The following is a 115,343-nucleotide window of genomic DNA, read 5'->3' as shown; positions in this document are numbered from 1 at the left end:
TCAACATCGTGCACTCATCGGCCGAGGCACTGCTCGGTATCCTCAATGAGATCCTGGATTTCTCCAAGATCGAGGCCGGTCGTATCGAGCTGGAACAGACCCCCTTCAATCTGGTCGGCTTGGTCGCCGAAACCCTCAAGGCGTTGAGCATTCGCGCGCGCAACAAGGGCGTGACCCTGGCCTATGATTTGTCCGCCGATCTGCCACGGCAGTCGCTCGGCGATCCCGGACGTCTGCGCCAAGTGCTGGTGAATCTGTGCGACAACGCCATTAAGTTTACTCCCAAGGCGGGCGAGGTGAGCGTCTCGGTGCGTTTGCTCGCGGACGCTGGCGCCCGGATCGACCAGGTGCGCATCGGCGTGCGCGATACCGGCACCGGCATTCCCGCCGCCAAGCTCGAGCGGATCTTCCAGGCCTTCACCCAAGCCGATGCCTCCACCACCCGCGAGTACGGCGGCACCGGTCTGGGTCTGACCATCGCCGCCGGTCTGGTCGAACTCATGGGCGGACAGATGCGCGTGACCAGTGAGCAGGGCGTCGGTAGCGAGTTCTTTTTCACCCTACCGCTCGCGCGCCCGCACCAGCCCCCAAGCCGCGGCGAGGATGTCCTGCGCCCCTTCGATCTATCCACATCCGTGCTACTGATGGATCCGCATCCGCTCAGCCGCGCGACCCTGGAAGCTTGGCTGCTTGATTGGGGACTTGATGTGATAGCAGTCGTGGATCTCGCGCAGGCGCGCGCCCGACTCGCCCAGGCGCCACCTATTGGCCTGGCGCTGCTGAACGACCCGATGACCAGCCTGTCGGCGGATGACATAGACGTATTGTTAACCGGGCTGACAAAGAACCAGGATGAGGCAAGGGCGCGGTCCGTCGATAGGCATTCAATGCCGCTGTTGCTTATCGGGCCCCATGCACGCACCTCAAAATCAGTTCCGGCCTCGAAGATAGAGCGGCTGACCAGCCCGCCAACACCCTCGGAGCTGTGGAACGCGATCACCCACCTGCTCCAACCAGAGTTCTTGCCTGCGATGCCCGGCACCAATCACAAGCTCATTGATGACGCAGCTGATCCCGGGCCGACGACCAGTCTGCGGGTGCTGCTGGCCGAGGATAATCCAGTCAACCAAAAACTGGTGGTGGCGCTTCTCAAGCAATGGGGTCATGAGGTGGTAGTAGCCGAGAACGGCCAACGCGCGATCGAATGCTATCAAGCCGACTGCTTTGACTTGATTTTCATGGACATGCAAATGCCGGTCATGGGCGGCATAGAGGCCACTGAGAAAATCCGCGCGCTGGAAAGCCAGCACGCCAGCGCACGCACCCCGATCGTAGCCATGACCGCCAACGCTCTGGCATCCGATCGCGAAGCTTGTTTGGCCGCCGGCATGGACGATCATCTCGCCAAACCCATCCGCCGCGCCATGGTGCGGGAACTGCTCGAACGCTTGGCGCGGAGAACCCAGTTCGCTGGTCGCTAGCGCTGACGCTAGCGACCAGCAGAAACAGGGGGATAGTCGGCAGTGACGCGGTCAATCCGGTGCTTTGCTCTCGCGAGAAATCGCCGCTTCCAGCGCCTGGCGCATCGCTTGAATTGCCCCACCGATGCGCTCGCCATGGCGTAGCAGGCTGCCGCCCAGCAGATAGACCACATCCTCGCCATACATGGCGTGCATTTCCGCGGCCCGTTCAACGCTCATGCCGCCGCCCGGACTTGGCAAAATAGGCCGGCCGATGCCATCGGTGTCGCGGCACTGCTCGGCAATGTCCAGGCAGTCCGCGCGACTGAAACTGAAACGACCGCCGATATTAGGAAAAATCGAAATATCCGCGCCGGCGAGCCGCATGATGGCGCCAAAGAGTACGCCGTGGCTGAAGCCGCTGTCAGACGACAGCACATGGGAACCGAGCAGGCTCGGATGGGCCATGAGTGGCAGCTGAATCTCCGGGTCTTGCGACAGGCGACGCAGCAGATCGAAGCCCAGGAGCCCCGGCATCACCAGCAAGCCACCCGCGCCGGCGGTGCGGGCGAAGCGGGCCTGCTCCATCAGGGTCTCGTGCGGGCCATTCAGATTGGCGAAATACAGGCTCGCGCCGCCGGTCTCGGCATTGGCACGCGCCACCGCTCGGCCGATCTGCTCGCACCGCGCCTGAAAGGGCGCGCTTGGCTGATTGGCTAGACCATGGTCCTCCTTGATGATGTCGGCGCCGGCCAGGGCGCAGCGATAGGCGATAGCGGCCAGGCTCTCGGCCGTTGCGCCCTGGGGCTTGATCACCGCCGCGATCAGCCCGCCTCTTGGTCGCTTGACCAGCGCCCGCAAGCCCGTGATGCCAAAGGCCGCGCCGGGAAACTGTCGGCTCAAGGTCTCGCCGAGCCTGAATCCCACCACCTTGAGCCCGGGTTGCAGCGAGGAATTGCCAAAGATCACATTCAGCAACTGCGGTAATTCCCCGCCGATGCTGTCTGGGCTGTAGGAAAGGGTGGCGCGGAAGCGGCCCCCATTCCCGGCATTGGTTTCAGTATCGGCATCGGGTTCGAGCGCCTCGATCCGCCCGACGATGGTCTCGGCGATGTAGCCCTCGGGCACGATGTCGGCCGGAATCTCAACCGTCTGCTCCAGCGCGATGTCGGCGGCGCGCGCGCGCGCCTCCGCGAGGCTGGCGGCGGCGATCCCATAGGTCACTGTCAAGCGCGTGTTTATAGGGCCTCCGCCTTGGCGTCGGAATGCACCGCATCCACTCGCGCGGCCTCCAGATCGGCCTCGCTCACGCCAAAATGCTCGCCAAGCAGTGACTCGACCGCGCCGACCAGGGCCATGGCGTTCAGGCCGTAGTAGCGCAGCAGATAGGCCCGCGAGCCGCCGTGGGCGAAGGTGTCGCGCAGTCCCAGGCGCCGCAGGGGCTTGCCAACGCCATGATCGGCCATGATCTCGGCGCACAGGGAGCCGATGCCGCCCTCGATGACATGGTTCTCCAGGGTAATCACGCCATGCTGAACCGAGGCGATCTGATCGAGCAGGGCGTGCGCGTCGAAGGGCTTGATGGTGTGCAGATGCAGGTGGCGAATGGACACGCCGGCATGCGCAAGCGCCGCGCGGGCGCGCAGGGCCTCCTCGGTGGCGATGCCGGCGGTCAGGACCAGGATGTCGCTCCCTTCGCTGAGCACCCGCATCTCCCCGACCCGAATGGGCGTGGCGAACAGCCGTGGTACCAGCCCGCGCAGCACCCGGCAATAGACCGGGCCGTCAATCGTGTCGGCCGCCGCGCATAGGCTTTCGACCTCTGTGGCATCACCGCTTTCCAGGATGGTCATGTTCGGAATGGAACGCATCACGGCGATGTCTTCGATCGCCTGATGGGTCATGCCGCCAGGCGTGGTCAATCCGGGCAGAAAACCCATGAGCCGCACTGCCCGGCGCGGGTAGGCGACCGAGGCGATGAGTTGATCATAGGGGCGGCGATAGAGAAACACCCCGAAGCTGTGAATGAAGGGCCGAAAGCCGGCGAGTCCAAGCCCGCCGGCGAAGCTCATCAGGTTTTGTTCCGCCATGCCAAGAGATAGAAAACGCTCCGGGTGGCGGTCACGAAAGCCGTCGATCTCGCACGAGGAGGTCAGATCGGCCGACAGGCAGAGCACCTCCGGATGGGCAAGCGCGTGGGCCTCGAAAGCGGCGGCATAGGGGCGGGCAACCATTTCGACCATGGCGTCAGTCTCCCTTCGCGGCGGTTGTCGCAGGGCTGGTCTCCTGCCGCCCTGGCTGGCTGGAGGCCGGCTCAGCATTGAGTCCAAGCTCGGCGGCAATGGCCCGGCGCATGCTCTCGCGCTCGTCCTCGCTCTTGAAACGCACATAATGCAGGCGTGGAAAGCGGCTCTTCAAACTCGGCATGCCTTGATAGGGGCAGGTGCGCGCGAGAATGATCAGCGGGCGCCCTGGGTGCGGTGTTTGCGCCGCCACGCGCATGGCGGCGAGATCATGGCCATCGATCTCCACCGCCACGGCGCCGAAGCTTACGAATTTCGCCTTCAGGTCACCGACATCCATGACCGCGCTCATGGCGCCATCGCACTGCTGGGCGTTGACATCCATGATGGCGTAGAGGTTGTCGATGCCATGATGCACGCAGCTCTGCACCGCCTCCCAGGTCTGGCCTTCCTGCACCTCGCCATCGGACATGAACACCCAGACCGCGCCGGTCTCGCCCTTGCGCCGCCGACCCCAGGCCAGCCCGGCGCCGGTTGAGAGCCCGATGCCCAGGGTTCCATTGTGTACCTCCATGCCAGGGGAATGCTCGGCACCGATCATTTCCACCGAAGAGCCGTCCTGGTTGAACTGATCCAGAGCTTCCGGCGCCAGGCGGCCAACTTCGATCAGAGCGGCATAGGCCACCAGCGCATAGTGGGCCGGAGCGATGAAAAGGCGATCGAGAGAGGGCTCGGCGGGGCCATGGTAGCCCGCGCCGGTGCGATAGGCATGGTTGCCGGGCGCCGGCACCCCGGCAAAAGGCAGCGGTACCGGTGGCAGTGTGGGCGCGCCGAGCCGAAGCTGTTCGTTATACAGCCAGGCGAGTTGTTCGGCCGCCGAGCAGGCCTGGCTCAGATAGCCGCCGTTGTTACGGATGCTGTGTTCAAACACCCGGCGGCGAATGCCAAAGGCCAAGGCTTCGGTTGATTTATCTGTGTTCATACAGACAGATAGAGGATTAGTTGTTGGTTGTTGGTTGTTGGTTGTTAGTGAGTTACCCTGGTTTGCGGGCGGCCTGAGTGACGATCAAGGCCTAACAAAACCGCAATTCGCTCAGCCTTCCTTCCGCAAGGCGGCGATGGTTTCGCTGTCCAGACCAGTTTTACGCGCGATGGTGTCATCATCAAGCACATCAAGCAGGTTGCGCGCGGTGTCGAAGGAGTTTTTCAGATCGCGATAGTATTTCAGGCTGTCCTCGTAGCTTTGCAGTTCTTCGCGGGTGAAATTGGCGATCTTGGCGACCTCGAAGAAGCGCTCGAACACCTGCTCGCACAGGGCGTCGGGCACAAGGTCGAGGCGGTCGAGATGCTTGATGGCATAGAGCCATTTGTCTGTGTCTTTCTATCCTCATCAAACACAAAATCCAAAATGCCGATGGTATAGACGGCATTGAGGCGAAAGTCCCTATCGCCTTTCTTGGCTTGCTGCTGGATGGGGAAGGTGGCATGGAAAATACTGCGGTCCTTGAAAAAGTTCTACTTGGCTTTTTGCAGTTCGACGATGAATTTTTCACCGCGTTCGTTCTCGCAGTACAGATCGAAAATCGCCTTGCGATCCACCGGCGTGCGGCCGAGTTGCTCGTCTTTCAGGTAGGTGAGATCGACAATCTGGCCCTGTTCATGCTGCAGCAAGGCATTCAAAAAGTCCCGCAACAAGTCCTTGTGCGATTCTTCGCCAAACAGGCGTTTGAAGCCATAGTCGGTGAAAAATTAACGTAGTGATCCGTCAAATAGGTCATCCAGGCTCGCTCCTGATTGAATCTGGTGCCACATCGGGCCGCGCCGGCTCATGGCGCAAGTCAGAATGCGGTGACTGAGGCGACAGATAGGGCAAGGCTCACCGACTTATGGGTAATGGCATCTGAATGCATCGTAAAAACTGGCCTGCTAAAGCGATCATCGTATCGATAACGACTAATGCTCCACCGAGCGGACCGCTCGTGGCTCAATCGACTGGCGGCGGGAAGCGCTCCACCACCCAGACCGGCAATTTGGCTTGATTGGCATGGTAGAGCGCGTCGGATTCCACCAGGATCAGCACCAGCACAGTGACCATCACCGGAAGGATGCCAGCACCGATGATGAGTGCAATCACAGCCTCCTTCATCATCCCGGCATAAAAGTAAGCGACCCAGCCAAGCACGCAGACCACTAGCAACAGGCTCAGCATGATAATGAACAGGCGGCTGCGGCGCGCACAGAGTTGCCAGTGGCACATCACATACCAGGGATCGCGCGTTCGTGACAACCTTGCGCGCCATAGGGTATAGCCGAGAAGCATGAAAGAGATGGCCGGAATCAGGGCCATGACCCAGGGAAAGCTGCCGGCAATACCGCCTGCGGCAATCGCCATGAGGATATGGTTGCCAATCAGGTTGGTCAAAAAGATTTCGTGCGGCACATTTGCCCGCTTAATCTCCGCGCGCGAGATATCAAAGGTCTTCATTGAAAATGATGCCAGGTCCGAATTGTAGAAATGCAATGATAAAAAACACCTAGACAGTGTTTTAAAATCTTTTTTATGTGTAAATTAATCCTCCCTCCAGCCACATCAACAAGGGTGTCACCGCGAATATCTTTGGGTCGGTCAGGAATCACCAGCCTAGGCTCCCGCGCGCTATCCTCCAAGAGTCTCAGGATGAGCCCCTCCGGCACTGGCATCCCCTCCACGGCCAGCGTCCCGGCTGGATCGGCCAGCAACCGCTCGTTAAAGATGTGGGTCAAAATCGCCGTGAACCTCCAGTTTTACTAGTGAATGCCAAGGCAATACAAATCGAGAATCTTCTTCAGACCTGCACCACTGATGGGTTTGACCAAAAAGTCATCGACACCGAGTGCCTTGGCTTCCTTCAGGTTATCACGGGTCGCGACGCCAGTTACCAGCGCAACGAAGGTGCTTGGCGACCACTCTTTGATCTGGCGTAAGGCGCCCAGTCCGTCGCGACCAGGCATGTCGACATCGAGCAGCACCAGATGGGGCCGATGCTGAAAGAATTGAGTGATCGCCTGCCCACCAGAACTGGCGAGCAGGACGGCGCCGACCCCAAAACGGTAGAGCAAACGCACGATGGCTTTTTGCGTCGGTGGCATGTCGTCCGCGACCAGTATTTCGGCATCGCACAAAGGCGCGAGTTCGCGCGGCGCCATTTGCATGCCGATCGCATCCTGACTCGCGGGATGCACCGGCGGTTTTGCCTCCAGGCCGGAAATGCCTGCCGTTGGAAGGCGCTCATCGCCACCGATTTGACGCCAACCACAGCGGTGAAGAATATCGATGCGATCAGGTTCATTGATGATCTGACCACGGAAGGCCAAGGGCGTGCGATCCGCCAAGTAGAGATGGTAGGGCAATGCGCGCCCGCGCACGATATCCTGAGGCTGCGCGGGCTTTACAGCGAATTTCATCATCAATGACTCCTCCGAGGATCTTGACGGTGGCTTCAACCAAGGGCTGGATCCTGGTTGCTTGGGGAGACCCGAGCGTAGTCCTTCCCATATAACCCTTGGTCTTTTGCCTTGGACTGTGGCCCAAGCCTACTGGGCTGGCCTAAACTCAGGGGTAAATTTCTGTAAAGATCACGCGAGGCGGACTCCCGACCAGACATCACCTGAGTCATTTGCGGCGAGCCCAGGCCACGCCCTCATGTGGTGCGCAAGAATCATGAAAGCCAGGATCCTGATCATTGAGGATCATCCGCCATTGGCACGTGCCATGCGCCGAGTGCTGCTTGCCGATGGCTATGGGGTGGAATGGGTCTCGAGCGGCGCGGAATTCTGGCGTCGCTACCGCGCGCAAGGTGCCGATCTGGTGTTGCTGGACCTCAATCTCGGCGCCGAGGATGGGATGGACATCGCGAGGGATCTGGTCGCGAACACCCCGGTTGCGGTGATCATGGTCACGGCACGCGGCAAGACCGAGGATCGCATCCAGGGACTCGACACCGGCGCCGATGACTATCTGGTCAAGCCGGTGGTGCTGGATGAATTACGCGCCCGCATCCGTGCCGTGCTGCGACGTCAATTCGGCGCCGGTGAGGATCGGATTCAGATCGGTCCGGCCATCCTGATGCTCACCGCCCAGACCCTGCTTTGCGAGGAGTCCGCGCGGTCGCTTGAGTTGACCGCGGCGGAGACCAAGATCCTCGCCCATCTGATGCGCCGTGTCGGTCGCGCGGTCGACCGCGATACCCTGCTCGACGGCCATGTCTGGGAGCCAGGTAATCGCACCGCCGATGTTCATGTCGGGCACATTCGCGCCAAGCTGCGCTCCGCCGGCATCGGCTGCTTGCGCATTCACCCGGTTCGCGGTATCGGTTACCGGCTAGACGTTGTCAGAAACTAAAAACCCTTTTTTGCATCTAGCCCATCATTTGCCGCCAGGGCGGCGGCCGCCTTTACCCTTCTTTACTTGTCTCGGCCAGCCACTGATGGTTCCATGCCGGGGACCGGCAGGATTGACTCCGTGCCGCCAGTTGTCGCCGTGCCGTCAACCCTTTGACGTCAAACCCGAGACGCCCCAAGACCACGCGGACCGCACGACCGGCGCGATTCATTGCACTACCCGGGACGGGTATCCCCGGATATTGGACAAGGGGCCATCAGGGTCCAGGAAGGTTGAGATGCGAGTCTTGTGCCTTGACGATGATCCGCGCATGGCGCGGGTACTGACGCGTATGATCGGCGCGCTCGGCCATGAGTGCCGTTTTTGTTCATCGCTACCAGAGTTCAAGGCCAGCGCCATGCTCTGGCTGCCCGACCTGCTGGTGCTCGACCTCGGTCTTGGCCAGCACACGGGACTGGATGTCATCGCCTGGCTGACGCGGCTGCCGGTCGCGCCTCCCGTGCTACTGGCATCCGGTTTCGGTACCGATGTGATGGACACCGCGCGGCGCTTTGCCCGCGACAGCGGTCTTCAGGTGATTGGGCAGGTCTCCAAAGCCAACCTGGCCAAGGAACTGCCTGAAGCCTTGCGCGCTGACTGGCCATCCACCTCCCAACCAAGCACGAAGACAACGCTCGACACGCCCATCAGCGTCGAGTTACTTCGCGACCGCATTTTCGCTGGCGCCATCGAGCCGCGTTTTCAACCCATCGTCGACCTTCAGACCGGTCACATCCGTGGCGTGGAAGTCTTGTCCCGCTTGCGACTCGCGGACGGAGGCTTGCTCCCGCCGTCGCGGTTTATCCCACTGGCGGAAAGCAGCGGGCTAATATCTGCTTTAACGCAGGCCCTGATCGCGCGGCTGATCGAGATGAGCGCTCGGCTCGATGCCCTGTCAGTTCAACATCTGGGGCTCAATCTGTCCTGGAACAGCCTCAATGCCGGGGAGGCCGAGGCGCTGATTTCACCCCTAGTGTCCGCCCTCGCCGACGGATGTCATCTTGACATCGAACTGACCGAGACTGTCTCGCCCGCGAACCTGCAGATGTTGCGGCGCACCGGCGCCGAACTGCGCTTGCTCGGCGCACGCATCGCCATCGACGATTTTGGCACCGGCTACTCCTCGGTGCGCAATCTCGCCGAACTCCCGGTCGATGTGCTGAAGATCGACATGAGCTTCGTGCGCGAGATGTTCGATTCGGCCAAGGGCCTGGCGATCCTGCGGGGCATTATTCATCTCGGCCATGATATCGGCCTTGAACTCATCGCCGAAGGCGTCGAGAACCAAGACCAACGCCAAGCTCTGGTCAAGGCCGGGGTCGGGTATGCCCAAGGGTTTCTATTCCACCCACCGATGAGTCTTTCACATCTTGAAGAGGTTCAAGGGCCGCCATCCCGAGTCCAGCCTGCATCAGTCGGCGCGGCCCTCTCCCGCGTGCTCGCGGCATGAGCCGCCCGTCACCGGCACCCGAGGTCAGCCGCTGGCGCCAGCTCGGTTTGCAAGGACTGGCCACGCTCGCGCTGGCCCTGGTCGCGGAGGGCGCCAATTCCGTGCCCATTCCACTCTTCTTTGGCGTTGACTTGCTGCCGGGTTCAATCATCGCCTTGATCGCCTTGGTTTGGCTTGGCACCCTTCCCGCGCTGGTGGTAGTAGCGGCCGGCGGGCTGATGACGCTCCCGCTGTGGGGCCACCCCTATGCCCTGATCATCTTTTCGGTGGAGATTGCCTGCGTCGCGGCCGTGCGTGATCGCATCCACAGCCGCGGCGGCAAACAACCACCGCTGCCAGTGATTGATCTGGGGTTCTGGCTGCTGCTGGGCATTCCCATGGTGCTGTTTTTTTACCACCAGGCGCTTGCGCTGCCCTGGGAGCAAACGCGGCTGATTGCCATCAAGCAAAGCCTGAATGGCGTGCTGAACGCGGCTGTGGCGGGGATTATGCTGTTGCTCGTCGATGTGCTGCGGCGCAAGCGCGCCTCTGTGCGTTTGGCTGATCTGGTTTTCAACGGATTGCTGGTCGCCGTAGTGCTACCCGCCCTGTTGCTGGTGCTGGCGAACAATCGTCAACTGATCAGCGAGCTTGAGGACCGCGTGACCGAGCATCTCGGGCTCTTCGCGCGCTTGAGCGAGGCGGAGTTGCGCAGCGGCCACTCCACCGCCGAGTCGAGCGGGCAACAGCTTGGCCACCTGACACGGGCACTGGAATCTACCTTGCCGGCTGGAAGCGCGCTCGCCGTGGAACTGGTGCCGCGTCGCGAGGTGGATGCCGCAAACGAGACCCCGGGCTTGCACTTGCAGCCCGCAACGGACCCGACGCGGTCGCGGATGCAAAGCTTCCGCGGCGGACGCTACCACTGGATTCAGCCCTTGGCGACTGACTTGCCCTGGTCGCACCTGCGCGTCAGCCTCAATGCCGCGCCGGTCATTGACGAGGCGCAGGCACGCACGGCCGACGCCATGTTGTTGCTGGCGCTGATCGTACTGTCAACCCTTGTCTTGACTGGTCTTGGCAGCCGTTGGACGGATCGCGCCATCGAGCGCTTGCTAAACGCCATTGCCCGGGTTCCGGTGGCCGCGCGGCATGGGGCGCCTTGGCAGCTTCCACCCACCGGCTCACTGGAGGAATGGGATCGCCTGCGTGACAGCATTCGCGGCATGGCCAGTTCGCTGCAGCAGATGCTGCGCGAGGTGCGGGATGAACATCAAAAAGGCCTGGAGACACTCGCTCGCCTGCGGGAACAGGATGCCTTGCTAGCGCGCGCGGAGCAGATCGCCGAGTTGGGAAGCTGGTCGTTTTCGCGCCAGGAGCATGAACCCCAGGACGCTAAGCGCCAGTTGCGGTGGTCAGAGCAACTCCATGCCATGTTGGGTTACGCGCCCGGTGATGTCGAGAGAAGTTGGCCGGCACTGTTCGCGCGTCTGACCGATGTCGACCGCCAGGCATTGAAACGCGGTCTGCGCGCCTTGCTTGATCAGAGTCAGGTGGTTCTGCACTTGGATGTCCGGGTTGCCGCTCCAGGACAGTCTATCCGCGTTCTCGAGACCTATACCCGGGCGGTGCGGAATACCGCGGGTCGGTTGCTCGGACTCGAGGGTGTCGGGCTCGACGTGACCGAGCGGCGCGCGATCGAACGGGCGCTTGCCGAGGAGAGAAGATTCATCGCCAATGTGATCGCCGGCACCCGCCTGGGCACCTGGTCCTGGTACGTTCAGATCGGCAAGGTCAAGTTCAATGAGCATTGGGCCGCGATCTGCGGCTATACGCTGGCGGAATTGATGCCCCTGTCCATTGCGACCTGGCGCCGGCTCGCGCACCCGGATGATCTCGAGATCAGCGATGTGCTAATGGACTATCACCTTCGCGGCCATGTGGATCGCTACGAATGCGAGGTGCGCATGCGCCATCGCGACGGACACTGGGTCTGGGTGCTGGATCAAGGGCGCGTAGTGGAGTGGAGCAGTGACGGCGAGCCCCTGATTGTCGCCGGCACCCACACGGACGTCAGCCAGCGCAAGGGAGTCGAGCAGCGCATCGCCGAGCGCGAGGCCTTGGAACAGGAATTGGTGGCCCTGGCCGCGTCCTTGGTGAATACCACGGCGAACAACTTGGATGCCGCCATCAATGCTGCCTTGCAGCGCATTGGCGCCTTCTGGCGGATTGATCGCAGCTATTTGTTCCTGCTCGACGCTGCCGAGCAGCGCATGAGCAACACCCACGAATGGGTGGCCGATGGCGTCGCCCCCATGATCGACATGTTGCAGCAGCTTCCGATTGATCTCTTTCCAGCTGCCATGAACCGGCTGGCAACGAACCAACCCGTGGTCTTGCAGGATATTCACAACCTGCCAGATGAATGGGCCGGCGAGCGGGCCATTCTTGAACCTCAAGCCATTCAATCGCTGCTGCTGATGCCCCTGCATTCGGCCGGTCGCTTGCAGGGATTTGTTGGCTTCGACGCGGTGAGCGCGCCGCGCCGCTGGTCCGAAAGCGAGTTGCGCTTCCTGCGGGTGTTCGCCAATCTGCTCGCCAGCGCGCTCGGGCGTGAGCAATTCTACGCCGCCTTGCGTTTAAGCGAGGAACGACTCGCGCGCTATAGTCGGCAGCTAGAGGAATTGATCGCGGTCTCGCTGCATCAATCCGAGGCCGCCGATCAGGGTGAGCGACTGCTCGAACTCGGTCGCGTCAGTCTCGGCGCGGTGGCCGGCAGTTTCGGTACGCTTGACACAGAAAAGCACTATCATCCCCTTTTCATGGCCGGCACCCAGGCCGCGGCGACTGCCACCGCGCTGGGCGCGGCCTCGCTGTCTCCGGATAACCGGCAAGCTGAAGCCCTTCGTCTGCTGGGTGCGTCGGAACTGCCCGCGGCAGCGCGTGCGCATGGCATCGACAGCGCCTTGGTGCTGCACATCCCGACCAACCCGGATACGAAAGGCGAATTTTCTTACCTATTGGTACTCTGCCACGCCGATGCCCGCGCGGGGGTGGCGAAATTGGAGCGCCAGTTGCTGCAACTCATCGGGCAGCGCCTGGCGGGAATTGAACGCCACCGGCGCATTCAGCAGGATTTGGTGACCGCGCGCGAGCGTGCGACCATCGGCCATCTGGCCAGCGGCATCGCGCATGATTTCAATAACCTACTCGGTGCCATCGATGCCAACCTCTGGTACCTCAATTCGCATCTGCTCATGCCGGCGCCGGATTCCGAAACGGCCGAGATCCTGCAGGAAACCATCAGCGTCCTCAATCATGCCAAGGTAATCACCTCCGGCCTACTGTCGCTGAGTCACCACGGCGGCATCCCGCTCGCCGAGGTCGTTCTGAGCGAGACCATTCCCGAGCTGGCGCGCATTCTGAGCCAAATCCTGCCACCGAGCATGACCCTCGAGGTGGCGGTGGAACCGCAGCTGCGGGTACTGTCGAACGGCGCCTTCCTGCAGGCTGCCTTACTCAATCTGGCGATCAATGCCCGCGATGCCACCGGCGGTGATGGCCACCTGCGACTGATCGCGCGTCGGCTTGCCCCTGGGACCGAGCGCGCGGTTCGCCTTGGTCAACGCCCAGTGGGTGATTTAGTCGAGATTCTGGTCGAGGATGATGGTTGCGGCATGGACGCGCCGACACTGGCGCGCATCTTTGAACCATTATTCTCCACAAAATCCGCGCAACGTGGTCACGGCTTGGGCCTATTCATGGTGCAGGAATTTTTCACCCGCACCAAGGGCGCACTCGCGCTGGAATCGACGCCGGAGATCGGCACCGCCTTCCGACTGCTGCTGCCGGCGGTGGCTTCCCCCAGGCAAGCGGCTGTTGATTGCGACAATGCCTTACCCAAGGCATCGCCTCAACAGGAGATCCGCTCGATCAATGACATCGGCATTCCGCGCGTGGTGGTGGTCGACGATGAGCGCTCTGTGCGCGAAGCCGTCGGCCGGCTGCTAACGGCGCATGGCATGGCTCCGGAACTGGCCGAGCACGGCGCCGCGGCCCTGGAGCGTCTCAAACGCGCGCCGCCCGTCGATCTCGTCCTCACGGACTACGCCATGCCCCGGCTCGACGGGATTGGTCTGCTGCAACGCATCGATCAGGAACACCCGGACCTGCCGGTGATTTTCATGACCGGGGAGACCCTGGAAAGCCTGCGCGAGAAGGCGGCCAGCGCATCCTCGAGATCTCCACGCATTCTGGCCAAGCCGCTAGACGCGAACTTGTTGTGCCAGGCCATCCGTGCCGCGACCTCGGCACGGGTCGCCGACTAATGACACAATTGAAGGTTTCGCTCGGTCTTTGGCCGGACGCATCTCGGCTCGCGGCAGCCAGCAGGCCCTGGTCATCTCGGTGAGGATGATGGGCCGGAGCGCCTAGTACCGAGGGCCGCTGATCGAAGCGGGAACAGATCGCGCCAGATCGCACATTGGCACTTGACAACAGGGCCGGCGCTTATGAACAGCCCTCAAGGGAAACACAATCCGCGCCAAATTCAAACTTTCAACCACTTACACCCTGTTAGAACAAGCATTAAAAAAATTAAAAACAGTGACTTACAGGCCGTAAGAATTCTGACCAATCGAAAACGAAGCGCACCAGGACAAGGGTTTAGAGGCTATGTGGCAGCTTTGTCCACAGGGTTATCCACAGCAATAGTGGATAAGGAAAAATCATCATGTCGATTCGGGTGTTACCGACCATTCCCGCTGATCATCGACAAGTTCCCGCGACAACTGCTCCGCTCCGCCGTTCTGATGGGCTGCATCAAGATGGATCCCTTCTTCAACCGGCCCGCACCCGGGGCAGCGCCTGCCAATCGGTGGGACAGGCCGAGGAGCGTCGCTCGGCACGCAGCCGCCAAGTGTCGCCGCCCAATTCGGCGGCGAAGCGCAGCGCGCCGCGCCCAAAGCGGGCATTGACGGCATCCAGGGCTTGCATGCGCTGGCGCGCGTGATCGGCCCGTTCCGGTGCGTCGAACAGGCCCGGAACAACCTGGCCGGCGGGCATCAGGTCGAGCAGCATGATCCCAGCTTTGCGGTAGATGCTGCCATCACGAAACCGCTGTTGTGCGCCCCAGCAGGCAGCGCGCACCAACGTGGCACTGTCCGCCGTCGGTGGCGAGAAACTCAAGGTCAGTGACTCGGGCGGAGGGCGCGCTTTCGGATCGCCGTGCTTGCCGTCGGGACTTGTCTCCAGAAACACCGTCAACGCCTGGGCCAGCAGCCCCTGGGCGCGCAGTTTCTCCCCGGCGCGGCTGGCAAAATGGGTGATGGCCGCGCGCAGGACGGACCACTGGGTGACGGGCTGCCCGAACGAGCGCGACACCATGATTTGCTTCCGTGCTGGCGGCTGGGTCTCAAGCGTCAGGCAAGAGAAGCCCTGTAGCTCACGGCCAAGGCGGACCAGGACCACGCCGAAGTGCGCCTGCAACCAGGCGCTTGGGGCCTGGGCCAGCGCCAGGGCATCGGTGATGCCCAGTGCGCGCAGCCGCTGGCCCCAGTGCTGGCTGATGCCCCAGAGGTCTTCGACCGCCGTGCGTTGCAGCACGGCGGACGGTTCGCTCAATGCGCGCCAATCCAGCACGCCACCTTGTCCCAGGCCTTTTTTGGCCAGGCGATTGGCCAGTTTCGCCAGGGTCTTGGTCGGCGCCAGGCCGACGGAAACCGGGATGCCGGTCCAGCTTCGCACCTGTTGCACCAGCTGCTGGGACAGCGCGTCGGCGGTGGCGATGCCCGTCAGGTCCAGGAAGCATTCGTCGATGGAGTAGACCTCGCTGGCCGGGGCGGCACTGGCCAGGATCTGCATCACCCGCCGCGACAAATCGCCATAGAGCGCGTAGTTGGAGGAGAACACCGCGACCTGATGCTGGCGCAGGGTGCGGGCGACCTGGAAATAGGGCGCGCCCATCGGCAGCCCGAGTGCCTTGGCCTCGTTGCTGCGTGCGACCAGGCAGCCGTCGTTGTTGGACAAGACCACCACCGGTCGGCCCTCGAGCGCGGGCTGAAACAAGCGTTCGCAGGAGACGTAGAAGTTGTTGCAGTCGACCAGGGCAAAGAGTTTGGCGGGACTCAAAAGGCATGCACCACATGGGTCACCACGCCCCAGATGACCAGATCGGTCTCGGCGGTAATGGCGCGCGGGGGGTAGTCGGGATGCGCGGATTCCAGCCAGACGTGCTGGGTACTGGAATCGCGCTGGAGAAACTTCAGCGTCAACTCGCCATCAAGGGCGGCCACCACCACCGAACCCGCGCGCGGTTCCTCGGCCCGATCGACAATCACCAGATCGCCGTCCTGAATACCGGCACCGGTCATGGACTCGCCTTGCACGCGCAGAAAGAAGGTGGCCGCCGGATGGCGAACCAGGTGGGTGTTCAGATCGATGGCGTCATCGAGATCATCATCGGCCGGGGACGGGAAGCCGGCGGGAATGCGGGCTTGGAACAGCGGCCAGCTCTGTGGTGGAGCCTTGGGATCCGGCAGATGCAAGGATGGGCTGTTCATTGGACGTTTCAGGGTCTCGAGCCAGTGCTGAATGGTCGGAACCTGGGAGCGGGGAATGCGCACCGGGACCGTGGACTCGCCATAGGAGTTGCTGCCGGGTTTGCGCCCGGCGCCGGGTCTAGCGCCGCCCCTACTAGCCACGGGTTGAACCAGGGCGGGAATTGGGCCGATTGGCCCCTTGATGGTGAAAAGAGTGCGGATTCGTACTTGGAAGCGGAAAAGTATTGGTCGGCATGTCAGACAGCCATCAAAATGAAAGCAGTACGATAATCAAAATGCGCGTAAGGGTCAAGTGATCGCCAGACCAACCAACATCAATTCAGATGCGCCTCGACCAACGCCGGAAAGAACGCCGATTCCAGGCATCATTGCCAGTTTCATCCATCTGTAAACTAATTAGCCAACGCCATGACCCCAGCGATTGACACCCTGAAGCGCCTTGGTATTCCCCCTCAGGTTCATGCCTACACCCATGAACCGGGAACCAGTGCCTTCGGACAGGAGGCCGCCGACAAGCTCGGGCTCGACTCTGGTCGCGCCAAGATTGGCAAGCCGGCGATTTCACCAGGCAGCAGCGGGTATTCCCACGCCCAATCAATCCCCATGTTCGGTGGGAACAGGCCCGCACCCAAACGCCCTCCCCCGCCGCGAGAATTCCATGACCAGCAATGTCTCTCTACAGGCTGCCTACCGCGCCAAAGGCCCCGGGTACCAGTCACGCACCCGGCATCTGGACACTGATGGCCAGCCCCGTTTCATCAACCGGCTGATCCATGAGAACGCGCCATACCTGCTGCAGCACGCCCATAACCCGGTGGACTGGTATCCCTGGGGCAAGGAAGCCTTCGCCCAGGCGCGCGCCGAGAACAAGCCGGTGTTTCTGTCCATCGGCTATGCTACCTGCCATTGGTGCCATGTGATGGAGTACGAGAGCTTCGAGAATCTGAGCCTCGCCGAGCGGCTCAACCGTGATTTCGTGGCCATCAAAGTGGACCGCGAGATGCACCCGGATATCGATGAGACCTACATGCGCGCCCTCCTGCTGATCAGCGGCCATGGTGGCTGGCCGATGTCGAGCTTTTTAACGCCAGAAGGCAAGCCCTTCTTCGCCGGCACTTACTATCCGCCCGCTCGCTTCGATGCTCTGCTCGCGCACATCGCCGAACTTTGGCGCGACCGCCAAGCCGATCTGCTTTCGCAAGCCGAGCAACTTAGCCAAGCCATTGCCGAGCCACGGCGCCAAACGGGCGCCAAAGACCTGTTGGCCGCGGATGTCACCGCTCGCGCGCTGGATGACTGCCTCGATCTGTACGATCCCGACAACGGCGGCTTCTCGCGCGCGCCCAAGTTCCCGCACGAGCCCTTGCTCTTGTTTCTGCTCGATCAACAGCGGCGGCAAGCGCGCGCGGATGTGCTCCAAGCCCTGGTGCATAGCCTGGAGGTCATGGCCCGTGGCGGCGTCTATGATCAAATCGGCGGCGGTTTCCACCGCTACTCCACCGACGATCACTGGATCGTGCCGCACTTCGAGAAGATGCTCTACAACCAGGCGCAGTTGTCGCGGATCTATGTCCAGGCCTGGCAGCTCACCGGACAGGCGTCCTTCCGCCGCACCGGGGAGGATATCCTGGATTATGTCTTGCGCGAGATGACCGACAGCCAGGGCCGCTTCCATTCGGCCACGGATGCCGACAGCGAAGGCGCCGAGGGGAGCTTCTTTGTCTGGACCCCGGCACAGATCGATGCCGCCCTTGGGGCTGACGACGCGGCTTGGATCAAGCCGGTCTTGGGGATCACCGAGGCCGGAAATTTCGCGGGGCGCAGCATCCCCTTTCTGCCGGTCTCCCTGGAGACCCTGGCCGAGCGTGACCGCCAGCCGCTCGCCGCGGTGCTGGAGCGGTTCGCGCGCTGCCGCGAGCAACTGCGCTGGATGCGGGAGCAGCGGCCCAAGCCGCTATGCGATGACAAGATCATCCTCGCCTGGAATGGCCTGATGATCACCGCCCTGGCCGAGGCCAGTCGCTTGCTTAAACGCGCGGATTACGGTGCTGCCGCCCAGCGCGCGGCCGAGGCGTTGTGGCAGGGCAACAGCCGCGCGGATGGCGGCCTATTGCGCATCGCCAAGGGCGACAACGCCTCGGTACCGGCGAGCCTGGAAGATTATGCCTATTTTGCCGAGGCCTGCCTGCACCTGCATGATCTCAGCAGCCATGCGGTGTGGCTGGAACGCGCACAAGGGCTTTGTGATCAGGCCGTGCAGCGCTTCGGTGACGGCGACGGGGGCTTCTATCTGAGCGAAGCCGGGATACATCCGACCGGGATGGAACGAGCGCGCGAACTTGGCCATGACGGCGCCACCCCGTCCTGCAGCGGCGTGTTGTTGCAGGTGCTGGCGCAGCTCGGCCAGCGCAGCGAGCAGCGGCATGACCGGCAGCAGGCCGGGATCCTGCTCGGGCGCCTGGCCCAACAACTAATGTCCGCGCCGAGCCACTACCCGAGCCTGCTGATCGGCGTCGAACTGCTCAACCACGGGCGTTGCGACAGCCTGGACTTTGCCGCGGCGGGCAAGATTCGCCTGCTGGCCAGTCGTTGCGACGCGCAACGGATCACATTGCAGATTAACATCGCCGCCGGGCTGCACTTGAACGCGGCCACTGGTCTGAAGATCGAACCGGCCGGAAGCGACTGGCATCTGTCCGACTGCCGCCTGCCGGAACCACGACCATTGGACGTTGCTTTTCAGGACGCGCCGCTGTTAACCCATGCAGGTCAGGTCCAGGTCAACCTGATCCTGGACGCCCAGTCCGGCACCCTGCTGACCCGGCTAGCGCCAATTCGCGTCAAGCTTCAGGCTTGCACCGACCAGATCTGCCTGCCTGCGGAGACCCTGCGCTTGGCGGTCTGAGTGATGCCGCGCAGTCGTCTGCACACCCGCGGATAGGTTCAGGACGCATCCGCCAACGATCACAGGCTCAGGTTTCAGATCTAACATCGAGCTGGTGTCAAAGGCATCGATCCCGTCGATCTCAATGCGGTTGCCTGCGACACCCAGCACCCGGATCCGGCTCATTGCAATGTGATTCAGTCGCATCGGGGCGCGAGTCGCGAAAACACCGCGCAGAGGGATTGTCGGGATTTCCACGCGGCTGCACTTGCAGCATGGCGCATTGCCTCGGCATTTCGTTGCGGTCGAAACAATAGAGCACCCAAAGACTGTCCAGTTCGTCGACGCCAAGCAGCGCCAGACGATACTGCTCATAGAGGTCGATGAGGACGCGGCCATCCTGCTTGCGAATCCAACCAACCGGCTGAACCTGGTAGGTCGGCGAAGGATTGGGCATGGCAAAGCTCGACGGCCCCCTTCAACTGGCGACGCGCGGCCGCGGCAAAGTACTCTGCATTGGCTTGATTTGCTCCAGGGCAAGAAGCCCTTGCAACTGGTCGCAGTGGAAGACGCCGGAACCCCATTAAGCATACACTAGCGGATCGCATCCTTCAGCCTATTCTATTTGTTGAACAAACCGGCTCAAGATGCCGTTGGCCTTGATCACGGCGCTAGCCACCCAACAAACCAACGACCCGCTTTCCTCTGATTTCTCCGATTGGAAAAAAACAATGTCGAAGAAAAGCCACGCGAAGGGTGAAGCCTTGACCCAATGCTGGGATGCGCTCGACGATTATGGACGAAGTCTCGCCTGCATCGCGTTTGGACTCCTGGGCGCGCAGGATGCGGCGGAGCGGCTCTGGTCCTTTTTCCTCCAAACGCGCGCATCCTAAGGAAGCGCTCTTCGTCGGCTCGCTTTGGGGGCTAATCGACTTAGGTGATCGTCGCGCGGCTGACACCTTGATCGCCTTGTTCTTAGATCAGATAACCTACTACGAAAAGTATGGGTTTCTGTCGCGCGCAGGCGATGATCGCGCCGTCATCCCGTTATTGGCGGAAATCATCGAGGGTCCGGACCAAAACAAAGCCGATGCGACCTGGGCGCTGACCGGGATTGCACAGCGTTTCGGTGCTGATGCCTTTGGTGACATTCTGCGCGCCGGTGACCAAGGACAGCACGAAGATGACATAAAAACCTTTGTGCAACGCAGCTTGCGCTATTCCCAGGCCGACGTGGAACACCATTTCGAGATCTTCTACGCCACCGATGCCGGCGGTCTACCGAGCAGAATCGAACCGGCATTCTTAAACCGCTAAACGACAAAGGACTCTCGAATGCTTGGCGCAAGTACCGCTTTTGTCTTGCTGGCAGCGATTTTCTGGGGATTATCGGGCGGGATCGGCGGCATCCTGATGGCTAGTGGTTGGGATGCCTTCGTCGTTTCCTTCTACCGCGGCCTGATTGGCCTGCTATGCGTCCTCCTCTGGCTTGCGCTGCGCCCCGGCGGGAGCGGTCTGGCAAGCCGTCGAATGTGGCTCTGGTCCACCCTTGCCGGCTTGGGCGTGGCTGGAAACTTCTCTTTTTATTTTGTCAGCATCGCCCATGGCAGCGTCGCGATAGCGGCGACCTTGATGTACTGCGCACCGGTCTTTGTTTATCTGGTGTCCTTCGCACTGGGGTTGGAGCGCCCCACGGCGCTAAAGTGGGCGGCGATCGTCATGGTCATGCTCGGCGTCGTGCTGCTGACACAGATTTACGATCTCGACAACAGCGGCATCACTCCGCTGGGAATCGGCGCTGGACTGCTAGCCGGGTTATCCTACGCCCTGTTCATTTTCGGCTTCAAATATGCTGGCCCGCACGGCAGCCCGCAGGCGATTTTGTCCATCGCCTTTGCCGTCCTCGCCACCATCCTGATTTGGCCGAGCGATAGCGACCAGATTATTGCCGTGCCACACACACCAGACTGGCCGCTGTTCGCCACCCTGGGCGTGTTTGGCGCGGGCCTATCTTTTGTGCTCTACATTATTGGCCTCAAGCATACAGCTCCCGCCGTGGCATCCATCATCGCCATGGTCGAACCCGTGACCGCGTCTCTCTTTGGCGTGGTGGTGTTGGACGAACGTCTGGCGATTGCGCAGATGTTGGGCGCGGCACTGATCCTCATGACAGTAACGGCGCTGAGCCTGTTTTCACGTACCCCACAGCCGGCGTCCGATGTGAGTTAAGAAAGACCAGGACACGGATCTGTGCCGGCTGAAATCAGATACCAGTTTTACAGGAGAACGCCAGCATGCAAGAGACCGAGGTTTTCACCGACCACCCGGCTCCACACTGGGGCGAGCCGCATCCGCTGCACGATCCCTGGGTGCTCGCCCACTTCCGCGCGCGGCCAACAGACGTACTCATCACCACGGCACCCAAGGCCGGAACCACCTGGATGCAGCAGATCTTGCATCAGCTGCGCACCGGCGGGAATACGGACTTTGACGACATCGACCAGGTTGTCCCTTGGCTGGAACGCCAGCGCCCGCCGCGCACCTGGCGCGAGGTGCTGGCGGATTTCCACCAGCGCGCCGATCCGCGCCTGTTCAAGACCCACTGCACCTGGGAGCAAACGCCGGGGCGAGAGATCGCCCGCATCATCCTCACAGTGCGCGACCCGCGCGACTGCTGCGTCAGCTTCTATCATCACCTGCTGGACATCTCGGACACCGCGCGAACCCAAGACGGACTAGAGCGCCCGCCGAATCTCGATGCGCATCTCGACACCTGGCTCGCCTTCGGTGCCTGGTTCCGCAATGTCGCAAGCTGGTGGCCGCGGCGAGAGCGCGACAATCTCCTGATGCTGCGCTACAGCGACCTCAAAGCCGACCTTCCCGGCGCCATGGCACGCATCGCAAGCTTCCTCGGCTGGTCGCTGACGCGAGAGACCCTGGAACATGCCGCGCACTACGCCTCTTTCGCCTGGATGAAGGCCCACAGTGAGCGCTTCGCCGGTCGCAACGCCGACGGCAGCCCCATGTTCCGACCCGGCGGCTTCATCCGCAAAGGGGAAACCGGCGACCACAAGATCCATCTCAACCCGGAGCAGGAAGCGCGAATCCTCCAGCGCTGCCGGCAGGAACTGCCGCCGGACTGCCTCGCTTATCTGGATCTGCCAGCGCGGGACTAAGCAGCCAGCAATCGGCAATCCGTTCCTACCCAAGGGTCAGCTGGTGGACAAACCAGCTTCACCTTGGCTGATAGCCCCGTCATTTTTCCGGTGCTATCCTGATACCCTGATTACTGCCACTAACTTTTTTCGATCAACCAAGACAATCAATCTCAGGAGGCAAGATGGCAAAGTGTCCAATATGTCAGTCAAGGAAAGGCAAAAGAAAGTGTCTAATCGTGGATAACCTCATTTGCAGCCAATGTTGTGGAGACACAAGAACGGAAGAGGCTTGTGTGGGATGTATTTTTTATCAAAAACCAAAAAGAAAATATAGTGATGTCCCCGCGTATTCTATTATAGAAATGGATAACAACATGGAGCTTGCGTCATACAGCAATTCCATAGAAGGCGCTTTGTGCGCATATGATATTAAACACGATGGCAAACTGAAAGATAGTGACGCAATCAAAATCATTGAGTTGCTGATTGATAAATACCATTTTCAAGATCAATCATTTGATCAAGAAAATAAGCTAATTACAAATGGCTTTCGCTATGTCGATCAATCAATCATCGAAGATTTGAAAGATGTCACCAACGATATAATCGTCAAAGTACTAGGGGTCATCCGGTTTGTTGCCAAGCGCAGAACACAGCTTGGAAGAGAATATATGAATGTGATTCATCAGTATGTCGGGCAGCGAGTTGCATCGGGCGTTCGTATTTTAAACCGATGACTATCCCTCAATCGTCTAACTGGCAGCTATCCCAATCGCAAATTGGTTGTCGGTTTTAGGTCGGGTTATTGTTATCCACTAACCACTGACGCACGATAAATCACACATTGAGTCTCAACAGCACGGATACTTAGCTATGGCCGCACCTTCCCACAGATCGATTTTTAGCATGATTCGTCTTGGCTCGATCCTGCTTGTGCTGGCCCTACTAACAGCCACAATAGCGGCCTGCACCGGGCCAGCAGCCAAGCAGGCATCAAAGCAGGCGGGCGCGACCGAGAGCAGGATCGCGCGATGTGAATCCCGAAGCTGTTTTATGGGACTGCTGGAGTATGGCGGGCAGATCCTGCTCGACAAGCAACATCCGGATGGGAGCTTTGAGGAGATCTATCAGGTTCGGCGCAAAAAGGGCTCCAATGTGCGTTCCTTCACCCATGGCATCCTCTCGATTGCGACCCTTGGCATCTGGAATCTGGTGGGCTCACCGATCGAGGGATTCATATCGAGCGCTGATTTCATCGTGTTCCGGGTCATCTATGATCCGCACGGACAGCCAACGAAGATTGAAATTCAAGGGGGGTAACTCGTTGACAATCGATCAATGGCGCAACGGATACAGACCGGCAGAAGCGAGAAACGCACCCAGCGCACCCAGGATTGCAAATGCGTCAATCGATTTAATCCTGCTGGCCATCCAATCGAGGTCGCACGAACTCTCTGATAGATTGAGCATTAACGGATATTTTCTGGTGTCTTCATGGCTGATGGCATGGAGTATCTCTAGATTGCAGGATCACGAGGGCAATTCACGTTGGCTGGATTGCGCGCGATTTCAATGTTCTGGAATATCAATCCCCAACTGATCCCAGATCGCGTCCACTCGCGCTCGCACGCTCTGGTCCATTTGGATCGGCCGCCCCCATTCGCGGCTGGTCTCGCCTGGCCATTTGTTGGTCGCGTCCATTCCGATTTTGGAACCGAGGCCCGAGACGGGCGAAGCAAAATCCAGATAGTCAATCGGAGTGTTTTCGATCAGCAGGGTATCGCGCGCAGGGTCCATGCGCGTGGTCATGGCCCAGATGACATCCTTCCAATCGCGGGCGTTGACGTCAGCATCGACCACGATCACGAACTTGGTGTACATGAACTGACGAAGGAAAGACCAGACGCCCATCATCACTCGCTTGGCATGCCCGGGATATTGCTTGTTCATGCTCACCACCGCAAGTCGGTAAGAACAGCCCTCGGGCGGCAGATAGAAGTCAACAATCTCCGGGAACTGCTTCTGCAGCAGGGGGATGAAGACCTCATTGAGCGCCACGCCTAGAATCGCGGGCTCGTCGGGCGGGCGACCGGTATAGGTACTATGGTAAATGGGGTCGCGGCGGTGGGTGACGCGCTCGATACGAAAGACCGGGAAGCGATCAACCTCGTTGTAATAGCCGGTATGGTCGCCAAAAGGCCCTTCATCAGCCATATCCCGCGGATGCAAATGCCCCTCAAGCACAATTTCGGCGCTGGCCGGCACCTGCAGATCCGAACCCAGGCAGCCGGCCAGCTCGGTGCGACTGCCGCGCAGCAGTCCAGCGAAGGCATATTCCGAAAGACTGTCGGGCACAGGGGTGACGGCACCCAGGATAGTCGCCGGATCTGCCCCAAGTGCGACGGCAACGGGAAAAGGCTCGTCGGGATACGTCTGCTGCCAGTCGCGATAGTCCAGGGCGCCGCCACGGTGCGCCAACCAGCGCATAATGACACTATTACGATCGAGCACCTGCATACGGTAGATGCCGAGGTTCTGCCGTGATTTGTTCGGCCCGCGCGTGACCACCAGCCCCCAGGTGATCAAGGGGGCTGCATCCTCCGGCCAGCAGTGCTGAATCGGCAAGCATCCGAGATCAACATCCGCGCCTTCTAGCACCACCTCCTGACAAGGCGGTTGTTTGCGCACCCTGGGCGCCATGTCGAGCACCTTCTTGAATACCGGCAGGGTGCGCCAGGCATCCTTCATGCCCTTGGGTGGATCGGGTTCTTTCAAAAAAGCCAGCAGTTTGCCGATCTCACGCAGCGCATCGGTGGACTCCTCACCCATGCCGAGCGCGACCCGCTTGGGTGTGCCAAACAGATTACCCAGCAATGGGATGTCAGACCCCCGGGGTCGCTCAAACAAGAGCGCCGGCCCACCAGCGCGCAGGGTGCGGTCGCAGATTTCAGTGACTTCCAGATAAGGATCGACCGGGATATGCACCCGCTGAAGCTCGCCACGTACCTCGAGTTGTTCGATAAAATCTCGTAAATCTCTGTATTGCATCTGGTCAATTCTACCCGAGAGAGACTGTGCCACGCCCGCTAAGCACAGGGTGGGCAATCTCAGGCGGGGCTGCCTTCGTCAAACAACTCCACCAGAGGCCTCGGTCGCCCAAGCAGGTAACCTTGGCCATAGTCGACGCCGATCGCGCTTAAAGCGGCAAGTTGAGCCTCGGTCTCGACAAACTCGGCAATGGTACGCTGATCGCGCAGACGGGCGATCTGATGGATATAGCGAACAGTTTCATAATCGACCGGATCGGTCAGCATGTCACGGATAAAGCTGCCGTCGATCTTGATGCGGTCGAACGGCAGGGATTTGAGATACTCGAAGGACGATAGCCCGGTGCCGAAGTCATCAAGAGCCACCCGCACACCGGCGGCCCGACAGCGCGAGATGAAGTCCGATGCCTGCGGCAAATTGCCAACCGCGGTAGTCTCGGTCACCTCCACCACCAGCTTGTACCATGGAAAGTCCCGCTGAGACAGAACCTCGCCGAACCAGGCTTGGAAATCCGGGTGCGTTAAGGTACTGCCGGACAGATTGATGCTGGCGAATCCGAGGGCGTCAAGATGCGCCGGATGCTGCTCCATGGCATCGAAAAAAGCGGCGAAGACATATTGATCGATGGCGCTCATGAGTTGATAGCGCTCGGCGGCCGGCAGAAAGAGTCCGGGCGACATCAATTCGCCATTGCCAGTGCGCAGGCGCAACAGGATCTCGTAGTTATTTGTTGACGTGGAAAACCCCTTAGACACAGACTCAGGGGATTCGAGCGGCACAATCGGCTGCGCGAACAGCTCAAACCGCGCCGGTCCGGCCCGCAACGCCTCCTTGATGGCGCTGGCCGCGAAACGTTCGGCGCTTTCGCGTCGCTGGCGTTCGGCATCCGCGCGATGACAATGGAGTTGGTGATGCCCGCGCATCTGCGCCTGCTTAAGCGCGGAATTGGCGGCGGCAATCAGATCATCGCGGCGATACTCATAGGGGCTGAAGGCCACCAGACCAGCGCTTGCCGTGATATCAAAGGCCGACTGCTCCCAGCGAAAACGCAACTCTCCAATGCGTTCGAGCAGTTCCCAAGTTTCCCGCCGTGCCCGATCCTCATCGCAATCCGGCAACAGAGCAAAGAACTCATCCCCGCCGATGCGCGCCAGCGCCGCGGGTGCCGGCCAATGGTCGCGACACAGCTGCGCGACCTGTTTGAGTAGAAAATCGCCGGCAAGCTGACCGGCGCTATCATTGACCAGCTTAAACAGATCCAGGTCGATCTGCACCAGGACGTGTGAGATAGTGACATCAACGCGCTGCTCCGCTGCACCCGTCGCGCCGAGACAGTGCTCGAGCGTCTGATCGAAGCCGAAACGATTCAGCAGCCCGGTCAGGGTGTCATGGCGGCTGAGATAGCGCAGTTCATCGGTCGCGCGCACGATCTGGTCGATCATCGCGTTATAACCGGTATAGAGCGCGCCGACCTCATTGCGCGCCCGGGTCTGCATCAAGCGATACCTGTTGGCGCGCGGATCGTTCGAGCGCATGGTGCTCGCCAGCGCGGTGAACGGGCGGGTATAGAGGCCTCCGATCCAGAACGCCATGGCCAACGCAACCGACAAGGCCACTGCGTACAGCATGGAAAGGGAGATCAGGCGTTGACGCAGCCCGGTGTGATAACGCGTCAAGTCGAGCGCGTAGCAGGCCGAGCCAAAGCGGGCACCGCCGGCCGCAAGCGGCTCGCAGAGCGACAAATGGCCGCGGCCGATGGCAGGCGCGGCATTGCCTGGGGCCTTCACTGGCGTATTTATTTGGGAACGAGTGAGCGCGGCCGCGTCGACATCTTCACGCTGGTAATGGTAGACCGGCTCATGGGCACTATCCCAGAGGACTAGCCCGTCCAAGGGTCGGAAGCCCGCAAGTCGAAAGCTAAGATCGGCATGGCCTTCGACGCCGGGGTCGATCAGCGCCTTGAGCAGATCCTGACTCAAAGCCCGGTGCAGGGTCGCGGCCTGCTCGATTGCCATGGTTTGACGGTCGCGAACATCAAGCCAATAGGTCAACCCCAAGACCAAGGCCGCGACCAGGGTCAGCAGAAGCCCAACCAGTACGATCAGCTGGGTGCGAATGCCGAGTCGCTGCCACATGATCAAGCCCGTGCGCATGCGTCCGGGCTAGGGCGCGACTTGCCCGTCTGGCCCAAGAATAGGGAGATCCGGATCATTACCCCATTCCAGCCAGGAGGCGTCGTAATTCGCGACCTGATAACCAAGCTCGCGCAGCGCGATGTAATTAATCGCCGAGACCCGACCCAGATCGCAGTAAAGCACCAAGCGCCTGTCCTTGGGCACATCGGCATAGATGGCCGCCAGCGCAGCGAGATCGCGCAGTTCGGAACCATCCGCGGCCTCGTCCAGATGCCGATGCACGGGCACATTGATGGCCGATGGAATATGGCCAAAACGACGGGCCTTGGAGACCCGCCCCCGGTAGGCGTCTGGTGATCGAGCATCAATGATTTGCTGTCTCGGATCGGCCATCGCCAGCCGAGTGGTGAAGCGGGTGGCGATGCGCCTGGGATCGATTTCGGCGACATAGTTGCTGGGTTGCGGCCGCGGCAGGGTCGTGGTGGTTGGAAAGCCGGCCGCCTCCCAGCCAAGGTAGCCGCGATCAAGCAGGCGCGGATTGCGCAGACCATATACCTCGAGCGCCCAAAAGACTCGCGCCGCCGCGAGCAGGGCGCCGTCATCGTAGACCACTGTCAGGGTATCCCGCGTCAACCCGAGATCGCGCAGCCGCTCCTGCATGGCCGCGGGCTCCACCAGGCGCCCATCGCGACCCTGGTCGCGATAGGTGGCAAGTTCCGGAAAATTTACCGCACCGACAATGTGCCCCTTGGCAAAATCCGCAGGCGCACGGGCATCAACAATGACCACGTCTGGCTGATCCAGGCGCGCTTGCAGCCAGGCCGGCGACACCCGCAGGTCTGCGGCCAGGAGCGGCAGGCACCAGAGCGCAAGCGCCAGGACGAATACTGTGAGCTTGAGCGCGCGCGGAGCGCGAGACATGGCGGCGGATAACAATCGCATTGAGACGCCCTCCTCTACCCTTTGATCAACTAAGGTCGCTTAGCGGCGAACCCGCGGCCTTCATCCCGCGCGGCGGGCAGGGGCCAGCACACCTGGCTACAACCAAGAAACCACCGCCCCATCGGTCATCCTGGTTGGGAATCTTGCAGCAGCCTGCCTCCGGTGGCAACTCGCGCGCGACCATCGGAACCTAAACCAAGGTTGTCCCTTGGTTCAGAGGCACGCAAACTCAAAGCAATGAGCCGTGCCAGGCGCAAGCGCAACGAGACCAAAGGCGAAGTTCAGTCCGAGCTGAACTGAAAGGGCAAGGCTATGGCGACCTTTGAGCTTGAGAAGCCCGCAATCACAGGTTTTTGCCACCACCAGGCTCCGAGACCTCCGGCAAACCCAGGGCCAGCGCGGCGGCGATGAGCGCGCCAACCCCCAGCACCAGCACCACCAGTGCTGGCCCATGGCGGTCGCCCAGCAATCCGACTGGCCCCGCGACCAGCATCGCCACCCCGATGACCGTGTTGCTGACCGCCACCATGGCCGCGCGTTGCTCGGCGCTGGCCATGTCGACCAGATAGACCTTGCGGCCGATGCGCACGCCGGCATGGGCGATGCCGAGCAGCAGAAAAATCCCCGCGAAGGCGAAGGGATGTCCCAACCAGACTGCCGCCTCGCTGCGCGCCAGCAACCAGGTAATCAGCCCCAGCGCGCCGGCCATGGCCGCCGCCAGCACCATCACCCACCGCGCCGAGTGATCGCTGAGCCCACCCCACAGCGGCGCGCTGATGCTGCTGGCGAGCCCACTGGCAATGATCAACAGCCCCAGCCCCGCCAGAGCGCCGTCGCTGTGCTGCTGCGCCAGCAACACATAAAAAGGCGCGGTCAAGGCCACGCTTAACAGGGCAATACGCACCAGCACAAAGCGCAAAAACCGCGGATCGGTCTTCAGCAAGCCGATACTCTCAAGCGCCGTTTCCAATGCATTGCCGCCACCACCGGTTGCCCCGGGCTGTTCAAGAATGCCCTGAAACACCAGTGCACCCAGCACAAACAGCACTGCGGCGCCGGCAAGCATGACCACGAAGATGCCAATCCCGGCATTGGTCGGCGCAAGAAATTCGAGATAAACCCCAACCGCCAGGGTCAAGGCACCCGCAATGCCCGCGGAAAGCCCCATCAACCGGCCGCGCCGGGATTTGGACACCGTCTTGCCCAGTACATCCTTGGCGGAGACGGAACACAGCCCCCGCGCCAAACTAAAGAGCACCAGCAAGCCGAGAATGATCCATCCCGCCGCGGCACCGCGAAAACTGGCCGCGGTCACGGCCATCAGCCCCAGCGCCAGCGCCGAGAGCAGCGCGCCAAGAATCCACACCGGCTTGCGCAGCGGGCGCCGGCGGATCACCGCCGCCACCGCCAGTTGCGGCAGCAGCACACCGGCCTCACGAATGGGCACCAGAAAGCCGACCAGCAGCGCCGGTGCACCCAGGGCACCGAACAGCCAGGGCAACAGCAGCTTGGCACTGGCCAGTTCATCGGCGACTTTGCTCAGCAAATTGGCGAGCAGATAGGCGAAGAAATTGCGCGGCTGGTCATTGCAGGATTCCGCCGGGATGTCTTTGCAAACGCGCGCGTCCTCATCGCCGGTCACCAGATCATAAAGAGAATCAAGGGCATTGGCCTGGAGCATGGACGTGACTTTTAGCTGGGTTGAGATCTGAAAAAGGACTGCCGCGGCAAATCCCTGGGGCCAATGGCTCTGTCGCTACAGACCGGGAGGATTCCTGCTGGATTCATCCGGTTTCAGCGGACGGCCAAAGGTCTCGGCATAGTCCCCCGCGTAGGGCGCGAGTGCCTGGTAGACCGCCGGATGCACCACGCGCGGCTCAAACCGCGGAAAATGGGTGCGCAAATACTGCAGATTGCGTAACAGTTTCATTTCAATCACCGCGCGCGCGAACTCCAGCCCGCGCGGCCCGCGATGCCGCTGCAGGAAGGCGATCAGACGCCGGATGAGCTTGGGCGGTTTGCCGGGGGGCCGCGCCAACATGGAGATGTAGCGCGGCATGCCGCGAGCGCGATCACCGGCGCTGTCGAGTTCGCGAAACTCCAGTCGCGGTTTGATCAACTCCAACATGGCCTGCCCGCGCTCGGTGCGCACCAGCACCCACTGCCAGCCCAAACGCGCGCCCATGTAGCCGATGGTGATATCCGCCAGGCTGTTGGCATAATCAAAGCAGGACAAACAGGCCGAGGGGAAAACGCCGTCGAGCTTGTCCATCGGGAAATCGATGAAGTTCACCCGCTCGATCTGGCCGTCGTCATGACGCATCCACAGGCTGTAATCCTGCATGAACTCGTAATGCACAATGGTCTCGGGCGAGCGCGACACCTGCGCGAGAAAGAACTGCAAATCCGGATAGGTGACATTGTCACTGCAGGGAATGCCGATCACATCCAGCTGCTCAAGCCCCAGCTCGGCGCGCAGTCGCGGCTCGGCCGCGCGCAAAATCTGCACCTGACAACCGGTGCCGATGAAGGCCAGCCGCTTGATGCCAGCCGCGCGCACCTCATCGAGCAGCGCCAAATTCGGCGACAAGCAGGGCTTGTTGCCGGCACTCGCGCGCACCGCATCGGGCGTGCGCGCCAGCACCGGGCGCGGCGCGAACCGGGTGCCCGAAGCGGCCGCCGCCGTGATGACGCCCTCCACCTGCCCGGTTTCCAGCAATGCCGCGCCCAGGCTGGTGACCATGCCAGACCACTGAGCACCCGAGGCTGGCTGGCGCATGCGCGCGGCATGCATCTCCCGAAAAATGCCAAAGCGCAGCTCGTCGCCCTCCCGACGCCCGCGCCCATGCAAACGCTGCTCAATCTCGGGAATGTGCTGACGCACAAAGGTACAGCTCGACGCCATCAGCGGCTTGAACTGACTGTCGCACAGGCCGCAGTCGCTGCACAGCTTGGGGCGCCCAAGCAACCGCTCGTCCTTGCTCAGCAGGGTCGGCGCGCGCAGGCCCTTGGACGGGCCGAGATCATCAAGCGCAAGCCCGGTCAGCGGATCCCTTCCTGGCTGGTCCATGGAAACACCGCCACCGGCGGCGGAACTGGGGTCGGATGCCATGCGTCAGGCCTCATGTACGGAGTGAAAAGCGGAAAGATACCAGAGGAAGGTATTGAGTCCCAGTCAGTCACTGGCCAAACCACGAGCGCCACCCATTCGGCGCGGGATTAGGCGCCTACTCGAACCCCATGTTTTAACACGGGGCGTTAGAATCCCAACTCTCGCACGAGAAGGGTCGCCGCGCCGCGGGCATACTCACCCAACCAGGATGCGCGCGCGCCAAAGAGGAGCAGCTTGCCGCGCTGCAATTGCACCCCTTCAGGTGTCTGCCCAGGCTCCACCGCAAGCACAACGCGATAGACAGCCGACTCCGGCACCAGGCCATACTCGCTTTCACGCACCGGCAGCTGACCGCCCCGGGTTGCCGCGAGCAGTCCATCGTCGAGCACGCGAGTGGCATCGAGATCAATGCGTGAGACCTGCGCCGACATCGGCCCGCCTGCGGCCGACTCGGGATAAAACAACCCATGATCACCCAGGCTCACGCGCTTGAGTGCGGATTCTGGCAGGTAAGTCATGACTTGCCACACAGCGGGGTCGATCAGGGTGCCAAGTCGTTCGTTACGCCCCACCCAGGTATTGGGCCGCAGATTGATATTGCTTGGAAAGAACTGACCGGACATCGGCGCCTTGAGCTGAAAACGATTCTTTTCATCTCGCACGCCAACCAGCTCGGCTTGCAGCTCGGCACCCTCAGCCTCCAGTGTGCGAAGCTGCTCGAGCAGTTCCGGCGCGACACCGGCCGCGGCCTTCTGCCAGCCAAGGCTTTGCTCGCGCACCTCCATCATCCGCTGGCGATAATCCAGATCGGGCGAATCCAGCTCCAGGATAACCTCGCCCTCCTCCACCCAGTCGCCTGACTCCACCGCAAAGGCAGCGAGCCGGGCTCCTTCGGGCGCCACGAGAGGGAAAGAATCGACCGGAATCAATAGCCCCTGCGTGTGGATGCGTCTATCCCAAGGCACCAAGGCAACCGCCAGCGCCAGCACCACGGCGACCAGCACCCAGCGCGGACGCCGGTTCCGCAACATCTCAGGTCTCCGCGCTCCCCACCGCCCCATCTCTTTCACCACCGGTAGACAAATGAACCACCACAGCTCCAGGGCAGCCAGCAGCGGGCCAAGCGGCTTGGGCACCTTGACATAGACCAGCACGGCGATACCGACAAAGACCACCAACCGGTAAAGCCAGGTGGCATAGGCAAAAAGGATCAAGCCACGCTGGCGTCGCCTGGGCAAGATCTCCGGCGGCTCATCGCCCAAGCCGAACAGCAGCTCGCGCAAGCGCCATTGCCCCAGGGCTGAGGCCCGCTGGTGCAGATTGGACATGCCGAGCCAATCCATCAGCAGAAAATACCCATCAAAGCGCAAGAAGGGCGAGGCGTTAATGATCAGGGTAGACACCCAGGTGGTTGTCGCCAAAACAAAGACCGCGCCGCGCAACAAGCCATCCGGCAGCAGGCCCCAGAAAAACGTCGCCCAGGCGGCAATTATCAGTTCGGTGAGGATGCCCGCAGAGCCCACCAACAAGCGCTGGCGCCGCGATGGCAGCTTCCAAACCTCGTTGACGTCGGTATAGGCCATGGGAAACATTACCAGAAAGGCCACACCCATGGTCGGCACCCGCACGCCAAACCGCTTGGCCGTGAAGGCGTGGCCAAGCTCGTGCATGAACTTGACGAACACCAGGGCGATAGAGAAGCTGACCAGACCGCTCCAGGAAAACACGTCCACCAGGGTGGCGACAAAGGGCTCCCACTGGCGCGAGACCTCGAGCAAGCCCAGGACCAGCACAACCAGGGTCAGCCACAAGAACCCCGGCCGATAGAAAAACGCCACGGCCCGCTGGGACTTGGTCAACCAGGCATCGGGTTTCCACAGCGGAACCCGAAAGAACAGATAGCGATGCATCAGCCAGGTGGTCAGACCAGAGCTTCGCTGTAAACGCTGTTGATGCAGCCGTTCGATGCTTTGTTGATCGCGCGCCTGCAAGAGTTCATTGTCGAGCAGAAACCGCAACACAGCCTCAATGTCGTCGACCTCGGCTTGGAGCAAGGTCCGTGTGTTGACATCCTGCAGAATGCGCTGCGGATCGCCCAAGGACCAGCGGGAGAGGATCTCAAAGGCGAGCCAATCGAGGCGAAAGAACAGGTTGCGCACCGGATCATGCAAGGACCAGGACGGCTCTCCCGCATAGCTCCGAGGCCCCGGGTACAATGCCAGCTCCTGGCGTAGCGGCGGCAGCACCTCAGATTCCCAACCAGGCGCGCAGCGAGGCGACCGGGCGGCGCATCACCCAGTAGATCAGCGGCACGCGCCCGCCTTCGAGTTTGGCAGTTCCCTTCAGACCAATCCGGGAGCGCTCGTCGACTCGGCTGAGGCTGGCGCGCACCCGATAGGCATAATGCCCATCGGGTCGTTCCGTTGCTTCGTGACTCACATAGCGCAAGCTCGCCTGTACGGGGCGCAGCGGATCGGCATTCAGGTAGACCCTGACGCGACTGCCCATCGCCAAGGAGATGGCATTGGCGGGAGACAACCAGGCCTCCACCTCGGCCTCGCGCTCATCGGCGATGACCATGACACGCTCCCCGGTCACCACCGGCCGCCCCACCCACTCGGACGGATCATCATAGAGCACGATGCCCGCGCGCTCGGCGGAGACCAGGCTGCGCTGGTCAAGCTCGCGCAAGTACTCAAGCTCGATCTGCTTTTCCGCCAACTGGCCCTGCAGGAGAGCCAGTTTCGCCTTGCTCGACTCATCGAACAACGCTTGTTGGGAGTGCTGGCGCAATTCCGCCCGGACCGTCTCCTTGCTGCGCTCAGCAATCAGCAATCTGTTGCCTATGCTAGTGCGATCAAACTCAAACAAGGGCCGTTGCGCGTCAACCGCCTCGTTCGGCATCACGTGCACCCGCTCGATCACACCGTCGATGGGCGCGCGCACCAAGGTCGGGTTCAGCGGCACCAATTCGGCTGGCGCCAGCACCGTCAAGCGCACGGGCAGCAGCAGCAACAGGCACAACAGCAGCCAGCCCCAGGTGCGCGGGCGCTTCAGCATGGCGCCCAGACGCCCGGTTGGCTTGGCTGGTGCCAGCGGCGCGGGCCGACCGTGCAGGCGTTGCCACAGCCGCGTGAGCCCACTGCCCTGATCCACCAGTACCCGCACACTCGACCAGATGGCCGCCCACTCGGCGAGCAAGGCCAGTTCGCCATCGGACCAGGCCAGATCCCTCGCCAGCAGCAATAAGCCACCGGCGAAGTACCGCCCCACGGCGGGTAAGGGTACGCACAGGGCCTGCGCCGGCAGCCAATGCGACCACTCGCGCACATCCTCGGAATGGAGATCGGCGGCCTGGATCACCCAGGGCTTGTCCCGCCCTGCCCTGCTCCACTGCTCACACAGGCGCGAGAGCCATTGCACATAGGGCGCGTTGGCCTCGGGCATCACCACGCCAGAGAGCGTGACCACGCCTTCACCAGGCAACCAGAGCGCGCCCTGTCGATAGGGTGCGAGCTGGTTGGTTTCATTCACCAGGATGAAGCCCAGCTCGGCTTCATCCTCCGCCTGGCGCGCACGGCGTCCGAGATGCAGTAAAACTGCCAGCAGGTCCGTGCTGGCAGGCGTCGAGCTGGTTGCCACTAGGCGGCCTTGGCCAGCTCCCAACGCAGAGCCGCCTCACGCGCCTGCCGCACCAACTCGGCCTGCTCGGCTTGCCAGACCAACGCGGAATGGGCAGCCAACTGTGTGTCGAGTTGCGGGCGGCCTTGCAGCAGCGTCTGCAGCCCCGGATTCTGCCCCGGGCGTACGATGCGGAGAATGGTTTCTGCCGTGCGCCCTTCCTGGTCGCGAGCGATCACGCGAATCTGCAACTCGCCATTGAAGTCACCCGGTACCTCCCCTCTAAACTCGCCCTTGGCGGCATCGAACACCAGCCAGGGCGGCAGTTGACTACCATCAAGCATGATCGCGCTGAGTTCTACCTCGGCCGCCGCGTCGGTGTGGGCGAAGGCGTCAATGGGAATCTGATACTGCACCAGGTCCGCATCCGGCCCGAACTCGACATCCGGGATGCCCTTATGCACTCTCAGGTCATGCTCGTCATCCTCTCCCGAGGCGATGCTGACAATGGTCTCGGCCTGACGCCCCGCTTCATCGCGGGCGATGATACGCACCTGAATCTCGCCCTTGAAATCCGCAGGCGGGGTGCCAGTCAGCTCGCCGGTCGTGGGCTCGAAGGTCAGCCAATCAGGCAGCGGCGATCCATCGTTCATGGTCGCCGTCAAGCTTAGATTCGCCTGCGCATCGGTATGAGCGAAGGTATCGGTCGGAATAGTGAGACGTAGCTCGCCCCCATCCGGATCGACTCGTTGCCGAGGAATATCGCGCTCGACCCTGATCTCGTGCTCACGCGACCCATTATCCAGGTTGACGTAATCCCAGGCATTCAACTCCTCGACGCCGCCATAGAGGCTCCCAACCTGTCCCGTGGGATCGGGCGGGGGGTTGCCGATGCCGTCTCCGGTTGACGGAGTAGAAACCGGGTTGGTCACTCCAACGGCCTGGCTGTTGGAATCCATTTCCGCCCCGGTATCCGGCTCCGTTTGGCTGTCTGGTTTCGGCGTCGGATCCAACTCGGGCGCTGGCACCTCCTGTCCTTCCGAGGTCGGTTTTGTTTCCGGATTGGTCTCGGATTGCGTTTCGGGTACTGGTTCCTGCTCAGGCTCGGGCGCGGGCCCAGGCTCGGGCTCGGGCTCGGGCTCGGGCTCAGGCTCAGGCTCAGGCGCGGGCTCAGGCGCGGGCTCAGGCTCAGGCGCGGGCTCAGGCTCAGGCTCAGGCGCGGGCTCAGGCTCAGGCACGGGCTCAGGCTCAGGCGCGGGCTCAGGCTCAGGCACGGGCTCCGGCTCAGGCTCAGGCTCAGGCTCAGGCTCAGGCGCGGGCTCGGGCGGCAATTCGTCACCTCCGCCTGAAACAGGAGGTGGGGTCACGGAAATGGTCACGGTTGCCGTCTCAGTCACGCCGCCACTGCTCACCGTATAGGTGAAGCTCGCCGAGCCGCTGTGGTCGGCCGCCGGGGTGAAGGTCAGCACATTGTCGGCGCCCAGACTGACCCTGCCTTGGGCAACCGCGACGGGCTCACCACCGACGGTGATAGCCGAGCCGTCGATCACAGTGATATGTGGCGCTGGTCCATCAAAGCTGTCCGCCGTGGCGCCGTTGGTGCCCGTGATCGGGTTGAAGCTGATTGGCGTATCTTCGGCGGTCGTGAGACTGTCATCGGCGATGTCTACCACCGAGGTGACTGTGACGTTGATCTCTCGTGAGCTGGCGAAGCCCTGCGCGTCGTCCACGCTAACCATGAAGCTGTCGCTGCCCCTAAAGTCAGCGTCCGGGATGTAGCTCCAGGCACCGGTGGTGGCATTAATCGTGGCCGTGCCGTTGCTGGCACCATCGCCCGCTTCGATCCGGAAGTTGGGCGTGCTCATCCCGTCCGCCGTATCCGTCACCGTTAGGCTGCCGGTGATGGCGGTGTCTTCGTCGCCCGTGCCGCTGGTATTACCGCCGAAGCTCGCCGGGTCATCGACCTGGTTGACGCTGACGGTGACGGTGGCCGTCTCGGTGACACCGCCGCTGGTGACGGTGTAGGTGTAGCTGTCGCTGCCATTGTAGTTGGCGTTCGGGGTGTATTTCACCGTGCCGGTGGTGGCGTCGATGATTTCCACTGTGCCGTTGCTGGCACTGCCGAGCGCGGTGATGGTCCGTCCAGCGTTCTCGAAGCTGTCGTTGATGAGCAGGTTGGTGGTGACGCTGCTGTCTTCGTCGACCGTCTGGGTGTCGTCGGCGATGTCGGCAACTGCGGTGACTGTCAGGTTGATGACCTGGGTCTCAACATTGCCGTCGTCATCGGTGACGCTAACGGTGAAGCTGTCGGAGCCGTTGTAGTCGGCGTTGGGCGTGTAGCTCCACGCGCCGGTGCTGGCGTTGATGCTGGCGGTACCGTTACTGGCACCATCCCCGTCTTCGATCCGGAAGTTGGGCGTGCTCATTCCATCCGCCGTATCCGTCACCGTTAGGGTGCCGGTGATGGCGGTGTCTTCGTTGCCGCTGCCGCTGGTGTCGCCGCTGAAGCTCGCCGAGTCATCGAGCTGGTTGACGGTGACGGTGACGGTGGCCGTCTCGGTGACACCGCCGCTGGTGACGGTGTAGGTGTAGCTGTCGCTGCCGTTGTAGTTGGCGTTCGGGGTGTATTTCACCGTGCCGGTGGCGGCGTCGATGATCTCCACTGTGCCGTTGCTGGCACTGCCGAGCGCGGTGATGGTCCGTCCAGCGTTCTCGAAGCTGTCGTTGGCCAGCAGGTTGGTGGTGACGCTGCTGTCTTCGTCGACCGTCTGGGTGTCGTCGGTGATGTCCACCACCGCCGCCACCGTCAGGCTGATAACCTGGGTTTCGACGTTGCCGTCGTCATCGGTGACACTGACGGTAAAGCTGTCGGCGCCGTTGTAGTCGGCGTTCGGGCTGTAGCTCCACGCGCCGGTGGTGGCGTTGATGCTGGCGGTGCCGTTGGTGGCCGGTGTGCTGACGCTGAAGTCGAGCGGATCGGCCAGACCGTCGGCGTTGTCGGTCACCGTCAGGGTGCCGGTGATCGCTGCGTCGTCTTCTGTTCCGTTACCGCTGGTATTACCGCCGAAGCTCGCCGGGTCATCGACCTGGTTGACGCTGACGGTGACGGTGGCCGTCTCGGTGACACCGCCGCTGGTGACGGTGTAGGTGTAGCTGTCGCTGCCATTGTAGTTGGCGTTCGGGGTGTATTTCACCGTGCCGGTGGCGGCGTCGATGATCTCCACTGTGCCGTTGCTGGCACTGCCGAGCGCGGTGATGGTCCGTCCAGCGTTCTCGAAGCTGTCGTTGATGAGCAGGTTGGTGGTGACGCTGCTGTCTTCGTCGACCGTCTGGGTGTCGTCGGCGATGTCGGCAACTGCGGTGACTGTCAGGTTGATGACCTGGGTCTCAACATTGCCGTCGTCATCGGTGACGCTAACGGTGAAGCTGTCGGAGCCGTTGTAGTCGGCGTTGGGCGTGTAGCTCCACGCGCCGGTGCTGGCGTTGATGCTGGCGGTACCGTTACTGGCACCATCCCCGTCTTCGATCCGGAAGTTGGGCGTGCTCATCCCGTCCGCCGTATCCGTCACCGTCAGGGTGCCGGTGAGCGCGGTGTCTTCGTTGCCGCTGCCGCTGGTGTCGCCGCTGAAGCTCGCCGGGTCATTAGCCTGGTTGACGGTGACGGTGACGGTGGCCGTCTCGGTGACACCGCCGCTGGTGACGGTGTAGGTGTAACTGTCGCTGCCATTGTAGTTGGCGTTCGGGGTGTATTTCACCGTGCCGGTGGTGGCGTCGATGATTTCCACTGTGCCGTTGGCGCCTTGGGTCACCGACGTGATGACCGGCGTGCCCTCGAAGCTGTCGTTGGTGAGCAGGTTGGTGGTGACGCTGCTGTCTTCGTCGACCGTCTGGGTGTCGTCGGCGATGTCGGCAACTGCGGTGACTGTCAGGTTGATGACCTGGGTCTCAACATTGCCGTCGTCATCGGTGACGCTAACGGTAAAGCTGTCGGCGCCGTTGTAGTCGGCGTTCGGGCTGTAGCTCCACGCGCCGGTGGTGGCGTTGATGCTGGCGGTGCCGTTGGTGGCCGGTGTGCTGACGCTGAAGTCGAGCGGATCGGCCAGACCGTCGGCGTTGTCGGTCACCGTCAGGGTGCCGGTGATCGCTCCGCCGTCTTCTGTTCCGTTACCGCTGGTGTTGCCGCTGAAGCTCGCCGGGTCATCGACCTGGTTGACGCTGACGGTGACGGTGGCCGTCTCGGTGACACCGCCGCTGGTGACGGTGTAGGTGTAGCTGTCGCTGCCGTTGTAGTTGGCGTTCGGGGTGTATTTCACCGTGCCGGTGGTGGCGTCGATGATTTCCACTGTGCCGTTGGCGCCTTGGGTCACCGACGTGATGACCGGCGTGCCCTCGAAGCTGTCGTTGGCCAGCAGGTTGGTGGTGACGCTGCTGTCTTCGTCGACCGTCTGGGTGTCGTCGGCGATGTCGGCAACTGCGGTGACTGTCAGGTTGATGACCTGGGTCTCAACATTGCCGTCGTCATCGGTGACGCTAACGGTGAAGCTGTCGGCGCCGTTGTAGTCGGCGTTCGGGCTGTAGCTCCACGCGCCGGTGGTGGCGTTGATCGTGGCCGTACCGTTGGACGCACCATCCCCGTCTTCGATCCGGAAGTTGGGCGTGCTCATTCCATCCGCCGTATCCGTCACCGTTAGGGTGCCGGTGATGGCGGTGTCTTCGTTGCCGCTGCCGCTGGTGTCGCCGCTGAAGCTCGCCGGGTCATCGAGCTGGTTGACGGTGACGGTGACGGTGGCCGTCTCGGTGACACCGCCGCTGGTGACGGTGTAGGTGTAACTGTCGCTGCCATTGTAGTTGGCGTTCGGGGTGTATTTCACCGTGCCGGTGGCGGCGTCGATGATCTCCACTGTGCCGTTGGCGCCTTGGGTCACCGACGTGATGACCGACGTGCCCTCGAAGCTGTCGTTGGTGAGCAGGTTGGTGGTGACGCTGCTGTCTTCGTCGACCGTCTGGGTGTCGTCGGCGATGTCCACCACCGCCTCCACCGTTAGGTTGATGACCTGGGTTTCGACGTTGCCGTCGTCATCGGTGACGCTGACCGTGAAGCTGTCGGCGCCGTTGTAGTCGGCGTTCGGGCTGTAGCTCCACGCGCCGGTGGTGGCGTTGATCGTGGCCGTACCGTTGGACGCACCATCCCCGTCTTCGATCCGGAAGTTGGGCGTGCTCATTCCATCCGCCGTATCCGTCACCGTTAGGGTGCCGGTGATGGCGGTGTCTTCGTTGCCGCTGCCGCTGGTGTCGCCGCTGAAGCTCGCCGGGTCATCGAGCTGGTTGACGGTGACGGTGACGGTGGCCGTCTCGGTGACACCGCCGCTGGTGACGGTGTAGGTGTAACTGTCGCTGCCATTGTAGTTGGCGTTCGGGGTGTATTTCACCGTGCCGGTGGCGGCGTCGATGATTTCCACTGTGCCGTTGGTGCCTTGGGTCACCGACGTGATGACAGGCGTGCCCTCGAAGCTGTCGTTGGTGAGCAGGTTGGTGGTGACGCTGCTGTCTTCGTCGACCGTCTGGGTGTCGTCGGTGATGTCCACCACCGCCGCCACCGTCAGGCTGATAACCTGGGTTTCGACGTTGCCGTCGTCATCGGTGACGCTGACGGTGAAGCTGTCAGCGCCGTTGTAGTCGGCGTTGGGGCTGTAGCTCCACGCGCCGGTGGTGGCGTTGATGCTGGCGGTGCCGTTGGTGGCCGGTGTGCTGACGCTGAAGTCGAGCGGATCGGCCAGACCGTCGGCGTTGTCGGTCACCGTCAGGGTGCCGGTGATCGCTGCGTCGTCTTCTGTTCCGTTACCGCTGGTGTCGCCGCTGAAGCTCGCCGGGTCATCGACCTGGTTGACGGTGACGGTGACGGTGGCCGTCTCGGTGACACCGCCGCTGGTGACGGTGTAGGTGTAGCTGTCGCTGCCGTTGTAGTTGGCGTTCGGGGTGTATTTCACCGTGCCGGTGGTGGCGTCGATGATTTCCACTGTGCCGTTGGCGCCTTGGGTCACCGACGTGATGACCGGCGTGCCCTCGAAGCTGTCGTTGGCCAGCAGGTTGGTGGTGACGCTGCTGTCTTCGTTGACCGTCTGGGTGTCGTCGGCGATGTCGGCAACTGCGGTGACTGTCAGGTTGATGACCTGGGTCTCAACATTGCCGTCGTCATCGGTGACGCTAACGGTGAAGCTGTCGTTGCCGTGGTAGTCGGCGTTGGGCGTGTAGCTCCACGCGCCGGTGGTGGCGTTGATGCTGGCGGTGCCATTGGACGCACCATCCCCGTCTTCGATCCGGAAGTTGGGCGTGCTCATCCCGTCCGCCGTATCCGTCACCGTCAGGGTGCCGGTGAGCGCGGTGTCTTCGTTGCCGCTGCCGCTGGTGTCGCCGCTGAAGCTCGCCGGGTCATCGAGCTGGTTGACGGTGACGGTGACGGTGGCCGTTTCGGTGACACCGCCGCTGGTGACGGTGTAGGTGTAGCTGTCGCTGCCATTGTAGTTGGCGTTCGGGGTGTATTTCACCGTGCCGGTGGTGGCGTCGATGATTTCCACTGTGCCGTTGGCGCCTTGGGTCACCGACGTGATGACCGGCGTGCCCTCGAAGCTGTCGTTGGTGAGCAGGTTGGTGGTGACGCTGCTGTCTTCGTCGACCGTCTGGGTGTCGTCGGCGATGTCGGCAACTGCGGTGACTGTCAGGTTGATGACCTGGGTCTCAACATTGCCGTCGTCATCGGTGACGCTAACGGTAAAGCTGTCGGCGCCGTTGTAGTCGGCGTTCGGGCTGTAGCTCCACGCGCCGGTGGTGGCGTTGATGCTGGCGGTGCCGTTGGTGGCCGGTGTGCTGACGCTGAAGTCGAGCGGATCGGCCAGACCGTCGGCGTTGTCGGTCACCGTCAGGGTGCCGGTGATCGCTCCGCCGTCTTCTGTTCCGTTACCGCTGGTGTCGCCGCTGAAGCTCGCCGGGTCATCGAGCTGGTTGACGGTGACGGTGACGGTGGCCGTCTCGGTGACACCGCCGCTGGTGACGGTGTAGGTGTAGCTGTCGCTGCCATTGTAGTTGGCGTTCGGGGTGTATTTCACCGTGCCGGTGGTGGCGTCGATGATTTCCACTGTGCCGTTGGCGCCTTGGATCACCGACGTGATGACCGGCGTGCCCTCGAAGCTGTCGTTGGTGAGCAGGTTGGTGGTGACGCTGCTGTCTTCGTCGACCGTCTGGGTGTCGTCGGCGATGTCGGCAACTGCGGTGACTGTCAGGTTGATGACCTGGGTCTCAACATTGCCGTCGTCATCGGTGACGCTAACGGTAAAGCTGTCGGCGCCGTTGTAGTCGGCGTTCGGGCTGTAGCTCCACGCGCCGGTGGTGGCGTTGATGCTGGCGGTGCCGTTGGTGGCCGGTGTGCTGACGCTGAAGTCGAGCGGATCGGCCAGACCGTCGGCGTTGTCGGTCACCGTCAGGGTGCCGGTGATCGCTCCGCCGTCTTCTGTTCCGTTACCGCTGGTGTCGCCGCTGAAGCTCGCCGGGTCATCGACCTGGTTGACGCTGACGGTGACGGTGGCCGTCTCGGTGACACCGCCGCTGGTGACGGTGTAGGTGTAGCTGTCACTGCCGTTGTAGTTGGCGTTCGGGGTGTATTTCACCGTGCCGGTGGCGGCGTCGATGATTTCCACTGTGCCGTTGGTGCCTTGGGTCACCGACGTGATGACCGGCGTGCCCTCGAAGCTGTCGTTGGTGAGCAGGTTGGTGGTGACGCTGCTGTCTTCGTCGACCGTCTGGGTGTCGTCGGCGATGTCCACCACCGCCTCCACCGTTAGGTTAATGACCTGGGTTTCGACGTTGCCGTCGTCATCAGTGACGCTGACCGTGAAGCTGTCGTTGCCGTGGTAGTCGGCGTTGGGCGTGTAGCTCCATGCGCCGGTGGTGGCGTTGATGCTGGCGGTACCGTTACTGGCACCATCCCCGTCTTCGATCCGGAAGTTGGGCGTGCTCATCCCGTCCGCCGTATCCGTCACCGTCAGGGTGCCGGTGAGCGCGGTGTCTTCGTTGCCGCTGCCGCTGGTGTCGCCGCTGAAGCTCGCCGGGTCATCGAGCTGGTTGACGGTGACGGTGACGGTGGCCGTCTCGGTGACACCGCCGCTGGTGACGGTGTAGGTGTAGCTGTCGCTGCCGTTGTAGTTGGCGTTCGGGGTGTATTTCACCGTGCCGGTGGTGGCGTCGATGATTTCCACTGTGCCGTTGGCGCCTTGGGTCACCGACGTGATGACCGGCGTGCCCTCGAAGCTGTCGTTGGCCAGCAGGTTGGTGGTGACGCTGCTGTCTTCGTTGACCGTCTGGGTGTCGTCGGCGATGTCGGCAACTGCGGTGACTGTCAGGTTGATGACCTGGGTCTCAACATTGCCGTCGTCATCGGTGACGCTAACGGTGAAGCTGTCGGCGCCGTTGTAGTCGGCGTTCGGGCTGTAGCTCCACGCGCCGGTGGTGGCGTTGATCGTGGCCGTACCGTTGGACGCACCATCCCCGTCTTCGATCCGGAAGTTGGGCGTGCTCATTCCATCCGCCGTATCCGTCACCGTTAGGGTGCCGGTGATGGCGGTGTCTTCGTTGCCGCTGCCGCTGGTGTCGCCGCTGAAGCTCGCCGGGTCATCGAGCTGGTTGACGGTGACGGTGACGGTGGCCGTCTCGGTGACACCGCCGCTGGTGACGGCGTAGGTGTAACTGTCGCTGCCATTGTAGTTGGCGTTCGGGGTGTATTTCACCGTGCCGGTGGCGGCGTCGATGATTTCCACTGTGCCGTTGGTGCCTTGGGTCACCGACGTGATGACAGGCGTGCCCTCGAAGCTGTCGTTGGTGAGCAGGTTGGTGGTGACGCTGCTGTCTTCGTCGACCGTCTGGGTGTCGTCGGTGATGTCCACCACCGCCGCCACCGTCAGGCTGATAACCTGGGTTTCGACGTTGCCGTCGTCATCGGTGACGCTGACGGTGAAGCTGTCAGCGCCGTTGTAGTCGGCGTTGGGGCTGTAGCTCCACGCGCCGGTGGTGGCGTTGATGCTGGCGGTGCCGTTGGTGGCCGGTGTGCTGACGCTGAAGTCGAGCGGATCGGCCAGACCGTCGGCGTTGTCGGTCACCGTCAGGGTGCCGGTGATCGCTGCGTCGTCTTCTGTTCCGTTACCGCTGGTGTCGCCGCTGAAGCTCGCCGGGTCATCGACCTGGTTGACGGTGACGGTGACGGTGGCCGTCTCGGTGACACCGCCGCTGGTGACGGTGTAGGTGTAGCTGTCGCTGCCGTTGTAGTTGGCGTTCGGGGTGTATTTCACCGTGCCGGTGGTGGCGTCGATGATTTCCACTGTGCCGTTGGCGCCTTGGGTCACCGACGTGATGACCGGCGTGCCCTCGAAGCTGTCGTTGGCCAGCAGGTTGGTGGTGACGCTGCTGTCTTCGTCGACCGTCTGGGTGTCGTCGGCGATGTCGGCAACTGCGGTGACTGTCAGGTTGATGACCTGGGTCTCAACATTGCCGTCGTCATCGGTGACGCTAACGGTGAAGCTGTCGGCGCCGTTGTAGTCGGCGTTCGGGCTGTAGCTCCACGCGCCGGTGGTGGCGTTGATCGTGGCCGTACCGTTGGACGCACCATCCCCGTCTTCGATCCGGAAGTTGGGCGTGCTCATTCCATCCGCCGTATCCGTCACCGTTAGGATGCCGGTGATGGCGGTGTCTTCGTTGCCGCTGCCGCTGGTGTCGCCGCTGAAGCTCGCCGGGTCATCGAGCTGGTTGACGGTGACGGTGACGGTGGCCGTCTCGGTGACACCGCCGCTGGTGACGGTGTAGGTGTAACTGTCGCTGCCATTGTAGTTGGCGTTCGGGGTGTATTTCACCGTGCCGGTGGCGGCGTCGATGATCTCCACTGTGCCGTTGGCGCCTTGGGTCACCGACGTGATGACCGGCGTGCCCTCGAAGCTGTCGTTGGTGAGCAGGTTGGTGGTGACGCTGCTGTCTTCGTCGACCGTCTGGGTGTCGTCGGCGATGTCGGCAACTGCGGTGACTGTCAGGTTGATGACCTGGGTCTCAACATTGCCGTCGTCATCGGTGACGCTAACGGTGAAGCTGTCGGAGCCGTTGTAGTCGGCGTTGGGCGTGTAGCTCCACGCGCCGGTGCTGGCGTTGATGCTGGCGGTACCGTTACTGGCACCATCCCCGTCTTCGATCCGGAAGTTGGGCGTGCTCATCCCGTCCGCCGTATCCGTCACCGTTAGGGTGCCGGTGATGGCGGTGTCTTCGTTGCCGCTGCCGCTGGTGTCGCCACTGAAGCTCGCCGGGTCATCGAGCTGGTTGACGGTGACGGTGACGGTGGCCGTCTCGGTGACACCGCCGCTGGTGACGGTGTAGGTGTAGCTGTCGCTGCCGTTGTAGTTGGCGTTCGGGGTGTATTTCACCGTGCCGGTGGCGGCGTCGATAATCTCCACTGTGCCGTTGCTGGCACTGCCGAGCGCGGTGATGGTCCGTCCAGCGTTCTCGAAGCTGTCGTTGATGAGCAGGTTGGTGGTGACGCTGCTGTCTTCGTCGACCGTCTGGGTGTCGTCGGCGATGTCGGCAACTGCGGTGACTGTCAGGTTGATGACCTGGGTCTCAACATTGCCGTCGTCATCGGTGACGCTAACGGTAAAGCTGTCGGCGCCGTTGTAGTCGGCGTTCGGGCTGTAGCTCCACGCGCCGGTGGTGGCGTTGATGCTGGCGGTGCCGTTGGTGGCCGGTGTGCTGACGCTGAAGTCGAGCGGATCGGCCAGACCGTCGGCGTTGTCGGTCACCGTCAGGGTGCCGGTGATCGCTGCGTCGTCTTCTGTTCCGTTACCGCTGGTATTACCGCCGAAGCTCGCCGGGTCATCGACCTGGTTGACGCTGACGGTGACGGTGGCCGTCTCGGTGACACCGCCGCTGGTGACGGTGTAGGTGTAGCTGTCGCTGCCATTGTAGTTGGCGTTCGGGGTGTATTTCACCGTGCCGGTGGCGGCGTCGATGATCTCCACTGTGCCGTTGCTGGCACTGCCGAGCGCGGTGATGGTCCGTCCAGCGTTCTCGAAGCTGTCGTTGATGAGCAGGTTGGTGGTGACGCTGCTGTCTTCGTCGACCGTCTGGGTGTCGTCGGCGATGTCCACCACCGGCGCGACGGTGAGGCTGATCACCTGCGTGCTGGTGAAGCCTTGGGCGTCGGTCACCGTGACGGTGAAGCTGTCAGCACCAAAGTAGTCGGCGTTAGGCGTGTAGGTCCAAGCGCCGCTGGTGGCGTCGATGCTCGCGGTGCCGTTGGCCGGCTGGGCTGTGACGCTGAACGGGTTGGCGGCCAAACCGTCGGGATCGGTCACCACCAGGGTGTCGGTGATGAGGGTGTCTTCGTTGCCGCTGCCCGTGGTGCCGTCGGTGGCTACGCTCGGGCCATCGTCGACCGGGGTGACCGCCACCGTGCGCGTGTCGCTGCCACTTTGTTCGCCCACCGCATCCGAATTGTTGTCCACCACTGTGAAGGTGATGGTGCGGTTCAGCGGATGAGTGCTGTCGTTCGCGTTCGGGTTGTCCGAGGTATTCGCGTACGTCACGCTGCGCAGCACCGCCTGGTAATTGGCCAGGGTATCGACGCCGCTGAGGGTGAGCAGACCCGTTGCGGCGTCATAACTGGTAACGGTGATGCTGGTGCCACTGACCGCATCACCAATCGCGGTGCCCGCCACCGCCAACACATCGCCCGGGCGCAAGTTGGCCGTGATCTGCACCGTCGCCCGATTGATATCGGTATCGTCCGCATCGGCCAGCGTCAGACCACCGTCCACAGTGACTGCGGCGCCATTCTCGGTGTAAGCCGTTGTGCCAGACACTGTCGTCACCACCGGCGCGTCGTTGACGGCGGTCACGTTGACCGTTGAAGTCACCGCCACACTGGTCTGGGCACCCACCGTATCGCTGTTGGCATCGGTCACCGTCCAGCTGATCGTGCGGCTGGGCTGGGTGGTGTTGTTCGTCAGGTCTTCTGAGGTGCTGCTGTAGGTCACCGAGCGCAGCGCCGCCTGGTACTGGGCCACCGTTGCCGTGCCGGTCAGGGTCAGAACACCCGTCTCCGCGTTGTAGCTGCCACTGATCCCGTTCTGGTTGGTAAAGCCCAAAACATCGCCGGCCAAAAAGCCTGCGGTGATGACAACCCTCGCGCCCACCAGATTGGCATCATCGGCATCACTCAGCGTGATGGTGTTATCAATCACTTGCGCGGTGGCATTCTCGGTGTACGTCAGCGTCGCACCGGCTGTTGCCACCGGCGTGTCATTGACCGCATTGATGGTGATCGTGCCCGTGGCAAGCGAGTCAGACAGCGCCGCCGGTCCACCAGCCAGGTTGTTGTTGTTGCCGTCATTGACGACAAGGGTGTAGCTGCGCGTGGTCGCCGTGTTGTTGACCGTCGGGTTGTCCGAGGTGCTCCGATACTGCAGCGCATTCAGCACAAAGCCGATGTTGCTCTCGTTCGCCGCCGCCGTCAGGTTGATCCGCAGGGCCTTGTCGGTGCCTGTGCCGGTGGCATCGATCTCGCCCACCTTCGTCCAGCTCGAACCATCGGACGAGTATTCAACGTCGTTGCCATTCAACTGTATAGCATTGACGGCAATCGTCTCTGCACTGGCAACCGTCAGCACATCGCCGGCCTGGTACGCCGTAAAGCTGACTTCGATGTAGCCGCCACCAAAGGAGGCATTCACAAAGTCAACATCCGCGACCGCACCGTTAGCGAACAGGAACACCGACGGTACGCCCGTGCCAACGCCCGCCGCTTCCGTGACCGAAGGATCCGATAAGGTCGTGCCCGTCAGATCCGGGGCGTCGTTTCGAGGAAAAACTGTAACAATCGAAGTAATCTCGTAGGAATTCAGGTTGGTCGCGTCGTTGTTTTCGTCCTCGTCGCCATCGTCGGTGAGACTGACCAGGGTTATCGTCCGTTCACCAGCAGTTGGAGCATCGCTGGTATGGTGATAGGCAAGGCCATTGATCAGCGTCTGTGTAGCTATCTCGCTGAGGCCTGACGTGGGCGTGTAGGTGACCGTTGCTGTGCCGCTTATGACCTCTACCGTCACCGACCCGCCCGTCGTGCTGGTGGTACCATTGACAAGAGCGATTTCGGTACCGTCGACGGTCAGCTTCTCTGCGGCACCATCTTCGAGGCCTCCAACGGTAAGCACAAATGTGATGATGGTCTGGTCGGGCTGAATCGTGTCGACGTCAGCGTCAGTGAACAACGTGAGGGCGGTATCATTCTCGATGAAATTCTGGGTTGCGCCAGTCGCTGACAACGAGGGCGGGTCGTTCACACCCGTGATGGTGATACTGCCGTTCAGCGTGTTGGAATCAAGCGCCGAAGACCCGCCTGCGGTGTCGCCGTCCGCATCGAGGTTGTTGCTGTCGTTGAGCACGACAGTGAAGTTACGCAGAACGGTCGGCGGGTTATCCGCAGTATTTTCGTAACGAATCGCCTCAAGGATGCTCTGCACCTGTGCGAGTGTCGCGCCAGTCGTCAGGTTGATGACGTAACTACCAATCGCGGCGTCGCCGCCGGACGTTGATGCAACACCGGCAGGATTGCCGTTGAGCGAGAAGATATCGCCAGAAGCGCGGTCAATAAGTGTCAACGTGATGCTACCGGACCCAAACACATCGAGGTCTTCAGTGGTGTCGATGTCGAGGTCTTCGACAGTGACACCGGTCAGCAGCGGCTGCGGTGTGGTGCCCTGGCCCTGGATGGACGACTCAATGACTGTGCCGGTAAAGACGCCGTTGGTGAAACCTTCAGCGGAGCCGCTGGCGGCAATGATCGGCGCATCATTGGTGGCGGCGATGCTCGCCTCAATCGCCACTCTGGTCTGGGCGATGCGGGATTCAGCAGTGTCGGTAGAAATGTTGCGGCGAACCTCGCCATCCGTGAAGTTCGTGCTGAAATCGATTTCTTCAGCAATGTGACTATCCGCAGTGTTGGCTGCACCGCTCGGCGCATCCTGCTCGACACCGAACACAGTGATGCTGGGCTGAGTAGAACCCTGGGTGTTGACATTGGCGTTATATGCAAAGCGGATCTGGGTGTCGGCAGACAGCGCCAGCGCGCTTGAAGCGGAGATCGCCGAAGTTGTGATGAGCGAACTCAAAGTCGTCCAATTCGTATCATCCAGACTGACTTCCCACTCACCAATTCCCTGATTGTCGAACGCGGTGACCAACACACCGGAAAGTGTGTTTCCATCCACCCCGTCGGGATCGCTAAAGTTAGCCCCCAGAAGCGCAGTAATGGTCTGCGCCGCCGTGGTTACATTCGCGTCAGACTCAGCCGCCGCGATGGTCGCGCCCGCAGTCAGCGAGGGTGAATCATTGGTTGGGGTGAGTTGAATAACAATCTGTGCGGTGGCTGACAGCTCGCCGCCTGTGCCTTGAGAGTCCGAGCCGATACCATTGCCATCGAAGAATTTGACATCAATGGTCTTTTGTACGTTGTTAAGCGTGGCATCGCTGTTGGAATAGGCGATGTTGCGCAGTACCTGATTGACAGCCTCCGGCTCGGCGTTGGCGTTAAAGGTAATAACCAACTGACCAGTGCCTGCACTATTTTGTGTCAGCCGACCAATGAAAACCCCGTTGTAGCTGATTGCTGAGCCATTATTGAATAGCACGATGCCCGAACCCGGCTCGGTGAATCCACCGTTGATGCCGATGCCGTTGCCGATCTGCAGGACGAACAGATCCTTGGTGTCGGCACCTCCTTTTTGGGCAACGACAAAACGCGCGCCCTCGAAGGTGGCCTCGTCACGGACGGTCAATTCGATGTCGGTGATCTCTGCCGGTGTGGCGCCGTCGGCACCACCATCGTCCGTTAGCGAGTCCAGCAAGACGGCGGTTCCGGCGACGTTTACACCAACGGCTTCAGTGAATTCCAGGAAGGAACTGCCGGTACTGGAGAGATAGCTGATCTCCGGGGCGTCGTTGACCTGCGTGACGGTCAGGCCAATGACTGCAGGATCAGCAGTACCGATATCGGACGTCGAGGCGGTAATTGCCTCATCCGTCGTGTTGACGAACTCGCGTGTACCTCCTGCAGTGAATGCCCGGCCGCTATTGCTGTTGTCCACAGCCATGACAGACAGCGTGATCGCCAGATCTGGAGTCGGGACGGTGGTAAAGTCATCGACAGGCACGAAACGAAGCTTAGTCGTATCACTCAGCACCAGCCCAGTTGTCGTGGTCGGCTGGGTGCCCGATTCAGGGCTAACCTCAAACCAGTTGGCACCGTCGTCGGAATACTGCCAGTAACCCTGGGTTGCACGATTGGCATTGTCGCCATAGATGACAATGCCCGCTAACTCGTCGAGTGCTCCGTCTGGATCTGTGTAGAGGCCACCCATGATGTCGGCAATGGTGCTGCCGGCATTGGCTTCACTGGTACCGGCATCCTCAACTACCGTGAGGTTGCCATTGTTATTGAAGCCCGGCTGGTCGTTGGTGTTGACGAGCGTGATGGTGAAGCTCAGCGCATTGCTGTTCTTTCCTTCGCCGGAGCCTTGATCGCTGGTGCTATTGCCATCGTTGAACACCATGGTCGCCGTGAGTGAGGCGCTGGGTTCGTCGGCGACGCTGGCGTATGTGACGGCGCGCATCACGGCTTGGACATCTGCCTGCGATGCACTGGCGTTGAAGGTGATGATCAGGGTGCCGGTGCCGGTGCTGCTGTTGTTGGTGATGGTGCCGATGGCGGCGTCAGACACACTGACCGTGCCACTAGCCTCTGACACCGAAACGCTTGAATTGAGCGCAAAGCGATCGGTAGACACCGGGTCACCCGAGCGCGTAACCGTCAGAGTGGAATCCGCGAATGACGCATTTTCCGTACCCAACAATTCGACATCAGCGAGGGTGGTATCGCCATTGGCATCGAGCACCACCGGCGTGCCGGGCTGACCAGCGCCCGTCCCCTCGGTGTAAGAGACGCTATCGCCACCACCCGCGAGTACCGGCGGATCATTGACGGCATGGACAACGATCATTGCTGTCCTGATTGAGCTTTCGGCGTTGGCTTTATCGATTGCGGTAAAGGTAAATGTTGGGTTCCCGCTTATGCCGCTGTTGTAGTGGGCAGTGGGAGTAAAACGCAGGTTCTCGCACTGGGCCTTGGTCAGCACCTGAGCGGCTGTTACAGCAACCCAGCCGGAACCATTGTGATATTCCAGCGTACCATCAGCCGGCAGCGTATCGATGCGATAACGATCCACAACCGCATCCTGGGCATCGTCGGTTCCGCTATCTACATCAGCACTTGCAAGGACAATCGCGATGCTGTTGTCCTCATCGCCGCTAAATTCCATGTTCTCAGCCGTGGGCAGGTCATTGACCGGATTGACGGCAATGGCCACGGTTTCCTGCACTTCCTCTGGATTGCCCAGGTCACCGTTGTTTTTCTGGTCATTGACGATGAAGGTCAGAGTATCGGACCCGAAATAATTCAGGTTGCCCTTGTACTTCAAACCATCCAGCGCGGCACGAATGTCTGCTTGCGATCCGGTGAAAACCAGCGTTGCATCACTGGTGCCGTCACCAGTGCTAAAGGTCAGTCCCGTGGTCTGTGCCAGGGTCAACGTGCCTTCAGTGACGCTCAGGGTTACGCGCAGCGGATCGGCGGCGGCATCCACATCAGATACGCTCAGGGCATTGCCGCTGCCTGTGGAGAAGGTCAGTTCCACATCCTCATCGACAGCCTGAGCCTCCGGTACAGTGAGTACAGGTGCATCATTGACGGAGCGCACCAGAATGCTCAAGTGCTCCGTCGTGGATTCACTGTCGGATACACCATCTCCAGTCAGTCCATCAATGTCATCAGGATCGGCGCCGTTTTGGCCAAGGTCATTGACGGTAACGCTCAACGTGTCTTCACCATTGAAGTCCGGATTACCCTGATACACCAAGCTTGCCAATGCCGTATTCAGGTCGGCCTGGGTGCCGTAAACCGTAATGCTAGACTCAGTCGGGGCCGTTGAAAGTGCGCTGTTTTTGTCTGCATCGGAATACAGATTAGCAAAACTCGACAGCGTTACCGTGCCGTTAGCGGCAGTGAGAGTCAGTTCAAGGATATTGTCAGACAGTGCATCACTGTCGGAAATACTGATACCAGTTACCGTCAACGGCTGATCTTCCGTGCCCACCCGTTGCGCAGGCAGGGTGATTTCCGGAGCATCGTTGACGGGTAATATCGTGATGGTGAAAGTGCCCTGAGGCTCCCGACCGCCGCCGCTATCCGACAGCTGGAAGTCGAAGCTATCCTCCAATGTTTCGCTGCCGTCGTGGAGGTAGCTGACACGATTATTATTGATATCGTCTTGGGTGAAGCGGCTGCCTACACTCAGCACTTTTTTCACGCCGGACACTTCGAGCAAGATCTGACCATGTGCAGGATTGGTCTCGATCCGGAATTGCAACTGGGTATCGGTATTATCAGGATCGTAGCTGTCAAGATTGCTACTGGTGATAACTTTTTCGGCACCCTCGTAGGTTGGAAACGTTTCAGTTGTAAATGCTGGCGGCTGCGGAATGTGGGTTATGCTGCCGTCGTTATCGGCAATTTCATTATCCGTATTATTGGTAACTACCGGGTCATCATTGACGGCCAGCACAGTCACGTTCAGGGTTCTAGTTACCGTGCTGTTCGGTTGCACGGTATTGTCATCCAGAACCAGATCAAATGTATCCGCAAAGTTCTCACTATCGTCGTGCTGATAGATCAAGCGCGAACGATCAGCGAATGCGACTGAACTTCCTGCCCCAATAACAGTATAAGTTTCGATATCAAAGCGGTTATAGGTAGCTCCGTCGTTGATCAGACGAATCTCGCCATGAGTGGGCTGAGTTGGAATCCGAAAAGTAAGCTCATTGACTGCGGCTAAAGAATCGCCGTTTTCAAGACCCACAATAGCCGGATCTTTGTCGCCGCTACCATCGTTGTCATAAGCGAGCAGAATCCCCTCTTCAACTATGATCGCATCTGCAATAAAGTAATAACCACCCTCCGTGACATTGAAGCCGGATTCCGTCTCCAGCACCGGCTGGTCGTTTACTGGCGTGATATCAATATCAAACGTATCTGTGTTGAAAACGCCGCCACCATCGGTATAACGAAAATCGAAGCTTGAGACGAAATCTTCGCTACCGTCATGCACGAAAATCAAGCGATTGCTCGCGATATCGGCCTGGGTGAACGAGTCCCTCACATGCAACTGATTCTCTATCGCCACACTACCCAGGTACAGTGTGCCATTAGTCGGCAGGCTGGTCAGCGTGATAAAGACGGAATCGGTGTCGGCGTCTGTAATCTTGAGAAGACTTTCAGTGATGGTGATGGTCGCGCCTTCATCGCCTGTTAGAGGCGCGTTCACGTCGACCGTTGGTTCAGCGTTCACGAACAATGTGTTTACGTAAACCGTGGCCGTGGACGTGCGTACAGGATTATTGTCATCCATCAAGGTGTATTGAAAGCTACCCTGACCGACGAAATTTTGGTCCGGAGTGAAGACGAACGTATCTGTGACCGAATCATAGGTCACAGTACCATTGACGATATTTCCAGTACCGCCGGTCAGCGACAACGTGCGAGTACCCTGCCACCTGTCATTAGCTGTAAGCGCTTGGCCCGTTACTGTCAGGGAAGTGCGATTGGCTGCCGTATTGCGATTGATTTGATATTGATCATTACGGGCATAGGGTTCGCCGGTCCAGTTGCCTCCTGTACCCGTACCGCCACTGCCTGTCGGATATGACAGAGCACTTGTGCTGATATCAAATCTGATTGTTTTCAGATCACTACCATCGTAAAGACCACCAGCCCGGTCATAAATGATGTGCCAGTCACCGTCACGCACTTGAACATCAAAGCCATCCACTACGCCGGCGGAATAGGAACCTCCGCGCAAGGTATAGGTAATGCGATTGGCATCGATATCAGCCTGGGTAAAGGTCGCCGTAACTCCCAAAGCAACGCCATCTTTGAACAGCGTGCCATTGGTCGGCATGGCCGTTACCGTATACACTAACGAAGGGTCGGAGGTATCTACATCATCCACCTGCAACATCGCAGTGGTGATGATTGCTGTGAAAGTGTTGCTGTTGTCCCAATCTGGATTGAGCGTAAGACCTGTATTGGCTTCCAAAGTCGGATCATCATTGACGGCTCGCACCTCCATTGCGAAGGTGTTGGTGACGGCAGAAACAGCCGTCGCTCCTCCCGACTTTTCGCCGGATACATCCAACGTCACCCGACTTGGCGATGAGCCACTCGTCGAAAAGCCCGGAAATTCACTCTGGTTATACAGACTATTCGTATCATTGTAGGTGGGATCCAGCACCCGGATTTGCAGCGTCGGCGCCATGCCGTTGTAGTGTTCGACAGGGTCGAAGCGCACCAGGGTATCCGCGCTTAAAATCAGCGCAGCGGAATCGCTCGCCTCCCCCATGTCAGTCCAGCCGGTACCTGTGTTGAACTGCCAACTCCCCGCCGCATTACTGGTGCCGCCTACAATCGCGTAGCCACCGACGGTATCTGAATCATTCGGATCTTCAAAGCTGAAGCCCCAATCGACAAGGGTTTTACCATCATTGCTTTGGGCAAAGCCGGTATTGTCAGTCGCCGCCGAATAGCTATCCGCATCCTCCCACATCCAGGACAGCACATTATCCATACCGGTAGGCGCGTAATTGAGACCGCCGACGGTAATCGTGATGTCCGTGCTGGCGACAACACCGCCGGCACCGTCACGCAGGGTCACAGCAAAGTCATCGACACCATCAGAATCGCCGGTGTGGATGTAACTCAGCTTGTCGATATTCCCATAATTGAACGTCGACCCCACCCCCACGGGATTCCCGTCGTAGCGCAGTAGACCCTGGCTGGGCAAACGTTCCAGACGGAATACCAATTGTTCGTTAGTATTATCCGGATCATGAACAAAGATGGCGTCGGTGCTGAAATTCAGCGTGCCCTGCACATCCACTTGAGCGACGAGGGTTTTATCCGACCCCGCAATTGCCGCCGACACCGTCTCGCCTGGTTTGTACAACACCGGCACATCATTGATCGGAGCAACCTTGATGGTTAGGGTGCGCTCCTCCGTGGTACCGCCACCGCCCTCAACAACGTCAGTGACGCTGTACCTTAACTGCTCTGTTCCCAGTGGCTCGGCTCCGTTATGAAAGTAACGGACATGACTGGCGTTGATATCGGCTTGCGTGAAGGTAGTACCGAAACTCAAAGTCTCCCACTGCGAATTTCCGGTATTGTATTTCTGGAAAACACCATCACCCAACTCAGATCCGCTGTCCAGCAGGGTATAAACGATCTGCTCCGGACCGGCTTCCACATCGACGATGCGTAGAATGCTGTTGGTTAATAGTGCTGCCGAACCGCCGTTATTGCCCTCCACCGTCACCAGATTACGATCTTTTTCGATCACGAAAAGATCATTGATCGAGTTGATCTGAGTGACGAGAGTGTTGCCGGTATTATCGACATCATTGGCGGGAGTATCGACCTTCAACCGCTGAGGACTAGCCGCATCCGTGGTAAAGCTACGTCCGCTGCCGCTGTTGTCCAGCGCATAAATGTCCAGAGAATCCGGAGTGCCGTAATAATTCGGCTCGGGCAAAAAACGCAACCTGGACGATGCTGAAAGCAGCAAAGCCGATTCGGAACTCACGCTGCCGACGTCATGCCAGGTGACGCCATTGTTGAACGAATACTGCCAGGCTCCGTGACTGATGTCGGCATCGTTACCACTGATCGCGATACCGATCAAACTATCATTGTCGGCATCAGTGTAATGGGTCAGCAGAGCGCTGATAAGAGCGCCGCCAGGTGCAAGGGTGTCTTCATTGACGGCGGCGAGTTCAGCACTTCCGGTAACGGGCGAATCAGGAACATTTTCAATAGTGATATCGATGGACTGCGTTGCTTCTTCTGCCTGTGGTCCGGTGTTACCCAGGTCATCGATGGTGACGACTATTCGAGCGGCTCCGAAATAATCGTCCGTAGGTTTGTATTGCAGGCCATTGAGCGCCGTCTGGATGGCGTCGGTCGTGCCGTAGAGGGTTAGTGTGGTGCCGGAGATATCACCGGCAGTTGCGGCGGTAGTCGCTAATTGGTCGGTGAACAAGCCGCTGATCTCTGACAGCGTAACGGCGCCCTTATCCGTATTGGGCGTACCACCGCCCAAGGCATTCGCTTCCTTCGCCCTGATGGTCAGCTGAACAATCTTGCTTCCGGCATCGGGATCGGTCACGGCAAAGCCGCTGCCCAGAGTGAGGATCGTGTCCTCATCCATGGTCTGCGATCCAGGTACAGTGATCTCAGGCGGCTCGTTTTTTTCGTTTACCGTGATGGTGTAGGTACTTGACTCGCTTTCATCACCTGCTGCGTCAATGGCCAGGAATGTGAAGCTGACATCACCGGCAAAATTCGTGGTTGGTTCGAAAGTCAGCTGAACTGAAGGGCGGGTGTTGGATGCCGCTCCAGTAGCATACACCGTAGAGTCAGCAGTCAGTACAGTGTCTCCATCCTTCAATACACCATTCACAGGAACAGAGACAATACGGTATTGAGTCACCTGTGCATCAGAAGTGTCATCTGTTCCGGAATCGGGATCAGAAGATGTCAGGTCAAAAGTCAATGTCTCGTTTTTATTGACGCTATTCGAGGCATCCTGAGTGATAGGAGAATCATTGACCGCGGTAACGTCGAAGGTGATGGTGTTCGGTGTGGGGTCGAGGTTGGCCCCACCCCTGTCAAGATTGTCGTTGCCGTCGTCCTGCACCTGGAAGCTGAAGCTGGCGTAGCCGGTGCCGAAGGCGTTTGTCGCTGGGGTAAATGTCAGGTTTCCAGCATTGATGTCGGCGATGGTGATGGTGTCGTCAGCACTGACCGCCGAACCGTTGAGCTTTAGGGAACCCGCTACCGGCAGCGACGCAATGCGCACGCCCGTAAAGGTGTCGTCCGGATCATCATTGGGATCGCTGAAACCAAAATTGGCGGCACTGAAGACGTGAGGCGTGTCTTCAGCAGTGGTCAGCGTGGCGTTGGTGCCGTCAGGCGCATCACTCACCGGCGCAACCGTCAGGTTGAGCGTAAAGCTGGTCTTATCACCACGGTTGTTATAGTCAGTCTCGACCTCGACCAACAGATCGACATCGCCCGTCCAATTGGCATCAGGCACGAACTTGAGGCGATAGAGAAAGGCGTTGACCGCCTCACGATCACCCTGAACCGCCAGAATCTCGCCACTGACATTGCCGTCATCCAGCACCCCAGCGCCCGAAGTCACGGAAACGCGCGCCTCCATGGTGTCGCTCTCCGGCGCGGTAACCGCACTGGCCCCGAACAGCTCGATACCCGCGCTGTCTTCAAGCCCCGCAATGGGCGAGCCATCCGGCCCGGGGTTGTTGATCGTCGGCGCATCTGCCAACACCCCCTCAAACCCACTCACCTCCCCATCCGCAAAGATCGACTCGGCCTCCACCGGCCCGCTCCGGTACTCCAGCTCCCAATCGCCCCCCGCCGCCGCGTTACCTGTGGCATCCACCGAAGCGGCGATATCGGCATCAGTGATGCGCGCCAGTTCATCGACCAGCAACCGCCCGCTGCTGTTCGCGACCTCGCAACCGTAGAGCAGCAGATCGCCGTCGCTTGCAAGAGCGGCACCGATCCGGCTCAGTTCATCTTGATAGAGTGAAAGAGAGTCGATATTCAGCTCAGCTAGACCGATACGCTGCTCACCCTCCCCGCCATGACCGAGAATATGGATGGCGTCGATGTCGCTACGACCATCCAGATAGGCCGCAATCTGCTCCAGACCTTCCTGCCCGGCATCGATCAGCACCAGCTCATAGCGATCCCCGGCGGCATCGAACAGCGACTGATAGCCCTCGATGGCGCTATCGACGAAAACCACCGCGGTGTTCGGGTCTTGCACCAAGTCATCGACGCTCAACACCGCCGACGGCTGCTCGTCGCTGAGAGTGAGACTGCCGTTGTCGCCCTGAAGCGCGGCGGTCAAGGCGCCCTGGTCGTCACTGTCAGCCGTATTGTCTGGTAAGACTGCCGTGACCGCATTGGTGTCATCGGTGCCTGCGCCGTCATCGTCTTGAGCCTCTGATGCCTCAAGCCCAAGCTCGGGCTCCGAAGGCTCAGACTGCAAAGCCTCCGACATCGCCTCAACCGCAGAGTTTTCAAGAGTCGACTCAGCCTCGGAATCCGGCGTTGCTTGTGGTCCATCCTCCTCCTGAATCGCCGGCGGTGCCATCAGCGCGGCAATATCAGCAGCCAGCACGTCGGCGCCTGGGCTGTGGTTGCCAGATAAGGCGGCGTCTGCGACTGTGTCTACAGCTGCACCGTCGAACATTAAGCGTGGCTCGAGTCTGAACAGCGCTGGCTTGTTGCGTTTAAGGCTACGAAACATTGGGGCGGTGTTGGACATATCAGTCTCTGGCGCGAGGCGCAGTTGATGTGTCAGCCTGGGTGTGTTCAGGCGACTGAAGAATAACGGTGCCGCTCATGCCGGGGAGGAGTTCGGGGAAGTTCCCGTCTACCTCCGCGAGTGCGCGAACGGTTTGGCTGATGGGGTCGACCCGCGCGGCGGTGCGCAGGAGCTTCATGGGGTAGGTTTTGTTGGTGTCTTCGATGTGGACTTCGAAGCGGTAGCCCGGGGTGAGCCAGGTCAGCCAGGGTGATGGCACGATGAAGTCGAGCGACAGGATGCTGTCGTCGATAATTTCGATCAGTTCTTGATTGGCTTTGACGCTCTGGTGCTCGCGCACGGCGTAGCGGATGACCCGGCCATTGTAGGGCGCATTGATCTGGCAGCGCTCCATGAGGACTTGCAGGTAGGTGACATCGGCTTTGGCCTGTTGTACCTCGGCCTCGCTGTTGCGCAGGTCGACCAGGCCAACGGCGTTGAGTTTGACCAGACGTTGCTGCCCTTGCAGGGTATTTTCGGCAGCGCGCAGTTGGGCCTGTGCCTTGGCGAGTTGGGCATCTTGCAGACTACAGTCAAATTCCAGTAGCCGTTGGCCTTGCTCAAAGGTGTCGCCGTCTTTGAGCGGGATGTGATTGACGCGCCCGGCCATCTCGGCGGAGAGCACGACGCCTTGTTGCGAGCTGAGTTGAGCGCGCGTTTCAAGCGGCTGGTCGGCAGCCAGGGCAATGAGGCTGATCGCCGGGGCCAGTACCAGGCCGAGTATTGGGGCCAGCCTGGTGGCAAACCTGGAGTCCAATAGGGCTGCCCAGAGCCAGGGAGGTGCCAGAGTGTGCAAGCGCGCTGGACTGGACAGGCACATTGGCAAGGGTATGGGCATGGTTAGCGGGGTAGAATCTGTGTACTAGGGCGCGCGCACCTGGACGGGTGGGTCGATCGGACAGTTCCATTGGTGCAAAATTCCAACAGGGAGTTGTTCATAACTGCGCGAAACCTGGCGTCTGAGGTCGGCCAGAATGGTTTCATCCACCCTGCCGATTTGTGGTTCCAGCCCCATGGTTGCCTGAATACGCCCGGAGGCCTCGTTCACTCTGGCCATGGACTGATACATGCGCACGGAGCTTAAGATTTGGGTGACCTCTCTTGAGATGCGCTCGAGCGGCGCGCCCATCTCGGTTTGCTCCTCGCCGATGGCCAATTTGCTCAGGCGGCTGTCGACCTGGAAGATGGACTCGGCGCGGCGATATTGCCGTATCGCATCGTGATATTGATTTTTCGCCAGATGGAGTTGCGAGAGCACCGCCACCTGCACGGCCATGCGTTCGGAATCGGCCACTTTTCGTTCAAAATCGCTCACGCGTTTGCGCGCCGGGGTAGCGAGGATATTGAACAGATTGTAACTGGCGGTCAGGCTGGCCTGGTTCCATTCCTTGTTGATCAAATAGCTGTCGCTGTCATAGTTGGTCCCGTAGTTGAACTTGAGCCCCGGCACCATTTTCAGCAGGGTCTTGCGCGTCTCTTGCGCGGCGATGCGCGCGTTGTAGCTTTTTTCCTTAAGGTCGGCGTTGTTCGCCAGGGCAATTTCCTCGAGCTTTTCCATTGCCAGGGAGACGGGGCGCAGGTCGCTGCGCTTGGGTTCCACCAGCTGGATCTCGCTACCAGGTGGCAGGCCGAGCAAGGTATTTAGATCAATGGCGGCGAGTGCGAGTTCCCGGTCGACGTTCTCGAGCAGGCGTAGGTTTTCCAGGAGGTTGCGTTGATAGCGCAGTGCCTCCTCGGGATCCTGGAGCTTGGATCGCAGGATCTCGCGCGAGTCGGCCAGGGCGCTTTCGGCCTCGCGGATGGTCTGACTGACTTGCGCCCTGAGTTGCTGCCCGGCCAGGGCACGCCAGTAGGTGGTGGTGACGTTCTGGATGAGCGTGTGCATGGCCTTGCGGCGACGCTCGTTGGCCACCAGCAGTCGGTCGGCGTTCTGCTTGGCGTTGTAGTAGCCGAGGCCGAAGTCGAGCAAGCTCCAGCTCAGGCCCAAATCGGCGGTGAAGGTGTCGCGCTCGGAGGAAATGAAGGGATTGGCCAGCGAGGGCTCGCCAGTGACCGAGTCGGTGGAGTTACGGATGAGGTCTTTGTTGCGCCAGTTGTAGCCCGCGTTGGCAAGGAGCTGGGGCAGCATGTCGAACTGGCCGGCGTCGAGTTGGGCCGCCGAAAGGGCCAGCTCCAACAGGCGCACGCGGTGGTCGAGGTTGTATTTGAGCGCGCGGGCGATGGCCTCATCCAGGCAGATCGCCCCGGAGACGGCTTCCATCCCGCCAAGCCAGGCGGCGCGATCCGCCCCGATGATGGCGCGGTACTCGTCCTCGGTGAAGGCGACGGGTTTCACAGCGCAGCCGCTGGTGACCAAAAGAGCAATAAATAAAAGAGCTGAGGAGCCCAGCGACGTGGATACAGCCTTCATACAAGTTCCATTTGACTGGTTACTTAGGGATACAAATCAACCTTTTATTCTATCGCAAACTAACATCACACAATACAAAAACTTGCATGTGTTAGCAGCGGCACCAAAAGGTGGCCACGCTATTTGTAAGCGAATACACAGTCAATAAGAGCGCACGGGTACGGCACGGTTAAGCACCCTCAACCCGCACCGGCACTCCAGCGATATGTGCCTGCCAGGCGCGCGGGCCGCTTTTGTGGATGGCCTCGCCGCCACTGTCGACGGCGACTATCACGGGCATGTCTTTGAGTTCAAACTCGCGCATGGCTTCCATGCCCAGATCTTCGAAGGCCACCAGCCGTGAGTGGCGGATGGCCTTGGCGACCAGATAGGCCGCGCCGCCGACGGCCATGAGGTAGACTGCGCCATGCTCCTTGATGGCGGCGATGGCGGTTGGACCGCGTTCGGCCTTGCCGATCATGCCAAGCAGCCCAGTCCGGGCTAGCAGTCGCGGGGTGAATTTGTCCATGCGGGTGGATGTGGTGGGGCCGGCCGGGCCGACGACCTCATCGCGCACGGGGTCGACCGGACCGACGTAATAGATGAAGCGGTCGGTCAGGTCCACGCCCGGCGGTAGCGGCTCGCCGCGTTCGAGCAGCTCGAGCATACGCTTGTGCGCGGCATCGCGCCCGGTCAGCACCCGCCCGGACAGCAGCAGGCGCTCACCGGCGCGCCATTGCCGAACCTGGTCGCGGGTGATGGTGTCGAGATCGACCCGCCGCGCGCCGGCGCTCGGGTCCCAGTCGATGGCGGGCCAGTCCTCAAGCCGTGGTGGCTGGAAGTTAGCCGGTCCCGAGCCATCGAGGGTGAAATGCAGATGCCGGGTGGCCGCGCAGTTGGGAATCAGCGCCACCGGCAGCGAGGCGGCATGGGTCGGAAAGGTACGAATTTTCACATCCAGCACAGTGGTCAGCCCGCCCAGTCCCTGGGCGCCGATGCCCAGGGCGTTGATCTTTTCGTACAACTCCAGGCGCAGCCGCTCGATGTCATTCGCCGGGCCGCGTTCGCGCAACTCGTGCAGATCAATGTCCTCGAGCAGTGCCTCCTTGGCCAACAACATGGCCTTCTCGGCCGAGCCGCCGATGCCAATGCCGAGCATCCCGGGTGGACACCAACCGGCGCCAAGCTTGGGGACTGTCTCGAGCACCCAGTCAACCAGGCTGTCGCTTGGGTTGAGAATGGCGAACCGTGCTTTGTTCTCCGAGCCGCCGCCCTTCGCCGCCAGCCGCACATCAACAGTGTCACCCGGCACCAACTCGACATGCACCACCGCCGGGGTGTTGTCGCCGGTGTTCTTGCGCTGGCCGATCGGCGGCGACACCATGGAGGCACGCAGCGGATTATCCGGATGCTGATAGGCGCGGCGCACGCCCTCGTCGATCAGGGCTTGCAGGCTGACATCCCGGTCCCAGCGCACCCGCATGCCGACCTTGACCATGACCACCACCATTCCGGTGTCCTGGCAGATGGGCCGCTGCCCAAGTGCGCACAGGCGCGAGTTGACCAGCAACTGCGCCATGGCATCCTTGGCCTGTGGCGAGTCCTCGCGCAGATAGGCCTGATGCAGGGCATGCAGATAATCCGGTGGGTGGTAATACGAGATATATTGGAGCGCATCGGCAACGCTGGTAATCAGGTCATCGGCGCGGATTTCAGTGGCCGTATGGGCTTGTGGCATGGATCATCGCTCGGCGGGTTGTCGTGGCGCTCAGTATAAACGACCCACCCAGGCCCCATGCCAACCCTGCAAGCTTCCCAGCAATTCAAACTATCGTTTTTCAGCGCTCGGTTGTTGGCCCGGTGATCAGGGCATCTCAGAACTAAGCAGAGGGCTTGGCGACATCGGATCCTCGACCTCGCCTTTGATGATCTCGGCCGCCGTCACCTCACGTCCGTAATAGGCCCTGTTCGCATCCTCATCCCTGAAGATATCCGAGACACTGGCGGCGAAATCGCCATAACGGCCCCTCGGTCGCGGACCAGACGGCGATATCGGTGCCCTTGCCGATCGAGGTTTGCGTGCGCTCAGAGTCATCAACAAGGGTGTAGCCGGTGTCCGAGTTGAGCGCGAAATTGTGCCTCTCGCCAAAGCTCTCCACAAGATCGCCCGACATGATCATGAAGGCAATCTCTCCAGCCTCGGCGCCCGCCGCGGCACCAATCTGGCGATGCGCGCCTCGTTCGCGGGCGAGTCGCAGACTCATCGCTTGTGCCAGATGCAGTGAATGTGCCACCTGTCTAGATGACTTAGGTGCCTGCTCTGGGCTGTGCGCACAGGCAGAGGGCTCGGTGGAGATACCGCTAGAGATGCGACGGGCGCATTTGAGCACTCGTGGCACCCGAGGGTAACCGCGTTGTTCTTGAGCCGCTGGGGCATAGCCACCACCAGCGGCTCAAATCACCCGTTTAAGGCCGATCGCGGACGCTGTCGTGGGTCAATGCCGCCATCGAGATCACACCATTTAACCCGCGGCAACGGCCGATGGCCCAATCAAAGCAACTAGTACTCAATTTGCTTGGCGCAAAGGAGCCAGCTTGTCCTTCTCCCCCGTTCCTTATTCGCCGCTTAGCACTTCGTTTGCCGATGTCCAACCACGACCCTGTCGATACCGGTCCCAACACCTTGTCAGACGGCGCTCCAAACACTGCGGCGCTGAATGACAGTGCAGATGAGCGCCGCGATAGGCGCTCGGATGCGCTTTCGGATGGGGCCGGCAAGGGCCGTGGCATCGCCGGACAGATCGCAGCCTACTTCATCGACTCGCCACTGACGCCCTTGCTGCTGCTGACGACGCTGGGGATCGGCATCCTCGGCCTGCTGACCACCCCACGGCAGGAGGATCCAGATATCTCAGTGCCGATGGTCGATATCAAGCTGCGCTATCCGGGCGCCTCGTCCGGGCAGGTCGCACGCCTCGCCGTGGAGCCGCTGGAACGGCTGATGAGCGAGCTGAGCGATGTCGAGCACGTCTACTCGGTCAGCCGCCGCGAGCAAGCACTGATTACGGTGCGCTTCGAGGTCGGCACATCGATCGACGCCGCCGTCGTCGGCGTCCACGACACCATCGAGTCGAACCTGAATCAGGTACCGCCAGACCTGACCGAATGGCTGGTGCAGCCGAAGACCATCGATGACGTGCCGGTGTTGACCCTGACCCTTTGGTCCGACCGGATCGACGATGCCCGCCTGCGAATGCTCGCCCTACATCTGTTGCAGGAGCTCAAGCAGGTCGAGAACACCGGCAACGGATTCGTGGTCGGCGGACGCCAACGCGAGATCAGCATTGAGCCGCAGCCGGAGCTGCTGCGAGGCTATGGGATCAGTCTGGATCAGCTCGCCGAGACCATCCGCGGCGCCAATGCCAATGCTGGGCGCGGTACCGGCAGCGTCGAGCAAGGCGCAACCCACCGTTCGGTCTCGGCCGGCCACGACCTTGAGGGCGCCCGCGAGATCGAGCGTCTGGTCATCGACACCAAGGGCGGGCTCTCCGTTTACGTCGGCGACGTGGCCAGCGTCAATGCGGGCGCTGAGCATCCCGACCATGCGGTGTTTTTCTACACCGGACCGAGCTATCCGGCGGATGACTCGGCCAAGGCTGCCGGCGCGGTCACCATCGCCATCGCCAAGCAGCCCCGCGCCAATGGTGTGACCCTGACCAACGACCTGTTGAAGCGGCTCGAGCAGCTCAAGGGGTCGATGATCCCGGAGCAGGTGCAGGTCGCGGTCACCCGAAACTATGGCGAGACCGCCGACCGCAAGGTCAACGAGCTGCTGCTGTCGCTGGTCGGCGCCACGGCCGCCGTCGCGCTCTTGTCGTTGATCGCCATCGGCCTGCGCCCGGCGCTGATTGTGCTGGCGGTGATCCCGGTGGTGATCCTGCTGACGGTCTGGTCGGCCGGGGCACTCGGCTTCTCCATCAATCGGGTCAGCCTGTTCGCGTTGATCTTCTCGATCGGCATCCTGGTCGATGACGCCACCGTGGTGGTCGAGAACATCTTCCGACGCTGGCTCGCCAAGGGCGCGACCGCCAAGGACGTCGCCCTCGACGCCGTCGGCGAGGTCGGCAATCCGACCATTATCGCGACTCTGACCGTGCTGGCGGCGCTGCTGCCGATGGGCTTCGTCACCGGCATGATGGGTCCCTACATGCGCCCGATTCCGATCCTGGGCTCGGTGGCGATGCTGTTCTCGCTGTTCGCGGCCTTCGTCTTCACGCCCTGGCTCGCCTACCGGCTGCGCCCGAAGCTCGCGGTCTTGGAGCGCTCGGCACAGCGCGAGCACCGGCTGCAGGGCTGGATCGACCGCGCCTACCGACCGCTGATCGAGCCGCTGATCGAGCGACGACAGACCCGCTGGCTGTTCCTGATTGCCATCATCGTCGCCTTCATTGCAGCAGTGGCGATGCTACCGCTGAAAGCGGTGACGGTGAAAATGCTGCCCTATGACAACAAGCGGGAGATCGACGTTGTCATCGACCTGCCCGAGGGGAGCTCGCTACCGACCACCGCCAATGCCACTCATCAGCTCGCACAACAGCTGCGCGGCATCCCTGAGGTGCGCTCATTGCAGGCCTATATCGGCACCGCGGCACCGTTCGACTTCAACGGCCTGGTCCGGCATTACTATCTGCGCCAGGATCCCTGGCTAGCCGATATCCAGGTACGGCTGCTGGACAAGGACGAGCGCAAGCGCAGCAGCCACGCCATCGCGCAGGTCGTCCGCGAGCAGCTCACACCGCTGGCGAAAGAGCATGACGCCCACATCAACGTAGTCGAGATGCCGCCAGGCCCGCCAGTACTGCAGACCCTGGTGGCCGAGGTCTATGGCCCCACGCCCGGGGCACGGCGCGGCTTCGCCGAGGACCTGACCGAGATGTTCGCGGCCGCCGACGGGGTGGTCGATGTCGATAACCGGCTGCAGGCGCCGCACAGTCGTTGGCACTTCCAGGTTGACAATGAGAAGGCGAGCCGCAACGGCGTCGATGTCGACAGCATCAGCCGCAACCTGGCGATGGCGATGGGCGGCTACAGCCTCGGCGACATCGCCCAGGAGCGCTTGCTGGAGCCAGTTGAGATCAAGCTCCAAATGCCGCTGGCCACCCGCACCCAGCTCCATCGTCTCGGCGAGCTACCGATCCCCGCCAGCAGCGGCGAGGGGCGCATGGTGCCGCTCGCCGAGCTCGGGCGCTTCATCGAGGTGCCGGCGGACCAGCTGATCTATCACAAGGATCTAAGACTGGTGGAATACGTCACCGCTGGCATGGAGGGCCGCCTGGGGGCGCCGATCTACGGGATGCTCCAGGTCGAGCAAGCCCTCGAGGACTCTGTCGCGCCGGATGGGACTGAGGCGCCGCGCGGCACCCTTACCGGCCCACCGAAGCCCGGCACCACCGCCTTCGAATGGTCCGGTGAGTGGACCGTGACCTACAAAACCTTCCGCGATCTCGGCATCGCCTTCGGCGCGGCACTGCTGCTGATCTACGTTCTGCTGGTGGCCGAGTTTCGCAACTTCATCCAACCGGCGGTGATCATGGCGCCGATCCCGCTGACACTGATCGGCATCCTTCCGGGCCACTGGCTGCTCGGCGCCGAGTTCACCGCGACCTCGATGATCGGCTTCATCGCGCTGGCCGGCATCGAGGTGCGTAACTCCATCCTACTGGTGGACTTTGCCCAGGATGCGGTGCGCCGCGGCCTGTCGGTGCGCGATGCGGTGGTCGAGGCTGGCCGCACTCGCCTGCGGCCGGTCTGGGTCACGGACCTGACCATGATGGCCGGCGCCTTTGCGATCCTGTTCGACCCGATCTTCCAGGGTATGGCAATCTCGTTGCTGTTCGGCCCCATCGTTGCGGTACCGCTGACGCTGATCGTGGTGCCGCTGGGCTGCATTGCCACCGGTTGGGCATTTCATGGGGCCAAGCAAGAGTCCGAGGCCTCCGCGACAGCAACGCACTGATCATCAATCCGCATGCATGACGACCAACAAGACACCGACCAAGAGCGCTCCGCACCAACGAGCGCTTCCTCCCGCGAGAGTTGCCCCGCAAGTCCTTCCCTCTGAGAGTTCTGCCAATGAATGATCCCTACCTAATCTTCCATCTGAGCGACATCCATTTCGGGCTCGAGGACAATCGCGCCCTGGACTGGGTGAAGCAAGAGATTGCCGACAAGCAACCCGATGCGGTGGCCATCACTGGTGATCTGACCATGCGCGCAAGACAGCACGAGTTCGACGCGGCTTGCGCCTGGATACGCTCTTTGGAGGCCTCGGTCACGGTCGAGGTGGGCAACCACGACCTGCCCTATTTCAATCCGATCCAACGCTTCTTCGACCCGTACAAGCGGATACGAGCCATTGCCGACAAGGTCGAGGTGGAGATCGACCTGCCAGGACTTGCGATCGTGCCACTCAAGACCGTCGCCCGCTGGCAGCCGCGCCCGAACTGGTCCAAAGGCTGGGTGACCGAGGCAGCGCTGGAGCGATGCCTCGCCCGGCTCGATGCGCTACCCAAGGGGACGCGCGCACTGGTAACCGCCCACCACCCGCTACGGGAAGCCGGCACCCAGGGCACCGCATTGACCAGACACGGCCAGAAGGCACTGACCGAGCTGGCCAAGCGCGAAGTGCTCGCCGTGCTCTCGGGTCATGTCCATGATGCCTTCGACCTCACCGAGGAGACGGAACAGGGGGCGGTGCGCATGATCGGTGCTGGCACCTTGTCACGGCGCCTGCGCTCAACACCACCGAGCTTCAACGAGCTGCGCTGGGATGGCGAACAGCTCGCGGTCTCTGTGTGCAATCTCGAAGGCTACGACACAGCGGAGATGATGATCAACGAGGTTCCCGAGGACGCGATGCCACCGCGCAAGCCCGATGAGCCGGTCGCTCCGGTCGATCAGGTTCCGCGCACCGATCCGCCGGTGCATTGAGGCCCTTGAGGATCTTGCAATAGTCTGTCATCCCTCCTCAGGCGGCGATGTTGCACGGCCGACACTCGGCATAGGCGGCCAGGTTATCGACCGGCGTCTCCAGGATGCGCTTAACCGCCTCACGGGTGTTGAAGGCGCTGTGCGGTGTGACCACGACATTGCGCAAATGGATCAGCACCTGCCCGGCAAGCAGGTTGCTCAGATCATGGCGGCTCTCATAGACGGAGCGCAGCAGCTCGGCCTCCTCACGCACCACGGGCTCCTCCGGCAGCACATCCAGACCGGCCGCCGCGATCCTGCCCTCCACCAGGGCACGCGCCAGCGCGCGGTGGTCGACGAAGCTGCCGCGCGCCGTGTTGATTAGAATCGCGCCATCGTGCATGCGATCAAACTGCTCGTTCAAGATCATGTTCCGGGTCTTGTCATTGCCGGGCACATTGGCCACCGTAACGCCGCGCTCGAGACAACAGCGGTTGGTGTCGATATAGTCAACGCCGGTCGAGCGCGAGGCAATCACCTCGAGCTTGGGCATTGCCGCTAACACATCTCGGTTGATCGACGAATAGATAAAGGTGCTCACCGCCTCGGCGTCGGCATAGCGCGCGGCATTCGTCGGCCGCAGGGGCTCGCTCATGAACAGGATCTCGTGCTCACCATCCAGGCGATCAAAGGCTCCGGCTTCCCAGTTCTAAACACCAAAGACATAGATTTTCATGGTAGAGAATCCACAACCGGATCGATCAAGCCAACCAGCCCAAGCAGTTGGAGTCCTCCGAGCTCACCCGCTTCGAGCCGGCGCGCCGCCTCGTCCGCATCACCTTCAACGGGCCCCGTGGTCAGCGCAAGCACGCGGAAACCGCGACCACTCAGGTCATCGACCTGCGCTTGCAGGTCTTTGGCGTCAGCACAGAACGGCAGCACGGCCTCGGCAGCGCCCTTCACATAGGCTTGCAGCCCCTCATCGCCCTGATTGAAGGTGGCTGCCGGGCGGCGCTTGGACATGAACGGCACTCGCGCCTGCTCGGGTTGACGCTCCAGCAACTGCGCACGCGTCAGCCCCAGACGCTGGCCGAGCACGAGGAAGGCCACATCGACGGTGTCACCATCGGCCTCGAGATCACCCTCATCAGTCTCGCGTAGCTCAGCCTCGTTGCAGAGCACGCCGGTGCTGGCCAGGCGCTGCACCGCCGCTTGCGTCGCCTCGTCGGGTGTCTCGCCGCCGTCACCCTCGCCGCCATCGTCGGGACGCAGCCGGTCACCCTCCGGGTTCTCGCCGACATCGACCCGAACCCGAGCGCTGCCCGGCAATGCGATGCGGGTGATGGTGAGCTCGTTGGCGGTCAGGGTGCCGATCTTGTCGCTCGCGATCAGCGTACAGGTGCCGAGTCCCTCGACCGCCGGCAGCCGACGCACGATGAGGTTGCGCTCGGCCATCCGATGCCGCCCGATCGACAGGGCCACGGTGATGGCAACCGGCAGCTCGGCCGGGATGGCCGAGACGGATGTGCGTGCATGCTCCTGCCCAGCGGTCAGATCACGCACTTTGCCAGGCAGCATGTTGGCGATGGACTGCGCTATTCACCGAATATGCGCAGATTTTTGGCACTATCTACACCAAGGCTGACCTCGTCGAAGTGATCGTCGAGCATGCCCTGGAGATACTGATGGCCGACGTGCTCATGGCAACTGACACAGCCCTCGCCGAGTTCGCCCTCGGAGTAGATAGGGAGTCTCCTTCGATTTGGACAATCATTGGATCAGGTTCCGATCTGATAGCTGGTCGCGAGGCGATGACCTGACGCGAGGTCCAGTCGATCTCGGTGGTCGCGCAATGGAAGCAGAAGCTTCTTGAAGGCAGGCAGAAACCGGGCCAACTCGGAGAAGCGCGCCGCTGCGTGCCTTTTGGATGCTGTGGTCTGGGCGCAGTGACCCAAGCGCTGCCAGCTGTAGTGGTTCATAGGCCCCAGGGATGCGGCATTTGAACCACTCCTTGCCACCGCGGTGACTCAGCATCGGTCCAATCGGAACTCCAGATAGCCGGCCCGATTCCTGCTTAGCACAACCGGCACGATGCCTGCGGGATGTCTGCCAAAAGAGCCGTAGAGCGATCCAGATAAAACAGACAGCAACTGCACGAGAGATTCAATGTCTAGCGTTGAACAACAGTCCGGCGCCAAGCCTAGGCTCCGCGAACGGCTCAAGGCGCTGCGGCCGAATTTCGGCCGGCCCACCAAGACCAGTCCTACTCAGCCCGGCGGGACACCGCCTTGGCGGAATGCCCTCTATGCCTTGATCGCGATCTTTGCGCTGTCGGCGGCCCTGAGCTTGTTCCGCTCGCCGGGGCCGCAAGCGATCTCCTATACCGAGCTAAAAGAGGCCGTGCGCGATGGCCGGGTCGCGCAGGTGACCTTCGAGGGCCAGCGGGTCAGCGGGCGATTCATCGAGCCCGAGGAGAGCCAGCGCACCACTGACAACGCGAAAGATGGCCCCCCAGATGGCCACCCAGGTGAAACTTCTGGCGAGACAGAAGACGAGACGCAGCAGGCCAGCGCGGCGACAGCCGAAACCGGCGGGCGTTTCATCAGCACCCTGCCCCAAGTGCAAGATCCGAGGCTTTTAGATCTGCTCGAGCAGCATGATGTCGAGATCGATGCCGAGTCGACCGAGACTGGCCTGTTCAGCCGCGTGCTGATCACTCTGCTGCCTTGGCTGCTGATCCTCGGCCTGTTCTTGTACCTCAGCAACCGCATGCAGCGACGCATGATGGGTGGCGATGGCCAAGGCGGCGGCCTCTTCGGGATCGGCAAATCCAAGGCAAAACGCGTCGAGTCCGAAGAGGTCGACACCAGCCTCGAGGAGGTCGCGGGGCTTGCGAACGCCAAGGCCGACCTGCAGGAGATCATCGACCATCTGTCCGACCCGCAGCGCTTTCGTGCCCTGGGAGCCAAACTCCCGAAGGGTGTCCTGTTGGTCGGACCGCCCGGCACCGGAAAGACCCTGCTGGCACGAGCCGTCGCCGGCGAGGCTGGCGTGCCCTTCTTCAACGTGAGCGGCTCCGAGTTCGTCGAGATGTTCGTCGGCGTCGGCGCCTCGCGCGTGCGCAACCTCTTTGACGATGCGAAGAAGCAAAGCCCCTGTGTGTTGTTTATCGATGAGATCGATGCCATCGGCCGCTCGCGCGGCACCGGCATGGCCAGCGGCGGTGGCGGTAACGACGAGCGCGAGCAGACGCTGAATCAGATCTTGAACGAGATGGACGGCTTCTCGCCGCACGAGGATGTGGTGGTGCTCGCCGCGACCAATCGGCCCGACGTGCTCGATCACGCCCTGCTGCGCCCAGGGCGTTTCGACCGCAAGGTCTACCTGGAGCGACCCGACCGCGATGCTCGCCACGCGATTCTCAAGATCCACGCCGCCAAGGTGGTCTTGAGCGAGGATGTCGATCTAGAGCGCGTGGCCGAGCGCACCGTCGGCTTTTCCGGTGCCGATCTCGAGAACCTGGTCAATGAGGCAGCGCTGCTCGCCGGCCGTGCCAAGCAGGACGCAGTCGAAATGTCACAGTTCTCGCAGGCACGCGACAAGATTGTACTCGGTGCCGAACGTGAGCAGGCTGTTGATGACGAGCAGCGCGAGCTGGTCGCCTATCACGAGTCCGGCCATGCCCTGTTGGCCTGGCTGCTGCCCAATGCCGATCAACTCGACAAGGTCACCATCATCCCCCGCGGACGCGCCCTCGGCGCGACCGAGCAGGTGCCGCCCGAGGGGCGTCATACCTATCGCCAGAGCTACCTGCGTGATCGCATCGCGGTGATGTTGGGGGGGCGTATCGCCGAGCTGGTGATCTTTGACGAGGTCACCACCGGGGCCGAGGCCGATCTCGATCAGGCCACCGAGCTGGCCAGACGGATGGTCAGCCGCTGGGGCATGAGCGAGGCAATCGGGCCGGTCGCGTTCAAGTATCCGGATGATCAAGGCGCGCCTGCGTTGGCGATGGGTGCACGCAAATTCAGCGATGCCACTGCCCAGAGAGTCGATGCCGAGATCAAATCACTGATCGATGGGATCGAGCAGCATGCGCGACAGCTCGTCGACGAGAACCGCGACCGCCTCGAACGCTTGGCCAAGCGCCTGCTCGAGGCTGAAACCCTCAGCCGCGAGCAGATCGATGTGGTGCTGAATCGCTAGCACAGGGCGAGATCCATCCTATCCTTGGCTTGGATTTCTTATCCGTTCGCCAGTCGGGGCCAAGTCCCAGCACCAGGCCGTCGAGAATTTTCACCAACCTCCATGCCCCGCGCCTCGGCGCAGGTGCATGAGCATCCGAATTGCGGGAAATCGGTCTTCTAGTGAGCACGATATTTGAAATCACCTTCCCGTCTTTCCCGTCTTGGCGGCTCCGCCGCTCGTGGGCTGAGCGGCCAATTACAACAGCGCATCCATATCGGTTCTCTTGATCCTTCAATCAAGGCGGCAGAGCCGCCAAGACAGCGTGCCGAGGCAGAGCCTCGGCACGAGGAACCCGGCGACATGCAGATGGACAGCTTCAACTTCTCGCTGGTCTTCGGCTGGCATCCACTGGTCGAGGGGTCGCGGCGGTTGAAGGAACAACAGCATTAGTCAGGGCTGGAGTTGCGGCAAGCGGATTTACTTGCCGCGGATTTCATGGCGCTTCCAATCGGGCACATGAAGCCTCAGCAGCGCCTTGAACAGCTTGCCATGATTGGGCACGCGCAAGTCATCGCCGCCGACGAAACCGAAGAAGTAATCGAACCCCATGCCGATGGGCCATTGGGTGAAAGGCCCAGCCTGGCTCGCCTGGTAGGTGGGCGTGTTGTGGTCCTTGCCGAACCAGCTGGTGGCGTAGACGTTTTCGCGCAGGATGCGCCCAATGGTGGCGTTATCGGCGCCAATCACGCTGTTGTAGCCAGGGAAGCCGGTGGCCTGTTCGGCAATGACGCCAAAGCCCGCCGAGTGGTGGTTGCGCCCGGTCAGCAGCGCGGCACGGTTCGGCGAGCAGAGCGCGGTGGAAAACATGCGGTTGTAGCGCAGCCCTTCGTTGGCGATGCGATCCATACTCGGGGTCGGGATCACGCCGCCAAAGGTGCTCGGTACGCCAAAACCGGAGTCATCGGTGATGATCAACAGGATGTTGGGCGCAACCTTGGGCGGCACCACGGTCGGCGACCACCAGGGCGTCGATTGCAGCGTCTGCTGCTTGATCTCGCCCTGGAAGGGCGCTGGCGGCGGCGGCAACTGGTCGCCAGTGATGCTGGCCTTGGCGGCTGGTGAGCCGGCCTCGCCCAAGACCGTGATACCGAGGATGAACGCCCGATTATTAGCCCTTCGCACCCGCTTGAAAAACACAATTCGCGACAAATTGCGATCCGTCACTCCCCGATCTCGAAAACCCTGGAGAAACAAGAACTCAGGTTCTCAGCGATCAATGCCTATCGGCGCGGCCCGGGTCAGTCTCGGTGGGTTGCGCTTTCCGCCACGCCCCTGCTGTCATGCCGGACCAGTGACGAAAGGCGTGCGAGAAGGGCCCGCTGCCCGCATAGCCAAACAAATAGGCAATCTCGCTGACGGGCAACTGGGTATCGCGCAACAACTGTCGCGCCAGATCATGGCGCGCCTTAGCCAACAACGCCGCGAAGGTCACGCCTTCTTCGCGCAATCGCCGATTGAGGGTTCGCGGATGCATGGCGAATAGCTGCGCCACATCCGCCCGCTCAGGGCCAGCGCGAGTCCCGCAAGATCCGGCCACCAGCAGGCGCAGCAGCACAAGGCGCACCTCGTCGGCCAGGCCCAGATCGCTGATTGCACCCAGGGATTCGAGATCCGACTTGGCCTTGGCATAGGCGGGCGCATCCGCGTCCAAGCAAGGGCGCTTGAGATCGGCGGCCGGAAACACCACCGCCGCCTGCTGCGCGCCGAAACACAGCGGCGCGCGAAAGTGCTCCCGAAAAGACGCACTGTCCGCGGGCGGTTCTCGAAACAAGCGGACTTCGCTCGCCTGCCAGTCCGGGCCGGCCAGCTCGCGGATCATGTTCCAGGCGATGGCTAGGGCGCCATCGTAGAAATGATCTGTATCGACCACATCCGAGCACCACAGAGTGTAACCAAAACGCGCCTGTTGTCCGTCCACACAGAGATAGGGAATGGCGCCCCGGTCATGCAGGTGCAAGTGCAGGATCAGGGTGCGCAAGGCCGCGACCACCGTGGGCGCCAACCGCATGGCGCGACCAACAACGCCGGCCACATCCAGTCCCGACCCCTGACCGAGCGCCAGCCCCGGATAGGCGCAGGCGGTATTCGTCGCGACATACGCCAGCAGGCGACCCACGGCGCTAAAGGCAATGGTGTTATCCGGGTCGCTGAACCACTCCGGACGGCAGCCACAGCCGCGAATCACCGCGTCTGGATCCAGCACTCGCGGGCCATCAGTCGCGGCAAATCCCGCACCACGGATGCGCACCATGCCGTTGCTCGCCAGGCCCAGTGCCGCCAGCCGGCAGGCGGGGGAAATCGCTCGTCTGGGCATCGCGTGAATTCCGCTTCTTTGATCAGATGACGGTAGAGGTTCAATGACGATGAGATTGCGCAAACGGGCCTGCTGGACAGAGAATGACGGAGCAACGCCGCTTTATCACTTGAATCTTATTGTTTAATCCCGCGACAAATCCACCTTTTCATGCCGTCAGTGCTTTAATGCATGAATCTAAGGCGCCAAGCCCCCCTCACCGCCGAGAGACACCCGCATGAAATTCTTCAACACCGAGGGCCCAGTACGCTCCGAGATGCACTATGTGCTGCCACCACTCGGGCGCTGGGACTTAGACGAAGTGCTGCGGATGATCGCGCAGCAAAAATATTTCCTGCTCCACGCCCCGCGCCAGACCGGCAAGACCTCCTGTTTGCTGGCGTTGATGGAACGGCTCAACCGCGAGGGACACTATCTGGCGGTCTATGCCAATCTCGAAACCGCCCAGGCGGCGCGCGAGAATATTGAACTCGCCATGACCGACATTGTGCAGACCATCGCCGCCGAAGCGCGTTTAGAACACGGCGACACCGGCCTGTACGCACTCGCCGACGAGATACTGGCGCGCAATGCTCCCACCCGTGCCCTGCGCGAATTTCTCACCCAATGGTGCGAACGCAGCGACCGCCCGCTGGTGCTCTTTCTCGACGAGGTCGATGCCCTGGTCGGCGACACCCTGATCTCGCTGCTGCGCCAAGTGCGCGGCGGCTATCGCCAACGACCGCGCTCCTTTCCCAATACCATCGTGCTGTGCGGCGTGCGCGACCTGCGCGACTATCGCATCCACGCCAGCTCCGAGGAGGAAGCCATCACCGGCGGCAGCGCCTTTAACATCAAGGCCGAATCCCTGCGCCTGGGCGATTTCAATGTCGACGAAGTCAATGCGCTACTCTCCGAGCACACCCGAGAAACCGGGCAGGTTTTCACCCCCGAGGCGCTGGCGCGGGTCTGGACGCTCACTCAGGGGCAACCCTGGCTGGTCAACGCCCTGGCCTACGAGAGTTGTTTTCGGATTCCCACCGGGCGTAATCTTAGCCACCCCATTGATGTCGATCTGATCGACCAGGCCAAGGAAAATTTGATCCTGCGCCGGGTTACCCATCTCGACCAGCTTGCCGATAAGCTGCGCGAACCTCGGGTGCGGCGCATCATCGAGCCGATGATGGCTGGCATGTCCCTGGATGAAGTACCGGTGGAGAGTATCGAATACCTGACCGATCTCGGCCTGTTGCGGCGCGTGAACGGCAGCATCGCCGTCGCAAACCCCATCTATCGCGAAGTGCTGCCGCGCATGTTGGCCTTCACGCCAGAGGCCTCGTTGCCGCAGATCCGCCCCACCTGGCTGACCGCGACGGGCGCACTCGACCCCGAGGCGCTGTTCGCTGCGTTCATTGCCTTCTGGCGTCAACATGGCGAGGCGCTGCTCGGCAGCGCGCCCTATCATGAAATCGCGCCCCACCTAGTGCTGATGGCCTTTTTGCAGCGGGTGGTCAACGGCGGCGGCAGCCTGGAGCGGGAATACGCCATCGGGCGTGGGCGCATGGATCTGTGCCTGAGATATGGACACCTGACCCTGGGCATGGAGCTGAAAGTCTGGCGCCCCGGCGCCGCCGATCCGCTCACCGAGGGACTCACGCAGATCGATGAGTATCTGGCCGGCTTGGGGCTGGACAGCGGCTGGCTGGTGATCTTCGACCGCCGGCCCGGCATCCCGCCGCTGGCCGAGCGCCTGCACAGCGAGGACACCCAGACCCCGAGCGGGCGCGCGGTGCGGCTGGTCAGGGCTTAATGCTATCGCACCGCGCGAGCGGGATTCAGGCCGCCGCCATCATCGCCATCGGCGGTTCTGATTCATTCGTCGAAAAACGCGGTTCCCTGCGCTGAAAAGATGTTGACCAGCACGGAGCGATCTAGGTAGCGGTTACCGCGCTCGCAGGAAGTTTCTGGCGCAAACAGGCAAGCATGGCAACACGCGCCCTGAATGGTGCGTCCCATTAGATCCGGTCGATGCTCGGCGCAGAGTGGGTCGGATGCACACAGGCGCATGCTCTCCAGCGCCTGGGAGAGATGGCGTCCGAGGGTCAGGGGTTCGCCGAGTTCCACCAGCCCGCCGAGGGTGCCTTCGCTATCGGGAGCTGCGGTATAGAGCAGCAGGCCAGCCATGGGGCCGCCCTCCTCGTCGGGGCGGCGCGCATAAAGCCGTTCGCGCACGCTGGCGGCGGTGTAGCCGCTGTCCAAGACGATCTGGCGCATCAGGCGGATCTTCCGCCGTGTACGCTGCAAAATTACCGAATAAGCTGTTGATAAAAATGAATAAAAAAGCCTAACCCGCGGATGAGCTTACTGACTACATCGCCGTGGTGGCGGTGTTACTGCAGCGCTTTGGCGGTTTGGCGGGGGAAGCGCAGGCCGAGTGCGTCGAGGAGATTGCATTGCTCCTCATCGGGTTGAATGAGACGCGCGTAACGGTGGCCTTTGACCTCGTGGATCAAATAGGTCAATCGATTGAGTGCCGCTAACGCATCATCGACTGTCATGGCATGGGGATCCTCATCGGTGGTGCCAAAGGCCCGATGTAATAGGGATTGAAACAGGCGGGTGATTATCAGTGCCAGCATGGCCACGAAGACATGGGCTTTGGTGCGCTAGCCATTGCGGAGAAAAATCGGACGGATCTCCAGGAAATCCGTTTTCTTGGTTCTAAAATTGCGTTCGACTTGTTGCAAGTCGCGATAGCGCTCATCGACCGTCTGGCCATCCATGACAGCGACCGGCACGGTGGTTTCCAAGACATAGCAACCATCCAACAGCGCGGCTTGCGCCAATTGCTCTTGATCGATGCTGAAGTGGAGTTGATCCCCCTGCAGCGTCAAGCTCACAAAGCCATGGAGTTTGTAACGCTTGATCCAAAGCTCCAGCTGGCGCAATCCTGCCGCTGGATCGGCACGTGTGGATTCACTGACGAAGGTATTACGATCATTGATGCGTCATTCGGCTTGATTTAAATGGTTTCAAGGCAAGGGGGTGGCACCGTGCCGAAAGTTCGCTCAGCGCCACGCCGCAAGCTGCGCATTCCAGCGCTCAGGGACGCGGACGAAGCCGCGGGCGTCGAAGTCTTCGGCATTCAGGTGGCGCAATACAGGCATCGGGCTTCTCCCTCGGGTTGGGTTCAGGTCAGTCTGACCCAAGTGCAGCAAATTCGGGGCCGCATGACGGGCGGCACTGGACGCTCTTGCTGCGACCGCGCGGCCGCAATGCCACGGGCTGCCCTGCAATGTCAGCATTTCACTGCCCAAGGTCCCAGGGGATCGAGCCCCCACAAAGGTCAGGAGTTTGATCAGAATCCAAGAGAATCCGCGTGCAAGGACGCGGCACAGGTCGCACGGCTCCGCAGTGCAGATTCCATTCGTACTGGAAAGTGCCCGGGGCATTTGCGCCTCCGCCGGGGCAATTGCACCATCCAGCGCCATCGGGTCTGGCAGTGGCCCATGACCTGTGACTTTGGTCGTTGGAAAGGCGGTGTGCGCTTCCCCCTTCAAACTTCCCCTTCACACTTCAAACTTGCGCCTCCTGGCGCAATGTTTGCTTGATCCTCCGCATGGACTGCTCAACCGCCGGTCGCCGTGCTGGGGATTTTCACATGCATGCTCTCTCGGATATCGTCTCGCGCCTGCTCGCGCACATGCAGCCGATCGTCTTCCTCGGCTCGGCGGCACTGGTGTTGTGCTTTGTCAGCTTTGGCACGGGCTGGCCGGAGGCGGCGCAAAACGTCTTCGGCACCCTTCAGCGCGGGATCATTGCCAACTTTGGCTGGCTCTATATTCTCGGTGCCTCGGGGTTGTTGGTCTTTGTGCTGGGGCTCTTGATCAGTCCCTATCGCCACATCCGCCTGGGCGGCGACCAGGCCGAGCCGGAGTTTGGCTACCTGGCCTGGTTCGCCATGTTGTTCAGCGCCGGCATGGGTACCGGGCTGGTATTCTGGGGCGTGGCCGAGCCGCTGACCCACTGGAGTCAGCCGCCGTTTGCGCCCGACCCGGCGGAAGGCGCGCTGCGCGAGGCGATGCGCCTGACCTATTTCCACTGGGGGCTGCATCCCTGGGCGATTTACATCGTCTTCGGGCTGTCCCTGGCCTATTTTCATTTTCGTCACGACCTGCCACTGGCGCCGCGTTCCCTGCTCTACCCAATGATTGGCGAGCGCATTCACGGCCCCATCGGGCATGGGGTGGACATTCTCGCCACGGTGGGCACGCTGTTTGGCGTGGCGACCTCGCTCGGGCTGGGTGCCATGCAGATCAACGCCGGCTTGGAGCAGACCGCCGGCATTGGCCAGAGCACGGCCACCCAGGTGGGCCTGATCGCGCTCATCACTGCCATCGCCACCGTCTCGGTGGTGAGTGGCGTGAGGCATGGCATTCGCTGGCTATCGACGGTCAACCTGGCCTTGGCCGGCTTGCTGATGGGCTTTGTGTTGGTATTCGGCCCGACAGTTTTTCAAATCAAGCTGCTGATTTCCTCGACCGGCGCCTACCTGCAGGAGTTAATCGACGCCAGCCTGTGGCTGGAGCTGCGCCCGGACACCGACCCCAACAACCGCTGGCAGGCGGACTGGACGCTGTTTTACTGGAGCTGGTGGATTTCCTGGTCACCCTTCGTCGGGGTGTTCGTGGCGCGCATCTCGCGCGGGCGCACCATCGGGGAGTTTATTCTGTCGGTTCTTCTGGCGCCTGTGGCTGTAACCTTTCTGTGGTTCGCGGTCTTTGGCGGCACGGCGCTTTATCAGCAGGTACAGGGCGGTGCCGAACTCGCCGGGGTGGTGGTGGAGGATGCCGCCGCCGGGCTGCACGCCTTGCTCGGCACCCTGCCCTTGAGCGCCATCACCTCGCTGCTGGCCACCCTGATGGTGGTAGTGTTCTTTGTCACCTCCTCGGATTCGGGCTCGCTGGTGGATGACATGGTCACCTCCGGCGGCGATCCGCATCCGCCACGCGCGCAGCGGGTATTTTGGGCGGTTGCCGAGGGGCTGGTGGCGGCAACCCTATTACTCTCGGGCGGTCTGCAGGCGCTGCGCACCGCATCTTTGACCTCGGGGCTGCCGATGACAGTGCTGCTGTTGATCACGGCCTGGGGGCTATTGCGTGCTCTGCAGGCGGACGAGACCGCACGCGGGATTCCGAGCAAGTCAGCGCTGCGCGGACACTAATACCATGCACAGGGCCTATCTGATTCTCTCGCGGGTGCTCTATGCTTTTTCCAGTCTGGTACTGACCAGTATCAGCCTGGCCTTGATCGCGGTGGCCGTGGTGGATGTCTGGGAAGCACTGCGGACCGGTAGCAGCCTCAAGCCATCGATGCTCGATGGCATCGGCCTGGTGGTGGTCGCGCTCGCGGTGTTCGATGTCGGGAAGTATCTGATGGAAGAGGAAGTCCTGCGCAACCGTGAACTGCGCTCGGCCACGGAGGCACGCGAGACCCTGACCAAGTTTCTGGTCATCATTGTGATCGCGGTGAGTCTGGAAGCCTTGGTGTTCATACTGGGCGCCGCGAATGGTGGTCTGCGTCTGCTGATCTATCCGTCCATCCTGCTGGCCACCGCGGCTGCCATGGTGGCAGCCTTGGCCCTGTATCTGCGCTTGAGTAGTTCCGCTGAAAGGCGTCTGCCGCGAGCCTGAGGGCACGGCAGGAGGAGGTTGAGGATCGACAGGAGCAAGACACCCGAGCGCTGTTTGATCGGACGTGACTGGTTTAAATGGACCACCGCTGGTGCTTATGCACCCGTCCCGCGAGGCTCGCTTTTCAACAATCTGGCAGAGTGCCCAAACAGCTTGCTGAAGCTATCGGACCAGTCATGGCCGGCTTCCAGCACATGGTCCCGGGCGACGGCGCCCAGGCGATCGCGCTCGCGCGCCACCGCGAGGATGTTCTTGGCCATGCTCCGCGCATCGCCCACCGGACCCAACCGGCCCCAGGCCGGTTGGACACGCTCGCGCAGCGCGCCGGCATCGACGCCGACCACCGGCAGCCCGGAGGCCTCGGCCTCCACCACGGCCAGGCCGAAGGTCTCATAAGGCCCGGCGGTCACATAGATGTCCGCCGAAGCCAGGCGTTCGGCATAGCGCCCAGGGTCGCGTTCATAGGGCAGCACATGCAGGCGTTCCCTGGCATCGGCCTCGGCTTCGAGTTGCTCACGCAAAGGCCCCTCGCCCATCAGTGCCAGGTGAAAGCGCGGCGACTCGGGCAAGCAGATGAAGGCATCGACCAGCACCTTCACGGCCTTTTCGCTGTCGAGGCGCCCGCAGTAGAGCAACAGCCACTCATCCTCGGCGACACCCAGCGCTCGGCGCCAGGCCGGGTCGCGCCGGTGCGGGCCATAGTGATTCAGATCGACGCCCAAGGGGATAATCGCGGTGTCGCGCACCCCATAGCGGCTCAGACGCGCGGCCTGCGCGGGCGTGGCCGCCAGGGTGAGGTCACAGCGGCGAAACACGGAGCCGAAGGCGCTCTCAGCGCCCTCCTCCGCCCAATCGCCGACCCGCTCGCCCCAATGCGCGAGCAGCTCACTGAACCCGGCCAGTTCCCCCGCCAGCCAGCGGCGCAGCGGCGCACCGACGTAGGTGTGGGCGATGTCGGTATGAAAGTAAGCGGTCACCGGGCAGCGGCGGCCAGACTCCTGGCACTCCGCGCGATAACGAAAGGCCGCCCAGGGAGCGACGAACACGCTTCCCAGCTCGATCAGATCAGGCGTCTGCTCGACCAGGGCTTGGTGCACCGGGCCGGGGCCGGGAAAGATGCGGTAGGGCGCGGCGCCGGGAATCACCGGGCTCTTGATCTCAACCTGGGTCAGACGCCCATCGCGTTGGACGAGGTCGCGCTCGCCAGGGACGATCAACACATGCTCGTCGGTGGTGTGCTCGGCTATGAAACGGCGCTTGTGATCGATGTAGGTGCGAATGCCGCCGCTGGTGTCGGTGTAGGCAAAGGTGAGATCGCAATAGCGCATGGGGGAATTCTCGCGAGTGGGAAAGATGCGGGCGCGCTCAGGTGCCCGCGGCAGCCGGGCGCGGCGTCACGGACTGATCGAAGCCGGTGCGAAAGGGCCGCTCGCCGCGACCGTCGCGCCACACGCCTTCGATGCGGTCGGCTTCCGGCATGACCAACCGCGGGGTGCCGCCCAGACGCGGCCACGAAAGCTCGACGCGCACACCGAGGCAGCGCGCCGGCAGGCGCGGGCGCGGGCGCGGCGCCCCGTCGCGCTCTTCGAGCCCGAGCAGCACCTCGATCAGCAATGGATTGACCAGCCCGGACCAGCCGACGAAGTCGCGCTGCGGCCCGGCGCCCAGGGTCAGGGTCTTCCACCAGTTGCCGCGTTTGCGCCGCAGCGCGCGTGTGGGGCAGCTCGGGATCGTAGAACTCATAGATCTGCCGCTCGTGGTCGAACACCCGATAGACGCCGGCGCACAAGCGCAGCGCCAGCTCGCCGGCCGCGCGCGTATAGCCATGGCGCAACAGGCCCTGGATGACCGCGTAGGCGGTGTTTAGCCACACCGGCCCGCGCCACATGTCTTTCTCGAAGCGGGCGTCAGCGCGATCCACCGAGGGCAAGGGTATTGGGGTACCAAAGTGCGCCGGTGCGGTGATGCGCGCAACCAGCCGCCGCGCCTGTTTGGCATCGGGAACCCCGGCCCACAGCGGCAGGAGCGAGGCGATGGTCGCTACCCGCAGCGGTTGACCGGCGGCATCGCGGTCATAGTAGAGCCCGTCGGTCTCGTCCCAAAGCAGGCGATTGATCCGGGCGCGCAGAGTCTCTGCCTGCTCGGCATGCCGCTCGGCCTCCGCAGCCTTCCCCAGGCGTTGTGCCATGGCGCTCAAGGCCTCGAGTTGTAACACCACATAGGTGCTGAAGTCCGGCGCCGCCAGCGTCCCTCGCGCACCGCGAGCACCGCGAGCACCGAGGCCAGCACCTCGGCGGCGACGTCAGAATCCAAGTGCTGCCAGATGGGCGCGATAAAGGCCGAGTCCCAGAGGTAAATGCCTTGAAACGCCGGGCCAGGGCGCGCCGAGCGATGGGGCGAAAGCAGCCCGGCGGTCTGCAGGTTGGCGAACAGCAGCGCATGGACCTCGGCGAAGCCGGCCGCGAAGTCCCTCAGCACGCCGTCACGCCCAGCATCGAGCACACGTGGGCGCGGTGGGGCTTCTTGCACGCCTTTTTTCCGCACGACCGCCGGCGGCAATTCGATCGGGGTCAGACCGGCCCGGCCGGTCAGGATGCGCGAGAACACCATCAGATTCAGCCCATAGCGCAACGCCCGCCAGCCGCGTCCGCCATAGAGCGCCACAGCGCTGGTGTGGGCACGCAGATGAGGGATTCGATCCTGGATCGGCGCGCGTGGAGAAGTTCGGTTGGGCATGCGGACTCCGGCGGGAAAGGCGTTGGGATCTCCCCGCGTCGGCTGCAACCGCCGTGCCACCGGATTGGCCCCGGCAGAGGGTGGTTTTGAACCAGGCGCTGACTGACAACCGCGATGGACTTAACCTTCTCGGGATCTCAAAACTGGCACAGCTCATGCTAGCACTGTCGTCAAAGGCGTTCGACTGAATCGAGTCCCCGACCTTCAGGCTACCGAGCGCGAAGCATTCCATCTCGCAACGCTGCGCGGGAGATCGCTACAGTAGATCACTATCAGGAGATCATTATGACAAGGCGCAAACAGCAAATCCTCGCCATCGCAACTCTGATCAGCTTGCCCCACTTGGCCACGGCCACCTCAGTTCCTCAGTTCGATCCGAACTATTTCACCCAAGGGCAATACCAGGGGCATGCCTGGGTGAGCGGCGGCATTGGCACCCATGAGCGGGAGCAGCTCAGCAAACATTTCGGTCAGGACTACAACCTAAAACTGGAGTTTGCCCGCGTCGATGGGCACTACCTGGGCGATGTGGCTGTGACCATCATGGATAGGCGCGGCGATCCGGTGCTTTCGGCGCCGTCGCCAGGGCCCTGGTTCCTGGCGAACTTGCCCGCCGGGGAGTATCGGGTGATGGCCAGTGTCGATGAACGCAGCTTCGAGCGTCCCGTCTCCATCCCGGAACAGGGCTCGCGCACCCTCGTGTTCAACACTTGGCATCGCGACGAATAATCCAACAAAAGTGGTCGCCGCCGAACGACGGCGGCACGGCCCAGCCAACCCCGCGCGCAAGCCCATGCCTGGCAGCACCCCAGAACACAGATTGAGTCAAACACCAAGATCGCATATAGATGCAAATATTGGTGTCGAGCAAGATCATGGCGCAATGTCGGTGCGCATTTGATCCTCGGGCTGCTCCCGCGTGAGTGCGAAGCCGGGCTCAACAGCTTCCAGGCCGGCGGCAAGTATTTGCCAGGGATCATCCATGGGTAACAAAAACACAGCAGTCGTGCGGTATCCATGGGAAACTCCATGACAATAATGACCAAATTTGATCGACCGTCCAAGTCATTTGAACCACTGCGGAAACGCTGAACAAACCACCATTTTCCTGCAATCTGGTGTATGGTCTCGGCCGCAAAAAGTCCATCGCTTCCGTGGCCCTAAGTTCGGCCCCGAACGATTGCGGATTTCAGGGCAAACAGCCACCCGCATGGTTCTGCTCCACGAGCAGACCCTGCGCGTTGAGCGGCCTTCCATCGGCGACTTTTCGTGGAGCTAGTGCGGGGTAACAGCAGCGCAACAGTTAAGACGGGAGAAACCGCCGCAATGAGTTGCAACTAGTTTATCCTATACCCCATGTTTACCGATTGCAGGGAAGAAGTAAGGCTATACGAATCCGCGTTCTGCTAGGGAACTGGTCATCACGCGTGCCAAGGATCAGAGACGCCCCGCCGATGAGAAAACTCATCAAGCGGGAGCGCCCTGCATCCTTCAATCATGTCCCCCAGATCGAAATGCCGCCCCTGATCCCTAGCGATGAGGCGATCATCGCTAGTCGTTCGATCAATAGGTCAGATCTGGATTGGGCTTCGCTTCCTCATAGATCTCGGGGTTCTTTTCAGTCGGAGCCTTATCCGTCTCGCCTTGGTCGACCAAGTCCGGATTTTCATCGGCGAGACCTTTATAGACCTTGGCCTTCGAACCCGTTTCCTGCTCCGTCTCCTGGGGAGTCGCCGGTAACGGGTTTCCGGTTAGATCGGGGTTTTCCTCGGCAAGCCCTTTGTAGACCTCCTGAGCCATAGCACCCGATACAAACAGCAAGGTTGCAAAAAATGTTGTGGCAAGTGCGCATCTTTTTTTCATATGTTAAGCCCTCGTGCTAATTGATTGGCAAGAACAGGGAAAGCAGAGAGCGTGCCAGACTGACAACAGCGGACATCGAATCGTTGGTCCTAAAACCATTCGACGGCGGGAACTCGGACAGAGGGCGGGAGCACAAGGTTTTTCAAGAAACCAATGCTCGCCACGGATCTGAATCCTTACAGATGGCGAGACTTGGAGCATCTCTCGACTCACATCGGTGGAATTGAGCCATAAGCCGGGCCAAATACACCGGGGCCAAGCCTGTGGTTGTTCACCCTAGGATTCCTGGGATGGATCGCGCCGCGGACCGGCGGTTCCTCGACGGCTTAAGAAACTACAATCTGAGCTAGACCGAACCCAGCGAGGCGAATCAGGCTCATGGAGCTGGCATCCGTATTGCTTCGCCGAGAGTCGAGAGTCGCGGCACTCTTGCAGCGGATGACCGTCCAACCCGGGTCTACCCAAATAGCTGCCGCACTTCTTGCAAAAGACTGCTCACATCAGGAGAAACACCAATGTTGCATCCCATCATCCAACCCCTGATCGCCCTGATCGCCGGCATCCTGATTCTGGTCCGGCCCGCGTTGCTCAATTTCATCGTTGCGATTTATCTGATCGCCGTCGGTGTCCTTGGCTTGCTTGGGCTGTCTGGACTCTGAACGGGAGCCCAATGCCCCTCTGTCCGGTCGATCAGACTCCCGCGCCCCGTACCCGTTTGACGTAGTCGGGCTCCGGCCCATGGGCTTGTTGAGCGGGTCGGCGCAACAGTGCCGCGATCTCCACCACGCCGAGGATGCTGGCATCGGTCGGGTCTTGGACCACCAAGCCCGGCTGATCGCTGTCGGCCAAGTGTTCGGCGACCTGATCGACCGGCGTCTGTGGTGCGCAGCGGTGCGGGCGGCTCATCACATCCGCCACGGTCAGCCGGGCGGGATCACGCCCGGTCACCAGGGCCTTGATGACAATGTCGCGCGCGCTCAGCATGCCGACCAGCTGGCCGCCATCGGTGACCGGTACCAAGGTCGTGGCGCCCTGGTCCAGCGCGCGCGCGCCATCGAGCAAGGGCGCATCGGCCGCGACCGGCGCCACATCCGAGCGCAGGACTTCAATCAAGCTCATAGCCTCACCCCTGTTTGGTTGGTGTCGGATGCGCTTTGGCGCCTGAGCCGAGGCGCTCAAGCGCCTGCAGCACGGCGGCGAGCTGCTCGCTGGCCTGGCAGGGGTCGTCCGCCGCCAGGTCACTGGTCATGGCTTCTTCATCGGCCACCAGTTTTTCGCGCAGATCGAGCTCCCATTGATGCAGATGACCGATTTTCTCGTCCTGGCTCAAGTCCTGCCGAGCCAGCAGCACGGCAGGATCCGGGCAGGGCATGGGTGCGGTGGCATTTCGGGGTTGTTTAGCGTTCATCGCCGTCATAGGTTCTCCGTTGCGTTGTGATCTGATCCGATCCGATCCGATGTCGAGGCCGCCACCATCAGGCCGCCATCGCGAGCGCGGCCTGTTCAATCGCTTTATTCGACAAGCGTTGACGGCGGCGCAACTGTGCTGGGGTGCCATAGTGCGGTTCGCCGGTCACACCGAGCCGAAACACCCGCGTCTGGCGCCCGACCCGCGCGGCCACGGCATCGCCGAGTCCACCATTGAGATGATGGTCTTCCACCACCAGCAACCCAGCGGTCTCGCGCCCGGCACGCAGCAGGGTCTCCACGTCCAAGGGCTCGATCGAATAGGCATCGATTACTCGGGTGGGCACCCCGCTCTCCAGCAGCTGCACATACGCATCCAGGGCTTCGGAGACGGCCACGCCAGCGGCCACCAGGGTCAGGCGGTCCTGCTCGGAGGCGATCAAGGTCTTGCTGCCACCGATGGGAAAGGGCTCCCCGGGGCCATAGAGCACCGGGGTCTTGACGCGGGTGGTGCGCAGATAGGTCAGACCGGGTTGCTCCAGAGCTTGTTCGGTCAGCCGTTCGGCGCTAACGGCATCACTTGGGTAGAGAAGGGTGGCGCCGTCGAGCGCGCGAAACATGGCGATGTCCTCCAGACCAATTTGCGAGGGCCTATCCTTGCCGACGCTCACCCCGGCATGGCTGCCGACCACCAGCAGATGCGGCGGGCGTGAATTCGCGGCCATGCGCAGGAAGTCATAGCCGCGGCTGAGAAAGGCGGCGAAGCTCGACACGCAGGGTCGTTTGCCGCTAACAGCCAGGCCCAGGGCGGTCCCGATCATGTTCTGTTCGGCAATCCCCGCCTCGATGAACCGCTCCGGATGCTGTGCGGCGAAATCGTTTGTCTTGGTCGAATGGCGCACGTCGCCATCCAGCACAATCAGGTCCTTGCACCGCGCACCAGCGCGCGCCAAGGCGGTGCCGAATCCGCTGCGCGTCGCTGTCAACTCACCGCGCTGATCGGGCGGCGTGGGCGGGTTCGTCGTGGCCGGGGCCACCGCGGGCGGTGGCGACACCGGCACCCGCCGCGGTGTGATATGAACCCCCTGGGCAGGCGCTTGGATTTCGGCCAGCGCGGCCTCGCATTCCTCGGCCGACAGCGCCTTGCCGTGCCAACCATCGGCACCAGCCAGAAAAGACACCCCCTGACCTTTGACGGTGCGGGCGATCAAGGCCCGTGGCTGGGCGTTATCGAGCGGACGCAAGGCCCGCACAATGGCGTGAAGGTCATGACCATCGATGACCTCGGCTGACCAGCCGAAGGCACGAAACCGCTCGGCCAGGCGCTCCGGTTGGGTCGCGGTCGGGGCGGGTCCACTCTGTTGCAGCCCATTGGCATCGACCAGGGCGGTGATGGCGCCCAGGTTTTGGGCGGCGGCAAACTGGGCGCTTTCCCACACCGCGCCTTCGCTGCATTCGCCATCGCTCAGCAGACAATAGAGCCGGGCGTCGATGCCGTCGAAGCGGTTGGCCAGGGCCATGCCATTGACGATGGACAGCCCCTGGCCGAGGGATCCCGTCAGAGCGGGCACCCAGGGATTGCGCGGCGAGAGATGGCCTTCGAGTGTGCTGTCGAGTTGACACAGGATCTCGGGGGCTTCATCAAGGGCGCCGGCTTCGTGCAAGGCGGCCCAGAAGATGGGTGTCGCATTCCCCTTGGAGAGCAGAAAACGGTCCTGATCCCGTCCACCGGGTTCACTGGGATCCCAGCGCATCTGCTGGAAAAAAAGCGCACTGACCAATTCCGCCGCCGAGAGCGCGGAGGTGGGATGGCCGGACCCGACCCTGGTAGTCATGCGCAGGACATGGGCGCGCAGGCGCGCGGCAGTGGCGGGAAGCGCCGGATCGACGACCGCATCGACCCGGGCGGACGCGCTCACCTGCGCAGGGTGCGGACCCGGATCCTTGGAAGCGTGGTGGGCTGTCATGACTCCTCCGTCTTTTGACTGATGCTGGATGGCGAATTTGAGGCGTTGCCAGTGCACGACTTCGCGCGGCAGCAAGCGCCTTTGCGACCGCCTTCACTCCACGATTAAGCAATCGCAGTACCAGCTCGGAATTGGATGGGATGTGCAAGTCCGTGAAACCGCGCCAGCAGCGGACGTGGGTTCGGAACCGCGCCATCTTCAAAGGTCTTGGGTGCGCCTTGACCTTAGCTGGGGCGCAACCAGGGGCGCAACCAGGGGCGCAACGGGACGCGGGTAGCCGGTCCATTTGAACCGGTATTGGGTCAAAGCCCCCACGATGGCGACACGACACAACCCTGCGAGTCTCGTGCCATCACCGTTTTCTGGCGTTGTGGCGAGTAACAGGACATTTTTTACTCTTTCCATGTTCAATCCTGACGGAAAAACATTGTCTTTCATTTTGTTTTTCTCAGGTGTCTGCGTCGGAAGACGATCAGCGGCTTACCACTGAGTTCACAGGCGGTGATTGGTTCTAATCAGTGACTCGACCCGCTCGACCTCGCGCTCGACCTTTGAGCAACCGATCCAAATGGCGCTGACCGGCGCTGATCTCGCCGAGATCCATGGGCTGGCCCAGCAGGTACTGGCCGATGCACGGAAGATGCCCGGGATCGCCCAGGCGCGCCTGGATTATCAGCCAACCAACCCACAGCTGCGCATCCGCTTCGACCATGAACGCACGGCTGCGCTGGGGGTGTCGCCGGCCGACATCGGGCGCAGCCTGCAAATTTTGATGGGCGGCGAGGACATCACGGATTTTGCCATCGATGCCGAGACCTATGAGGTCATGGTCCGTGCGGGCGCGCGCGGCGGACCGCGCGGTGCCGAAGGACCTGGATCGGGTTGAAGTGCGTGCCGACGACGGCAACCGCTGGAGTTGCTGGCCGGGGTACCCTGGCCCTGCTCGGCGCCCTAGTCGCGCTCTGGCTCGGGGGCGGGTCGATCAACCTCCATGCCCAGATCGGCTTTATCCTGGCCATCGGGCTGATGGCGAAGAATGCCATCCTGCTGGTCGAGTTCGTCAATCAGCTGCGCGATCGCGGCGAATCACTGGAAGATGCGCTGACGCAGGCCGCGCGAGTGCGCTTTCGGCCAATTTTGATGACCTCGATCACGACCCTGTTCGGCGCCCTGCCCTTGGCCTTGGCGGTCGGCCCGTGGGCCGAAAGTCGACGCATCATCGGCCTGACCATTCTCGGCGGAATTCTGGCCTCGACGCTGCTGACGCTCTTTCTTGTGCCGGTGCTCTACCGGCTACTGGCCCGGCATAGCCGCCCGCGTGCGGCGCTGGCACGGGAGCTGTCGGCGCAGCGGCAGGTGGCGGAGAAAGGCTGAATGGATGTTGCCGAGAGCGCACCTGCGCTGTTGCTGACCTTGCTGATACTGACTTTGCTGGCCGAGTTGGCGATAGCGATCAGCAGGGCGCTTGGTCTGCTGGCACCCTGAGCTGTGTACACTAATCACTTTGCTTTGATCACAGGAAGCAATGCAGCTTTGACCTCGCAACGGCCAGAGCATGCCATTATCCATAAGTCGGTGAGCCTTTCTTTATCAGAGGGTTACGAGGGAGGTTTTCCGGCCACTAGACTATGTTGCGCCACGCTTGAACAATCACTTGCACCATACTGCAACCATGGTCGCCGGACTTATGTGTAATGGTATGGTTTGAGCCTGGCTTGATGAGTCAGCCACTCCGTCATCTGTCCTTCACACCCTGCCCTGGCGTGGCCCGACGCGAACCTCTCTCACCGGGAAGCCGGTCGGCCACCTCCGCGCCGCGCTTGCCGCGCGGGCGCGGGGCGCCAACCGTGCTGTCCCGCGCGGTTTGCCGCTCGGTTTCCGCATTGACGCAAGCCCCGAGGATCACCGCCAGCGCCGCCAGATAGAGCCACAATAGCAGCACAATCACCGCGCCCAAGGAACCATAGGTGGCGTTGTAGGCGCCGAAGTTGGCGACATAAAAGGAGAACAGCCCGGAGGCCGCCAGCCACAAGACGCCCGCGACCGCCGACCCCACCGGCAGCCAGCGCCAGCGCGGAGCCCTTCGCGACGGCCCGAAGCGGTAGAGGATCGCCAGCGCAAGCACCAACACCAGCGCCATCAACGGCCAACGCAGCCAGGCCGCGAGCACCTCGGGCAGGGTACCAAGACTCACCAGATTGATGATGATCGGCACGGCCACGATCAGCACTATCGCCAGGGCCACCACGACCACCAGGAACAGCGTCAGCCCGAATGCGAACAGATTGAGCACGACAATGTTGCGCTCCTCTGGCTCGTCGTAGGCGACGTTTAGCGCGATGATCAACGCGCGCGTGCCACGGGTGGCTCCCCAGAACGAGAGCAGCAGCGCGCCGGCAAGTCCGAAACCAAGCGTTTGATGCTGGCTGTCGGCAGCGCTCGCAAGCTGCCCGGAGATGAGTTCATACACCTGTTCGGGCAGCAAGGCGCGCAAGGATTCGAACTGCTGCTGAATCTGCGTCGGGTCGAACACCAGGTCATAGGTGGTCACCAGCGCGGCGATTGCCGGAAACAGACCGAGCAGACTGTAGAAGCCGACGCCGGCGGCAACCAGACCCAGGTTTTCGCTGGCGAAACGGCTAAACACCCGCCGCGCGATTTGCCACCAGCCGCGCAGCGGAATTTTCATGGGCGACTCGGTCTCGCGCCCCGGCGCGCGGCCAACATTGGCTTCATCGGCATGCTCCATTGTGCTGACAGGCATGAAACTATCCTCCACGGGTTTCGCGTGGCAACCCGGCATGGGCCGAATCACGGCCAATGACGCCGTGCGCCGCGGGTCGAATCATGCAAGCGTCAGGCAAGAGTCATTCCGACGCGCCTTCGCCAAGAATGCCAGCACACAGCCGGCCTCGACGGGCTGACCATGCCGGCGACCGGCCAGCCCTATTGTGCAAACCCTTGTGGCATTACCAGGCGGCGCTGGCCAGGCACCGGGATCATGCTTACAGCGGTGGATTTACACCAGCACCGAGGCAAAAGCCCCGATCACCCCTGCGTTGGGCGTCGTCCTGCGCGACGGGCGCACAGCACAACCTGCCCGAGGGGCTGGCCACCTTCCTGACCTCACTCGAGGATCTGCATCTTGGCTTACACTCCGGTAGGGCGTCGCTGCAAGCTTGGCGCCCTCCTTAAAGAATTTTAGCCACCGCTGTTCCTCGGTTTCGACCCGTTGGGCGTCGAACTTGCTCAATTCCAGCAGCCAAATGCCGCCGTGGTTTAACAAGACATGGCCCTCGGCATCGCGCAAGCGTTAGTCGTGCGCATAGCCGGGGCGCTCGGGCAGCAGGGTTTCGCCCAGTAGCCAGATCGAATAGACAGGTTCGAGGCTGTCGTAATCGTCCCCGCTGCGCAGTTGAGCCTGATAGATGTCGGCCCAGGCGCAGAGAATCCGCGCGCGCAGATCGGGGACGTCGAGCAACTGGATCTCGATTTGATACAGCCATCCCAAGCCATCAAGCGCTTTGACATCGACGATCCTGAGCTTGTCGTCGGGAAACTACCGTTCGTTGTAGGGATTGAGAATCTTCACCGCGACGATGGGCGCGGACAGATCGGCGCAGAGTATGGCGTTGAGAAAATGCACCAGCAGCGCGCGATTGTGCTCCGCGCCCAACAGGGCCTTGAAAAAAAAAGCGATCTTGGGATCGATGGGGTGGCGCATGGCGGTAGTTTAGCCTGAACACGACCGCTTGGGGCAGCCGTACTGTGGGATTCCGCCGGCTCGCTTGGAGAGAAAATCGGACTCACGCAGATTTTTAATGGGTTTTTCCTACTTTAGTTTGAATGCTCGAGCCGAGCGCCACGTGCATTTGCCGCCGGTACGAGCGATATCGTCATAGACCTGGTATCGCGTTTCAAGCGAAGTTGCGATTTTGTTGGTTGAAGCGGCTTTAGCCGCAAGGAATCAATGCCCGAGCCGCGATAAATTAAAGCCTTTGCCGCGAGAAGCCGCAGCTAAAGCCGCTCCCACCGTCAAGCTGCGGCTTCCAGAAAAAAAAAGACTGAAAAGCTATCCCAGTGGCAAGCGCGAGCGTTGCAGTCGCTTGTTTCGCTCTCATGTAACGGTCTTGGCTGAACGAGATATGAGGAGACAAGGAGAATGAACAAAACCGTCTTTTCCTTCTTGCTTGCCATCAAGAGAGGGAACAATCTCCCACCCGTTCACTCAACCCCATCCTGGCCACCTGGTGCATCGCCCTCTTTACTGGCATGGTTTGCGGTTTTAATACGGCCCTTCAGAGTGCCGTGCGATGGCTTTTGAGACATCTCAACCCAAACGTCCCGCCTGGTGGGTTTACGCCCTGGTCTGCGCGCTGTCCTTGCCCGGCGTCTGGCTGCTCGGAACCCTGAGCAACACCTTTGAGGGGATTGGAGTTGGCGCTCTGGCCGCTTGGCTGGGAGCGCTGGTCGCCGGTATCTTGCTCGCTGCCTTGGCCTTCGCTGTCGCCTCCCGTTGGCCACGACACGGGGCGCTCTGGGGTCTGCTGCTGGCCGCGCCGACCCTGTTCACCATCGGACTATGGCTGGTGGTTCATCAGGCGCGGGTCGATGCGGCGCTGCTGTTTGAGAGCCTGGGTAATCTGTCGTTATTGACTGTGCTTGCCATCATCGGCGGTCGCTGGGGCCAGCGGCGCCGATCCAAGCGGTTGACGCTAGCCAAGCGACTATCCAACAACGCGCTTGCGCCCATGACCAGCGTGCCACCCACGCCGATGCCCGCCTCATCGCCAGACTGGCTCGCGTCTTTGCTGATTCCAGTACTGATCGGGCTTGGCTGTTTAAGTCTACTGATCCTGACCGGCCGGGTTCTGTTGGCAGGCGAGGACGAGGCACTGACCATGGTTTTCCCGCTCGTGCTGACGGGCGGCTGCCTCTGGTCGGCATGGCGCACGCGGTTGGCATGGAACCAGCGTCGGGCCTTGCTGGTGAAGCGCCCCGAGGCGCTAGCCATCGGCGCGACCATCCGCCTCTGGTTACCGAGCATCGGACTTGCGCATGGAGCGCTGAATTTGGTCGTGCTGACGATCCTCGGACTGGCCGTTGGGGTCAGCCTGCTGTTTGGCCCCTTGACCGGCGAACTGACGGGCTTCCTCCTCAGCGCCCCTCAGTTTCTCGTGTTTGGCTTTCTCCTCCAAGGCCTCTCCACGCGACTGCGTCCGGCAGTTCCGCGCAAAATGAAAGGTTGGGATCAGGGAGCTGGTTACGGTTTCCTCTTGGGATTCGCGGCCATGTGGCTGGGCATCCTGGGTTCCATGCAGGCGGTCGAGATCGGGATCTTGCAGCGCGCCGAGGTGTTCGATGGCGTGCGCCTGGCCGAGTTACCCGCCTACGACGGGCGCAATGCGCTGATCGGCGTCGAGAACCTGGTTCCCGCGCGGCTGCCGGTCCAATCCCATGGCTGGCGCAGGCAAGGTGAAGGATCCGAGCGGTATGATCGCGTCTATGTGGTTCCCTTGACCGAGCGCTTGGGCGCTGTTGGCGCTGACTCGGTGACACCAGATAAAGCCTGTGTCTGGCTGGGTATTGGCACCGCTGATCGCGGGCATCGCGAGCAGGTACCGGGTCTGCGCGAACAGCCACGTTGGTTGCGCGAGGTAACTTGGGGGCCTCTGACGACCCGCGAACACAAAGACCGCTACCGTCGCGCCATCGGTGGCCCAAGCGACGCCGAACGCGGGTGCCGACCGGTGGTGTTCCAGTCCGTCGCCGCACCAGAGAAGCTGCAAGTCGCTGCCTGGCGGCAATTGGCGCTGTATTTCGGTCTCGGTAATCTTGTCCCACTGCTGATGCTGCTGGGCTACGGACTCTGGCGGCTCGATCAACTGGGCGCGGATGAAATCCTGATCGCGACGAGAGCAAACCGTGGCACGACATCCCACCAGCCGCACCCACTCCAACGCCTGTTCCAATGCAGCAACGAGGATCGCGAGCACTACCGGGCCGGACGCCTGAGCCAGCGACAGCACCAGCGGATCCAACAGCAATTATGGCTCGCCGTCGGCGGAACCATCGCCGGCATGGTCTTGGCCGGGCTCTGGATCTTTTTGGCCGTCATCATGGTCGGGCATGTTTGGAACACTCCCGAGGCCGGCTGGGGAGCGCGAGCGGCCACTGCCGCCGCGCTGCTGTTAGGGCTGTTTTTCCTGATCGGCATGCCGGTCGAGCAGTGGCGCAAGCACCGTCTAGCCCGGCAAGATCTAGGCGAAGGGCGTGTCGAACGGTTAACCGGCCAGGTGCACCGGCAGATGATCCGTCACCACAAGTCCGCGAACGAATACTGGATCATCATGGATGGGCAGCGCTTCAGCATCACTGATAACATCCACGCTTTGCTAAAGGAAGGCGCCCTCTATGATCTTTATCGCTTACCCCGCACCCGGCGGTTGCTGGCTATCCTCCCGGCGGATCGGCCGGCACCGCGCTCAAAGCTGTCAAAATCAGCTGGCCATGCATGAATTAAACACTATGGACTGAAAGTCCATGGTATAGCTTACGACTGAAAGTCGCGATTTCGGTTGAAACAGGCTGCAAGTATATCCTGACTGAAGTCAGTTTAATCATGACTCAAAGTCATTCAACATTGAAACCATCATCCTGGTGATTTGGGTGATCTTCGTGATGCTTCAAGTATTCCCGTATCATCTTATCAGTAACATGACCGGAACTGAAAGCCGCATAGCCTATTCCCCAAAATGCTTTCCCCAGTAGCGATTCCCGAGTTGCGGATATATTTCCTGAAGCTTCCGGGAGCTACGTCCTTTGAACCATATAACCAAATCGCTTACTGCGTATTTTGGTGGATATGAGATGTACAAATGCACATGATCCTTACTAACGGCCCCACTGATAATCTGAATATCATGCCATGCGCAAACATAACGTATAATTTCACGCATACTAAGCTCGACTTCCATTATTAAAACTGCGGAGCGATATTTCGTGATCCAGATCAGATGCACCTTCAAGTCGTGCAGTGTATGTGATGATTTTCGAAAAGACCTAATGAATGAGAGTTTAGGAAAAGTCTTGCACTAAAAGTGCATAGTTTTGGAGAATTAAAGGAGCCAGCTCGGTCTGGCAAGGCCGCGTGTTCTAGCGGGTTAGAGTCCCGCCTGGGTAATCGTGAGCCGCGAGCTCAGTATTGAGCCTTGGGGCGCAAAGGGTAACTGACGCGTCGATGCGTAGGCACGAAAACAGGCAAGGTGCAAAGGTAGCGGGTGAAGCCGCACCTGAAGGTCTAGAGCCCCGAAAAGAATTTGTCGAAGAGTGCCGACGGGTTTGTCCCCCCGGCAGGCAACAATGCATGTCGCGTCATGGTCAGTGGCATGGATACTCCCCGGGGTCCAAGACCGGATCGAGCCTTACATTGAGAACACCTGGTAACCAGGGAGATCCAACAGCCGGTCTGCGGGAAGTGGGCACCGATGAACAAGTCTCATCAACGAGGACATCGGCGGTGGCTGTTGGAAGTCGGAGCCACTCATATGAGCGACGATGCCCGGTAATGCGGGTCGAGCAAAGGAGTGGCCGTTTGGGGGATTGCGACGGTACAACACGCCACTACACAGAGAGGACGAAGTGCGTGAAAACGCGAGCCGAAGCAATTCACACCAATGGAGCGAAGAGCGAGAAGCATGGGCGGTCTGATGGAAGGAGGGCCTTCTGTGTTGAAGGGCGAGAGCCTATCCCTTGGTGAATGCCCCGAACTAGGAGCCGGATGGTGTAACACTCCAAGTCCTGCTGCTCCGAGCCGGGTAACGAAGCTGCGCATGGTCAAAATAGTGTGGCACCGCCGGGAAACCAGGCGGAAACAGAGAAAACAAACCTTGACCTAAACGCGGACAAGTTCCCGGCTTACTCTCCGAATCGAATATTTTCTGCACTCTCTTCATGCACTTCATTCTCTTCGGGCCGGCATCGCCAAACCAACCGATACGCGAGACACCCGCCGCTGCCTATTCGCCGCGCAATCTCGTCAACTCGGCAAGCAGCGCATCTTTCTCGGCGCGCTCTCGTTTGGCGAGTCGCTCGCCCGCGACAGCCCGCTCTTCAGCCATGGCGGCACGCTGTTCGGCTTGCTCGCGCGCCTGCCGGTCTCGCTGCCAGCGCGGTAGCACAAAGGGCGCGTAGACCTGATCCTCGATCATCGCCTCCAGATGCGGCTGGCGGGTGAGATCCTCCAGGCGGAAGCGAAAACCTGGCACCACGGCGAAGCGAATGATGCCATCCTCGCAGGGGATGGGTTCATACAGCCCCCGGGCATTGCGCCGGTAGAACAGTAGCCAACGCGCGTCATGATGGATGATGTAGTACTCGGGCACGCCGGCGGCCTGAAGGTAGAGTCTCAGCAAACCAAGCAGCCATTAGTAGATCCAAGCGGTCAACACATCGGACACTGGCTTGACCTCCAGAATGCCATTGTTCCATTCGTAGCCGTTTTCGTGCTCGTAGTAATGGGCCCAGTAGTCCTCCTCGCTGACCGGGGTGCCTTCCGGCGGGTCGATGGGCGCAGGGAGATCGGGGGCGCTATCCCATGGGGCGGTTTGCGGCGACGGGTGGTGGAGAGCGAAGGCAGGCGAGGACATGGTCGGACTCCTGTGGATGCGGGCCTGGGGCGAAGTCTAGCCTCCCCCCGCGATGGGGGACAAGCGCAATCCCGGGCTTGAGCGCCGAGGCGGTGGCGGCGTCGGCGATGGCGGTGATGGTGGCTTGTTCGGCACAATTCCGGCTCAATTCCGGCTCAATTCCTGGAACGTGGGAGCCAGGAGGCAACTGGCGAACTTATGGGTAATGGTATGTGCCACGACTGGTCAAGGCGCGCCCTTCGTGGTGACATAGGCGTCCCAGACCGAGCGCGAACCCGATGATGATGGACCCATGCCTTGGCAGAGAACGTCCAGGATCTGATCGATCCGAAGAAAGATTACGTGTACTACCTGGAAAAGCTCATGTTTGAGCCTCCCGAACCACTGCGTCGGTGCTCTTCATTAGTGAATTCGATTTAGCCGAGTTGCATTATCGCTTCAGCCAGTGGCTTTCAGTGGACGAACATCGGCGCTGGAGTTGGGGCCCTCTTTTCCATCATGGTCCTGATCGTTCGCCGGAGACTGGCTCCCGGTGGCATTGGCGGAGCGTCGCATGGCTGGTTCGGTCTCCTTACCCTTGAGGATGCGCTCCACCACGCGAGCATTGCGCGCCAGATGGATTGTCAGTTCCTCCAAATCCTCGTCAGCCAGTTTGGGCACCACCTGTTCATCACGCAGCCACTGCCCGAGTCGATCAGCGACCTCCAATGCCTTATCGTAGGCATCCGCTTCTTTTTTGTCCGCTGTCCGCAAGCGCTCAACCCCCTGGTTGTCTTTTACGATGTATTCAATTTCAATCACAGTCGATTCTCCCGGTCAATGCTTTAGCTTCAACCTTGTCGGTTCGTCTCAGCGCTTCGAGATGGGCACATAATCGCGGACCTGCGGGCCGTGATAGATCTGCCGCGGTCGACCGATGCGCATGCTCGGCTCGCTCATCATCTCCGCCCAGTGAGACACCCAACCAACAGTGCGCGCCAGGGCAAACATCACTGTAAACATATTGCGCGGAATGCCCAACGCCTGATAAATAATGCCGGAATAGAAATCCACATTCGGGTACAGCTTGCGCTCAACGAAGTATTCATCCTCCAGCGCGATGCGCTCAAGCTCCAATGCCAAATCAAAGAGCGGATTTTTCGCATCCGCTAATTCCTCCAGGACTTGATGACAGACCTCACGGATGATCTTGGCGCGCGGATCGTAATTTTTGTACACCCGATGACCGAAGCCCATGAGCCGAAAGGGATCATCCTTGTCCTTGGCTTTCTCGATGAACTTGGCGACATTCTCCACACTGCCAATTTCAGCCAGCATATCCAACACCGCCTCATTCGCGCCGCCGTGTGCTGGGCCCCAAAGCGACGCCACGCCGGCGGCAATACAGGCAAAGGGATTGGCCCCGGAACTACCCGCTAGCCGCACGGTGGAGGTGCTAGCATTCTGCTCATGATCGGCATGCAAAATAAACAGCAAATTGAGCGCTTTCTCAGCGATCAACCGCGGCTCATAGTCAGCGCAAGGAGTGGCGAACATCATGTAGAGGAAGTTGGCGCAATAACGTAGATCATTGCGTGGGTACATGATGGGCTCGCCAACATTGTGCTTGTAGGTCGCGGCCGCGATCGTCGGAATCTTGGCGATCAGGCGATGCGCCGAGACTTCGCGGTAGCGCGGATCATGTACGTCAATGGAGTCATGATAGAAAGCCGACAGTGAGCCAACCACACCACAGAGCACGGCCATGGGGTGTGCGTCGTAGCGAAAGCCATCCAAAAAGCTCTTGAGATTTTCATTCAGCATGGTGTGCTGCATGATCACCCCTTCAAAGTCATCAAGCTCCTGCTCGCTCGGCAAATTGCCGTAGAAGAGGAGATAGGCCACCTCCAAAAAGCTCGCCTTGGTGGCCAGTTGCTCGATCGGATAGCCGCGATACAGCAACACACCCTTTTCGCCATCGATAAAGGTAATGGCACTGTGGCAACTGGCGGTTGCCATGAAGCCAGGGTCATAGGTGAAGAACCCAGCATCGCGATACAGCGAGGAGATATCGACCGCCGGCGGTCCGAGAGTTCCCTGCTTGAGCGGATACTCGTGACAGCTGCCATCGATATTGTTGGTAATGGTGATCGTCTCGTTGATCATGGCTGACTCCTTGGGACGGTCTGCTCCGAGGCTAACGCTCAAGAGACAGATTACGCTAGGGGCAGACCCGCAAGCGCGGCGCCGGATGACATCGGGGTGCGTCGGGAAGGATCAGGCAAAGGCTTGGCAGGCACCCAAGCCACAATGCCACAGGGCAATGCTAAGCCATAAGACGAATTGGCTAAAGCGTCTTTTTCACGCACAAAGAAGAACCGGCCGACACAGCCATGCCAGCTCAAAACGAAAAGAGTAGAGCTTGGCCGCTATCGCGGCGAACCAGCCAGAGATAACCGAGAACTGTCTCGCATGCTGTTTACCAATTGACACAACCCTCTGCCAGGGATTGCCAACTGTCCTTCAACGACCGTACTTACGCCGGAACTTATCGACCCGCCCAGCCGTGTCGACGATCTTCTGCTTGCCCGTGTAGAAGGGATGGCACGCGGAACAGACCTCGATATGCAGCTCCTTGTCGAGCGTTGAGCGGGTGGTGAACTCGCTCCCGCAACTGCAAACGACCTTGATGTCCTGATACTCTGGATGAATTCCCGCTTTCATGAAACACCTGTTTAATAAGGGATCGGCGACGCTGGCCGAAACGTCAGTAAACCGCGCAGTATAGCCCTGCTTGGCTTGCTTGAAAAGCTCTAAATCGGACCAGGACGAAACCGTACTAGCCGCGCAGGCGAGACATTTGCGCTGTCCCGCTTCTTGGACAATCAAAGGGCGAAACCGGCGGTGATGGCAGCTCGCTTGCGCAGTCCAGCAAGCGCATCTGCCCGCGCCGGCCCTGTTTGATGTGTCCCACGGCTACGTCCAGCATCACTGCGGGGGCCAGCCCGAGTCGGGTGGTCAGCTTGGCGATGCCGCGGATGAAGTACAGGTCAAAGCCGAAGTGGCAGCCGAGAGCCAGTTGATTCGCTCCGAGGCGCTGTGCGCGTTGCAGTTGCGCTTCCAGCTCGCACTGCCATGCAGAGAGGATGGGTTAGCAGGAGCATCGTCCGGAAGGAAGCTGCTTACTTCTTGGTCGGAACCGGCTTCCGGTGGCGGAAAATCGAGTTTTCGTTCAGGCACAAATATTCGGGACCTACCTGAATCTGCCACACTACTGTTTTTATTTGTCTTTTTCTGCAATTTAAAAGGATTGTCCCCAACTACCAAACCCCCAAGATATCGTACTTCGTCTTTTTATCCACAAATCGATCATCATCGGGAATTGCCTTTAGAGCCACTCGCAGGAAGCCTGCTGCCGCGTCATAGTCGCGTTGTTGTTCACATACTTGCACGAGTCTCCTGAGGACATTTGGATTCATCGGGTTGCCTTTGTTCAGCTCGACCAACTGCTCGCGCGCCCCCTTAAAATCGGCCTTCATCCCTGCTATCGAAGCGCGACAAAGCGCGTGCTCGAAGCCTTCCTCGCCATAGTTGGCTGCTCGTTTCAGTTCTGCTTCTGCTCGCTCCAACTGGCGCAAATGCATATACACTTTAATTCCTAACAGGCGAATCGCAGCGCCGTCGATGCTTTGTTGTCCCACGGCATCCCTTGCAGATTCGTATACCTTCGCAAAATCAAACCAGCGTTCGGCTCGGTGCAACGCATTGAGCTGGTGGAAGAGTGCATTAGTATCAGAAGATCTCTGGAATTCCAGGCCCGCCAGCCTTGCCGCTTTTTGATAGTCCGCACCCTCCAGGGCTTCGATCACCGCAGTGGACCAGTCGGTCGCGGGTGACTTATTGCTGACCAAAGAACTCAGCCCTATCTTTTCGCTCTGCGCCTTGCGAGCCCTCCGGAAAGCATCTTTGAGAAGCACAACAGACTGAAACCGCGAGGCCGGATCCTTGCGCAGGCAGCCGAGAACAACCCCTTCCATGGCCTCGCATATCCCGGAATTTATTTCCCTGGGTTTGGGAAAAGGCGCATGAGTTCTGACCTGTGCTTGAGTGTTGTGCGGCAATCTTCCGGTGAGCAATTGGTAAAGGAGTACGCCGAGGCTATACATATCGCCGGCAAGCAGTTGCTCGAAGGAACCTTTCCTCGTCGCGCAGTCTGAATACTCGGGAGCGGCATAAAGAACGGTTCCGCCATTCTCGCGAGTGCGAACATAAAAGTCCTCCGGCAATGCGGAACTGCCGAAGTCTGTCAATTTAACTTGGTCAGCCTGCCCCACCAGGATATTGTGAGGCTTGATGTCGCCATGCGAAATCGGCTTCGACAGCGTGGCAAGATAGTTAACGGCGTCAAGGACCTGCTCATAGATATTGAATAGCCGCTCATAGGTATTGCCGAAATGATGCGATCGATTTTCCAGCTTTTGCGCCAAGGATTCGCTCGGAAAGTATTCCATTTCGATCGCGAACCATTCCTTCTCGGGCGGAATCCTGCCCATACGATAGATCTGAATCACATTGGGGTGCGCCGCTAGCCCAACCAGTTCCTTGCCTTCGGCCAGGGAGCGATCTTCTTTCGAGAGCTGTTTCGGAATCTTCACGGCAACGATGGCGCCGTCCTGAAGACGTTCTGCGCGCCATACCCAACCATGGCTGCCGTCACCCAAGCACTCCAGCAGCAGGTAGGCATCCCCAAGCCGCTTATTCGCGCCCGGCAGAAAATGTGCCGATTGAATCTTCACAGACCCTCCCAGCTCGCCAGACGCTCCAGCTTCAGCAGGCCAGACCGGTCTTTATGGAAGATGAATCTGTAAAACAACAGCAACTGACATGCTGTATAGGCTCCTCTCGTATCCGCCACGCTTTTTACCGTCGCGCTTGTTCTGGCGAGCATCGTCGAAATATCTGGGGCCGAAACCACACCCACGCTCCAGGCCGACAACACCAGCAAATCGGGCTTTCCATCCCAGCGGGCATGCGCGGTCCTCAAGTTCGCCAGCTTGCCTTCCAACTTGTCTTTCGCGCGGTGGCTGCCGTCGTATCGCTCAAACTCGATGAGGACAGCGGGATCCCCGGTTTCGCGACGAAACCAGACCGAGTCCGACCGGATATCATTGCCGACCGCGAACGGGGCTGGTGCTTCGACGACCGCCATATAGCCCGCTTCGTGGCCGAGCGAATTCCACAGGCTGCAACCGAGGCTGTGAACGAATACATCCTCATCGCGCAGCCCCCACTGTCGCAGCGCCGGAAACGCACGATCAATAAAATCGGTCGCTTCCAGGGTCTGGCGGATCTGCTGCGCGAGTTCATTCATGGAAGCTGTCCCAGACCTCCAGCACCTGGGGAGATTCACCACCGTGAATCAGGGCCTTTGTACCCACCTTGACCAACAGCGGAGCCGGGATCGAACGCCCGCAAACCAACGCCTCGCCCGTCGAAAGACTGGGTAACTCGTCAAGGTCTGCTTTGCTGACCATGTCCGACGCCTTCGCGATGAAGCGCTGATCGTCCGGGTTTTTCAGTCGCATGGTGATCAGGGTGTTGCACTGCGAGGTCACATCTGGGTCCAACTTCGACGGGCGTTGACTAACGATGCAGAACCCCACACCAAACTTACGGCCTTCGCCGGCAATTTTTTTGATCACCCTGTGGCTGACTGCATTTCCGCCGCTCGGTGCAAAGCTGTGTCCTTCCTCGTACACCAAGAAACTGGGCCGCAAGGGATCCGTCTTGCTCGCTGCCGCTCTGAGGATCTCGCTTGAAAGCAGCGCACAGACCACCTGCTTTGCAGTATCGCTTAACCCTTGCAAGTCAACCACCACCATGCGGCCCTTCCGATTCGACGGTCTCCCGACCAAGCGATAGATATCGGTCGGCTCGGCCATGGTCGCCGAATAGAAGCTCTGCGCTTCGTTGAGCACCCGGCTGAGTTTCATGGACGCCACCGCCGCGCTGCGTCCATTCAAGGCGTTGGCTTCGGCATCCGATAAGTCATCCCAGCCGCGCAGCTCATCAAGACCATCGCCCAGAAAATAGCGCAACCGGTTGATGTCACGCGGCTCTTCCTGGTCTGTTTTGCGCCAATAGCGGATGGCGACATCGAGAACACGCTGTTGAGGCTCCGTGAGCCCCGGAAGAATTTCGGCCACGTCGTCCATCTCGAAGCGGTCGAACTGTAGCGCCAGCGGCTGGTTCTTCCCGGCATACTTATGCCGGAAGGAGTCATGCTGCGGTGTATAAACCTGAACACCCGCATCAGCCGCCTGCAAGCGTTCAATTGTTTCCTGAATCCGCGGCAGCAGTTTTCGATCACGGACATCTTCAACCTGATCGAAACCCGTGGAAAAGTTCAGCTTCCCCTTGGCCAGCGCCTTGCCGTACTCACCATGGGGATCGAACACCACCACGGTTCCGTTGTTGATCGCCACCAGGCGCTCGATGATCCGCCCGACGGTGTAGCTCTTGCCTGACCCGGTCATCGCCAGTACGGCAAGGTGCTCTGTCACCAGATTGTTTACGTCGATAAAAACCGGAACGGGGTTTTTACCGCGTTCGTATCCCACTAGGTTGCCCAAGTGAAGACTGGTGTGTTCGTTAAATTCATAAAAATCGCACAGGAACTGGAAATCCACCGTCTCAACGCTTGCGCCGGGATCCAGCGGACGTCGCGGTATCTTGATCTGGCGCGTCACCGGATCCCGGTACCCGACGAGTTCCAGGTTGGCATAGAGGTGCTCCCCTGTGACGCTGGCCCCCGGTAGCAGTTCCAGTTCCGTAACGCTGTCACCGAACCCGGCGTTGAACAGCATGTTCGAGCGATGCATCTTCGTCACCCTGCCCAATACGGGAACGTGCGATTCATCCTCACGCTCTTGGTGCATGATGCGCACAAACTCGCCGCGTCTGACAGCGAATGATCCCCCGACAACCATTGTCAACTTGGCGGAGTCCCCGGTGTTGCCGACCAGCTTCCCTAGCACCTTGTGTTTCATCGCTTACAAATCCTCATTCAGTCCGGAGAGCCAGACATCATCGACTTCGTTCTTTTTCAATGCGTCGCTCAGTCCCTGGCGGTAGTAGTCAACGAATTGATCTAACACCTTGAGTTGTTGATCGCCCAGCACCTGAGGGAGTGGCTTGGTCTTACGCTGATTCTGCAGGTCCAGGACCATGAGCTTCCAAGCGACAGCATCCAATTGCTCGGCAGTCCAGCCCGGCTCTTCGCCCGCAAGCTGAACCATGTGGATCTGGCTTCCGCGGCCGCCCTTGTAGTGGAACCCCACCACGCCTTCGCGAACGGCCTCGGCAGGTTCCATGCGGGAGCGGTTCTCTGTCATGCGGAATGCGATGGTTCTGGTGAAACTGCCAAGGATTCCGTTGATGAAGCGCAAATCACCGATACCGGATAGCTTTTCGTCCAGATCCTGCAGTTCCGAAACCCGCTCTGAACGGAAACCGTCGGAAACGAGAATGTGCTTGCGACCTTCGTCGCTGCGCAAGTCCTGGCGGGCGATGCTCACCACGGCGCTGAACCGTTCGGCAAGCACACTGGCCAGTACCGGCCCCTCGGGATTCCAGGGGAACAGTTTGGATCGGTACTTCTCCCAGAATGTGTTGATACCCTCTCGTGCCCGATCATACTCATAGAAATGTTTTTGGTTGCGCTTCAGCGGCACCATCTCCCGACTGATAAAAAGCGGCGTATCCAGAAGAATCAACTGGGCTTTCGATTCAGATTCCAAAAGACGCTGAACCAACTGATAGCCATGCCGCATCTCCACCAGATCGAGCCGCTTTCTTTGCGCCTCGAAGTCGATATCGTCCAACTCCGAAACTGAATCCGTGCCACGCGTGCTCACACGATTTTCGTCGATCAGCATGTCGGTACGGACGCCTGCTGATGCATAGATGAAGCCACCGAGCGCCTTCTTGATGCGGGAACTGGTCGTTACCCCAGACACCGACACATTGATGACACTGGGCCGGGCCACTGGCCGAACCAATCCAAGGTCACGAAAAATCGGTGCAACAGACTCGATATCCCGGATCTGTTTGAGCAGTCGGCCCGCACTGCCCGGCAGCCGGATCTGACTCTCGATCGCCAGCGTCTGGGCCAGCGTCGAAGGCGTCATGCCACCTCCTCCCGTAGCCCAATCGCATACCCCCAGAAGGGCGAGCGTTGCAGGGCCACCACGCCACGCTCGGTCAGTCCCGAATCACCCAGAAACCCCATCTCCCTCAACGTCGAGACACCCTTGACAAGGGTGTCTTCGTCGAACCAGAACAACGGAACCGGGGAGGTCTCATTTGCACGGATCAACACGTCGGGATCCGACGTTTGCCAAGCATAGAGAGCCACGAGGAGTCCATAATCCATGCGACTCAGCGCCGCTTGCTTAGAATCCACGACACCAGCGTTATCGTCAGCCGCCGTTTTACCCGCGTGCTCATGCAACGCCCTCAGCCAGCCATCCAGGTCTGCGGCCTTGTCCAGGAGTGATATCGACCACAACGGCAAGCAGGTCACAGCGAATACCCCGGTGCCGGAATGCTGCTTGGCGTATCGCGTGTTGACAGACCCATCAGGCCAACGGTGTCCCTCGGCTTTGTCGGCCTCGCCCGCCTGGCCGGTTATCTCGAAGCTGACCTCTTCGCGAAGTCGGTCTGGAACACTGATGCCAGAGGGTGCCGGCGCCTCATTGCGATACACCAGCTCCCAATCCAGAGTGTCGCAAAGTCGTCTTGGTTCGAACGGCGGGACCAACAACAGTGTTCTTCCTGACCGGCTGAACCAAGTCCGCCAGCCCGCCTTGGACTCTGCGTCAAGGCCCTGGTACCGGCTTCCAGTCATCATGACTACACCGGCTTGAGGAGGTTGCTCACCCACAGGAATGGCGTCGAGATGGGTTGCAAAGAACCGTCCTCGCCTGTGATCCGCCAACGTATTGTCCAGAAAAATCTTCATTTCACACCCGCGAAGGTGATCTGAACCTGAAGAATCCCTTTCGACACCAACGAGCGTTGCTCGTCGTCGTTTAGTGCAGGTTGCTTCCCTTCCAGAAGCTCAGTCGCGATGGCCTCCCACCGGGCCAGATCAATACCCGTCCCCTCCAATATCGATCCTGCTTTTTTGAACCAACTCTGCTCACGCAAATCAAGCTCAACGTTCATTTCATGCAGCGAAAGGTCGTTCACTTCACTTAATTGAAGTGCAGAGATGGTGGTCTCGCCCACCGACCTGAACAGCGGGTTCAGAATAACGCGCTGTCCGCTATTGATTGCCTCCAGCTTGCGGATGCGGTAATCGCACACGGCGTTCTCGATCGACAGCAGCTTTCCCCCAAGCGTGCTGGACTGCTGCTGTATGGGCTTGAGCAGCCGCTCTGGCTCGTCACGCAATGCGGCGAACTGACCCTTGCGCGCCTGCTGACTCAGCTTGTCGCGGATCTCGTCTGCCTTTTCATCCAGTTCAGGGATGCTGTCTTCGATCTGTCTTATCCCCTCCCTGAATACGAGCAAGTCCTTCACATGATCTGGCGTCGGATAATCCGAAGGCAGCGGCTCCATGGCGTTCGACGCGGCATTGATTCGCCTCTGAAGTTCTCCGAGATGATTGGTCACCGCTTGGAAACGGGACTTGAACTGCCGGAAGGTCTGCATAATGTAACCATCCACTTCCGACACTGGCTTGATGTTTTCGCTGTAGATGTCATAGCCGACCTCTCGCCCCAGCAACTCCAGCCTTTCCAGCACCCGGTCCAGGCGCAGTGAACGCAGGAAATGCAGCAGGGTGTCGGTACCCGCTTTCGCCTCCGCGGCTTGCGTGGCGGTGTCATCGGTCCTGTTGAGCGCCCCGGCCAGAATGTTGTGGATCGTTTCCAGCGACAAGGTAAAAAGCTTTCGCGGAAATGGGTGTTGCGCTTCCGGGTCAGCGCTGATTTCGCTGATCAGCAGGTTTGACCGTTCGGTGATCTTGGCGCCGCAACGATCGACATGCTCGGCGAAAAGACGCGCCCGTTTGACCCGCTCGTAGAGGGAAACCGCGTTATCCTCCAGTTGCACCGTCTTGTAGTGCTCAATCCCGTCGTCGGGCGGCTCCACAAACTTCACCTTCGACACCAACCGCCGCACTTCCGAACGCTGTTTGAGCAGCGCTGGGAACGCGTCAAGCACCGGCTGAAGAGCGTCGTCGCCCTTCTCGGTCAGGGCCTCTTCTTCCGTCTTGAGCTGGTCGAAGGTTTTCTTTCCTTCGGCCAGATGATCAGTGGCCTCGACGGTGTGAGTCCCCTCGGTCGCCGAACCGGGCGGTGCAAAAAGGTGGCGAATCCGGTCACTACCATAGACTCGCTCCAGCACGCCCACGGTGGCCGGGTAGTCCATCTCATCAGTGCCGTGCAGCCAATTCTCGGCTTCTTGGAGATCGTTACCCAACTCAGCCCTCGGTAAAGGTACCCAGCGCGGCGAGCGCGCCTTGGCATCTTCCAACTTCAATAGCAGCAATTCCTGGCACCACCACATCCAGTCATCGAAGACGGATTTCGGCGAGAGCGCGGTTCCCGACCAGAGATAGCCCCAGTACCATTCTTCCTTTGCCTGCTCCACGGTCCAACTCCTGAGCCTGCCGGGGTTGGCCATTCGCGCCAGGAAATGCGGGATACGGGCTTGCGCCTGGGCCGGTTGATCCAGGTCGATGAACAGTCCGCTGTGCTCGTTTCTGTCAAACCCCTGCGCGACGACGCGATTGCTCACGGCGAGCCGTGAAAACAGCCCTGAGAGTTCCTCCGCATCGAGACCATGCTCAGGTCCCAGTGCATGCAGTCCGCCGAGCTTGGGCTGCTCGATCGCAAACAGTTTCCACGCCTTGAACAGCAAGGCCCTGTCCTGCGGGCTAAGCTTCCCACTCGGACGCAACGGCCAGGCGATCAGACCCCGCGCATCAAGGCGCTGACGCCAGCGATGGATGGCCGCATAGGCAAAGTCGCGGATGCTGTTCAGGCGGCTCTTGAACTTGGTGGTGAATGCCTCTTCTTTGAGCTCGAAGCCCTTGCAGTGCACGGGGAGCAATCCGATCCGCTCCAGCACATCCAGTTCCGAACTGTTGAGGTGATAGAGCAGGATGTCGTCCTTCAGCGTCTCGGCCACGCTGCCCTTGACGTACTCGTCCATCACGCCGACCGATCCGGTAAACGCCATGACCGGGATGCGTCCACCGTCACGACGCAAACTGGTCACCAGCTTGTGCAAGTCGGTCAGGTCTTTCTTGTTGCTGACCCAGGCGAACCAGGCCTGGTTGTTGGGGTGGAGCTTCAGCCCATCGCAGAACATCAGGCCGCCTTGTTGCCCGCGGCCCTGTCCGCGCGGCGCCATCTGGATGACCATCTGGTCGCCCTTGGCATAGGGTTCTTCGGCGTACTGCCAGTTCTTATCCAGCAGCCGGAACAAACCCGCCAGCCGGGTCCGCGGACGGAGATTGGGGTCGCTGCCGCAGGTGGCCTCGAACGCCTTCATCCCCTTCTCGTGGGCATCCGCGAAACCCGGATCGCGGAAGATCATCGAGTTCTGCTGCTGGCTGCGGTAGCGCAGATCGAGGCGCAGCAGCATGGCCACACTGGGGCCGATATGGGTGGCATCGTCTTCCGACAACTGACGCTCGTCACCCACCAGCTTCTGCCACAAGGCATCGGCGGCGAACTCGGCCGCCGGATGATCGTAGAGCAGCCCCACCAGGTGCTTGAACTCATCCTTGGCCAGGGGGATCAACAAGGCCTCTTTATCCGGCTCGTTGATGGCAAAGGTGCGCAGGTTCTGCAGCAATCCCGACAGGCTGAGCCCCTGCTCGACCGAGGGATAGAACCACTCGTCCTTGTTGCGCTGAAACTTGGCCTCTTCCAGGGCGCGACGGCAGGTTAAGGGATCCCAGTGAACCTGGCGGTAAAGACTCGCCACCAGCTCGCTATCCTCGTTCTCGTGCGTGAGCAGTTCGCGGGTGCGCGGTGGGGCATCGGCGAGCGCGATCGGTAGCTGACCGAACAACAGTTTCCGCGCGGTGGCGAGCAGATCCTGATCGCTGGTTCTGATGCCCTCGATGGCATGATGATCCAGCACATGCTCGGCCACCCGCCCCGAACTCGCCAGCACCGCATCGAACAGATCGCCCACCGGCGGCACCGCCTTGCCAGCCTGAGCATACTGATCCAGCACCGCGTCGACGTTGGCCATGACCACGTTGAACCAGCCAAAGTTGGCCCCGGACATGGCATAGGCGGCCTCGACCAGCCCGGTCGGGTAGTCGAAGCGCAGCTTCTTGTCGGCGCGCAGTCGCGAAACATAGTCGGACACATCGGCAAAGGCATTGTGCTCCAACTCCACCAGTTCGAAGCGTCTCGCCGTGGACTGGATCTCCCGCAATTGCTGGCCGAGCAACGGCGAGCACAGCGCCACATAGCGCAACCAGGGCAGCTTGCGGCGCGGGTCTTCCTCTTTGATCGCCTTGCCGATCAGGCGTATCGCCTGTCCATCCAGGCGCTTCGCGTCGTCCACCTCCAAACCGAAGGTCGCTGTCTCGGCGACGGTTTCCAGCTCGTCCAGGACGACCAACAGGTAGCGGATACCAAAGGTCTGGAAGTACGCGTAGGCCGCGCTGACCAGCCGGGTGACCAAGAAGGGATCATAGTAGAGCGTTTCATCGCCGTGTTTCTGATCGAGCTCCAGTAGATCGGCGAGTCTGTCCGACTCGAACCCCATCGGTTCCAGGCGCCTTAGGGCCTGGCGGGCGATCTCCGACTGGATGGATCTGTCGAACGCCTTGGTGGCCAACGGCAATAGCGCCTTGAACAGACCAAAACCGAACCAGTTGTCGGAGTTCTGGTAGTCCGATGCAACCTGTGAGTAGCGGATATAGAGCCCGAGGTACTGGTCCCGCTTCTCCTCGCTATCGAAGAGCGCAGCCGCTTCCAGTTGCCCGCCATCCGCTCGGACATACCAGCCTCGCGAACAATCATTGATCTGTGCGACCAGCTCGTGTCCGAGGCGCGACTTACCCCGGCCCCACTCGCCCTCGACCGCGAACACATGGGCAAAGTTGTCGGCGTGCTGATCGACGGTGTGGATGAAGGTCTTGTACTGCCGGAAGAACTTGCTCTGCCCGACCAGGGGATCGCGCGGCGGATAGTCCGCGACACCGGTGGCCGCCCAGGCGTGCTGATTGGCCAGATTCACCACGTATTCGGGTGTGAGCGCCATGTCCTGCACCTCGTTCATGCGACCATCCTCTCTCTCACGGCGCGATGCTGGCGATCAATTCGCCACTGTTCGGCCTGTTCACGCACGGCTCGCCGCAGTCCGCGCCCGTACAGATCGAAGCTCCTGGCGCCTGCAATCTGGTAGCAGGCATCGGAAAACTCCGGGTGAAGCTGATAGAACCCCTGTTCGCCGGACAGCCCTTCGCGATAGCGCCACACCTTGCGCCGCAGCAACTCGCCGATCAGCGGCGACAAACGGGTGTTGATCTGCGACTCACCCGGCTCGAACGGGAAAATCGCCATGTTCAACCGGCTGATCACCCGCAGCAGGAAGCCGCCAAGGCTGCCACATAGCACCTCGGCACCATCCGGGTCTGCGACCAGCACCTGGATCTCGGTGGGTTGGAAAGCCTGCTGGCCCGCGGGCAGTTCGAGCAACAGGCCGCCGCGCCCCTCCGCCGTCCAGGCATCCTGCACATAGCCGACGACCGCCAGCAGGAAGGCCCAAGGGGTTGAGAGCACCCAGGGCATCACGGGCAGGCCGTCATCACCACCCCAATCGCCGGACAGGATGTAGTCCGGGCTGGCGGATGGGATTCGGGGCATCGCCAGCAGGCGTCCCTTGCACCAATTCCGGTCGGTCTTGATGCCCGCCGGATCCAGCGGGTTGAGCGAGACCAAGGCATCGCCCTGCCACTCGGCGAGACGGCTTGCCTCAGCCAGCACGCGGATTAATAACGGCGTTGCCTGGGCTTGCTCGGCGGTCATGTCCCACAGTGCGCGCTCCAGCGGCGCCAGCCTGGTTGGCGCGAGGCTTGCGCCGTCCGCTGCCGCTTCCACCCAGGCGGCGGCGCCGTTCAGACGCGTTACCAGTTGCACCAGCGCCTGCCGGTCGGACAACAATCCGGCCTCTTGGCAACGCGCCGCCGCGATCCGCGCCCAGGGGCGACGCGACTCGGGATCCGTTGCCAATACCGCCGCCACCGCCTCGCCGTCGGTGCTCAGACTCGCGCGCGCTCGCAACAGCCGCTGGCTGATGATCCAATGCCGCTCGTCCATGCTGGGATGCGCGAGGCCATGCAACAGGCGGTCGTTCTGTTTGTCGCCCGCGCGGCAACAGCCGCTGGCAAACAAGTTCAGCAGGGGTTTGCAAGCGACGCCGGTCATTGCGCATCCCCGCCGTTGTGCCGACGACGGTTGCGCTTGGCTTGTTGGTCGCTCGCCTGTTTAACCAGGTCTCGCGTCGCCTGGTAGGAGCGCTGACAAAAGGCCCGAAAAGGCGCCTCCTCGGCCTCGGCGGGCCAAACCCCAGTTTTGGCGGTGAGCTGCCCACTTGCCAACTCGTATCGGGCCAGGATGTCGATGTATTCTTTGCGGTCGCGCACCTCGATCACCAGCGGCAGATGGCCGGAACGCAACACCGGAATGTTGCTCAGCAGGCGGGCCAGGCGTCCATTGCCGTCCCAGAATGGGTGCACATGGACAAACCCCAGGTGCAGCCGGGCATAGGCATCGACTGCGTCCGTCTCGCTTAATTGCTCGCCAGCGAGCCGATTAAGCTCGGCCAGCCACTCGGTCATCAGCGCGGGTACGTCTTCGGGTGAGGCATATTCGATGAAGGTCTGCCGCCCCTCCTCGGTGACGGCATAGGTTCCGTTGGGCTCCAGCTTCCAGGCCCCGTAGGGCTTGTAGATGTCTGTAACGATTGTTGATTGCACCGCCCGGTGCAGCTCGAACAGGTGCGATTCGGTGACTGTCTCGCCCAAGCCCTGGTAGATCAGCTCGATGGCCCGTACATGCCCCATCACCTCCTGGTGATCCTTCAATGGCTTGCCGGAGACCGTCAGCCCCTCCTCAATGACGAACTTGGTCTCGCCAAGGGTGAGGGTGTTGCCCTCCAGCGCGGTAGAGCTATGCGTCCAGAGGTCGCGGATCTGGGCCAGCAGGGCCGCGCGCAGGTCGGGGTCGAGGCATTGGAGTGCTTTGAGGTTCATGATGATTCACCACAAAGGCACGAAGGACACGAAGGACACAAAAGAAAGCAAAGAAAAAGCTTTGCTCTTTTTGTGTCATTGTGTTGAGTATTCATTCTGCGACCTCCTGGTCCCTCAGTGGTTTGCCTGTTCCAGGAGTTCATAGAGACGGTCGAGGTCGGGGAAAAGAGGATCGCCTTTGCCATCCATGCCTTCAGTCTTTAGGCGGGAGAGGATGGCTCGGTCTTGGGAGGTATCGCCGAATTCGAGAGCTTTTTGTGTTGCGATGAATTGGGACTCTGTTACATTTCCCTCGATCAGCGCTTCCACTAAGAAACTCGCCGACTTACTGAGTTTATTGGCGATCCGTAACGCAAAATGCGCATCCAGGATCTTCGCCCCCATCATCTCAACAAACTTTGAGTCAAAAGTCGGGGCTAATATATGCAAAGGAACTTCATCATCTATTGCTGGATATGCGCTCCCAGAATTCCACCTCATGAGTTGCATGGTTGCATCATCAGAACGCAACCAAAGACCATAGAGTGCAGCCTCTTCATTAGAACGAAAACGCAGAACACTAAAGCCTGACGTGGCAACCATGTCCAATGGGGAATGATCATCAATAATAAGCGCCACATTCTTACGATTTGGCCTAACCGTAGATACAACCACATCGCCAAATCTGATGGTGGTCTTTGCTCGGGTTGGCGCATCACATGCTCGAATAAGATCTGCGTCTATTGTTCCGGTCGAAACATTAATCCCACCAATTTCATAATAATAAAAATAGCTGTCGGACTTTTTCCAGCCAGCATTTACTCGTTTACACAAATCACCCAACTTGACATAACCCACCTTCCTTAGAAGTTCCTCGAGCTTCAGGTAGGATGACTGATAGAACCATCCGTCCAATCTAGACTCAGTTAAAATTTTAGTAGATACGAAGCAAGCCTCCTTTATTATGACATCAGTTTCTTGATTGACAACAGGAAGCGTACTGGCAACTTTGGCTTTCCTATTGCGAGACCAAGCAAATAGCATTTCGGCTTGGCGAATTTTGTCACCAATATATTTCTGCACTTCTCTACAAGGCAGGAACACCTTTAAATATTTTACCGCATCCGTTGATGTCGTTGGCTGAGCAACCTCTTTCAATTGTCGCTTTAACTGACTAAGGCCATAACGTGAAGAAGAGAAAGCATACAGATAATCAGGATCAGCTTTTGCTGAATCTAAACGAGCAATGATGATATTTGGCGAGATACTAGTTTCAGCATTAATAACCGAAACACATGGCATCCCCACCCTACCAAAATACAAGTTTTTACCCGAATAAACCTTCAATCCATATTTTTTTAGCAACTCCTTGGGTACCTTGACAACAGAAGCATCGTCGAAAGTATTCGATGTGATATTTAGAGGGCGGACAAAAATAACGCCTTCTTCTGCATAAAGATCGTCAGCAATAGCGTTACCACCAAACGGCCCGCATGACACACCCTTAACAAGCGTATATAGGGACACGGCCCCAAACGAATCCAGGCGATCATCTAGGGACAAATATTCAGGATGGTAAAAGCCAGCATCTAAACGTTCGTTTAGATTCGTTGTTGCTACCCTTGTGGCAAACATCCCCCCTCCAGCCCTTTTAAGGTGCATGAAAACTACAATCAAGATCAAGCGGTTACGATTTCGAGTGAATCTGGCAATCACCGAACCATGCTACCAGCAGTAAGCACCTTGACGAAAAATTAGTGACTTACAGTCAGACGAATTTCGTCACCTTAAAAGGGCTGCCCCCCTCTTATACGCCCCAACGATCTTATCCAGATCATTGGAAACCCCAGCCGAGTAGTCCTCGATATTGTTCTTCACCAGGTAGCCAAGCGTTTCGGCGACGGCCATGAACACGTCCGTCTGCGGCACCGGCAGAAACTGCTCGGGGTTATCCTCTCGCGCATGGTGTTTCTGCAGGTAGAGGATCGAGGTCTTGGCGCCCGTACCGCTGAGCTTAAAGGTATCGGCAGGCAGGGAGATCAAGGCCTTGACGATGGCCTTGCCGTCAACGAACTCACCGGATTTCTTGTCCTTCTTGCCCTTGATGTACTCGCGGACATAGCGGTCACCCAAGTTGCAAAGCACGCCTGGCAGTCTGAATGGCTGCTAGCAGCGGTGCGTAGAAAGACTGATCATGAAATGAACTCCTGCATCGCGATTAGAAAGGCAGCGGCTTGGTCGATCGTCCACTGCGTCTTTTCCCGGTCGATGGCCTCGCCGGTGTAGTCAGAACAGTCGAATCCGTTCCACTTGATTGATGGATCGGCCAAGATCAGCCGGGATCAGCCCTGTCATGACCAATTGCTCGCCAAACGCGGCAATCAGCCCGCGGTGGGTCTTGGTCGTGGCGGGATTCAGGCCAGGGTCGGCATGCAACAGTGCGGCGTGGGCCGCATCAAACATCGCATAGTAGGCGCGGTTGCAGGCGCCCTCGGTATCACCATCGGCGAGCAGCAAACATGCCGATGCCAAGGCACGGCGGGCCTTGCTGAGGTAGTCTGCCGGTGTCACAGACGCACCCCATCGTGCAGGACGTTCTGAATCAGCGCTGGATTACCGAAGCGCTCGGGGTGCGCCCATTCGTCTTCCCAGAATGGCAGCGCATCGACCAGGATTCCGGTCTCCAGCATCACGTCGAACGCAATGGCCGCCATCTCCACTGCCGTATCCGCGCGGCTGCCGGTCGTGCCTTTCAGTAACAACGCGATATCGGCATCACTTTCACTGCCTGGCTGCTGCCTGGCACGACTGCCGAACAGATAGGCCTCGCGCAACGGGTAGTGCTGACGGATCCGATCCAAAAACAGCTTCGTGGTGTGCTCGGTTTCACTGTCCATGGCCAACTCCGAAATAGATTCATTCACCACGCTTGTAGGCTCCCACGATCTTATCAAGATCATTGGAAACTCCGGCCGAGTAATCCTCGATATTGTTCTTCACCAGATACCCAAGCGTTTCCGCCACGGCCATGAACACATCCGTCTGCGGCTCCGGCAGGAACTGCTCTGGGTTGTCGTCTCGCGCATGGCGCTTCTGCAAGTAAAGGATCGAGGTCTTGGCCCCCGTGCCGCTGAGCTTGAAGGTGTCGGCAGGCAGCGAAATCACGGCCTTGACGATCGCCTTGCCGCCGACGAACTCGCCGGATTGTTCGTCCTTCTTGCCCATGATGTACTCGCGCACATAGCGATCACCGGAATTACAGAGCACCCCATCCGGCAGCACGATCAGC

At 60.7% G+C, this 115,343-nt stretch carries 79 protein-coding genes and 6 pseudogenes (2 of these 85 only partly in view); 24 read left to right on the top strand and 61 right to left on the bottom strand.

The genetic code is table 11. The features are described 5' to 3' along the window. Positions 1-1,481: the 3' portion of an ATP-binding protein gene (locus Thiowin_RS07655; protein ID WP_328987150.1), read on the top strand. The gene continues 1,045 nt to the left of window position 1, outside the view; only the last 1,481 of its 2,526 coding nucleotides appear in the window; its start codon lies off the left edge, out of view; it ends in the stop codon at positions 1,479-1,481. A gap of 51 nt (positions 1,482-1,532) precedes the next feature. Here the strand turns inward: Thiowin_RS07655 and Thiowin_RS07650 are convergent, their stop codons facing one another. The 5 genes from Thiowin_RS07650 to Thiowin_RS07630 form a co-directional block, all read right to left on the bottom strand. Continuing rightward, a complete protein-coding gene (locus Thiowin_RS07650; RefSeq protein ID WP_328988029.1) occupies positions 1,533-2,684 on the bottom strand; it encodes a RuBisCO large subunit C-terminal-like domain-containing protein in 1,152 nt (383 codons plus the stop codon). Positions 2,685-2,698: 14 nt separating this feature from the next. Then, a complete protein-coding gene (locus Thiowin_RS07645) occupies positions 2,699-3,703 on the bottom strand; it encodes a transketolase family protein (protein ID WP_328987149.1) in 1,005 nt (334 codons plus the stop codon). Between the two features lie 4 nt (positions 3,704-3,707). Next, on the bottom strand, positions 3,708-4,685 hold the full coding sequence (locus Thiowin_RS07640) for a transketolase (protein ID WP_328987148.1): 978 nt from the start codon (positions 4,683-4,685) through the stop codon (positions 3,708-3,710). 111 nt (positions 4,686-4,796) lie between these two features. Continuing rightward, positions 4,797-5,030, bottom strand: a complete 234-nt coding sequence (locus Thiowin_RS07635; RefSeq protein ID WP_328987147.1) for a hypothetical protein — start codon at positions 5,028-5,030, stop codon at positions 4,797-4,799. Next, a complete protein-coding gene (locus Thiowin_RS07630; protein WP_328988028.1) occupies positions 4,928-5,176 on the bottom strand; it encodes a hypothetical protein in 249 nt (82 codons plus the stop codon). The genes Thiowin_RS07635 and Thiowin_RS07630 overlap by 103 nt, the downstream gene beginning before the upstream one ends. A 12-nt stretch (positions 5,177-5,188) precedes the next feature. On the opposite strand from Thiowin_RS07630, the gene Thiowin_RS25555 reads away from it, so the two are divergent. Further along, on the top strand, positions 5,189-5,461 hold the full coding sequence (locus Thiowin_RS25555; protein WP_456243448.1) for a hypothetical protein: 273 nt from the start codon (positions 5,189-5,191) through the stop codon (positions 5,459-5,461). Between the two features lie 226 nt (positions 5,462-5,687). Here the strand turns inward: Thiowin_RS25555 and Thiowin_RS07620 are convergent, their stop codons facing one another. Together Thiowin_RS07620 and Thiowin_RS07615 are read right to left on the bottom strand one after the other, a co-directional pair. Next, complete coding sequence (locus Thiowin_RS07620) at positions 5,688-6,188, bottom strand: hypothetical protein (protein WP_328987146.1); 501 nt, start codon at positions 6,186-6,188, stop codon at positions 5,688-5,690. A gap of 302 nt (positions 6,189-6,490) precedes the next feature. After that, positions 6,491-7,150, bottom strand: a complete 660-nt coding sequence (locus Thiowin_RS07615) for a response regulator transcription factor (RefSeq protein WP_328987145.1) — start codon at positions 7,148-7,150, stop codon at positions 6,491-6,493. Positions 7,151-7,403: 253 nt separating this feature from the next. On the opposite strand from Thiowin_RS07615, the gene Thiowin_RS07610 reads away from it, so the two are divergent. From Thiowin_RS07610 to Thiowin_RS07600, 3 genes are all read left to right on the top strand, one after another. Continuing rightward, positions 7,404-8,084 carry a response regulator transcription factor gene (locus tag Thiowin_RS07610; RefSeq protein ID WP_328987144.1) on the top strand — a complete coding sequence of 227 codons (681 nt, stop codon included), beginning with the start codon at positions 7,404-7,406 and terminating at the stop codon, positions 8,082-8,084. Positions 8,085-8,361: 277 nt separating this feature from the next. Further along, positions 8,362-9,573: an EAL domain-containing protein gene (locus tag Thiowin_RS07605; RefSeq protein ID WP_328987143.1), complete on the top strand. Its 1,212-nt coding sequence runs from the start codon at positions 8,362-8,364 to the stop codon at positions 9,571-9,573. Beyond that, complete coding sequence (locus tag Thiowin_RS07600; protein WP_328987142.1) at positions 9,570-13,880, top strand: PAS domain-containing protein; 4,311 nt, start codon at positions 9,570-9,572, stop codon at positions 13,878-13,880. The genes Thiowin_RS07605 and Thiowin_RS07600 overlap by 4 nt, the downstream gene beginning before the upstream one ends. Positions 13,881-14,391: 511 nt before the next feature. On the opposite strand, the gene Thiowin_RS07595 is transcribed toward Thiowin_RS07600, so the two are convergent. Next, on the bottom strand, positions 14,392-15,681 hold the full coding sequence (locus Thiowin_RS07595) for a Y-family DNA polymerase (RefSeq protein ID WP_328987141.1): 1,290 nt from the start codon (positions 15,679-15,681) through the stop codon (positions 14,392-14,394). Then, positions 15,678-16,253 (bottom strand): LexA family protein, encoded by a 576-nt coding sequence (locus Thiowin_RS07590; protein ID WP_328987140.1) that lies wholly within the window; start codon positions 16,251-16,253, stop codon positions 15,678-15,680. The genes Thiowin_RS07595 and Thiowin_RS07590 overlap by 4 nt, the downstream gene beginning before the upstream one ends. A gap of 517 nt (positions 16,254-16,770) precedes the next feature. Between Thiowin_RS07590 and Thiowin_RS07585 the strand changes: the two genes are divergently transcribed. Then, positions 16,771-19,017, top strand: a complete 2,247-nt coding sequence (locus tag Thiowin_RS07585) for a thioredoxin domain-containing protein (RefSeq protein WP_328987139.1) — start codon at positions 16,771-16,773, stop codon at positions 19,015-19,017. Here the strand turns inward: Thiowin_RS07585 and Thiowin_RS25225 are convergent. Further along, a complete protein-coding gene (locus Thiowin_RS25225; RefSeq protein ID WP_408034177.1) occupies positions 18,937-19,182 on the bottom strand; it encodes a hypothetical protein in 246 nt (81 codons plus the stop codon). The two genes, Thiowin_RS07585 and Thiowin_RS25225, sit on opposite strands and share 81 nt — an antisense overlap. Next, complete coding sequence (locus Thiowin_RS07580) at positions 19,139-19,453, bottom strand: hypothetical protein (RefSeq protein WP_328987138.1); 315 nt, start codon at positions 19,451-19,453, stop codon at positions 19,139-19,141. The genes Thiowin_RS25225 and Thiowin_RS07580 overlap by 44 nt, the downstream gene beginning before the upstream one ends. A gap of 338 nt (positions 19,454-19,791) precedes the next feature. Between Thiowin_RS07580 and Thiowin_RS07575 the strand changes: the two genes are divergently transcribed. The 5 genes from Thiowin_RS07575 to Thiowin_RS07555 all read left to right on the top strand — a co-directional run bounded on the left by Thiowin_RS07575 (position 19,792) and on the right by Thiowin_RS07555 (position 23,474). After that, positions 19,792-20,313: a hypothetical protein gene (locus tag Thiowin_RS07575; protein WP_328987137.1), complete on the top strand. Its 522-nt coding sequence runs from the start codon at positions 19,792-19,794 to the stop codon at positions 20,311-20,313. 18 nt (positions 20,314-20,331) lie between these two features. Further along, positions 20,332-21,225, top strand: a complete 894-nt coding sequence (locus tag Thiowin_RS07570) for a DMT family transporter (protein WP_328987136.1) — start codon at positions 20,332-20,334, stop codon at positions 21,223-21,225. 65 nt (positions 21,226-21,290) lie between these two features. Beyond that, entirely contained in the window at positions 21,291-22,172 is an 882-nt protein-coding gene (locus Thiowin_RS07565; protein ID WP_328987135.1) for a sulfotransferase domain-containing protein, read from the top strand. A 218-nt stretch (positions 22,173-22,390) separates the two neighbouring features. Continuing rightward, positions 22,391-22,891 carry a hypothetical protein gene (locus Thiowin_RS07560; RefSeq protein WP_328987134.1) on the top strand — a complete coding sequence of 167 codons (501 nt, stop codon included), beginning with the start codon at positions 22,391-22,393 and terminating at the stop codon, positions 22,889-22,891. A 169-nt stretch (positions 22,892-23,060) separates the two neighbouring features. Next, a complete protein-coding gene (locus tag Thiowin_RS07555) occupies positions 23,061-23,474 on the top strand; it encodes a hypothetical protein (protein ID WP_328987133.1) in 414 nt (137 codons plus the stop codon). Positions 23,475-23,723: 249 nt separating this feature from the next. Here Thiowin_RS07555 and ubiD read toward each other — a convergent pair whose 3' ends face one another. The 15 genes and pseudogenes from ubiD to Thiowin_RS07485 all read right to left on the bottom strand — a co-directional run bounded on the left by ubiD (position 23,724) and on the right by Thiowin_RS07485 (position 63,244). Continuing rightward, positions 23,724-25,202 (bottom strand): 4-hydroxy-3-polyprenylbenzoate decarboxylase, encoded by a 1,479-nt coding sequence (gene ubiD, locus Thiowin_RS07550; RefSeq protein WP_328987132.1) that lies wholly within the window; start codon positions 25,200-25,202, stop codon positions 23,724-23,726. Positions 25,203-25,261: 59 nt separating this feature from the next. Further along, positions 25,262-27,337 (bottom strand): putative bifunctional diguanylate cyclase/phosphodiesterase, encoded by a 2,076-nt coding sequence (locus tag Thiowin_RS07545; protein ID WP_328987131.1) that lies wholly within the window; start codon positions 27,335-27,337, stop codon positions 25,262-25,264. Positions 27,338-27,364: 27 nt separating this feature from the next. Beyond that, positions 27,365-28,279, bottom strand: coding sequence for a sulfurtransferase (locus Thiowin_RS07540; RefSeq protein ID WP_328987130.1), 915 nt, complete (start codon positions 28,277-28,279; stop codon positions 27,365-27,367). A gap of 343 nt (positions 28,280-28,622) precedes the next feature. Then, entirely contained in the window at positions 28,623-29,960 is a 1,338-nt protein-coding gene (locus tag Thiowin_RS07535; protein ID WP_328987129.1) for an MFS transporter, read from the bottom strand. A gap of 75 nt (positions 29,961-30,035) precedes the next feature. Then, the gene (locus Thiowin_RS07530; protein ID WP_328987128.1) at positions 30,036-31,391 is read right to left on the bottom strand and encodes a Coenzyme F420 hydrogenase/dehydrogenase, beta subunit C-terminal domain; all 1,356 of its coding nucleotides are present in this window, start codon (positions 31,389-31,391) and stop codon (positions 30,036-30,038) included. A 146-nt stretch (positions 31,392-31,537) separates the two neighbouring features. Then, on the bottom strand, positions 31,538-33,637 hold the full coding sequence (locus Thiowin_RS07525) for a site-2 protease family protein (RefSeq protein ID WP_328987127.1): 2,100 nt from the start codon (positions 33,635-33,637) through the stop codon (positions 31,538-31,540). 1 nt (position 33,638) lies between these two features. Next, positions 33,639-35,033 (bottom strand): HlyD family efflux transporter periplasmic adaptor subunit, encoded by a 1,395-nt coding sequence (locus Thiowin_RS07520; RefSeq protein ID WP_328987126.1) that lies wholly within the window; start codon positions 35,031-35,033, stop codon positions 33,639-33,641. Beyond that, positions 35,033-35,692 (bottom strand): annotated as a pseudogene (locus Thiowin_RS07515) (putative Ig domain-containing protein); the annotation flags it as partial. The pseudogene Thiowin_RS07515 and the gene Thiowin_RS07520, both read right to left, overlap by 1 nt. A gap of 365 nt (positions 35,693-36,057) precedes the next feature. Continuing rightward, positions 36,058-36,751: pseudogene (locus Thiowin_RS25550) on the bottom strand (Ig-like domain-containing protein); the annotation flags it as partial. Beyond that, a pseudogene (locus Thiowin_RS07505) lies at positions 36,731-58,285 on the bottom strand (tandem-95 repeat protein); the annotation flags it as partial. The pseudogenes Thiowin_RS25550 and Thiowin_RS07505, both read right to left, overlap by 21 nt. A gap of 268 nt (positions 58,286-58,553) precedes the next feature. After that, complete coding sequence (locus Thiowin_RS07500; protein WP_328987125.1) at positions 58,554-59,348, bottom strand: efflux RND transporter periplasmic adaptor subunit; 795 nt, start codon at positions 59,346-59,348, stop codon at positions 58,554-58,556. A 105-nt stretch (positions 59,349-59,453) separates the two neighbouring features. Beyond that, entirely contained in the window at positions 59,454-60,926 is a 1,473-nt protein-coding gene (locus tag Thiowin_RS07495) for a TolC family protein (RefSeq protein ID WP_328987124.1), read from the bottom strand. Between the two features lie 244 nt (positions 60,927-61,170). Continuing rightward, on the bottom strand, positions 61,171-62,718 hold the full coding sequence (locus Thiowin_RS07490; protein ID WP_328987123.1) for a fumarate hydratase: 1,548 nt from the start codon (positions 62,716-62,718) through the stop codon (positions 61,171-61,173). Between the two features lie 126 nt (positions 62,719-62,844). Continuing rightward, the gene (locus Thiowin_RS25220) at positions 62,845-62,970 is read right to left on the bottom strand and encodes a YSC84-related protein (protein WP_408034204.1); all 126 of its coding nucleotides are present in this window, start codon (positions 62,968-62,970) and stop codon (positions 62,845-62,847) included. After that, positions 62,957-63,244, bottom strand: coding sequence for a hypothetical protein (locus tag Thiowin_RS07485; protein ID WP_328987122.1), 288 nt, complete (start codon positions 63,242-63,244; stop codon positions 62,957-62,959). Before Thiowin_RS07485 ends, Thiowin_RS25220 begins: the two co-directional genes overlap by 14 nt. 380 nt (positions 63,245-63,624) lie before the next feature. Here Thiowin_RS07485 and Thiowin_RS07480 point away from each other — a divergent pair, with 380 nt between their 5' ends. After that, positions 63,625-66,996 (top strand): efflux RND transporter permease subunit, encoded by a 3,372-nt coding sequence (locus tag Thiowin_RS07480; protein ID WP_328987121.1) that lies wholly within the window; start codon positions 63,625-63,627, stop codon positions 66,994-66,996. Between the two features lie 116 nt (positions 66,997-67,112). Then, on the top strand, positions 67,113-67,970 hold the full coding sequence (locus Thiowin_RS07475) for a metallophosphoesterase family protein (RefSeq protein WP_328987120.1): 858 nt from the start codon (positions 67,113-67,115) through the stop codon (positions 67,968-67,970). A 37-nt stretch (positions 67,971-68,007) separates the two neighbouring features. Here Thiowin_RS07475 and Thiowin_RS07470 read toward each other — a convergent pair whose 3' ends face one another. Both Thiowin_RS07470 and Thiowin_RS07465 read right to left on the bottom strand, forming a co-directional pair. Then, the gene (locus Thiowin_RS07470) at positions 68,008-68,604 is read right to left on the bottom strand and encodes an NAD(P)-dependent oxidoreductase (protein ID WP_408034176.1); all 597 of its coding nucleotides are present in this window, start codon (positions 68,602-68,604) and stop codon (positions 68,008-68,010) included. Between the two features lie 77 nt (positions 68,605-68,681). After that, the gene (locus Thiowin_RS07465) at positions 68,682-69,527 is read right to left on the bottom strand and encodes a cation-translocating P-type ATPase (protein ID WP_328987119.1); all 846 of its coding nucleotides are present in this window, start codon (positions 69,525-69,527) and stop codon (positions 68,682-68,684) included. Between the two features lie 588 nt (positions 69,528-70,115). On the opposite strand from Thiowin_RS07465, the gene ftsH reads away from it, so the two are divergent. Both ftsH and Thiowin_RS07455 read left to right on the top strand, forming a co-directional pair. After that, positions 70,116-72,155, top strand: a complete 2,040-nt coding sequence (gene ftsH / locus Thiowin_RS07460) for an ATP-dependent zinc metalloprotease FtsH (RefSeq protein WP_328987118.1) — start codon at positions 70,116-70,118, stop codon at positions 72,153-72,155. A gap of 174 nt (positions 72,156-72,329) precedes the next feature. Then, positions 72,330-72,587 (top strand): hypothetical protein, encoded by a 258-nt coding sequence (locus Thiowin_RS07455; protein WP_328987117.1) that lies wholly within the window; start codon positions 72,330-72,332, stop codon positions 72,585-72,587. A gap of 27 nt (positions 72,588-72,614) precedes the next feature. Here the strand turns inward: Thiowin_RS07455 and Thiowin_RS07450 are convergent, their stop codons facing one another. Beyond that, on the bottom strand, positions 72,615-73,361 hold the full coding sequence (locus Thiowin_RS07450; protein WP_328987116.1) for a sulfatase-like hydrolase/transferase: 747 nt from the start codon (positions 73,359-73,361) through the stop codon (positions 72,615-72,617). Between the two features lie 49 nt (positions 73,362-73,410). Beyond that, positions 73,411-74,511, bottom strand: a complete 1,101-nt coding sequence (locus Thiowin_RS07445) for an AraC family transcriptional regulator (RefSeq protein ID WP_328987115.1) — start codon at positions 74,509-74,511, stop codon at positions 73,411-73,413. A gap of 217 nt (positions 74,512-74,728) precedes the next feature. Here Thiowin_RS07445 and Thiowin_RS07440 point away from each other — a divergent pair, with 217 nt between their 5' ends. Next, positions 74,729-76,300 carry an ATP-binding protein gene (locus tag Thiowin_RS07440; protein WP_328987114.1) on the top strand — a complete coding sequence of 524 codons (1,572 nt, stop codon included), beginning with the start codon at positions 74,729-74,731 and terminating at the stop codon, positions 76,298-76,300. Positions 76,301-76,362: 62 nt separating this feature from the next. Here the strand turns inward: Thiowin_RS07440 and Thiowin_RS07435 are convergent, their stop codons facing one another. Further along, the gene (locus Thiowin_RS07435) at positions 76,363-76,764 is read right to left on the bottom strand and encodes a Zn-binding domain-containing protein (RefSeq protein ID WP_328987113.1); all 402 of its coding nucleotides are present in this window, start codon (positions 76,762-76,764) and stop codon (positions 76,363-76,365) included. A 116-nt stretch (positions 76,765-76,880) separates the two neighbouring features. Then, complete coding sequence (locus Thiowin_RS07430; protein ID WP_328987112.1) at positions 76,881-77,048, bottom strand: hypothetical protein; 168 nt, start codon at positions 77,046-77,048, stop codon at positions 76,881-76,883. A 48-nt stretch (positions 77,049-77,096) separates the two neighbouring features. Between Thiowin_RS07430 and Thiowin_RS07425 the strand changes: the two genes are divergently transcribed. The 3 genes from Thiowin_RS07425 to Thiowin_RS07415 all read left to right on the top strand — a co-directional run bounded on the left by Thiowin_RS07425 (position 77,097) and on the right by Thiowin_RS07415 (position 80,183). Next, complete coding sequence (locus Thiowin_RS07425; RefSeq protein ID WP_328987111.1) at positions 77,097-77,516, top strand: hypothetical protein; 420 nt, start codon at positions 77,097-77,099, stop codon at positions 77,514-77,516. Positions 77,517-78,151: 635 nt separating this feature from the next. Then, entirely contained in the window at positions 78,152-79,714 is a 1,563-nt protein-coding gene (locus Thiowin_RS07420) for a BCCT family transporter (protein WP_328988024.1), read from the top strand. A 4-nt stretch (positions 79,715-79,718) separates the two neighbouring features. Further along, positions 79,719-80,183, top strand: coding sequence for a hypothetical protein (locus Thiowin_RS07415; protein ID WP_328987110.1), 465 nt, complete (start codon positions 79,719-79,721; stop codon positions 80,181-80,183). 95 nt (positions 80,184-80,278) lie between these two features. On the opposite strand, the gene Thiowin_RS07410 is transcribed toward Thiowin_RS07415, so the two are convergent. The 4 genes and pseudogenes from Thiowin_RS07410 to Thiowin_RS07400 form a co-directional block, all read right to left on the bottom strand. Beyond that, entirely contained in the window at positions 80,279-81,511 is a 1,233-nt protein-coding gene (locus Thiowin_RS07410; protein WP_328987109.1) for a glycosyltransferase, read from the bottom strand. A gap of 37 nt (positions 81,512-81,548) precedes the next feature. After that, on the bottom strand, positions 81,549-81,926 hold the full coding sequence (locus Thiowin_RS07405) for a hypothetical protein (protein ID WP_328987108.1): 378 nt from the start codon (positions 81,924-81,926) through the stop codon (positions 81,549-81,551). A gap of 40 nt (positions 81,927-81,966) precedes the next feature. Further along, a pseudogene (locus tag Thiowin_RS25215) lies at positions 81,967-82,398 on the bottom strand (MGH1-like glycoside hydrolase domain-containing protein); the annotation flags it as partial. After that, positions 82,377-82,919 (bottom strand): hypothetical protein, encoded by a 543-nt coding sequence (locus Thiowin_RS07400; protein ID WP_328987107.1) that lies wholly within the window; start codon positions 82,917-82,919, stop codon positions 82,377-82,379. The gene Thiowin_RS07400 and the pseudogene Thiowin_RS25215, both read right to left, overlap by 22 nt. A 285-nt stretch (positions 82,920-83,204) precedes the next feature. Here Thiowin_RS07400 and Thiowin_RS07395 point away from each other — a divergent pair, with 285 nt between their 5' ends. After that, positions 83,205-83,648, top strand: coding sequence for a hypothetical protein (locus Thiowin_RS07395; RefSeq protein ID WP_328987106.1), 444 nt, complete (start codon positions 83,205-83,207; stop codon positions 83,646-83,648). 834 nt (positions 83,649-84,482) lie between these two features. On the opposite strand, the gene Thiowin_RS07390 is transcribed toward Thiowin_RS07395, so the two are convergent. Next, positions 84,483-84,782, bottom strand: coding sequence for a hypothetical protein (locus tag Thiowin_RS07390; protein ID WP_328987105.1), 300 nt, complete (start codon positions 84,780-84,782; stop codon positions 84,483-84,485). Positions 84,783-85,297: 515 nt separating this feature from the next. Between Thiowin_RS07390 and Thiowin_RS07385 the strand changes: the two genes are divergently transcribed. Next, entirely contained in the window at positions 85,298-85,441 is a 144-nt protein-coding gene (locus Thiowin_RS07385) for a DUF3096 domain-containing protein (RefSeq protein WP_328987104.1), read from the top strand. 31 nt (positions 85,442-85,472) lie between these two features. Here the strand turns inward: Thiowin_RS07385 and Thiowin_RS07380 are convergent, their stop codons facing one another. The 3 genes from Thiowin_RS07380 to Thiowin_RS07370 all read right to left on the bottom strand — a co-directional run bounded on the left by Thiowin_RS07380 (position 85,473) and on the right by Thiowin_RS07370 (position 88,156). Then, positions 85,473-85,901 carry a CBS domain-containing protein gene (locus tag Thiowin_RS07380; protein ID WP_328987103.1) on the bottom strand — a complete coding sequence of 143 codons (429 nt, stop codon included), beginning with the start codon at positions 85,899-85,901 and terminating at the stop codon, positions 85,473-85,475. Positions 85,902-85,905: 4 nt separating this feature from the next. Beyond that, complete coding sequence (locus Thiowin_RS07375) at positions 85,906-86,190, bottom strand: hypothetical protein (protein WP_328987102.1); 285 nt, start codon at positions 86,188-86,190, stop codon at positions 85,906-85,908. Between the two features lie 67 nt (positions 86,191-86,257). Beyond that, the gene (locus Thiowin_RS07370) at positions 86,258-88,156 is read right to left on the bottom strand and encodes a transketolase (protein WP_328987100.1); all 1,899 of its coding nucleotides are present in this window, start codon (positions 88,154-88,156) and stop codon (positions 86,258-86,260) included. Between the two features lie 505 nt (positions 88,157-88,661). On the opposite strand from Thiowin_RS07370, the gene Thiowin_RS07365 reads away from it, so the two are divergent. Together Thiowin_RS07365 and Thiowin_RS07360 are read left to right on the top strand one after the other, a co-directional pair. After that, positions 88,662-89,042, top strand: coding sequence for an efflux RND transporter permease subunit (locus Thiowin_RS07365; RefSeq protein WP_328987099.1), 381 nt, complete (start codon positions 88,662-88,664; stop codon positions 89,040-89,042). Between the two features lie 5 nt (positions 89,043-89,047). Then, positions 89,048-89,530 carry an efflux RND transporter permease subunit gene (locus tag Thiowin_RS07360; RefSeq protein WP_328987098.1) on the top strand — a complete coding sequence of 161 codons (483 nt, stop codon included), beginning with the start codon at positions 89,048-89,050 and terminating at the stop codon, positions 89,528-89,530. Positions 89,531-89,891: 361 nt separating this feature from the next. On the opposite strand, the gene Thiowin_RS07355 is transcribed toward Thiowin_RS07360, so the two are convergent. Continuing rightward, positions 89,892-90,920, bottom strand: a complete 1,029-nt coding sequence (locus tag Thiowin_RS07355; RefSeq protein WP_328987097.1) for a YihY/virulence factor BrkB family protein — start codon at positions 90,918-90,920, stop codon at positions 89,892-89,894. A gap of 411 nt (positions 90,921-91,331) precedes the next feature. Next, a pseudogene (locus tag Thiowin_RS07350) lies at positions 91,332-91,880 on the bottom strand (Rpn family recombination-promoting nuclease/putative transposase); the annotation flags it as partial. A gap of 589 nt (positions 91,881-92,469) precedes the next feature. On the opposite strand from Thiowin_RS07350, the gene Thiowin_RS07345 reads away from it, so the two are divergent. After that, a complete protein-coding gene (locus Thiowin_RS07345; RefSeq protein WP_328987096.1) occupies positions 92,470-94,674 on the top strand; it encodes a hypothetical protein in 2,205 nt (734 codons plus the stop codon). Between the two features lie 115 nt (positions 94,675-94,789). Here the strand turns inward: Thiowin_RS07345 and tnpA are convergent. The 19 genes and pseudogenes from tnpA to Thiowin_RS07250 form a co-directional block, all read right to left on the bottom strand. After that, a pseudogene (tnpA, locus tag Thiowin_RS07340) lies at positions 94,790-95,223 on the bottom strand (IS200/IS605 family transposase). A 951-nt stretch (positions 95,224-96,174) separates the two neighbouring features. Then, complete coding sequence (locus Thiowin_RS07335; protein WP_328987095.1) at positions 96,175-96,570, bottom strand: Uma2 family endonuclease; 396 nt, start codon at positions 96,568-96,570, stop codon at positions 96,175-96,177. A gap of 12 nt (positions 96,571-96,582) precedes the next feature. Beyond that, positions 96,583-96,804 (bottom strand): hypothetical protein, encoded by a 222-nt coding sequence (locus tag Thiowin_RS07330; protein WP_328987094.1) that lies wholly within the window; start codon positions 96,802-96,804, stop codon positions 96,583-96,585. A 438-nt stretch (positions 96,805-97,242) separates the two neighbouring features. Beyond that, entirely contained in the window at positions 97,243-97,605 is a 363-nt protein-coding gene (locus Thiowin_RS07325) for a YebG family protein (RefSeq protein WP_328987093.1), read from the bottom strand. A gap of 48 nt (positions 97,606-97,653) precedes the next feature. Continuing rightward, positions 97,654-98,949 (bottom strand): citrate synthase, encoded by a 1,296-nt coding sequence (locus Thiowin_RS07320; RefSeq protein WP_328987092.1) that lies wholly within the window; start codon positions 98,947-98,949, stop codon positions 97,654-97,656. 357 nt (positions 98,950-99,306) lie between these two features. After that, a complete protein-coding gene (gene rpmE / locus Thiowin_RS07315) occupies positions 99,307-99,507 on the bottom strand; it encodes a 50S ribosomal protein L31 (RefSeq protein WP_328987091.1) in 201 nt (66 codons plus the stop codon). A 596-nt stretch (positions 99,508-100,103) separates the two neighbouring features. Next, complete coding sequence (locus Thiowin_RS07310) at positions 100,104-101,579, bottom strand: serine/threonine-protein kinase (RefSeq protein WP_328987090.1); 1,476 nt, start codon at positions 101,577-101,579, stop codon at positions 100,104-100,106. Further along, positions 101,576-102,154 carry a hypothetical protein gene (locus Thiowin_RS07305; RefSeq protein ID WP_328987089.1) on the bottom strand — a complete coding sequence of 193 codons (579 nt, stop codon included), beginning with the start codon at positions 102,152-102,154 and terminating at the stop codon, positions 101,576-101,578. The genes Thiowin_RS07310 and Thiowin_RS07305 overlap by 4 nt, the downstream gene beginning before the upstream one ends. Next, the gene (locus tag Thiowin_RS07300) at positions 102,147-103,832 is read right to left on the bottom strand and encodes a helicase HerA domain-containing protein (protein WP_328987088.1); all 1,686 of its coding nucleotides are present in this window, start codon (positions 103,830-103,832) and stop codon (positions 102,147-102,149) included. Before Thiowin_RS07300 ends, Thiowin_RS07305 begins: the two co-directional genes overlap by 8 nt. Before the next feature lie 3 nt (positions 103,833-103,835). Beyond that, a complete protein-coding gene (locus Thiowin_RS07295; protein ID WP_328987087.1) occupies positions 103,836-104,972 on the bottom strand; it encodes a hypothetical protein in 1,137 nt (378 codons plus the stop codon). Next, a complete protein-coding gene (locus Thiowin_RS07290; RefSeq protein WP_328987086.1) occupies positions 104,969-105,805 on the bottom strand; it encodes a hypothetical protein in 837 nt (278 codons plus the stop codon). The genes Thiowin_RS07295 and Thiowin_RS07290 overlap by 4 nt, the downstream gene beginning before the upstream one ends. Next, the gene (locus Thiowin_RS07285; protein WP_328987085.1) at positions 105,802-110,100 is read right to left on the bottom strand and encodes a hypothetical protein; all 4,299 of its coding nucleotides are present in this window, start codon (positions 110,098-110,100) and stop codon (positions 105,802-105,804) included. The genes Thiowin_RS07290 and Thiowin_RS07285 overlap by 4 nt, the downstream gene beginning before the upstream one ends. Then, on the bottom strand, positions 110,097-111,248 hold the full coding sequence (locus Thiowin_RS07280; protein ID WP_328987084.1) for a hypothetical protein: 1,152 nt from the start codon (positions 111,246-111,248) through the stop codon (positions 110,097-110,099). Before Thiowin_RS07280 ends, Thiowin_RS07285 begins: the two co-directional genes overlap by 4 nt. Continuing rightward, the gene (locus Thiowin_RS07275; RefSeq protein WP_328987083.1) at positions 111,245-112,075 is read right to left on the bottom strand and encodes a Fic family protein; all 831 of its coding nucleotides are present in this window, start codon (positions 112,073-112,075) and stop codon (positions 111,245-111,247) included. Before Thiowin_RS07275 ends, Thiowin_RS07280 begins: the two co-directional genes overlap by 4 nt. 114 nt (positions 112,076-112,189) lie before the next feature. Further along, positions 112,190-113,689: a restriction endonuclease subunit S domain-containing protein gene (locus tag Thiowin_RS07270; RefSeq protein ID WP_328987082.1), complete on the bottom strand. Its 1,500-nt coding sequence runs from the start codon at positions 113,687-113,689 to the stop codon at positions 112,190-112,192. A gap of 147 nt (positions 113,690-113,836) precedes the next feature. Further along, positions 113,837-114,187, bottom strand: a complete 351-nt coding sequence (locus Thiowin_RS07265; RefSeq protein WP_328987081.1) for a hypothetical protein — start codon at positions 114,185-114,187, stop codon at positions 113,837-113,839. 153 nt (positions 114,188-114,340) lie between these two features. After that, complete coding sequence (locus Thiowin_RS07260; protein WP_328987080.1) at positions 114,341-114,625, bottom strand: HEPN domain-containing protein; 285 nt, start codon at positions 114,623-114,625, stop codon at positions 114,341-114,343. Beyond that, on the bottom strand, positions 114,622-114,951 hold the full coding sequence (locus Thiowin_RS07255; protein ID WP_328987079.1) for a nucleotidyltransferase domain-containing protein: 330 nt from the start codon (positions 114,949-114,951) through the stop codon (positions 114,622-114,624). The genes Thiowin_RS07260 and Thiowin_RS07255 overlap by 4 nt, the downstream gene beginning before the upstream one ends. A gap of 19 nt (positions 114,952-114,970) precedes the next feature. Further along, positions 114,971-115,343: the 3' portion of an N-6 DNA methylase gene (locus Thiowin_RS07250; RefSeq protein WP_328987078.1), read on the bottom strand. 335 nt of this gene lie beyond the right edge of the window; 373 of the gene's 708 nt are visible here — the last part of the coding sequence; the start codon falls outside the window, past its right edge; the stop codon is at positions 114,971-114,973.

Origin of the sequence: Thiorhodovibrio winogradskyi (assembly GCF_036208045.1) — a bacterium.
Lineage (GTDB): Bacteria > Pseudomonadota > Gammaproteobacteria > Chromatiales > Chromatiaceae > Thiorhodovibrio > Thiorhodovibrio winogradskyi.
The sequence above is the reverse complement of the archived record's forward strand: the minus strand, read 5'-3'. Positions and strand labels throughout refer to the sequence as shown.

Coding starts and splice junctions, on each gene's coding strand:
- Thiowin_RS07480 (WP_328987121.1), top strand. CDS start 63,625: ATGTCCAACCACGACCCTGTCGATACCGGTCCCAACACCTTGTCAGAC.
- Thiowin_RS07275 (WP_328987083.1), bottom strand. CDS start 112,075: ATGAACCTCAAAGCACTCCAATGCCTCGACCCCGACCTGCGCGCGGCC.
- Thiowin_RS07330 (WP_328987094.1), bottom strand. CDS start 96,804: ATGTCCTCGCCTGCCTTCGCTCTCCACCACCCGTCGCCGCAAACCGCC.
- Thiowin_RS07375 (WP_328987102.1), bottom strand. CDS start 86,190: ATGAACGCTAAACAACCCCGAAATGCCACCGCACCCATGCCCTGCCCG.
- Thiowin_RS07465 (WP_328987119.1), bottom strand. CDS start 69,527: ATGCTGCCTGGCAAAGTGCGTGATCTGACCGCTGGGCAGGAGCATGCA.
- Thiowin_RS07570 (WP_328987136.1), top strand. CDS start 20,332: ATGCTTGGCGCAAGTACCGCTTTTGTCTTGCTGGCAGCGATTTTCTGG.
- Thiowin_RS07430 (WP_328987112.1), bottom strand. CDS start 77,048: ATGACAGTCGATGATGCGTTAGCGGCACTCAATCGATTGACCTATTTG.
- Thiowin_RS07545 (WP_328987131.1), bottom strand. CDS start 27,337: ATGTGGCAGCGACTCGGCATTCGCACCCAGCTGATCGTACTGGTTGGG.
- Thiowin_RS07565 (WP_328987135.1), top strand. CDS start 21,291: ATGCAAGAGACCGAGGTTTTCACCGACCACCCGGCTCCACACTGGGGC.
- Thiowin_RS07475 (WP_328987120.1), top strand. CDS start 67,113: ATGAATGATCCCTACCTAATCTTCCATCTGAGCGACATCCATTTCGGG.
- Thiowin_RS07585 (WP_328987139.1), top strand. CDS start 16,771: ATGACCAGCAATGTCTCTCTACAGGCTGCCTACCGCGCCAAAGGCCCC.
- Thiowin_RS07470 (WP_408034176.1), bottom strand. CDS start 68,604: ATGAGCGAGCCCCTGCGGCCGACGAATGCCGCGCGCTATGCCGACGCC.
- Thiowin_RS07580 (WP_328987138.1), bottom strand. CDS start 19,453: ATGCCCAATCCTTCGCCGACCTACCAGGTTCAGCCGGTTGGTTGGATT.
- Thiowin_RS07270 (WP_328987082.1), bottom strand. CDS start 113,689: ATGTTTGCCACAAGGGTAGCAACAACGAATCTAAACGAACGTTTAGAT.
- Thiowin_RS07615 (WP_328987145.1), bottom strand. CDS start 7,150: ATGATGAAATTCGCTGTAAAGCCCGCGCAGCCTCAGGATATCGTGCGC.
- Thiowin_RS07640 (WP_328987148.1), bottom strand. CDS start 4,685: ATGAACACAGATAAATCAACCGAAGCCTTGGCCTTTGGCATTCGCCGC.
- Thiowin_RS07605 (WP_328987143.1), top strand. CDS start 8,362: ATGCGAGTCTTGTGCCTTGACGATGATCCGCGCATGGCGCGGGTACTG.
- Thiowin_RS07320 (WP_328987092.1), bottom strand. CDS start 98,949: ATGATCAACGAGACGATCACCATTACCAACAATATCGATGGCAGCTGT.
- Thiowin_RS07620 (WP_328987146.1), bottom strand. CDS start 6,188: ATGAAGACCTTTGATATCTCGCGCGCGGAGATTAAGCGGGCAAATGTG.
- Thiowin_RS07255 (WP_328987079.1), bottom strand. CDS start 114,951: ATGGACAGTGAAACCGAGCACACCACGAAGCTGTTTTTGGATCGGATC.
- Thiowin_RS07390 (WP_328987105.1), bottom strand. CDS start 84,782: ATGAAAAAAAGATGCGCACTTGCCACAACATTTTTTGCAACCTTGCTG.
- Thiowin_RS07410 (WP_328987109.1), bottom strand. CDS start 81,511: ATGCGCTATTGCGATCTCACCTTTGCCTACACCGACACCAGCGGCGGC.
- Thiowin_RS07355 (WP_328987097.1), bottom strand. CDS start 90,920: ATGCCTGTCAGCACAATGGAGCATGCCGATGAAGCCAATGTTGGCCGC.
- Thiowin_RS07290 (WP_328987086.1), bottom strand. CDS start 105,805: ATGAAGATTTTTCTGGACAATACGTTGGCGGATCACAGGCGAGGACGG.
- Thiowin_RS07535 (WP_328987129.1), bottom strand. CDS start 29,960: ATGCTCCAGGCCAATGCCCTTGATTCTCTTTATGATCTGGTGACCGGC.
- Thiowin_RS07380 (WP_328987103.1), bottom strand. CDS start 85,901: ATGAGCTTGATTGAAGTCCTGCGCTCGGATGTGGCGCCGGTCGCGGCC.
- Thiowin_RS07395 (WP_328987106.1), top strand. CDS start 83,205: ATGACAAGGCGCAAACAGCAAATCCTCGCCATCGCAACTCTGATCAGC.
- Thiowin_RS25555 (WP_456243448.1), top strand. CDS start 5,189: ATGGAAAATACTGCGGTCCTTGAAAAAGTTCTACTTGGCTTTTTGCAG.
- Thiowin_RS07400 (WP_328987107.1), bottom strand. CDS start 82,919: ATGCCCAACCGAACTTCTCCACGCGCGCCGATCCAGGATCGAATCCCT.
- Thiowin_RS07485 (WP_328987122.1), bottom strand. CDS start 63,244: ATGAGTCTGCGACTCGCCCGCGAACGAGGCGCGCATCGCCAGATTGGT.
- Thiowin_RS07280 (WP_328987084.1), bottom strand. CDS start 111,248: ATGACCGGCGTCGCTTGCAAACCCCTGCTGAACTTGTTTGCCAGCGGC.
- Thiowin_RS07610 (WP_328987144.1), top strand. CDS start 7,404: ATGAAAGCCAGGATCCTGATCATTGAGGATCATCCGCCATTGGCACGT.
- Thiowin_RS07530 (WP_328987128.1), bottom strand. CDS start 31,391: ATGGCATCCGACCCCAGTTCCGCCGCCGGTGGCGGTGTTTCCATGGAC.
- Thiowin_RS07490 (WP_328987123.1), bottom strand. CDS start 62,718: ATGCCACAAGCCCATACGGCCACTGAAATCCGCGCCGATGACCTGATT.
- Thiowin_RS07540 (WP_328987130.1), bottom strand. CDS start 28,279: ATGCGATTGTTATCCGCCGCCATGTCTCGCGCTCCGCGCGCGCTCAAG.
- ubiD (WP_328987132.1), bottom strand. CDS start 25,202: ATGCAATACAGAGATTTACGAGATTTTATCGAACAACTCGAGGTACGT.
- Thiowin_RS07420 (WP_328988024.1), top strand. CDS start 78,152: ATGCATGCTCTCTCGGATATCGTCTCGCGCCTGCTCGCGCACATGCAG.
- Thiowin_RS07385 (WP_328987104.1), top strand. CDS start 85,298: ATGTTGCATCCCATCATCCAACCCCTGATCGCCCTGATCGCCGGCATC.
- Thiowin_RS07435 (WP_328987113.1), bottom strand. CDS start 76,764: ATGCGCCAGATCGTCTTGGACAGCGGCTACACCGCCGCCAGCGTGCGC.
- Thiowin_RS07415 (WP_328987110.1), top strand. CDS start 79,719: ATGCACAGGGCCTATCTGATTCTCTCGCGGGTGCTCTATGCTTTTTCC.
- Thiowin_RS07370 (WP_328987100.1), bottom strand. CDS start 88,156: ATGACAGCCCACCACGCTTCCAAGGATCCGGGTCCGCACCCTGCGCAG.
- Thiowin_RS07295 (WP_328987087.1), bottom strand. CDS start 104,972: ATGACGCCTTCGACGCTGGCCCAGACGCTGGCGATCGAGAGTCAGATC.
- rpmE (WP_328987091.1), bottom strand. CDS start 99,507: ATGAAAGCGGGAATTCATCCAGAGTATCAGGACATCAAGGTCGTTTGC.
- Thiowin_RS25225 (WP_408034177.1), bottom strand. CDS start 19,182: ATGAGCCGGATCCGGGTGCTGGGTGTCGCAGGCAACCGCATTGAGATC.
- Thiowin_RS07440 (WP_328987114.1), top strand. CDS start 74,729: ATGAAATTCTTCAACACCGAGGGCCCAGTACGCTCCGAGATGCACTAT.
- Thiowin_RS07285 (WP_328987085.1), bottom strand. CDS start 110,100: ATGAACGAGGTGCAGGACATGGCGCTCACACCCGAATACGTGGTGAAT.
- Thiowin_RS07600 (WP_328987142.1), top strand. CDS start 9,570: ATGAGCCGCCCGTCACCGGCACCCGAGGTCAGCCGCTGGCGCCAGCTC.
- Thiowin_RS07445 (WP_328987115.1), bottom strand. CDS start 74,511: ATGCCCAGACGAGCGATTTCCCCCGCCTGCCGGCTGGCGGCACTGGGC.
- Thiowin_RS07405 (WP_328987108.1), bottom strand. CDS start 81,926: ATGAGTTCTACGATCCCGAGCTGCCCCACACGCGCGCTGCGGCGCAAA.
- Thiowin_RS07345 (WP_328987096.1), top strand. CDS start 92,470: ATGGCTTTTGAGACATCTCAACCCAAACGTCCCGCCTGGTGGGTTTAC.
- Thiowin_RS07645 (WP_328987149.1), bottom strand. CDS start 3,703: ATGGTCGAAATGGTTGCCCGCCCCTATGCCGCCGCTTTCGAGGCCCAC.
- Thiowin_RS07305 (WP_328987089.1), bottom strand. CDS start 102,154: ATGAATGAACTCGCGCAGCAGATCCGCCAGACCCTGGAAGCGACCGAT.
- Thiowin_RS07300 (WP_328987088.1), bottom strand. CDS start 103,832: ATGAAACACAAGGTGCTAGGGAAGCTGGTCGGCAACACCGGGGACTCC.
- Thiowin_RS07555 (WP_328987133.1), top strand. CDS start 23,061: ATGATTCGTCTTGGCTCGATCCTGCTTGTGCTGGCCCTACTAACAGCC.
- Thiowin_RS07575 (WP_328987137.1), top strand. CDS start 19,792: ATGGACGAAGTCTCGCCTGCATCGCGTTTGGACTCCTGGGCGCGCAGG.
- ftsH (WP_328987118.1), top strand. CDS start 70,116: ATGTCTAGCGTTGAACAACAGTCCGGCGCCAAGCCTAGGCTCCGCGAA.